Source organism: Lacticaseibacillus sp. YLM2-1 (assembly GCF_056583465.1).
Map to the genome: position 1 here is coordinate 1,498,812 of NZ_CM152617.1, position 115,343 is coordinate 1,614,154.

The window sequence follows — 115,343 nt, forward strand, 5'->3', positions numbered from 1 at the left end:
CTCATGGCGACAACAGTTGTGAAACCGCCGTGAGCAGCCGCCGCAGCGCCAGTTTTGATCGTCTCTTTAGCAGTAAAGCCGGGTTCGCGAAAATGCACATGGACATCAATTAATCCCGGCATGACGATGGCACCAGTCGCATCAATCACCTGTTCGTGATCGCGCGGCGCCAGCGATTGACCAATCGCCGAGATGATGTGATCGGTAATTTGGATGTCAGCCGTGTATTCAGTATCGCTGACAATATGGGCGTGTTTGATGAGCATGGGTTACTCCTCTCCAAAATGACGGGCATTAATGACGGCCTCAAGCATGGCCATCCGCATGAAGACGCCGTTTTGCATCTGAGTGAAAATGCGTGACTGCGGGCCATCAACCAGATCACTGGCTAACTCAACATCGCGATTGACTGGCGCCGGATGCATGAAAATCGCGCCAGGTTTCATTGTCTTAGCAAGATCATCGGTGATGCCGTACTTTGCATGGTACGTTTCTTTTGAGAAAGCCTGACGGTGGTCGGCGTTGAAGCGTTCCAACTGAACGCGCAGCAGCATCAAGACATCCACCTGCTTGACCAATTCAGGCACGGTGATGAAATCACCATATTGATCGAAACTGGAATCGTACCATTGCTCTGGACCGGCAAAGTGCAACGTGGCTCCGAGTTTATGCAGCATCTGCATATCACTGCGCGCAACTCGGCTGTGACTCAAATCGCCAACAATTCCGATACTCAAGCCGTCAAAATGACCGAATTCTTCGTGAATCGTCATCAGATCCAGCATCATCTGGGAAGGATGCTGGCCGGCACCGTCACCAGCATTGACAATCGCTGTCGTTGGCCATGCACCTAAAAGATCGTTATAGTAGCCATCTTGTGCATGTCGCATCACCGCAATGTTGACTCCGATCGCCCCAATCGTTTTAATGGTGTCTTCAAGGGTTTCGCCTTTTGAAACCGAACTATGTGCCGGATCAAATGGGATGACAGTCAGACCTAATTTGCGTTCAGCCATCTCGAAACTAGTGTGGGTGCGCGTGCTATTTTCAAAAAATAAGTTAGCTGCGTATATCGGCTCTGGAAAATGGACGGTTTGACCAGCTTTAAAATCTTCGGCGCGATTGATCAAAGCCATGGCGCTTTTGTCATCAACTTGTTCAGCGGAAACAAAATCTTGAAAGGATGTATCTGTGAAATTAGATAAGGTCATTTTTTTCTGCCTCTTCTTCATTAGCGGCGTGTTCAGGTAAGACAAAGTTCAGGAAGATCCCGATCACAGTTGCCAGGGCGAGTCCTGAGAATTGATACCCGGAGAACTGTAGGCTGGCATTGCCGATGCCGATCACGAGAATGGTTGAAGCAATCATCAAGTTGCGCTTCTGATCAAAGTTGACTTTGTTGTCAATTAAGACGCGCAGGCCGTTGGAAGCGATCACCCCAAACAACAGAAAGCTGATCCCGCCAATAACTGGACTAGGAATGCTACGGATTAAGGCGCTAAGCTTACCGATGAAGGCAAACAAGATGGCGAAGAACCCGGCACCGCCTAGCACATAGATACTATGGACCTTGGTCATCGCCAAAACTCCGATGTTTTCACCATAACTGGTGACAGGTGGGCCGCCAACCAGACCGGCGATAATGGATGCGGTACCGTCACCGGCTAGGGTGTGGTTTAAACCAGGATCTTTGAAGAAGTCACGTTTAGTCAGCTTGTTGAGCACCATGATGTGCCCCATATGCTCGGTCATAGTGACAAAAGCAATTGGTGCCATGGAGAGAATCGCGCCCCAATAAACTTGCGGCTGATAACTGATAAAAGGAATTTCAAACTTAGGCAGGTCGAACCAAGCAGCCTGCTGAACTGGTGTCAAATCAACAATGCCAAAGAGCAAGGCAACAAGATAGCCAGTGATAATGCCTAGTAGAATTGGCAACAGACTAATGAATTTTTTGAGGTACATATTATAAATAATGACAGAGGCTAAAGTGATCATTGCGACTGCGAAGTAACGCAAGTCATAAACGCTTTTGGTGGCGCTGATGGTCCGCATCGTTGCATCAGTGGCAGCAGTGCCAGCAAGAGATAGGCCGATAACCATCACAATCGGGCCAACCACAACTGGCGGCAAAGCCCGGTCAATCCATGCTGACCCGCTGCGCGCTACGATCAAGGCCACAATGAGATACACAACCCCAACCGCGATGGTGCCTTGAGCGATGGCCGGATAGCCAGCACCTTTCATCAAGGCCTGCATGATCGTGATAAAAGAAAAGCTTGATCCCATATAAGCCGGTATTTTGCCGCGCGTGATCAGGATATACATTAACGTCCCAACCCCACTTGAAAAAAGGGCAATGCTAGGATCGAGTCCAACTAAGATCGGCACAAGAACTGTCGAGCCGAACATCGCAAACAGATGTTGAATAGAAAGGCCAACCCATTGACCGAATTTTGGCTTGTCGCCGATATCTAAAACGGCTTCGTCGTTGTGAAATGCCATCTTAGCCCTCCATCCTTTCGATGCTGATCCCGTCTTTACCGTCAAGCTCAGAAACTTGAACCTGAATTTGTTCGTCCAATGAGGTCGGAATGTTTTTACCGACAAAATCTGGACGAATTGGTAATTCGCGATGTCCGCGATCAACCAAGACAGCCAAGCTGATCTTGCGAGGCCGGCCTTCGTCCATCAAGGCATCTAAAGCAGCGCGAATGGTGCGGCCGGTGAAGATGACGTCATCGACCAGAATGACATGTTTGCCGGTGATATTAACCGGTAACTGTGCACCTTCAACATCTGGCTGATGATCATGATCAATCTTATGGACGTCATCGCGGTAAAACTGAATGTCCAATTCGCCAACCGGAACCTGTAACCCTTCAAGTTGTTCGAGACGCTTGGCGATCCGATGGGCTAAATAAATCCCGCGGGTTTTGATGCCGACTAAAACGAGATCGTTGAGTCCCTTGTTTTGCTCGATGATCTCGTAGCTAATGCGTGTTAATGCACGTTTCATGGTTACCTCGTCTACAACTTGTTTTGACTGTGCCATTGATGTGCCACCCTTTCTTATATGTATTGCGGTTTTGATGCTTTGGAAGTGAACAGTGATGCGGGTGTTACGCTCCGATGCTGGCATTTCCTAAACGCGCTCGCAGTCGCAGAAACCTGCTCGCGCTCTACAAAAAAAGTCGCCTTCAATCCAATTTGGGATAGAAGGCGACCGTAGCCTGAATAATCCGCCGCAGCGGAATGGACCTTCTAAGCCTCACTGGACTTAGTTAAAGGTGCTTGTTTGATTGCATTAAGATTACCGAACGTTGCGGGTCTTGTCAATGCCTGCACGTAGATCGGCTAAGGTTTTTTCAAAAATTGGCGGTACTGGTGCTTCGAAGACGAGCAATTGACCGGTTGTCGGATGAACGAATCCCAGTTTAGCCGCGTGCAAAAATTGGCCTTTGCCGGGCAGGGTGCGTTTTGGCCCGTAAAGTGGATCCCCGGCCACAGGGTGATGAATGTATGCCATGTGCACGCGAATTTGATGCGTGCGGCCGGTCTCTAAAATGCATTTAATGAACGTGTAATGTTCAAAACGCTCTAATACTTGAAAATGGGTAACAGCATGGCGACCGTCTGCCACGACAGCTTGACGTTTACGATCGCGGGGATCACGACCCAATGGTGCATCAATTGTGCCTTCATCTTCTTTGAACGTGCCATGGACAAGTGCTAAATACTCACGAATCGATGTTTTGGCTTTTAATTGTGCGGAAAGACTTAGTTGCGCTTTTTCGGTTTTAGCAACCATCAGTAGTCCGCTGGTGTCCTTGTCGATGCGATGCACGATGCCGGGACGAATGACACCGTTGATGCCCGGCAAATCAGTATGATATAACAAACCGTTGACCAGTGTGCCATCTGGATGACCAGGTGCAGGATGTACCACCATGCCCTGCGGTTTGTCGACGACAATGACTTGGTCGTCTTCATACACAATATCGAGCGGGATCGGCTCCGGAATAGCTTCCAGCGGCTTGGCTTCAGGAATTGAGATAGCAATCACATCGCCGCTAGCAACTTTGTAATTGGCCTTGGTTGGCTGCCCATTGACCGTCACCAAGCCATCTTGCAACCATTTTTGCACCTGACTGCGCGTGTGAGTGGTTTCATGCGCCGTGATAACCTTATCGATGCGCCCCTGCTCGGTCGTGATCGTAAAGGTGCTAGTCATCACGCCACCGCCTTATCATGATCGAACAGGATAAAAATTAGCACTAAAATAACCCCAAATGTGATGCACATGTCTGCAAAGTTGAAAATGGCATTAAAGCGCCACTGATCCAAAAACTCAAGGTGAAACATGTCCGTCACATATTGAAACCGCAATCGGTCAATGAAATTACCGATGGCCCCGGCAGTAATCAAGGTTAGTCCTAGGCGATAGATCGGTTTGTGCAAACTGTCGCGCCACAGCATGGCAACAACCCCGAATGCGAGTAAGGTTGTGATATAGAAAAACCATTGTTTGCCTTCAAACATGGAGAAAGCTGCGCCAGTGTTGCGAATATGCGTGAGATCAATCACACCTGGAATCAGTTGTTGGCTTTCGCCTAATGGAATGTGGGCAGTGACCCATGCCTTAATCAGAAAATCAATTAACACGAGCGCAGCGGCGATGATGAGATAAATAAGCACAGAAGTTCCCCCTGAGTAAAAGCGTTTGTTTTCTAGTGTACCGCGGTCAAAGAAAAACCGCCATCTTAAAAATGGCGGTTACGCATGAGCTGATTAAAAACCACACAAAATTAGAACAGGCCGGAAATCTTGCCATCGTCGGTAACATCCATGTTCAAGGCTGCGGGCACTTTTGGCAAGCCGGGCATGGTAAGCACCGAGCCAGTCATGACGACAAGGAAGCCGGCGCCTAACTTGGGGATGATGTCGCGAACGTGAATCGTGAACCCTTCCGGTGCACCCAACGTTTTGGCGTTATCCGTTAACGAATATTGCGTTTTAGCCATGCAGACTGGCAAATCCTGCCAGCCGTTTTTAACGATCGTGCGCAAGGCACTGTTTGCTTTGCCTTCATAATCGACATCAGCTCCGCCATAAATCTTTTGCACAATCGTCTTGATTTTGGTTTTGACATCGCTTTGCGGATCATATAAGCGAGTAAAATGCGCCGGTTGATCAAGTGTCGCCAAAACAGCATCCGCAACCGCCAATCCGCCGCGTCCGCCGTCAGCCCAAACGGTGGCGGTGACGGCTTTAACGTTTAGTTTCGCACAAGCATCAATTAAAAACTGAATTTCGGCATCGGTATCACTAGTGAATCGGTTAATCGCAACTACAACTGGCACACCGTAACTTTGCATACTGTGGATGTGGCGTTTGAGATTGCCGAAGCCTTGGGCCAAGGCTTCGATATTTTCCGTTTGCAGGTCCTTTAACGCGACCCCGCCGTTATACTTCAAGGCACGCACGGTTGCGACAATGACGACTGCGTCAGGCGTCTTGCCGAGCACAGGTGTTTTGATGTCCATAAACTTTTCACCGCCGAGATCCGCACCGAAGCCGGCTTCGGTGATCGCGATGTCCCCGAGCTGCAAAGCCGTACGCGTGGCCAAAACCGAGTTGCAGCCGTGCGCAATGTTGGCAAATGGACCACCGTGGATGAATGCCGGGGTATGTTCTAATGTCTGAACCAAGTTAGGTTTCAAGGCATCTCGCAATAGCATCGCAATCGCACCGGTGACTTTCAAATCGGCCACGGTCACCGGCTGCCGGTCATAAGTGTATCCAATGACAATTCGGCCGATACGCGCCTTTAGATCGGCAATGTTTTCCGCCAGACACAACACTGCCATTAATTCGCTAGCAACTGTAATATCAAAGCCATCTTCGCGCGGCACACCGCTTGTGGGACCGCCCAAACCGATCGTAACATGACGCAAAGCGCGATCGTTGATATCTAAAGCACGCTTCCATAAAATCCGCCGTGGATCAATATTGAGCGTATTGCCTTGTTGCAAATGATTGTCAATCAAGGCGGCTAGGGTATCCACCGCCGTGGTAAGTGCATGCATATCTCCTGTAAAATGCAGGTTAATGTCTTCCATTGGAACTACTTGCGCATAACCGCCACCTGTCGCACCGCCTTTCATGCCCATTACCGGGCCTAAAGACGGTTCGCGTAAAGCAATCACAGGATGCTTACCACGTTGTTGCAGCGCATCCCCTAAGCCAACGGTGATGGTCGACTTACCTTCGCCAGCTGGTGTTGGGTTGATGGACGTTACCAGCACAAGTTTGCCAAAAGGTTTATCCTTTAAGGCGTTAAGTGCACTAAAACTAAGCTTGGCTTTGGCTTTGCCATAAAGTTCAAGATCATCTTCTGATAAACCTAAACCAGCCGCAACTTTCGTAATCGGCCACATTGCCGTCGCTTCATTGGCTTGTGCAATTTCAATATCAGACATACAACACACTCCTTATTTGGCGGACTCTTTCAGCCCTTTTTGGATCAACGACACTACTTTTTGTTTTCTTTTTTTACCGAACAAAACAAAAGTCACTTGACCATATCGTTTGGTTTTAAGAATAACTGTCAAATGGCCAAACGTAAACCCCTCAATTTCCGGCCAAGTCATTTCCAAGGTGTTACTCTTAAAAAGACTAACCAGTTTTAGGCCTTGTTCATGGACAACAAGACGATGAAGCAGCACTTGAATGATCGCAACAAGCACTGTCACTATGGCAATGCCAATGGCTAGCAGCGATGGCTTGGTACTTTCTAACTGAACAATCGTGGCAAGGCTGATCCCGATCACGATCATACTCCAAAACATGCTAAAATCGATCCAGGCAGGTTGATAATGAGTTCGGTATTCTGGCACTTTGACACTTCCTTAGGAGAAATTATGCTTAAACTATACACAGATGGCGCGACAAAAGGCAACCCAGGACCCGCTGGGATCGGCATCTTGGTCAGTGGCTTGCCCCATCAAATTCAAAAACATGCTGCACTGCCAGCAATGAGTAATCATGAAGCCGAGTTTGCAGCCGCAATCGCTGGTTTTGAACTGCTGATCCAAGCCGGCTTAAATACAACACCGGTCGCCTTCTACAGTGATTCCAAGCTTGTGATTCAGGCGATTGAAAAGCAATACGCTAAGCACTATCCCGACCTAGCAGGCCGTTTGCTGACCTTAATCGGTCAATTTCCTTTAGTATTGCCAAACTGGCTGCCTGACCGGGCCAATCGCGGCGCCCATATGTTAGCTCAGCAAGGGTTGCGCCAATCTGAAACTAAAATATAAATTTTCGGCAAAATTGCGTCATGACTAGAACAATCGAGGCAAAAAGCAATTTTCCTTGCCAGACGCCACTCTCGTCGGTACTGGCGCCGTGATCATTAAGTTCAAAAAAAGCTTGTTTCTGAGAAAAGAAAAGGCAACCATTTCCTTGTAGACGGAAACGGTTGCCTTTATTAATGGTTGTGAATAATATCCCAACCTTGTCGTCTCATCACGACAATTTTAAATTAAGCTGATGGGTGCTTATTTCAAAACTTTAAACTGATCTTTTCGATCCATGTAATCTTTATCTTTTGCTGAACCTTCAATGGAACCAAATGGCATTTGTGCCCGTAAGTTCCAGTTGGTCGGGATATCAAAGGCTTCACGCACTAAATCGTCAATGATTGGATTATAGTGCTGCAGATTCGCGCCGATGCCATTGTTCGCCAAGGTGACCCATGTGTTGAGTTGTGCGGAACCTTGCGCCTGTTCTGCCCAAGTCGCAAAGTTTGCCGCATATAATGGGAAATTATTCTCCAATTGCTTTACAACGTCAGTATCGGTGAAATACATAATGGTACCGTAAGCTGCTTTAAAGCTGGCAATTTTCTGCTTGGTTGCTTCGTAAGCCTGCTCAGTCGGCACTTCACTCTCCAGCCGCTTGACGACAATATCCCACAGCTTGTCATGCTGCTCGCCAAACAGAAAAACAGCGCGCGTCGTTTGTGAATTAAACGCAGTCGGCGTCTCCTGAATGACGGTTTCAATCAAATCCACTAAGTCATCCGGATTCTGTTTAACATCTTTGCCAAGTGCATAAATTGAGCGGCGTTGCTTTAAAAGATTCAGTAAGTCTTGATTCACGAGAAAACCACCTTTTTATAAATTAAAGCGTGCGCTGGCGCAGTTAGAAACCGGCGTGTAAGCAGTCTTGGCGGTGATGGCCAGGTTTTGGTCATTGCCGCCAAGATCCTTACACGCAGGTTTCTGCGCCTGCAGACGCATTTCAGAACAAGTATCATTCTACCAACTGACTAAAAGTAAGTAAACCCCAAATATCAACATTTTCTTTCCTCCTACCCAAATATTTCGCAAATCCTCCTATTTGCCCCTCCAACGTGACAGCCTCGCTTCGCTTGAGTACAATGAACTTATTCTTCTTGGAGGTGCGGTATGTCGCTGATTACCTGGCTTATTCTTATTATTTTGGTTTTAAACACCTTCGGGGCAATCTTCACGGTTCTACGCGAGGTCCGAGATATCTCAACGACTTGGGCGTGGTTGCTAGTGCTTATTTTTTTACCGATCGTCGGGTTTGGTTTTTATTTATTTGCTGGCCGCGGCTTATCAACGAAAAAATTGCAACGGATTCAACACGAATATGAGTCTGGCGTAAAAGCATTTGTCTCACTACAAAAGCACGAAAACGCCCGGAATAAGTTATTGCCACCGACTGATTACACGCCAGCGGCCAAGGCTTTAACCGCCTTTTTTCTGAATACCGCGCAAGCACCGGTCCTTGCCCATAACCAAGTGCAACTTTACACGGATGGCGAGAAAAAGTTTGCGGCGTTATTCCGCGATATTGAGGCCGCTAAAGATTATATCTATGTTGAGTACTACACCATTTACAATGATGAATTAGGCAATCAATTCCAGCAACTGCTGATCAAGAAAGCTAAGGAAGGCGTTGTTGTAAAGGTCCTATATGACGCTTGGGGTTCCATGGGCGCTACAGCAAAGTGGTGGCGCCGGCTGACCGACGTTGGCGGGCAAGCCGAAAGTTACTTTAGTTCCAAGCATCCCATCACTGACTTTCGTTTGAACTATCGTGATCATCGCAAGATCGTTGTCATTGACGACCACGTCGGGTATATCGGCGGGTTTAATGTTGGTGACCAATACGTCTCCCGCAAACCTAAGTTCGGTTATTGGCGCGACACACATTTGCGCATTATCGGCAATACGATTTACGCTTTAAAAATTCGCTTCACCATGGATTGGAATGCAACAGTCAGCAAAAAAGACGAAATTGCTTATAGTGTTGAACAAGATAGTGCCGATAGTGTCACTGCCGACAGTTTGACAGCCGGTGCAACGCCTATCCAGATCGTTGCTTCCGGACCTGACCGCCCAACGCAACAAATTAAGTTGGGATACACCAAGTTAATCACCAGTGCCACCAAATCTGTTTGGATTCAAAGTCCTTATTTGGTGCCAGATGATACTGTGATCGACGCTTTAGTATCCGCTGCCATGTCAGGGATTGATGTTCGCATCATGATTCCTGACATGCCTGATCACCCGTTCATTTTCCGCGCGACACAATACTATGCGAATTATTTGACTCGCGCTGGCGTGAAAATCTACCATTACGAACACGGCTTTATGCATGCGAAAACGGTGGTTGTCGATAATGCCATCGCCAGCGTTGGCTCGGCAAATTTCGATATTCGTAGTTTTAAGCTGAATTTTGAAATTAATGCGTTTATTTATGATCGTAAAGTGGCCAGTAGCTTAGGCCAGATTTTCGAGGCTGATATGGCGCGCAGTTACTTACTGACGCCTGAGCTAATCGCCAAACAAAGCAGTTGGCTTCGGTTTAAACAAGACTTCTCACGGTTATTATCACCTATTCTTTAAGTAAAAACTGGCGCTTTATTCTGAATGATGTCAGAATAAAGCGCCAGTTTTTACTATATAAAGCTTCATTAACGTTGCCAGTCGTCCAAGACTTTGGTGTGGCCGACTAAGTAATGAATCGCGGCATGAACAAGTTCGTCACGGGCAGCGGTGAGATCGTCACCTTCAAGATCATATTTATCACGCAAATAGCCGGTGGCAATCGCCTGATACTCTTTACGCGCCTCACCATCATCTTTTAAATAATCGTCAATCGCGTTGATATTATCTTTCGCCCGTTTAGCCAATTCTTCGGCCAAATCGTCGACATGCGGCTGACGTTTATGCGCATAGTCCATGAGCGTGTCATTCATATCCACAACGGCGGCTTCATCGGCTTGCTTGTCTCGTTTCATTTTGTCATCTCCCAATAAAACAAGTATGCGCCTGCTAATCCATTTTTTAAAGCTGATCGTGATGCCTTTGCTATGTGCTACTAGCTATCAAAAGTAGTCAGGCTGGTGCTAGGCATCAAAGCAAACCTGAACATTTCAAAAATTAATTATTTCAGTGGGCTATTAATTTACGAGAACGCGCGAATAATTCCTGATAAAGTTGTGACCAGCTTTCAAACCGATCACTAGCAAGATAAAAGACTGGTGTATCTGGTACAATAGGTTCTTCTCCAGGCGCAAGATTTTGCGCCGAGATAACAAGATCAGGCTGTTGCTCAGTCGTCACTAGCCGAATATACGCAGGCTGAGTCAAGTTGAGACGAACGGTTTCATATAACGGCTGCGGCATTAAAGGATCAAGTGCTACCTTGAGCTTATCAGCAATCGCACTGTCCGTCATAAATGGCCACAGCAGTTGATAGAACCCGTCAATGATCTCTTTTGATGCATTTTCCAATGGCGCTTCGCGAGCGAAAAAAGCCTCCAAGGCAGCTTCTAATCGCGGATAAAAAGCACGCATTGGACTCGCTGTTCGCGTGAGATCAATATAGGCGCCACCGGGGAAAATGCGCTCGCTGATTAAAATCTTCAAGAGATTCCCTGCCAACGCTAGATCTGTTGTTACTGTCGGGGCAATCCCGACAACTGTTCGACTGAACTCGTTGCGGATTTTCTCGACTAACTGCCATGCAGGTGTATTACGCGCTGCGTGATAGCCAACTAGAGTAGCGGCATCAAATTGTTGTTCCGAGTGAAACCGAGGTACGCGCCACTGAGTTAAAAAAAGATGCCATGTTTCATCCTCAGCAGCCTTTCTCGGCAGATTATCAAACGCACTCGGTAGTGCTGCAGTTAGTGTTGGCCGAGGTGCCAATTCGTCAAAATCAAGGGTACCAACGATGGAGTGATTCGCTAACAATCGGTGTAGATGAACATTAGCTGCGAATAGAAGCTGCGCCCGCGAAAAATCTGATTGGATCAGACCAGCTTTGTCGAGTTCGCGCATTAATTGACGCGACTGCGGCAAAATTTCCGAAAACAAGGGATGGGCAAAGTCGACAAACTGCCACAATAATTGCCGGTAAACTTGTCTAACGCGGGCTTCCGGTCCAATAAGCGCTAAAGGATTTAGGCTGATGGTAACGCCGGCTTTCCGCAAATAAAGGCGCAAAGCCGAGATTCGGCGGAAAAAGGCGGCTCGTGAAAACCCGGTTTCATCCAAAAGCATCTGCAGTGTCAATTGAGGCCGCTTCAGCGTCTGAATCAATAGTTGTCCCGGCAAGGACCGCCTATATAGAAAGATACGATAACGATCTAGACTGATTGATGGTGGTGCAATCATATTACCATCGCCGCGTCGCAGTAATGGTGCAGCGTCTGACTGCATCGTGACCAAGTCTGCGGCAATTTTTTCCATCCGGCGTCGGAGTTGGCGGTAACTCTCACCACGGGTTATGGCGGTGGCAGCAATATCCAGCCGGTGCCCCGGGGCCTCCCACAACGTGCTGTAGATATTGATGCGATCTCGCTCTTCCCGATCGAGAAATAATTCATCAAAGACCATAAAGAAGGCCTCCTCGAAAGCGTTTGCTACAGTATAGCAAAGGTAGCAAAAAACCCGATAAGATATGCTCATGGTTTTTTAAGCTTTTTTTCACGGTCTCAACTGATTTTTATCGTAAATATTTTTGGTCGGGTTTTTTCGTCAATACCGTGACGTTGATACAAAGTTGCTCTTCAGCTTCAACAAATAGTTGACGGTTGCGACTGGTTTTCGCCATACGAACTTGGTATACTAAAAGTAAGCAAAAGTGTCAGCCAATACCATACACTTGGGGTATTCAAAAAAATAGCCCCAAGATATGGTATTTTTAATTGACAGGCACCCCAATATTGAGTATCCTAAGCTACATAAGATAACGAGAAAGGATGATACCTATGCGTAACATCACCTTATTCACACGCAATGGCTGCCCGCAATGCCGGATGACCAAGCGCTACCTTAACACCCATAAAATTCCATTCACGGAGCACAACATCAACGAAGAGCCGCAATACATTGATTACTTAAAACAAAAGGGGTTCCAGCAGGTTCCTGTTCTCGAAGCGGATGGGCTCGATTCATTCTCCGGGTTCCGACCGGACGCCTTGAAGCAACTGGCTGTTTGATCAGCCAGTTTTTTTATCGCATCACAACGCAACCAGCTATTATAAAACGCAGCGAAAGCAGGGTTTAGCATGTCATTAAAAACAATTAGTCCGGATCAAGTCACCTATTACGCGCTCAACAACGAGATCAACATTCCTGTGAATGACCAGATTCCGTTGAACAAAGACAAGGAAGCGTTGCAGGCATTTTTGACCGAAAATGTTGCGCCAAATACGATGCAATTTGATTCGCTGGCTGATCGACTGAAGTATTTAGTCGATAACCACTATTATGAAGCCGACTTTTTGAACAAGTATCAGCCAGCTTTTTTGGAAAAACTGGATCAATTTCTTTCAGCGCAGCATTTTCAGTTCAAATCCTTCATGGCCGCCTACAAATACTATGCGCAGTATGCCTTGAAAACCGATGACGGTACCCAGTATTTAGAAGATTTTAAAGATCGGGTTTTTGCCAACGCACTTTTCTTTGCAGACGGTAACGAGGACTTGGCAGTTGACCTTGCTGATGAAATGATTCATCAACGTTATCAACCAGCCACCCCTTCCTTCTTGAATGCTGGCCGGGCCCGCCGTGGCGAACTGGTTTCATGTTTTTTGTTGCAAATCACTGATGACATGAATTCAATTGGCCGGGCGATCAATTCGGCCTTGGAATTGTCCCGAATTGGTGGCGGCGTTGGCCTCACCTTGTCCAACCTACGTGAAGCCGGTGCCCCGATTAAGGGCATTGAAGGTGCCGCTAGCGGCGTCTTGCCAGTCATGAAGCTGTTGGAAGACTCTTTTTCCTATAGCAACCAATTGGGCCAGCGACAAGGTGCCGGTGTTGTGTATCTGAACGTTTTCCATCCTGACATCATCAGTTTCTTAGGTGCCAAGAAGGAAAACGCGGACGAAAAGTACCGGGTCAAAACACTCAGTCTTGGCGTTGTCGTACCAGATAAGTATTACGACCTCATTAAGGCTAATGCCGATATGTACCTCTTTTCCCCTTACTCGGTTGAACGGGTTTACGGGAAGCCGTTCTCTTATGTTGATATCACCAAGGAATATGACAACATGGTTGCCAATCCGGCCATTAAGAAGTACAAGATTAAGGCCCGTGATCTAGAAAACGAAATCTCCAAACTTCAGCAGGAATCTGGTTATCCTTATATTATCAACATTGATACGGCAAATCGCGCCAACCCAATCGAAGGCAAAATCATCATGAGTAATCTGTGCTCGGAAATCATGCAGGTTCAGGTGCCTTCCAAGTTGAACAATAAACAGGAATATGAAGTGCTGGGTACTGATGTATCTTGCAACTTAGGTAGCACGAATATTCCCAACCTGATGCATAGCCGCGACTTTGGCCGCAGTGTCGAAGCAATGGTTCGTGCTTTGACTTATGTCACGGACCACAGCAACATCGATGTTGTACCTTCCGTCCAGCACGGTAATCACCAGGCTCACAGCATTGGCCTTGGTGCGATGGGCTTGCACACTTATTTTGCGAAGAATCATATGTTCTACGGTTCGCCTGAAAGCTTGGACTTCACCAATATTTACTTCCTTTTGCTGAATTACTACACCCTGAAGGCATCCAATAAAATTGCCCAAGAACGCGGCGAAAGCTTCCACAACTTCGAAAACAGCAAGTATGCGGACGGTAGCTACTTCGATAAGTACACCGAGCAAGTATGGGCACCGAAGTATGACAAGGTTCGCGCGCTGTTTGATGGTATTCACATTCCGACGCAGGCTGATTGGGAAGCGCTGAAGACCAGTGTCATGAAAGATGGTCTCTACCATCAGAACCGCATGGCTGTTGCGCCAAATGGGTCGATCAGTTACATCAACGACACCAGTGCATCATTACAGCCGATCGTTAACCGCATTGAAGATCGGCAAGAAAAGAAGATCGGCACGATTTACTACCCTGCTCCAGACCTTTCTAATGACACGATGCCTTACTATCAAAGTGCCTATGATATTGATATGCGTAAAGTGATTGACGTTTACGCTGCCGCCCAGCAGCATGTCGATCAAGGAATGGCCATGACGTTGTTCATGCGCAGTACCATTCCGGCTGGCCTTTATCCTTGGAAAGATGGCCGAACCGATAAAATGACCACCCGTGATTTAAATATTTTGCGTAATTACGCACATCATAAGGGCATCAAGTCGATTTACTACATCCGGACTTACACGGATGATCAAGAAGAAATTGGCAGCAACGCTTGTGAAAGCTGCTCAATCTGATAATCTTTTAACAGGGGGAGTTTCCCCTGTTTTTACATAAGGGAGCGTAAACATGGCAAAACAGTACATTGCGATCAATTGGAACGCGATCGAAGACGAAGTTGATAAAGCAACTTGGGAAAAATTGACGGAACAATTTTGGTTAGACACCCGGATTCCGCTGTCCAACGACTTGGACGACTGGCGATCTCTCAATCATGACGAGCAATGGGTTGTCGGCCACGTATTCGGTGGCTTGACCTTGCTGGATACCCTGCAGAGTCAGGACGGCATGGCAAGTTTGCGGCAAAATATTCGCACCCAGCAAGAAACGGCTGTGTTGAACAACATTCAGTTTATGGAAAGTGTGCATGCAAAGAGTTACTCTTCGATTTTTTCAACGCTAAACACACCAGCAGAAATCGATGAGATCTTCGATTGGACCAACCATAATGAACATCTGCAATATAAAGCCAACAAAATTAATGATATTTATCATAACGGTTCAGCGTTGCAGAAAAAGATTGCCAGTGTTTTCTTGGAAACCTTCTTGTTTTATTCAGGCTTCTTTACCCCGTTGTATTACTTGGGCAACAATAAGCTAACTAACGTGGCAGAAATCATTAAGCTGATTATTCGTGATGAAAGTGTTCATGGCACTTATATCGGCTATAAATTCCAGCTCGGATTCAACGAGTTACCGGAAGCTGAACAACAAACATTGAAGGATTGGATGTACGACTTGTTGTTCGATTTGTATGAAAACGAGGAAAAGTACACTAACGATCTTTACGCGAAAACTAACTGGACGGATGAAGTTTTGACTTTCTTGCGTTATAACGCCAACAAAGCCTTGATGAATTTAGGCCAGGAAACTGCTTTTCCTGACACGGCTGATGACGTCAACCCAATCGTAATGAATGGGATTTCAACGTCTACCGCCAACCATGACTTCTTCTCACAAGTTGGTAATGGTTACCGGCTGGGTCAAGTTGAAGCGATGCAAGATGATGATTATCAGTTCTCAACTGAAGATGAAGACCACGACAAATAAAGCCGTCGCGGCAACAAAAAAAGCCACTGCAATGTTTTGCGGTGGCTTTTTTGTTTTGGTCTGATTAGGACGATGATCATTCACTGTCTTTAATGGTTTGCTTCATCATACTAAGAAAACGTTGCGCGATTCTGGACAACTCGCGATCACGTTTCCAGACAAGCGCTACTGGGTCCGCTAATGCTGGTGCTAATGGTCGGAAGGTCAATGATGTGTTAGGACTTTGGGTGGCCAAATATTCAAGACACAAGGCTCGTCCTAAGCCGACAGCAGTCATCCCAAGCGCATCAACGGTCAGGTCATAAGTCCCAACAATGTAAGCCGGATCCATGCCTTGGCCTAACCAGTGTTCAAATGTGTTGCGTGCGTGCGTGGCCCGCGGCAGGATTAATTCACTGTCGCCAATGTCCGTTGGTGTCATCAATAAATTATCAGTTAACGGATCATCACTGGTCATCAAAATACCCCAAGCATCACGAACTGGCAGTAGCAAACTTTCATACTGCGTCTGCTGCTTGCCAGGCCGCAGTATGAAATCATACATGCCGGCCTCAAGATTGGCCACCAGCCCTTCATCCGAGCCATAGGTAACATGAACATGCAAACCGGGGTATTGATGGCGCAATTCTTGGGCAACATGAAGAACCAACCGTTTGCCGCTGGTTTCGCTTGCACCAATGTAAAGGTCACCACCAAGGGCATGTTTACTTTGCAAATTATTCTTTGTGCGCTCGGCAATTGCGGTGAGTTCACGTGCCCGGTTTAACAAATAGGTACCATCTTCAGTTAGCGTCACACGTCGATTACCACGAACTAGTAATTTAACGCCGAGCTCTTTTTCCAAGTCTTTTAATTGGCGCGATAGTCCGGGTTGTGAAATGCCCAGCGTTCGTGCCGCCGCGGTAATACTGCCGTGGTCAGCAATCTCAATGAAGTTGCGCAACGTCTGCAGTTCCATAAACTCCCCTACTTCCTATCAGCCTTGTTTATCGCAAACGGCTTCCTATAACAATTATACCCTATCCGACAACGATTGTATTCCCTTTCACACAGCAGGACGCAACTATTTTGTAAGTCACGCTCGCCACGGGTAATTTATTTAAATCTAGTCACTCGCATCTCTTGCAAAAGATCCCAGCCTGATTCAAAAAAAGCACCGGCTGCAAATGAGCCGATGCTAAAGGATTACCAAATTTGAACACGTTTTTCGGGTGGCAAATACATCCCATCACCTGGTTGGACATCAAAAGTTGTGTACCAATCATCAAGATTGCGTGGCTGAATGTTCGCCCGCAATTCGTGTGGTGCATGCACATCAACCGCTAGTAGCATTTTTTGCCGTTCGAGGCGAGACTTTGAACGCCAAATTCTTGCCCAGTTGATGAAGAAGGCATGCAGATCAACGTCCGGTTCTCTCTTGGCTGTATCTAAAGCCGCAGCCAAGCCGCCAGCATCAGCGATGTTCTCAGAAACAACGAGTTTGCCATTAACTTTACCGGCTTCAGTTTCAAGACCGTCAAATTCTTGGATCATGGCTTCGGTGAGCTTGTTAAAGTGAGCATAATCAGCTTTTTGCCACCAGTTCACCATATTGCCAAGTTCGTCAAATTGAGCACCGTTATTGTCAAAACCATGGGAAATTTCATGGGCAATGACCGCGCCGATACCGCCCAGATTTTCGGAAGCACTTTGTTTCAGGGAATAGAACGGCGCCTGCAAAATGGCGGCTGGGAAAGTGATGTCGTTCTTGGAAGGATCATAACTGGCATTGACCAAGTGACCTGGCATATTCCAGACGGTGCGATCAACAGGCTTGGTGAGTTTGTCGAAGTTGTACTGAAGCTCAACAAGTTGCATCGCGTTGATATTATCGATCAGTGACTTATCCGGATTAACGTGCAGCAAATCGTAGACGTTCTCAGGTTTATCGGGATAACCCATTTTGAGCACCATCTTGTCGAGCTTAAGAATCGCCTTGTCCTTGGTCGGTTGTGATAGCCAATCAGAGTTGCTGAGTCGCCGTTTGTAAGTGGCAATCATTTTTTGGACAAGTTGTGTTACATCAGCCTTCGCCTTTTCGCCAAAATAAGTGCGGCCGTAGTAAATGCCAATTGGTTCGCTAAAGAAAGCGTTGGCTAATCGGTAGGCGTGTTTGGTTTGATCCGGTGCTTTGGGCGCACCGGATAGCGCACGGCTAAAAGTACCGCCTAATTGGCGCAATGGTTCGCTTAAAAGACTAACAAGACTGTTTAGCCGGGTGACATACAACCAGTCGCGATAATTGCTGAAGTTAGCTTCGTTGAACAACTGCGTAAACTCATCCAAGAACCGCGGATCATTCACAACGACCGTTTCTGGCACCTGTTTAAAGATCTTTTGCAAGAAGTCAGCAAACTTGAATGGCTTGAGTTTTTCAACGACCTCCGCTGTCGGCATCGGGTTGTAGGCCTTAGGGTAATCTGCCCACTCTTCAGAACTCTTAACATGTTTCGCAATTTCTGCATCAAAGGCCAAGGCGCCAGCTAAAGTTGCCTTTTGCGCAGCAGCGTCAAGATCTGTGTAAGCTAAAAGCTTAGCCATCATATCTTTGAAAATGGTCATCAATTGTTCGCCGTTTTGATTGCCCTTGGCGTAGTATGTGGTATCCGGCAAAATGGTTCGTGGACCCATCAAATTAATCACATTTTTGCTGGTGTCTTTCATGTCAGCATCTACGTAGAAATTAAATGGCGGGTCAATCAGATGGTCCTGAAGCAGTTCGGCTGCCTGTTGATTGTAATCCGCAAGGTCTTTAATGCCGGCAACCAAATGTAGTTGCGGCAAGGCTGGTGCAAAGCCCGCTGCGTCTCGGGTCTTGAAATCCTTGGCTTGTTTGTACAGCGTCACCGCAGATGCAAAATACTTGTCTGGCGCCGTTTTTTTGCCGTCAGCAATCGCTGAAAAATCAGCCATCATTTTTTCTTCGACTTCATCGGCAAGGTCCTGAAAACCGCCAGTACTGCTTTTGTCATCAGGAATGACTGCCTGATCCGTCCAAGCCCCGTTAACTGCCCGGTACAGATCATCTTGGTAGCGCACTTCACTAGTCATTAAAAAGCCCCTTTCAATATGAACAGATATGTCATAATCTTAACGCACTTCTCATTTGCGTGCACGGTTGAATCGCTTTTCAGCCATATTCCTTTTAGTTGAGAACAATGAAGAACTGATTAAGTCAATTGTTCACAATCGAAATCGTTTTCTTTTTAATGATTAACCCGCTAAAATGGAGCATGAAGTCAAATCGATGGCTAGTCGTCAATGGCAGTCATCATTCAGGAGGATTGAAAATGTATTATGTCATTATGAAGTCTCATGATATTCGTGAGAATCTGGCAACAGAACAATATCTCATGAACTCGAAACAATTTGATGAACCGTTACTGCTGTTCTACTATGAAAAGCCGAGTGTGATTGTAGGCCGAAACCAGAATACGCTTGAAGAGTTGAATCAAAAATACGTGGAGGATCATAACATTGTTGTGACGCGCAGGTTGTCCGGTGGCGGCGCAGTTTATCATGATCTCAATAACTTGTGCTTCTCGTTTGTGGTTGACAGTGACTCTGAAGAATTTGGTGACTTCAAATCCTTCACACAGCCGATTGTTGATGCAATTCATACTTTAGGGGCGACTAGCGCTGAAGTTTCTGGCCGTAATGACATGCTGGTCGACGGTAAAAAGTTCTCTGGCAGTGCTATGTATACACGTAACGGCAAGACGTTCTCCCATGGTACTTTGATGCTGGATGTTGACATGAGTGTGATTCCTAACGTCTTGAACGTCCCAGAAGACAAGATCAAGAGTAAGGGCATTAAATCTGTTAAGAGCCGTGTGACGAACTTGCGGCCTTATCTAGATAAAAAGTATCAAAACCTCACTGTTCCTGAATTCCGCGATATTCTTTTGACTCGGTTGTTCGGCGTTGATGACGTCGCTGAAATCAAAGACAAAGAGTATCACGTCACCCCAGAAGACGAAGTCGAAATTAAAAAGATTTACGATGATGTTTACAACAACTGGGATTGGGTATATGGCCATAGCCCGGAATTCACCACCAAGAAGCGGAAGCATTTTGACTATGGGACGATTGATGCTCGTTTCGATGTCAAGGAAGGCAAAATTGCTAACGTCAAATTCTATGGTGATTTCTTTGGTCCTAAGGATGTTGCGGATGTTGCCGGTGCGTTAAAAGGCAAGCCTTACACGTCAGCAGCCATTAAAGACACTTTAGATGCCATCAACACGAATGAGTACTTCACCAATATTCCTAAGGACGATGTGGTTAACCTGCTCGTACCATAATCGCATCAGTTTTTAGAACTTAAGGCAGCACGGCCAAATGCTGTGCCGCCTTTTTTCATGCAAAAAGGACAACCTTTAACAGGCTGTCCTTCGATCGATCAGCGATTGATCGCTCAATTATATTTAATTTGACTAATGGCGTACGCCTGAATCCTTTTCGCTCCCCGACCTGTTGCCACGGTGATCACGCCGCGTTCATTATAAGGTTTGACAGTCGCGGCCTCAATATCGACCACGCGTCCCTTGAACCGATGGCGATCAATCGTATTGATCGCGACCTCATGCTGCGTGTGCAATGCATCTTGAAGCAAGTTGGTAATTTCTTCCGGGCGTTGTGCCATAAGCAATTCCTCCTTCATCTAAGAGCAGACGAGCGAAAAACCTGTCCGCAGATGTCTCAATGCGCATCGCTGCTAGCCGCGGTGAACATCAGTCAGCGACGATGCAGTGACTGAAATCGGTTACAGCTTCAGTATAACGGTTGTGTCGAAAAATTTCAGTATCCGCGCGTGAGATCAACTTGATGGCTTGCCAATTGGCCGCTTGATATCAAGGTTTTGAGGTTATCATTAAATATTTTAAAAACTTTGTCGCGTAATTGCGGCACCGTGCCCGAAATATGCGGCGTGAGCAAAACGTTCGTCATGCCCCATAATGGTGAGTCTTGCGGCAGTGGTTCCGGATCCACCACATCCAAGGCAGCAGCACTGATTTGCTTGTTTTTCAATGCCTGCGTCAAAGCAGCCATATCAACTGACGGCCCACGGCCAATGTTAATGAAAAGCGGTTGTTTGCTAGCGGCTGCAAAGAATGCTTCATCATAAAAGTGTTTTGTATCTGGCGTTAATGGTAACGCGTTGATGACGACATCTGCTCGCCCTGCTGCCTCATGGGTCGCCGCATCCGTCATCACTTGGTCAAATCCTGCAGCCGGACGGCCATGTGCACTCACGCCAATCGTGTGCAAGCCCAATGCCTGAAGTTTGGTCGCAATCGTTGATCCAATATGACCGGTGCCAAAAATGACTGCTGTTTTGCCCTTAAGCAATGTCATTGGCGGTCGCTCTTGACGTAATGTCCACATGTCGCGATCTGCTCGAATGGCTGGCAAAATACCGCGACTGATCGTAAACAAGACGCCAAGCACATACTCCGCAATGGGTTCGGCGTGAATGCCGCTTGTATTAGCCAGCAAGACATGGTGTTTAGCCAACTCAGCCAATGGTAAATAATCAACGCCAGCGGACATCGCCTGCACAAACTGAAGTCGGTCAAAGTTCACGCGGGTAACCGCAGCATTCCAACCATAAACCACGTCAATTTGTTGAGCCGTGGCATCATCAAGCTTGTCAGCATCGATGACGGTGTGTCCCGCTGCTTCAAGTGTTTGGCGCTGCTCCGGCTTCAGACTAAAGCTGTTTAGAATCTTCATCATGTCGCACTCCTTTTCAAAAAACGCGTTCGTAGGCGCAGAAACCTGCGTGTAAGGACCTTGGCTCCATTGGCCAAAGTTCGACCATCACAGCCAAGGTCGCTCACTTACACTCCGATTTCTAACCGCCCTTGGTCACGCTCTATCATGGTGCCAGTTAGGTTTGCCCCAATATTGGAAAAGATCGGTTCGGATAGTCCCATTATACAGCTTGCGGCGCTTGGTTGCCTTGCTGCCATAAGCCTTTTCAAAGCCCATGTCACTTGTCAAAATGTACTTGCTCCAAGTGGTTAAAGGCGCAAATGCTTGGCCCATTTCTGCGTATAATTGTCGAACCATGGCCTGATCGTTGAGCCGTTTCCCATAAGGTGGATTGGCAACAATGACCCCGTTTTCTTTGCTCGTCGAAAAATCTTTAACCGCCAATTGTTTAAACTGAATGCTATGCAGCAAGCCTGCTTGTTGCGCATTCAACTTGGCTATATCAATCATGTCACCGTTAATATCGCTTGCCTGAATATCTAATTCACGATCAAAGTCAGCTTGATCCATCGCTTCATCTTTGACGGTTTGTAAGACTGGCTGGTCAAAAAAGCCAAAGTTCTCAAAAGTAAATTGGCGTTGCAGACCCGGTGCAATGTTATGGCCAATCAAAGCGGCTTCAATCGCAATTGTGCCGGAACCAGTGGTTGGATCGACAAACGGCATATCCGGATGCCAGTTTGTCAACATGATCAACGCGGCCGCAAAGTTTTCCTTCAACGGCGCCTCACCTTTGGCAATTCGATACCCGCGTTTAAACAGACTTGATCCAGTCGTATCAAGCGTCAATGTTGCAATATCTTTTAAAATCGAAACTTCCAGCGGGTAAGTCGCGCCAGTTTCCGGTAACCGCGTCGTGCGATGATAAACCGCAGACATTTTTTCAACAATTGCTTTTTTGGTGATGGCTTGAACGTCCGGTTCTGAATGTAATTGCGAACGAACCGCTCGGCCCTCAACCGGGAACGCTGCGTCAAGCGGTAGGTAGTGATCCCAAGGTAACGCCTTAACGCCTTCAAAAAGCGCATCAAAAGTCAGCGCCTTGAATTGACCAACAACGATTTTAATTCGATCGGCACTACGCAACCAAACATTGGTTAGCGCGATTGTCTTATCATCGCCTTCAAAATAAACCTTACCATTTTCTGTTCGGGTTTGAATGCCAAGGGCTTTCAATTCTTTAGTTGTCACAGATTCAAGTCCGGCAGCCATCGTGGCAACAAGTTGATATCTCATATCGGTTTTCCTTTCATTCATGCAGCGTTTTTAGTGGTTAGTTTTAGTTTACAAGTTTTTGAGATGGTTTGGGGGAAAATGGTACTTGAGTTGGTGATTAGAAAGTGGTCGTGATGATCACAGGAATTTTTGTGTAAGGAATTTGAAGGTAAAAAATTCGTGGTTCTTTTAAACGCGCAAAAAGGCGCAGAAACTGACGTGTAAGGCCCCTTGAAGCAAGACAATGCCCGCGTGTGGAAAACCTCTGTTGGCTCTCCGAAACGCGCAAACAAAAGCAGAAACCTGCACGTAAGGACCTTGACCCTAATGATCAACGTACGGTCATTAGGGTCAAGGCCACTTACATTCCGGTTTCTAAACGCTTTTGTTTCCGCTCTTAAAAAAACAGCCCGGGTTTCCCCGGGCTGTGCCTGCATGTAGATCCCTATAAGCCATGTTTTGTTCCAGAACTTGTTCAGGCACAAGCTCCTTCAGTCATCATCTATCTCAGCGTTACCGCTGTATTGCCGTCGCTTCAATTTGCTTGGCAAAACGCCCCTACCAAAAGTTTGGGTTACTCGCTCGCGGGGTTTACCCGTTCCACCGCTCAGGTTTCCCTGATCGTTTCGTCACTGTGGCACTTTTCAGACCTACTAGCGCATAGCTGACGCCTTAGCGCGTTTGGCCGCCGTAGCCGTTTACACGGCCCCTAAGCTTATTGGGCTTAGCACGAACACTACAAGCATCTCAGCTTGTGCGGGCATGGACTTTCCTCAGCCTGCAAAAGCAGACCGCGATCACTCAGGACCTACATGTGATCATTAGTATTGGTCAACGTCGGAATGGTTGCCGTCATCATGATTGTCAACACTGCTATCAGATAGCTTTGAGCCGAACACATGACGTTCCAGATTACTCAGACGTTTAAGAATATCATAATTTGTCGCAGCCGCATTGGTTTGCGGCGTCTGCGCACTGACATTCTTGGAAACACTCAGCTGTTTGGTCAGCTCGTCGACCCGGCTAAACAGCTTGGTATTTTCTTCCTTCAGTCGATCAATCTCATTGGTGAAAGCTTCGTAATCGCGGATGATACCATCCAAGAATTCGTCAACTTCATCAGGATCATAACCGCGGACCTTGTTTTTGAACTTTTTGTCCAAAATATCCTTAGGCCCGTACTGGATGCTAAACTTTGTCTCTTTGTTACTATCCATTCCGACACACCTCATTGTTTTCATGGAACCAAACTATTAATTAGCTTACCATATCTCAATCATTTTGAAAATGCTCATTTTCAGCTTCTGCCATTGCTTGCGCTGTTTCTTCTAAATCATCCATGGTAATGAGTTGAACTGGATAATCACGACGGTCAGCCATCGCCTCTGCTGCTTGGTAATCCCATTTAGCTTTGCCTGGAAATTCTGGATCATAAACCAGCAGCGCTGCATCTGTATGGATGGTCATGAACCGGGTATAGCCCTGCAACTGCGCTGGTTGTTGATACGGTGCTTGCGAAACCGCATCAGAAAAGTCCACTTGTCCACGTAGGGCCGCCAGTTGACCTTGGTTATCTTCATTCCACTGCTTGCCAAAATCTGTGAATGGAACCATCATCGCAATTTTAAAATCTGGATACAATGGTTTGAGTCCTAAAGCAACCTCGACTGCCCACTGCTCCACGCCTAATTGCCCGCCAGTAATTAACCATTCCAAGCCTTCATCAAGAAACTGCATGAGCGTATTTTTTAATGAAGTTTTAAGTACCTTAAGTTTTGGGTCATTACTGCCAAAAACGTTGAGCTCATAGGCACGGTACCCCGTGACCCATAATCGTTTTCCAACCATGACTTACCTCCGATTATTAGGCCAAAGCGGCTGATATTGGTATAATAGCGCAAGGAGTGTGATCGCATGACCATTCATTACCCTAATGGTAATCCATACAAAGACGGGACGCAATTTTCATCACAAGCTATTTCGCGTCCAACTATCTATGGTGGACGCGGTATGACATTGGAAGAAGAATTGAACATCAGTAATCAATATTACCGCAGTATTGATAAAGCGGTCGTCTACAAGAAACCGACCCCAGTTCAGATTGTGAAAGTTGACTACCCTAAGCGAAGTCAGGCTGTGATTCGCGAGGCCTATTTTAAAACGCCGTCAACAACAGATTATAATGGTGTTTATCGTGGATTTTACCTTGACTTTGAAGCCAAGGAAACTAAAAATAAAGCGAGCTTCCCGCTAAAAAACTTTCATCAGCATCAGATTGATCATTTTCGGCGCTGTTTGAAACAAAGCGGGATCTGTTTTGTGGTCATTCGGTTTGCAACCCTGAAACGTCTCTTTGTTTTCCCTGCTGGTCGACTGATTGACTGTTGGGACCGACAACCAGACGGCGGTCGCAAATCGATTCCATTGAAGGATATTGTCACAAACGGATTCGAGCTTCATCCACAACTACAGCCGGTCATCCCCTTTCTTGATGGGGTTGACTGGTTGATTGAAACGAAAGTAGGTAATGTGCGTGGCTGATAATCAAAATATGTCGCGAATGGCCCGACGCCGCGAAGATAAGTTCACGAAAGGATCTGCCCCTAAACCGCCAAAACGATTATGGCGGCGAATTCTTAAGTGGACGTTGCTCGCGATCCTGGCATTTTTCATTCTCGGCGTTGGCCTGTTTTCTTGGTACGCTAAAGACGCGCCAGAAGTGACTCAGGCAAAATTAGAGTCAGGCGGTTCCAGTACCATTTATGATCGATCTGGCAATGAAATTACGACACTTGGTTTGGAAAGTCGGGATTATGTGAAGGCCTCGGAAATCCCGCAACAATTAAAAGATGCCGTCGTCTCCATTGAGGACCGGCGCTTTTATGATGAGAAATTAGGGGTTGATCCTGTCCGAATCATCGGGGCAGCGTTTAATAATCTAACAGGCACTAGCGATGGTTTACAGGGCGGCTCGACTTTAACGCAACAACTGATCAAATTGTCGGTTTTCAGTACCAAGTCCTCCGACCAAACCCTTCGGCGTAAAGCACAAGAAGCTTGGTTGGCCATGCAGGTCCAACAAAAATATAGCAAGGATCAGATTTTAGAGTATTACATTAACAAAGTTTTCATGAACTATGGTCAATATGGCATGAGCACGGGTGCTAAGTTTTACTTTAACAAGTCACTGAAGGATTTAACGCTTGCGCAGACTGCGTTTATTGCAGGCCTGCCGCAAAGCCCAGCCGGTTATGATCCCTATGAATATCCGCAAAAAGCAACTCAACGGCGCAATGCCGTCATTGATGCCATGTTGCGTGATAAAAAGATCACCGCGACGGCGGCTAAACAAGCCAAAGCAACACCAATCACTGATGGCTTAAAGCCAAAACAGCAGCAAACCAATACCGCAACCAATGACAAGGTGATTGATTCTTACCTCACTCAAGTGATTGCCGAAGTTAAGAAAAAGACCGGCCTCAATCCATATACCGACAACTTGGATATTTATACTAATATCGATATGGGCGCTCAGCGTCGGCTTTATGACATTGTTAACACTGACGAATACGTTAACTTCCCTGATGATGCCTTCCAGACCGGTGTCACGATGACCGATCCAAACAATGGTCAGGTTCTCGCACAAATCGGCGGTCGAAAAACTGGCGACGTCCGCTTGGCCTATAATCGTGCTGCACAAAATACACGTAGCAATGGGTCTACCATGAAACCGTTGATGGATTATGGACCAGCAATCGAATATCTGAATTACTCCACTTACGAGCAGATGACCGATGAACCGTATACGTATCCGGGCACGAGCATTTCACTTTATGATTGGGACAAGAAGTACCAAGGACGCATCTCTATGCGGACAGCACTTGAACAGTCACGAAATATTCCGGCGGTCAAGACCCTTAGTACTGTTGGCATGGCGAATGCGGTTAAATTCCTCAGTGGTTTAGGGATCAATTTGCCAAGTTCGGAACAATATCTCTCAAGTGCGATCGGTGCTTCTGTCAATACCGTTCAAGAAGCTGGTGCTTATGGCGCCTTTGCCAACGGCGGCACGTACTATAAACCGTACTATGTTAGCAAAGTTGTCACCGCTGATGGCAATACCCAAACCTTCAATAGTCAAGGCAGCCGGGCTATGAAGTCCAGTACCGCCTATATGATTACTGACATGTTAAAAGGCGTTCTGACCAAGGGAACCGGGACCTCGGCGGCTATTTCTGGACTGTATCAAGCTGGTAAAACTGGGACGACTGACTATAGTGATGCCGAACTCCAACAAAACCCCGCATTGAACGCAACTGGCATTGCCAAAGATGCCTGGTTCACAGGTTATACACGTAGCCGAGTCATTTCGGTTTGGACCGGTTATGATAAACCGACTTCACACGGGATTAGCTATGCTGAACAGACCATTTCACAAGAAATATACAAAGCACTAATGACTTATACGTCACAGAGTCTGACCAATCGTGATTGGACCAAGCCTGATACAGTTGAGTCTTATAATATTCTCAAGGGAAGTAATCCAGGAACGGCCATTACCGGCGGATCTGGTGATACGACTAAAGAACTCTACGTCCGCGGACACGGCCCAAGCAGCCGCAAAGCGGCAGTCGAGTCCTCTTCCTCGAGCTCAAGCAGTTCTGTTAGTTCCTCTTCACGAGAAAGTATTGAAAGCTCAAGTTCAGTTTCCAGCTCTGAGCCGGTGGTATCAGCCTCTGCCTCCTCTCAACCTTCAAATCAAGAACCAAGTGCTAGTTCAAGCGAACCAAGCACGCCTTCGGGTTCTGGCAGCGGCAGCGGTGGTAGTAACAATCCCTGATAACGACTAAGCTGCTTCAGTAAACCCTAAAAATAGCCTCATCCGCTTCTTGCAGCTGTCTAACGACGGCAATGCAAGAATCGGATGAGGCTTATTTTTGTATGGAAATTATTGTTGGCTGAGTCGCACAACATCCAAATGATGCTGCTTTAGCAAGGCTTCGCCGTATGGATCGTTACGATAATCTTGCGCATAAACCACGCGCTTGATACCGGCCTGAATCAAGGCTTTGGTGCAATTAAGACAGGGAAAAAAGTTTACGTAAACAGTTGCACCATGGGTACTGACACCGTTAGCCGCACACTGGATAATCGCGTTCATTTCGGCATGAATTGTGCGAATGCAATGGCCGTCTCGCATCAAATGGCCAGCCTCGTCACAGTGCGGATCGCCACTAATGGCACCATTATAGCCAGTCGCAATGATCCGATGTTCTTGCACCAGAACAGCCCCAACTGTGGCTCGCTCACAGGTTGATCGTTCCGAGACCTTCTCCGCTAACTCCAAAAAATACTGATCCCAACTTTCCCGATGAACGGTTCGTTTGGATGGCACAATGCTATCTGTCATGATTTGCCCCCTAAAGGTAAATAATGTGTTTCTAAAAACGCCCATTGCGTCCCTGCTGGCACTTGCGGATCACGGGCGCGCAGATACTCCCGACCAAAACGAATTAGGCTGCGATGAAGTTTAATCCATTCTGACGGGGGCATCAAGGCTTCCAGTCGCGCCTGAATCTGAACCGGTGTCGCATTTTGCGGGACGAGTCCCAACCCCTTTACAATTCGACTAACATGCGTATCCACAGCCACACCTGGAATGTTGAATGCATCACTTAAAACAACGGTGGCTGTTTTCTTGCCAACGCCTGGCAAACGGACCAAGTCAGCCGCTTTGTTGGGAACCTTACCTGCATATTCCTTAACCAAAATATCACTCAAAGCTTTCAAATGCGCAGCTTTAGTACGATAAAGGCCTAGCCGGCTAATGATCGCAGCGATCGCCTCAACCGGCGCTGCAGCCATGTCAGCAGGCGTCGGATAAGCCGCAAAAAGCTTTGGCGTGACCGCATTGACGGCCACATCGGTCGTTTGCGCCGATAACATGACGGCTACAAGAATCTGAAATGGATCCTCGGCGTGCAAGGTTGGTTGCGGATCAGGATAAAGTGCCATGATCTGATCAAATAGTTGTTTGGCTTCAGCATCGGTCACAAATGGTGCCTCCTCTTGGGCTAATGATGGGTGAATTTTCATATAAGATTTTCCTGGCGCTTGTCATTGCGGCTTTGTCACAGCTCCTGATGACGTCTAATATCTGCCTGAACCTGCTGTGGCGTTTTAAGATTGCGGCGTTCCCAGTTCAACAAAATGCGATCCATATATTTTAGCGAATAAGCCGAGTTCAATACAGCCTCTCGTAAAGCTAGTAAAATGACTTCCGGTAGATAATGATCAGTTGTAAGCCAATCACGAATCGTCTCTTGCTCAATTGGCGATAGTGGTCGTCCGAATTCAATCTCAATTTGGTTGAATACATTGGTTTGCGCATCAACATTTGCTTGCGAAGTTGCCGGGGTTGGTGTGCCACCAGCTGAGGTTGGCAGTTTAGCCAATATTGGACTGAGATCATAATGATCACGCATCCGACCATGACCATCCGGGACACTTTCCAAAGCAATGGCTTGTTTTTGAATAAGCGTCTCAATGGCACTATAAATCGCATTTGGAGCAACGTTCATTCGGGCAGCTAACACTTTCAAATCCGGTGCCTGATGATGGCTTGCCTGCCACTGATCAATGAACAAATAAGTCATGAACTCGGTTTGGGTTAACCCCAAGGTGGCGTAGTGATCAAACAGTAGGTTCGACAGACTGAACTGCCCTGCCTCAAGATAAGTTTTGAAATCCGTCATGGTGCTTGCCCTCCAAAAAAAGCCGGCGCACAGGCGTCCGACTTTTGATTGTCATCATGGTTTCAAACGGTTGATCATCCGTGGGAATGGAATCGCCTCACGTAAATGATCCAGCTTGCAGACCCACGTAATTGCCCGTTCAAGTCCAAGACCGAAGCCTGAATGCGGCACGCTCCCATACTTGCGCAGATCGAGATACCATTCGTATTCGTCTAAATCAAGTCCAGCATGTTCGATAGCATTCTTCAGTGTGTCATAGTCGGTTTCACGTTCAGACCCACCGATAATTTCCCCATAGCCTTCGGGTGCCAGCATGTCGGCACAAACATATTGCTGATCATCTTCCGGATCTGTCAGCATATAAAACGGTTTGATCGTCTTCGGATAGTTCAAAACAAACACCGGTTGATCAAATTGATCAGACAGGTAGGTTTCTTCCGGTGAACCAAAATCGTCACCATACTTGACGTCCATACCGGCATCTTGCAACATTTTAATGGCCTGCTTATATGTGATCCGCGGATATGGCAATTTGGTATATTGCTTGAGTACTTCTGGGTCGCGATCAAGCAAGTGCAGCGGATAGGCGCAATTATCCAAAACGGACTGCACGAGATAGGCAACGTAGCGTTCTTGGACCTTCAAACTCTCTTCTTGGTGACAGAATGCCATTTCCGGTTCAATCATCCAAAATTCGGTTAAATGGCGCCGAGTCTTACTTTTTTCAGCTCGGAAAACTGGGCCACAGGTGAAGACTTTGCCATAAGCCATTGCCCCTGCTTCAGCATAAAGCTGACCTGATTGACTCAAGTAAGCTTTTTTGTCAAAATAATCGGTTTCGAAAAGTTCGGTCGTACCTTCTGGTGCGGAATCGGTCAAAATCGGCGGATCCATTTTGATAAACCCTTCGTTATTGAAGAACTCGAACGTTGCTCGGATCATTTCATTGCGAATTTGTTGAATCGCAAATTGGCGCTTAGAACGCAACCATAGATGGCGATGATCAAGCAGAAATTCGATGCCGTGCTCCTTCGGGGAGATTGGATAGTCGTGCGAGTCACCAACCAGTTCAATGTTACGAACCTCGATTTCATAGCCAAAGTGGCTGCGGCTGTCTTGATGAATCACACCCGTAATCCACATACTGGACTCTTGGCGCAGTTCTTTAGCTAAGCTGAAAACTTCTTCTGGGACATCAGCTTTTGAAACAACTCCTTGAAAATAAGCTGAACCGTCGCGCAACTGTAAAAAGGCAATTTTCCCTGAGCTGCGTTTGTCGGTCAACCAAGCCCCAATTTTAACTTCTTCGTTCACATGTTCTTTGGCATCAATGATGCGAATCTGTTCCGTCATGCGTTAACTCCCTATTTCTAATTTAAATAATTACTTGCCCACAAATTCTCGAATACGTCGTGCCGCCTCGCGTAAGCTGTCTAGATCCTTGCAATAACTGATACGCGCATGGTCGGGCATACCAAATGCGCGGCCTGGCACGATTGCAACGCCGGTTTCCGCAAGCAACGCACTGATAAAGTCATCGACGGTACCATAATGACTCAACTGTGCCGCTCGCTTGATGTTCGGGAATAAATAGAAGGCGCCTTGTGGTTTATCTCCCATGTCAAACCCCGGAATTTCGGCTAATAAATCATAAAAAAGGTTGAGCCGTTCCTCAAATGCTTGCCGCATGGTTTCGACAATCTGCTGATCACCCGTCAATGCGGCCACTGCAGCATATTCAGACACAGCTGCTGGATTTGAGGTGGTGTGGCTGATAAAGGTCGCCATCGCCTGCATGAGTTTTTCTGGTCCGGCAGCATAACCAATCCGCCACCCAGTCATTGCATACGATTTGGAAACACCAGAGATCAAAACGGTGTTGGCCACAATGTCAGGGTTGATGCTGATCATTGCCGTGAAGGTTGTGCCGTTGTAAATTAAATCGCGGTAAATATCGTCGGTGATGACCAAGATATGATGTTGCAGTGCCCAGTTACCAATCAATGTCAGTTCTGTTCGCGTGTAGACAACCCCGCTTGGATTTTGCGGTGAGTTGATAATTAAAGCACGCGTTTTGTCCGTCCGCGCCGCCTCAAGATCATCAACACTGACTTTGTGGCCTTCCGATGGCATGACCAAATGCGGCGTCCCACTAGCAAGTTTGATTTGTTCCTCGTAAGAAACCCAGTATGGTACTGGAATCAAAACTTCATCGCCTGGGTTTAAGTAAACTTGGAACAAAGCATATAACGCAAACTTTGCCCCAGTCGTCGCCACAATCTGGCTAGCTGGATAACGCACACCGTCTTGCGCGAAAATGCGGTCGCTAATGGCCTGCTTCAATTCTGGGATCCCAGTCGCGGCAGTATAGAAACTAGCATTACCGGCTTGGATGGCAGCAATGGCCGCTTCATCAATCGTTTTCGGCGTCTGAAAATCAGGTTGACCAATGGACAGATCAATGACATCGGCTCCTTTTGCCTTCAAAGCCTTGGTTTGATTGCTCAATGCAAGCGTCGCTGATGGTGCGACGTTGAGGATTCTTTTTGCTAAATGCACGACTGCGCCTCCTACAGTTCCGGCAGTCGTTTGCGCTGCCGAATCATACTTTATTTATAAGTTTTTGATCGCGTTCAGCTGTTCGCCACTGCGAAAACTGTACGTCACGTAGTTTAGTTTACCAGACTTTGACAGATAGCCAATATCCCAAACGAATTCTGACCCACGTTTTCCTAATGAAGCATTCAAGATTTTCTTTGGCGAAGCACTTTGATTAATTTGCTGCAACGCTTGCTGCCGAGTGATGCCAGATTTCTGGTTTAAAATATTGACTTTGCCCGTTTTTTCTTGAATCACAACGTACACAGCTTGATTTTTCTTGGTATTACCCGCAACAGTCAGATAACTTTTGTCGCGGTTATACCACCAAAAACCGTTAATCGTTTTCAGATTTGCGCGGTTTGTCGCGATTTTCTCAGCTTGCCCACGTAGTTGTTGATAAGGTGAGAGGCTTTTCGCGTAGACGCCAATGGCACCAATAATTAAAACAATCAATCCAGTAATCACAAAGAACTTAACCCAGTCAAATCGACGATGACGCATGGGGTGCCTCCTTTCGAAGTATGGTCAGATGATTTTTGATAGCTGACGAGATACGTGTGGTAATTAAAATTTCTAAAAAAGCACTTGCTGGCACAAAAGCCTGCATATCAGGCTTTGGAAGTAATGGTCAAAGTTTTCTCGGCCATCGAGCTCTGGCGCTTACGGATGGCCTGCTCGCAACTTTTGGCTAAAACGCGTTCGCCAGTCCAGAAACCTGCACGTAAGGACCTCAAGCCTAAATGGCCGGGTTTTGGCCATTTAAGTTCAAGGCCGCTTATGCTCCGGTTTCTAAACGCGCCTGCTCACGCTCTGTCTAGCCACATCTTAATGTACCCCGGCATGTCAGTTAGTGGCAACGTCATTGGCTTAATATTTGGTAAGGATTTCTGCATTTTTCGACCGTAGCGTGTGGTGATGAATCGGGGGTCGAGGACAACGAAGATACCGCGATCGGTTTCGGTTCGGATCAAGCGCCCAAAACTCTGGCGTAATCGCAAGGTTGCGCGTGGCAAAGCATCCTCAGTAAATGGATCGCGGCCTGCTGCCTGAAGTCGTTCGTATCGAGCTTTGGTGATGGCGGCTTCGGGCGCATCGAACGGCAACCGGGTCAAGATCACCATTTCGAGCAACCGATCCGGATAATCAATCCCCTCAAAGAAGCTTGCGGCACCGAGCAATAAACTTTGATCACCGACCGCAAAACGCTTGGCGATCTTTTCCGCCGAACCAGTCACCCCCTGAGCCAATAACTCTTTATGATCGGCAATCGGTCGATGAGCAAGGCGTTGGTAAACCGCGGCAATGGTCGCCAGTGAATTGAACAATACAATCGTTTGGTGTCGGTTATCAGCCAACAACTCAATCGCCGCGGCAAGATAATCGGCATAGGCTTCTGCACTCACCGCACCAGCCGCAGGAGCGTCCGTGGCGACTAGTACTTTGGCCTGATCACGATAATGAAAAGGACTGCGTAACTTTAGAAAAGCTGTCTCTGGTAAATCATGGTAACCAAGCTGAGCGGTTAAAAAGTCAAACGAACGGTCAGTGGTTAAAGTCGCCCCGACAAACACCGGTGCCGTAAACCGCTGTAGCAACTGCTGAATGGCTGATCCAACCTGAAAAATGTCCCAACTTAGGCCAAGACTGCTAACATCATGCATTTGCCGCAACGTCAAAGAAGCTACGGCAGTTTGGCCGGCAACCAGTTCTGGCAAGCGCGCTAACAGTAATTTCAAGCGGTCACGTTGATCGATCAGGGTGACTGTCAACGCGGCTAAGGCTTGAAATCGTTGACCGTCACTTTTCAAAAAGAAATGTTGCCGGCCATTGAAATCTGCATCTAGTTTAGTCGCAATGACCTGAATGCGACCAATGACTTTGATCAATGTCTTAATATTGTCTGTTTGGGACGTGACTAACCAATTAATAGCAGCTTGATCCAAGCTCAGACTCACAAACCCTTGATCAGCCGTTGTCTTGCCGTTAAAGAAATGCCGATATATTTGGTGCTGCAGGATTTCAATCGTTTCTTGGGCCGTTGTTGTTAGAGCGTTAAGTTGCGCCAACACAGGCAGCATCTGCCGATCATTTTGATAGACGTTAACCAATGAGCGATCTTCATCGGGATCACTCAATCGCCACAAATGTCGCAACTGCCGCCGAATCTGCGCTAAGTCGATCCGTTGCGCAAAGGCAGCGGCGGTATTATCAGCAAAATGTTGCGCTTCGTCAACGACCAGAAATGGCGCCTCAAGGTCCAACAAATCAGCGTGGCGTGACAGAAAAGCGTGATTCGTAACCACGATAGCCGCCCGATCAATGGAAGCACGCAGCCGCCGATAAAAATCAAGTGTGTAATACGGGTTGATAAATGGTGTGCCTGAATCACCAGTATGCCGAATTTGCATGAACAATGGTGCCCGATAAGTTGTTAAGTGCAACTCATCGAGGTCGCCTGTGGTTGTTTGTGTCAACCAAACCAGCAATTTCATTTGCAATAACTGCGTTTGCCGACTTGGTGATTCTTGATGCAAACTAGCCGCGAACTTGTTGAGATCAATATAATGTTGCGGACTTTTAACCTCAACTGCTGGCAAGTCTCTGCCTAAAACAGCGGCTAAAGTCGGAATGGCCGTCTGAATTAGTTGGCTTTGCAAAACAAGCGTTGATGTCGCAACCACTAACTTATGTTCGGCGGTTGCGACATAAGCATAAGGCAGCAAATATCCAAGCGTTTTGCCAAGACCGGTTCCTGCCTCAATGAAAAGTGGCTGGGGACCACCCTCTTGTGCATGTGCAAAAACCGCATCCATCATCCGCGCCTGGGCCTTGCGGAAGCGATAGCGCGGTTGGAGCAAGTGCCGTTTTTCAAGATCCGTTGCCGGATAAGCTGCTGACGCAAACGTCTCCTGGGTTGCTGTCGGCACTCGGCGCAAGACCAACGGGCCAACTTGAACAAACCCGCGTTTTAACGGTTTCAACGGTTTAGCGATTGCCTTCAAATAATCACCGGTTTCCCGCAACAAGCCACTGCCGCGCGCAACCAACGCCTGTTGCGTCGGACTGGGCAAGGCCTGAAAGCGAGCCGCCAGCTGGCGCAACAATTTAGCCGTGCTAATCGCGTCACTATCGGCTTGATGCGGGTTATCGTGCTCAATTTGTAAGTAACTCGTTAAATCAGGCAAGCGAAAACTGCTAATCTCAGGCAATAAAATTTGCGCCAATTCAACCGTGTCGATCGCAGCTAATTGCAGCTTTGGCAGCCCCACTCGCTCAAATTCCGCATTTAAAAAAGGATAATCGAAATTAACGTTGTGCGCTACAAAAACCGTATCAGTCAACAGCTGATGCAACGTTTTGGCGATTTCTTCAAAATAAGGGGCCGCGACTAATCGATTGGGATCCAAGCCGGTTAGTCGCTGAATTGCCACTGGTACCGACCGATCCGGATTCACCAACTGAGAAATTGTCTGGATAATTTTGCCGTGCTGCATTAAGGCACATCCAAACTGGATCATCCGGTCGCCGTCTTTGACGCTGGTCCCAGTTGTTTCTAAATCGACCACAGCAAAAATGGTCTCAGCATTCATTTTAAACATTCCCGTCTAAACATACTGTTCATATCATACTATTTACCAGCACCTGATGCTACCAGATCGACAACGGTTCCGGTGCGCAAAAAGACCAGATAGCGATGCAGCACCGGTTTGGGTTGTAAATCCTGCAAAGCTTGTGCATATAAGTTTAACTGTCCACGATAACGATCCACTAAAACGGCCGTGTTCGGGTTATGATCAGTTTTGTAGTCAAACAGCGTGACGCCTTGTTCATCACTCACGTATCCATCAATAATCCCGTGAATCAAGACGTCCTCGCCTGGGTCATCGGCCAATGCTTCAAAAACCTGGTCAGCAGGCAGCAGCATGGAAAACGGAACTTCACGATGAACCTGCTGCGGCTTAGCCAATAACAACCGACCTAAATCAGTTTCAAAGAAGCGAATAAGTGCCGTCAAATCAATGTGCTTTGCCACATCGACCGCAATGACCTGCGTGGTGGTCAATTGATCGCGCAAAGCCCTCAAGCTGGCCATGGTGATCGGCTTGGCGAGATCCACTAGCTGCAGCAATAGATGCGTTGCCGTCCCAATAGCTGCTGGGCTGATGCCACTAGGGGTTTCGGTCAGAAACGCTGGCGCCGTTAAATCGCGCATCGGTGGCTTGGGACCGAGAAAACGATCTGCATTGACCAGATCAATGGTATCTGGATCATCAAATGCGCGTTTAATTTCTGAAACACTTTGAAAACCTGTCGTAGTTGTTGCTGCTTGGAAAGGATAGGCCTTTTTAAACCACGCAGATAAGTCGACCATTGTTCCTGAATCGTCAGAAACTTTTTCCGGAGTTGCAGTCGGTGTGACTTGCGGATTCACGTCAATTTCAATTGTAAACTCCGTTTCATCACCGACGAGCGCAGGTTTGATAGTTGTTTCGGCTAACCCACGGGCCTGTGGATGTCTGATCAAGGCCGGTCCGATCCAGTCGAGATAGCTCGTTGCCCCACTGCGGACTTGCGGCGCCAAAACACGCGCTTTACCTTCCGCCGCCGCAGCCCATTTTTCGACCGTTTTATCAGCAGACGTCAGCTGATTGCCACTCATCGTTGCGCCAACCACGTAAAGTCGCTGTTGCGCACGCGTCAGAGCAACATACAACAACCGCATCTCTTCAGCCAAGGTCTGATTTTGCCGTGCAGCTTTGGCAGCTTGATACTGGGGTAATTCATATTCAACGCGAGTTTCAGGATCTAGCCATTTAATACCGATACCTTGTTTTGTCAAAATGGCAGTGCCGGTTTGATCGCGCATATTAAAATGTTTGTTTGCCTGCATCAAAAAGACAACCGGGAATTCCAAACCCTTGCTTTTGTGAATGGTCATCAACTTCACCGCATCATTATCTGGATCGACTTGGGCAGGCATTGCCAAATCTTGATCCTGCTTCTGCATCAAAGTAATAAAGTGAATAAAGGCAAATAACCCTTTGAAGCCACCCGCTTCATAAGTGCGGGCTCGATCAATCAAGGCTTGGAGATTTGCCTGTCGCTGACTGCCCCCTGGGGTGCCGCCAACATAGTCAAGAAATCCGGTATCCTGATAGATAGCCCACAACAAAGTGACCAAGTCATTTTCTCGGGCCAAGTCGCGAAAATGGCTGAGCTGGTTGAAGAAGTGCGTCAGCATGTCATGCGTCCGCTGAGCAAGTGGCGTTTTTGGTTCGGCTTGTAGAAATGCTGTCACGGCATCATAATATGGCACCTGTTTTGCCGCTAAACGAATCAGTGCCAACTGATCAGCTGACAAACCAACAATCGGCGAACGCAACACAGCCACTAACGGAATATCTTGTTTTTGGTTATCAATCACTTTTAAAAGCGCCAGCATAACCATCAATTCAGTCGTTTTGAAAAAATTCTTGGTATCGGCCACAAACAATGGGACGCCTGCTGCAGCAAACTGTGTTTGAATCAGACTGTTTTGACTGGTTTGACGCGTCAGTAATGTGATATCGCGATAGTGGATGCGCCGATACTCCTGCGCCTGACGATCCCATAGTTGCGCATCGGGATCGTTGATTAATCGCTGAATTTCGGCCAAGACTAGCTGCGTTTGGCCAGTCGCAATGTCCACTGGCTCGTTATCATCAGCATCTCCCGGTAACTCACTTGCATCAGAAGAATCTTCATCAGATGTTGCTTTGCTATACAACAACACTTTCACTGCCGGATGCGCATCACCGTAATCAAGCGCACCATACTTTAAAGCCGCTGCGTTGTCATAGCTCAAATCGCCAACTTCCGGATCCATGATTTGACTGAAAATCAGATTGGTAAACGCCAACACATTTTTTGTCGAACGAAAATTCTCAGCTAAAATAATCCGTTCTGGCTCGGCGGGATCGGTCGGTGCATCTTGAAATGTTTGGTATTTATGAATAAATAGTTGCGGATCGGCCAGTCGGAAGCCGTAAATACTCTGTTTGACATCCCCGACCATGAACCGATCACCTGGCGTAGTGGTGCTGACAGCGGCAAGTAAAGCCTCCTGCAACGGACTAATGTCCTGATACTCATCCACCATCACTTCATCGAAACTCGCGCGATAGTTATCGGCAATTGGTGCACCGGTTTGTGGATCTTTTTGTTGCAAAATGCGTAAAGCATTATGCGCAATATCACTATAGTCTTGAACATGCCGAGCGGCCTTTTCAGCGATCAACGCGTCTTCAAACTTTAAGGCCACATTAGCTAATGTGGCTACTAAAGGTTGAGCTTCCCGCAACAAATCGCCAATTTGCTCAGCAGCTAAGGCAAAAGTTGGTGCCAGTTTGTTCTGCCAAGTTTTCTTTGCAGCATCACGTAGATCTTTTGCCGCGTTTTTAGTGTCCTTATCTGCGTCATCCAGTCCTTTACTGATGCGCGACCAAGCAGCAAATTCATGGGAAATCAAGACACTGCGGACTGTATCGTATGTGGGTGCATTTGTTTCTAATAGTGTTTGCAATGGGGCAAGATCAGCCTGAATTTGCTGATACCAAATTGGGTTTGGCAGTTGATTGGCTAACGCTGACGCCTGAGTCAAACTGGTGGCTATTTGCAGCAATTGGCCTTTAACTCGCGGCCAGATTTGTTGGCTAAAGGTCGCTTCCCATTTTTCCGGTGCATACGGCGTTGCCAATCCTTCCAAATAGGCCTTGGGATCAGTTGTCGCACCGGCTTGGCGGATCAACTCAAACATCAAGTCTTGCAAACCGCTATCATCTCGATCCCCGCTAAAATTAGCAGTGAGTTGTTCAAACGCAGGTGCTTCGTCACTGGCATATAATTGTTCACGCAAATCGTCCCAAACGCGCTCTTGCAGCATGTAGCGTTCAGTTTCATCCGTAAGCAACCGAAAACCGGGATCAAGATCAATGACATAGTAGTAAGTTTGGACAATTTGCAAACTAAAGGCATCCAGCGTACTGATTTTAGCCGCATTAACCATGGCAATTTGATTGGCAAGATGACGCCGATCCTCACCACTAAGCTCATGTCGTCGCTCGGTGAGTGCCTTCTTCAAAGCCGTCTGAATCTTGGTTCGCATTTCGGCTGTTGCCGCACGAGTAAATGTCACGATCAACATCCGGGTAATGTCGGCATGCTGTTTGAGAATCTTTTGAATAATTCGCTCAACCAACACGGTGGTTTTCCCGCTACCAGCAGAGGCGGAAACCAGCACGTCATGCCCGTCGTGGGTAATCGCTGCTTGTTGAGAGGTTGTAAATTGGGTCATGCTTGCGAATCCTCCTGACGATGATGCGGAATTTGTGTGGGATCAGTTGTGACACGGCCAAGCACCTCTTTGCGTTTCAACTTTGGCACATGATTGTAATGATCAAACCCGGTTGCCGGATCGAACAGCATAATACTTTGATAGTCGCTGTTGCTGATAACGGTGGATTCCTGTCCATATTGAAACGGCGCCAAAGCGATATCCCCGGCTAAAATCCGACTGGCAGCATCAATAATCAATGCCTGATTGTGCAAAAGATAGGCACTTAGATCTTCTGGTGTCAGAATGTTTGACTGATTATAATTGAAGGCACCGTCTTTTTTAAAACCAAGTGGCACCATCATACTGCGTCCACCGGTTTCTGCTGAAATGGTTTTGTCTACCGCCGCCAAGTCTGCCCCATCTTTAGCTACCAAGAAACCTAGATATTTAAAAGCTTTTAGTCGATCAATATCGAGGTCAAGATCGGTACTGAATTTGAACTTAGGATCTTGTAAGTGAAAATACAGTGCTCCGGCTGGCACAAATGGCGGATCAGCTGGGACATTTGCCATTGCTTCAACATACGTCAACATCTGTAAGGCAATGCCATAGTACGCGTCACTGTCATCGAACCGATGTTGCGTGCTCTTGTAATCAACAACCATAAATCGCTGCGCATCTGATTCTCGATAGACATCTAGTCGGTCAATTTTGCCGCGTACATTAACGCGACCACCATGCGGCAGCGGCCAAGACAAGCCAGGTAAGCCCCTGGTATCCCCAATTCGGCCAAACTGCAACTCAGTGCGCATCGGACGGAACCCGGTCCGGCGTTGCTGCTGGCGCATGTTCGTCAGCACTTGGATCAATAACCGACTTAAGCGACTTGTCAAATAAGCCATCCGATGGGTACTGCCAAGAATTTCATAACCCGGGCGCTTCGTGATAGCCGCGACTAATGGCGGGACCGCCGCCGCGACATCCGCCGCGGTGACATCGGCCAATGTCTGGCCGGCGTCGCGCAACTGAGTCAGATATTGATCCAGCACCGCATGGAAAAGACTACCAGTATCGGCTGGCGATAACTCAAATTCAGGTCGCGGCTGTAAAAGCAAACCATACTTCAAAAAGTATTCAAACTGATTACGATAATACGTCTCTAATCGCGATACCGAGACATTCATGTCCCGACCGTACAATTGGACTGCTAATGTCGGATCAAGACGTCCAGGGTTATTTTGATAGGTCAAACTGCCTGCTAGCTTCTGAGCTAACGGTGCCAGCTTGGTTTGTTTGAGACTGGCCAAAACGCCTTGCCAACTTCGACTCAAAGACAATTTCTGATGCTGAGCTTCACCAGCCGCGCGAACAAAATCACTGAGCATGGCCCGCGGACTACCCAGAACTGCTTTTAGAGATGTCCCCAACCCAGCCGGTGCCCATGTAGCAGGCGTTAATTGCAGTGCTTGGGCTAATTGTCTAAAGTACGGCGAGGCTTGATTTTCACTGTTTTCCTGCGTATTTTGCATGGGGTAACTAAGTGTCAGTTTTTCAGAAGCTGCCATAAATCCAAGATAATTGATGAAAGGATCGCCTAAGGTTGTGGTCGGACCTTGTTCAGGTAAAAAACGGTCATCTGGAAGCTGAGCCGCCAACAGTTGCCGCTCTTCGCTATTTAAGACACCACTATCGTTAGGCACATCAGGCATCGCGGTGTTTGTTGCGCCAATCACATAAACGTGTTTTGCCTTGGCCAAACGAACCAAACCCGTTTCGGAAATAACCACCGAGTCCAGCGTCGACGGAATCTGCGTGTAGGTGGCACTAGCAAAGCCGGCCGCCAACAGTTCTCGAAACTGATCACGATTGAAGTCAGCTTCTCCCAAAATGGTCGCATAGTCATTTAACAATTGGGTGAAGGTATCCCAAGCCTGTTCGTTGGCTTGACTGCGACTTAAATCACCGTCAGCGTTAGCGGTTTGTCGCCATACATTCAGCTGATCAATCACACCAGTCGTTTGCAGCCATTGATATAAGCTGGCCGCGGCTTCGCGACCAGTTTTGGCAGTCTGCCATTGACGCAGCAATTGCGGAACGGTGTCCGCAACCAAAGTCTTGATTGCATTAATTTGGGCAGTTTTATCTGCCTCGGGATCAAGTTGCGAATCGTCAGCGTTAGGATTGCGCTGAAAATAGCGCCATGGGTCGGTCTGTGTCCACCGTTTTTTGCCGGTAATGCCAGTGCGAACAAGATGGTTATCTGTTGTGTCTAAAGCATCACGAAAAGCCGCGATATCCATATTCTCAGGTAGTAACAACTCGGTATGCAAAAGGCGCATGACATCCTGATATTGATAATCGTGGTCTTGTATGGCAAAAAGACTTTCAATGAGTACGACTAGCGGATGATCCTTCATTGGCCGTTCGAGATCAGTAAATTGAGGGATGTTGAATTCTTCAAAGATGGCCGGAATCACCGCTGCGTATGGATCCAAGCGACGGGCTAAAATCAAAAAATCGCGGTAACGTGCACCTTGCCGGACGGCTTGATAGATTTGGCGGGCAACCGTCCGTAATTCATGATATGGATCAGTCGCCACTGCCAACTCAACTTCTTTGTTCTGTGCTGTCTGTGCAGGCGCCTGTGGTTGTAAATTGGTACTCGTTTGCCACCAATCAGCAAGGTGCTTCATGCCTTCGCTTAGCGGACGCGGTTTAGCAAAACGATCTAGCCGGATCGGTACTTTCATCGTTTTGGCTTTTTGATAAAGGCGGTGATACAACCGGCCTGCAGGTAAGAATAAATTAGGTGCCACTGGCGGCGCAGCCGGATATGGCTTGTCCAGCACTAAACTAACGGTCACCTCAGCAGCCGTTTCAATCATTGTTTCGACCAATCCAGTCTCTGAAGCTGAAAAGACGTTGAAGTCATTGAGATAAATGAATGTGTGGCTCAGGTCCTGATTGCGCATCACCTGTTGCAACCCACTTAGTAGGCTGGCATTAGTGGCATAAGGGCCGATTTCCGCTTCATAGTGATCCAGAATGATCCCCAGATCTCGCAATTTAGCACGGTGCCGATCGCCTGGTGTTAAAGCGGCTACTGTCGTATTCAGATCTTCTGCTGTGATACGACCGGTCACTAATTCGCTTAATTGATCCGCCAGTTGTGTCACAAACCCAGTGTTATGCGCTTCGCCAGCATAAATCGTTAGTTCTTCCTTGCTTTCACCTAGTATCTTTGCGACCAACATCGTGTTACTGGCCCGATCAAGTCGTGGCTGTTGATAAAGCGCGGTGTTTTTCAGGAAATACCAGGCAAGTCGTGAGAAAGACAGCACCTGCACTCGATTTTGCGCATATACACCATTGACGGATGCTGCTTGCGCCCGCAACCGTTTCAACAAGTCGACTTCGGCTTCAAATTTGATATGATTAGGGACTAAATAAAAAATTTGGTTTTGTGAATCGGCTTGCAGATTAGCTTGAACCATTGTCGCCATCGTGCCAGCATGATCCGTCGTTGCGTCTCCTAAAATGAATTGCAGCCCCATGCGCTACCTACCTCCTTAAACGCGCTCCCCAGCGCAGCAACCTGCATGTAAGCACCTTGGCTGCAATGGCCAAGGTCACTTACACTCGGGTTTCTCACCGGGCCAGCTCACGCTCTGTCTAAACGCGTTGGCTGCCGCAGAAACCTGCACATAAGGACCTCAAGCCTAAATGGCCAAAACCCAGCCATTTAGGCTTGAGGCCGCTTATGCTCCGGTTTCTAAGCGCGGCTGCTCACGCTCTGTTACATTATGCTTTAGTCTAGCATATCTAAGTAGTGTCTGACGGGCGTTTGCGCTATCATTAATAAAGAATATTGACGAGGTGTTTATATGGAAATCGGGACGGGAAAAAGTTATGCAAAAATTATTCTGCTTGGCGAACACGCGGTCGTGTATGGGGAACCGGCCATTGCACTGCCAGTGAAGAGTGTCGGCTTGTCAGCTCGCGTCACGCCTCAGCCGGATGGCAGACAAACTGTGACGTCTTCTTTTTTCACAGGAAATTTAAATGCTGGTCAATTGACCAATTTTGCCGGTATTGCCATGCTTATTCGACGTTTATTGATCTTCTTTAACGCCAAGAATCAAGGATTTCATTTAACCATCACGAGTGCTTTGCCTTCCGAGCGCGGTATGGGCTCATCTGCCGCAACCGCTGTGGCAGTTGTTCGCGCTTTTTACGATGCATTTCAAACATCGCTATCACACGACACATTACTGAACTGGGCCGCTGTCTCTGAAAAAGCTTTGCATGGCAATCCAAGCGGTCTTGATGCTGCCACGGCTAGCGCTGAGCGGCCGCAATGGTTCGTCCGTGGTAAGGCGCCGCGCTCGATCATGATGCCACGAAACGGTGTGTTGCTAATTGCCGATACTGGCGTTGCCGGACAAACTAAAATTGCAGTTGGAGCAGTGGCAGATCGTTTAAAGCAGGATCCCAAAATGTACCGGCCGCTCATCAAGGATATCGGTGACACCGTTCGCCAGGCAGCATTGGCGTTGGCGCAAGATGATATTATTACCTTAGGCCAACTGTTCAATCGCGATCAGGCCGATCTGTCTGCACTTGGCGTTAGCAGTCCTGACCTTGACCGTCTCATTAACGTGGCGATTGATAACGGTGCTTATGGCGCTAAATTAACAGGCTCAGGGATGGGTGGTTGCATGATTGCTTTAGCAGCCAGTGATCAAGCGGTAGCGATTACCACGGCGCTTAAAGCTGCTAATGCGGCTAAAGTGTGGGAATACCATTTTGAATCGAAATGAGGCTATTATGACGACTTATGCACGCGCGCACACAAACATTGCGCTGATTAAATATTGGGGAAAAGCCAATCGCAAGTTGATGCTGCCAGCCACAAGCAGCATTTCTTTAACTTTAAATGACTTTTATACTGACACAGCAGTTACATTTGATCCTAGTCTAAATGATGATCGCTTCATGCTTAACGGTGAAGAACAAAACCCGGTTGCGGTCAGCCGCTTTTTGGATCGGGTTCGGCACTTAGGAAAAATTAGCACGTACGCTCAAGTCACTTCCTTGAATCACGTGCCGACTGCTGCCGGGCTGGCAAGTTCAGCCTCTGCTTTTGCTGCTTTGGCCACTGCTGCCAGCCGCGCGGCAGGTCTAAACCTTTCTCCGACTGAACTATCAAGATTAGCGCGCCGCGGATCAGGTTCGGCAACGCGCTCTATCTTTGGTGGTGCCGTTATCTGGCATCGCGGCCATGACGACGCCTCTTCATTCGCTGAACCACTCGCGATTCAACCTAGTTTGCCATTACGAATGCTTGTGGTCACGGTATCTGCTGAAAAAAAGGCGGTCAGTTCACGAAAAGGCATGGCCAACACAGTGGCCACAAGTCCCTACTATGATGCCTGGGTGGCCTCAAATGAAAGTTTAATTGAACCAATGATTACCGCGTTGGCTGAAGACGACTTAGCGCTGATCGGCAAATTGACAGAATTGTCCAGTATGCGCATGCATGCGGCGATTATGGCCGAGGAACCGCCATTCACCTACTTTCTGCCGGAAACATTACGGGCGTGGCAATTAGTGCAAGAACAACGGGCTTTGGGTATTCCCGCGTTTGCCACGATGGATGCAGGACCAAATGTCAAAATTCTGACTACTGAACCTTACGTGGACATTTTATTAACCGCCTTGCGCCCTGTGTTCGGTGATCGGATTTTGAGCACACGCCTTGGTCCGGATGCCAGCATCATCACAAAGGAGCAATTTGATGACACAAAGTCAGCAATCGCATCGCAAGGATGAACATGTTTTTCTAGCTGAAAAATACTTTCAATCTGTTGCTCATGCGGGTTTCGATCAGGTTCGTCTTTTGCATCGAGCTTTGCCGGAAACAACCATGGCTGCGGTGGATCTAAAACCTGATCTCCCGTTTAATTGGCAATGGCCGATTTATATCAATGCCATGACCGGCGGCTCGCCACAAACCGGCAAGTTAAACGCGCAGCTAGGCCAGCTCGCCCAAGCTTTGGGGGTGGCGATTGCCAGCGGATCGCAATCGGTGGCGTTGCGTGATCCGCAACTAGTCCCGACTTTTGCAACGCTGCGTGATCATGATCCAAACGGGTTTATTTTAGCTAATGTTGGTGCCGGTCATCATGCGACTGCTGCTGAGGCGGCGGTGGCAATGTTAAAAGCGAATGCACTGGAAATTCATCTCAATGCTGCTCAGGAAGTGGTCATGCCTGAGGGCGATCGCGACTTTATGTGGCAGGCTAACATTAAGAGCATCATTGCGACTAGCCAAGTCCCTATCGTCGTAAAAGAGGTCGGTAATGGCTTTATTCGCGAAGATCTTCAGTCCTTACAACAGCTGGGGGTTCAATTTGTTGACGTTGGCGGTCGCGGCGGAACAAACTTTGCCACGATCGAAAATGCTCGTCGTTCGGGCCACGATTTTGCTTATTTACAAGACTGGGGACAGACAACGGTTGAATCATTGCTTGAAGCGCGCGGACTCGGTCTAACCATGCTTGCAACTGGCGGCGTTCGTTCACCATTAGATGTTGTGAAGGCATTGCGGCTGGGCGCTCATGCAGTCGGCATGAGTGGCCTGGTGCTTCATCACTTGATTCAGACTGGCTATGAAGCGACGCTGGCCTATTTTCAGAACTTTCTGCACCAATTGCGCCAACTTTACGCGTTATTGGGCGTCACCAATTGGCAGGAGCTGCAAGAAGCCCCAATCGTGCTAAGTACTGATTTGGAACATTATCGTCAGGCTCGTGGCTTACCGGGAATTTGACCCTAAAACAATCCAAGTCATGATTGACTTCTGGAACTTTTATTCGAAGAGAATAATGTTGCAACACAATTCTCAGCCGGCAAGTAAAAACGAACGATTTTCCTAATATCGGAAAATCGTTCGTTTTTACCTATCCATAGATTAATTGCTGAGATTTTAAAGACCGTAGTGCCAAGGCGGAGCAATCGTAGGCCAGATGAGGCTCAGCCGTGCAAACAACACAGCGACCGATTTTCGGAGCTGATGTTGTTAGGCGACTTCGAGACCGCGGGCTTTGCGGGCTCGAAGCGCCGTCTCCGCTCTAGCTACGCGTCGCCACCCCATCTGGCCGGAGATTGCGAAGTTTGGCACGGCAAGGGACTATTAGCCTAGCACCTTCCTACGACTATTCGGAATTTAATGATTCACAAGTCCGATGAGCAAATAATGGCTCAGCCTCGTTCACCGGATGTGAGTTATGCCCCAAACCGAGTCTTCTTTACTAAATATCAAACACGCAACCCTTTTGGATAATAATTTTTGATGGTACCATTCACCAATTTACCAATTGCAAACGGCTTATGCTCGAATGTCAGCAGGACAAAACGTTTGCCACTTACCTTGCTTGGCAACGTTTCACCGTGCCGATAACGTGCATAACCGTCCGCATCAACCTCAATCATAGTTTGAAAATCATCCGGATTAAGAGCAGTTGCTAAACTATGACTTGGTTCAAATCGTTTCTTCCGGAAACTTCCGAGTTCCAGACCGGCACGCACCACTTTCACGTGCTCAAACGGGATCATCGTTGTTGGTAAAATTGAAAGAAAATCGCCATGCCGATAAAATAGGCCGCTGGGCTGCTTGGTTAGGCTTGTCGCTACAAACGCATCAACTTCATCCTTCGCCGGCTTGGCTAGCGGTTTAAGCGGCAAGCGGGCTGGTTGATGTGATGCTGGTGCCCCTGCTAACTTCAGCTTAGCAACAAAATGCCCTTCGCCACGCAATCGGTGAGGAAACAGTCGGACTGTTTTGGCCAGTTCTGGATTGCCATCGGCCCACGCTGGCCGCCCAGCTTCCATCCCCGGATATTGCTTAATCGGCGTAAGCGTGAACGCGTTATTGGCCAATAGCCAGGCAATGATTTGCTCATCTTCTTCAGGACTAAAGGTGCAAGTCGAGTAAATCAACGTGCCGCCTGGTGCTAGCATCTTCACAGCCGCTTTGAGAATCTGCTTTTGCCGCTCAGCACATTGCGCAGGATAGTCCGCATGCCAATACTGGATTGCATCCGGATCTTTACGAAACATGCCTTCTCCTGAACAAGGTGCATCAACCAAAATTCGATCAAACATTTGTGGCCACGCTTTTGCCAACGTGTCAGGATCATTATTCGTTACTAAAATCTGCCGAGTACCCCACCGTTCCAGATTGCCTGACAAAACTTTTGACCGCGGACCATTGATCTCATTGCTGACCAAAAGCCCAGTGTCGCCTAAATAACAAGCAAGTTGGGTCGATTTACCGCCTGGCGCTGCACACAAATCTAATACCCGTTCACCCGGCTTTGGGGCTGCAACAGTACCGACAAACTGCGCACTTGGCTCCTGACTATAAACAAGTCCGGCAACGTGATCAATGTCGTTGCCGGCGACCTTGCCATAATAACCCCACGGACTCCAAGGAATTGGTTCAGTTAATGACTCGTCCAATGGCCACGGCTTGGCTGGATCACGCCGAAAGCCACTTTCCGCAGGTGCTTCAAATGTCGCTAAAAAAGCAGCTGCTTCATCGCCCAGCAAACGAGTATATTTTTCCTTAAATGCTTCAGGTAGTTGCACTAGCTTTATCCTTTCTGTGAATCAAGTAACGGAGGAAGAAAATGGCAGTGATGGTCAAAACGACAAGAAAGACCCAAATATTAGTTCGCGTGGTGAAGTAGAACCACCAGTTTGCAAAAAGGCCACCAAGAAAAAGACTGACGCCAATATGACCACCACAGCTAGATAAAACGCCGCGCAAGTAACGCGCCCGCATATTCAAATCCAAACCAGCTGTTTGCAACGGCCCCATTAAGACCACCATGAGCATCGTCAGCAATCCTGCACCCAGCAATAAGAATAAGCTGAACAATGCCGTTTGACCATAAGCATGCCACCAAGTCGAAGCATTACTATCGCTAAAGTGGACCCGATGAATATTTTTTGCTTTGAAAGCGGCTTTTAAGGCCTTGCTATGCTGACTGGCGCCGTCAACATAGATTTTGACCTGCTTTAGTTTCAGCTTACTATTGGTAGTTTGTGCAGAGGCGTTGAGAAAGATAACTTTATTTAGCGGGCTGCCTTTGCGTGTGCCCACCGTTCCCAATACCGGGACATATTGACCATTCACTTGCAAATAACGCTGATTATTACTGCCAGTATACAGTTTATCGGCAAGATCGCGGCCAACCACCGTCACCGGCAGACTGGAGGCAAAATCGCCAGCCGAGAACCACTGACCACTATCGAGTGGCAGGCTCGCAACTGTGCCACGCTGATAAACGTACACGACTTGTTTAGCAACAAACTGGACCTGATAACCTTTGAAATCAGTTTTATCGAGCTCGCTTATCGCGGTGGTGATGCTGCGCGAACTTGTCGTGACATATTCCTGAGCCGTTTCCGACATGCCGAGGTGATCAAGCTGACTGGCATATTCATTTTGATCATGCTGTGACCATACTAAACCGGCTAATATCGCTAAACCGATCCATAAAAGATCAATCAAGAATAATTTTTTCACGTCATCCTCCTCAAGTCCTGCACAAATAAGCCATTTGCCAACAGTACAGAGACTATTGTAATCGGTAAACTCGTTCGTGAATCGCATCAAAATGACCAAACGCACGATTAAGCGCGAATAATCGCCGATCCGGAACGGTTCGGGCTTCTTGCCAAAATAACCGGCTATTGGTTGCACCGTTGCGTTCGCCGATCACGAATAATTGTTTAGTGGGAAAATAGTGTTGCATAATATGCAGGAACCGGACATCATTAGGATCCTTATCTGGGCTCCAAGCCATCACAACAGCATCGACTTGTTGGGCGTAGAGGAACAACGCCGCGTTGGCTGTGGCGGTTTTAACTGGAACAAGCGGCTGACGGCCAGTGACATTTTCTTTCGTCCAAGTGTGCGCATCGGTTGTGATCGTTTTGTCGCCTTGTGCGCGCAAACCAGCACTCACGTAACCATTACCAGCTGCCACTTCCAAGTACCGCTGAGGACCATAAAGTCGATGCCAGGTCGCAAACAGATCTTCATGAACAAATGACCACATGCCATCATGAAAGGCAATGTAGCGGCGGAAATTATGCAATAGATGATCTAGTTGAAGCAGTTCTTGCAGCTGCGCCTGTGGCTGGGTTAAAGCGGCATCAATTTGCGGCGTGCTAAGTCCCAACCAAGGTAACGCATGTGCTGGCAAGACACCAGCCGCAATAGATGCTTGCCAATTCTTCATGGCAGTTAGTTGTGATTTAAGCGGTCCAATGCGCGCATATTGTTTGGCCAGCCGATTTAATGTGCTCCAATAGTCCATGTTCACCCTCGTGATCCATCGCTTTGACTGCCTGAAAGACAGTCAAAAGCCGCCTTAAACGGCGGCTTTTGCATTCCGTGTCTAAACGCCGGTTAATGAATGCCCAGCGCCATTTTGGCATACCGACTGAGGCGTTCTGGCCCCCATGCTGGATACCAAACTAAATGAATTTCAACGCTGGTAATCCCGTCAATCGTTGTCAGTGCCCGTTTAATATCAGCATCCAACATGTCTGTCAAAGGACAGCCCATCGTTGTCAATGTCATTTCAACGGTACATTTGCCGCTTTCATCTAAATCAACCCCATAAATCAAGCCGAGGTTAATTAAGTCGACACCGAGCTCTGGGTCAATGACGGTTTCCAAAGCGTCAAGAATTTGCTGTTTCATTTTATCAAAATAAGCCTGATCTTGTGAGGCTGCCTGATCGCTGGTGTCTGCCATCGTTGAACCCTTCCCTTCTGTGACCCGGTACTGATTGCTCAAAGCCAGCCGTTAAGCCTTATCTGATGCAAGTACACCGGCAACTGAATAATGTTCCTTAGCCATTTCGTTAAGAACAATGTGAATATGCTCAGCGGGTGCGCCAGTATCTTTGACAATGGCATCTGTCACGTCCTTCACAAGGGCTTTCAGTTGCTCCGGTGAACGGCCTTCAATCAAATCAATGTGTACTAATGGCATGGTATTCGCTCCTTTGGCGGCAAAAGCCGACAGTTAATTTGCTTTATTTTAGCATGAGTGTAAGATTTTCGCACCTATGCTATGTGTTTTGCTCTTTGTCAATTCTATTTAAAAATCGCATTTACTGGAAAATTTTTCCCAATCACATGAAAGTAAACGGATCAGTCGATAGTTTAGATGGTATGGCTTTGACATCCCATCCTTCTGCATCGGCCCATTCGTTGATCAAAGTCGCAACTTTGCCTTTCATAATCGACTCGATATGGTGGCCGGGATCGATCACGGGCAGGTCGGCGGCTAGCATATCGTGACCGGTATGGTAATACACATCGCCAGTGATAAAGACATCGGCGCCAGCTTGCTTGGCATCGTTGAAGGCATCACCGCCATCACCGCCGAGAATAGCCACTTTTTGAACTAGCCGGTCTAGATCGCGGGCAACCACGCGCAACCCTTTAACGTTATAGGCTGCTTTGACTTGTTCAACAAAAGCCTCAAGGCGAATTTTGTCTGGTAACAAGCCAATTCGGCCCATGTTGGCGCCTTCACCTTCATTGATAAAAGGCACAACTTGACTTAATCCCAACGCTTCTGCCAGCCAGTCATTCATCCCGTCTTGGACGCGATCAAGGTTGGTATGCGCTGCATAGACCAGCAAGTCATCCTTTAGAATTTGGGCGTACATGGCATTCTGCGGAACCCGCAAATCCAAGTTATGCACTGGTCGAAACATCGCTGGATGATGAGAAAAGATCATATCAGCATGAATCGCTTCGGCTTCAGTGACCACTTCCGGCCGGACATCTAATGTTACGAGGACGGTTTTAACTGGTTTATCTGGGTTACCTAATTGCAGCCCGCTTGGATCGCGTTCCCATGCCAAACTCAGGGGGGCAAAGTCTTCAAATCGATTAATAATCTGTTTACCGCTCGTCATGTGCGTCTAATTCCTCCTTGATTAATGATAAAATTTTTTCTTGTTCGCGAATCTTTTCTAGCGGCACCATCTGTGCATCAGCCAAACCTTCAAGCACAGCCTCGGTTTTCTCAGCTTCGCGGTGCATTTTTTTCATAAAAGTTGGACTCTTTTGCCGCCGTAAAATCGGCCCGAAGCGTAAATCAGCTTCCGAATAAGGCACATCCGGGCGCGTTCGACCAGCTGCCATCAGTTCGTAAATATGGCCTTCATCTTCAACGATGTCCTCGCCGATAATGCCATAACCATGCTGATCAAGCCATAAACGGACATCGTATTGGTGTCGATTGGGAGCCAGTACCAAGGTTTCGGTACCGTCTAGTTGTGGCTGGCCAGCCTCAAGAATATCCGTCATCAGCTGACCGCCCATTCCAGCAATGACAACCGTTGAAATGGCATCGTCAGGCATGATACTTGCCAAACCGTCAGCTTGACGGACGCTGATCTGCGCAGTTAACCCAGCATCCGCAACGTTTTGCTTGGCAATTGCGACCGGTCCGGCACCAATATCACTGGCAATCGCAAAATTGATGCGTTGCTGCTGCACCAAGTAAATCGGCAAAAAAGCGTGATCTGTGCCGATATCCGCTACCCGTTCGCCTGCCTCAATAAAACTGCTAATGGCCTGAAGCCGTTTTGATAAATGAATATGATCCATGACTATACTTTCTCCTCATCTCGTTAACAGTTTTCATTATAACAAACTACGCCGAACAGTTAGTTAACTTTTCTGAAAAGCGGCTTACGTCCTCAGAAACATCAAAGATTTCCGGTATTCGAATCTGAATGAGGGGCTTCGCCACATGATGACGTACGAAAAAGCCGCCTACCTCACTAATGAGGCAGACGGCTTTATCAGCTAACAAACGTTCATTACTCAAGAAAATCCTTAAGTTGCTTGGAACGGCTTGGGTGGCGGAGCTTCCGCAATGCCTTAGCTTCGATTTGACGAATTCGCTCGCGGGTCACGCCAAAGACCTTGCCGACCTCTTCCAAGGTACGGGTCCGGCCATCATCGAGTCCAAAACGCAACCGCAAAACATTTTCTTCACGATCCGTTAAGGTATCCAGCACACTTTCCAACTGTTCTTTAAGCAGTTCATAGGAAGCATGGTCTTCAGGACTGGTGGCGTCTTGGTCTTCAATGAAGTCGCCAAGATGTGAATCATCCTCTTCACCAATTGGCGTTTCCAAGGAAACAGGTTCTTGCGCAATCTTCAGGATTTCGCGAACCTTTTCAGTTGGCATGTCCATTTCCGCGCCGATTTCTTCAGGCGTTGGTTCACGACCAAGGTCTTGAAGCAGTTGCCGTTGAATCCGAATCAATTTGTTAATGGTTTCAACCATATGCACTGGAATCCGAATTGTCCGGGCTTGGTCAGCGATGGCACGGGTAATAGCCTGCCGAATCCACCAGGTGGCATACGTTGAGAACTTAAAGCCTTTCCGGTAATCGAATTTCTCGACCGCCTTCATCAGCCCCATGTTCCCTTCCTGAATCAGATCCAGGAATTGCATGCCGCGACCAACATAACGCTTAGCGATGGAAACAACCAATCGCAAGTTAGCTTCAGCCAAACGTTGCTTAGCTTCTTGATCACCTTGTTCAATCTTCAAGGCAAGGGCAACTTCTTCATCAGCTGTCAGCAGGGAAACTCGGCCGATTTCCTTCAGGTACATCCGCACAGGGTCATTGATTTTGACCCCTGAAGGTGCGGACATGTCACTCATTTCCTTCTTGGAAACCTTCTTTTGCTTCTTCAAGCTAATCGCTGCTGGCTCGCCATTTTCATCAACAATAGCAATCCCATTATCCTCGATCTTTTGCATCAGATCGTCAATGGCACCACTCTTGAGCTCAAACGGCTTAACCAACTTGTCGGTCAGGTCATCTTCAGTAATTTGTTTCTTCTTCTTGTAATCTTTAATCACGGCCTTGACAGCATCGTCGAATGCTTTCGTTGTCGTTTTGGTCGTGCGTTTGCTGCTAGCGGTAGTCTTCTTGACCGTAGTTTTCTTCGCGGTGGTCTTTTTTGCCGCCGCCTTGACAGCGGTTGTCTTAGCCGCAGTTTTTGCTGCTGGCTTAGCCGTTGTCTTCTTTGTGGTCTTGTCTACTTCAGTTGCTGTTTTTTTATCAGCCATTAAAGTTCCTCCCCTAGCCTTGTTGTTGTTTCAAAAGTTTCATGAGATTCACATACTGCACCGTTAGCTCGCCTAGTTTCTGCTTATCGCCAAGTCGCTGTGCCTCTGTGATGGCCTGCTTGATGGCCTGCAGCCGTTCGACAGTTGAAGCGGACGTAATCGTCTGAATCAACTCGTCAATCGTTGCCTCAGTCGCCTCAGGCAAAACCTGCATCGCCACCGAAGCCGCCACCCCGCTCAGATCCGGATCGACTCGATCCAGGAATCCAGCTAACTCGCCATCAGGCTGCTCATGGAGAAAACCTAGCCATCCGGTAAAGAGCGTCTGAAAATGTGGCGCTGGAAATGTGAAAGCAGTATTTTTTAAACGCTGCATCACTAAATCATCGTGCCAAACATAATACAGTAATTGTCGTTGGGCTGCAGTGTAACGATCAATTGGCCGAACTGGTTGATTAACCGGCGCGGTTTGATAGCTCACAGGAGCCGACGACTGTTGTTGCACGGCTTGCTGCGGCGCTGGCAGGCTTTGATTCAGAGCGCTCTCAGGTACGCCAGTCGTGTCAGCTAACTGCTTCACATAAACTGCCCGCGCTACCGGATTCGAAATCTTACCGATGGTTTTTAAAGCCGCGTTCAGATACGTCAGTTTAGCCTGATCATTGTTCATGTCAACCCCGCGCGCTAAGAATTGCAGGATAAACGCGGTCGGCGTCAATACGGATTTGACTTGCGCTTGGAAGGCTTCGGCACCACGGGCACGAATGAACTCATCAGGATCCATCCCGTCCGGCAAAACGACCACATCCGTTTGTAATCGCGGATGATCAGCCAACATGGCAACCGCACGTTCAATCGCCTTTTGCCCTGGTTCATCACCATCGTAACACACGGTTAATCGCTTGCTTAAGTGGCTAATGATGTCAACCTGCTCAGTAGTTAAGCTTGTTCCCATGGAAGCAATCCCGGTTTTTACACCGGCTTGGTACGCAGCGATCACATCCATATAGCCTTCAAAAAGAATCGGGCCGCCATCACGGCCAAAATCGGCTTTGGCACGATGAAGATTAAATAGGACATCACGCTTGTTGAAAAGCTTGGTTTCGGGACTGTTCAAGTATTTAGCTTGGGTCTTGTCCTTGCTTAGAATTCGCCCGGAAAAACCAATCACTTGACCATGACTGTCCGTTAGCGGAAACATGACGCGATCGTTAAACCGATCGAACAATTTTCCTTCTTGATCCTCTACGAACAAACCGCTGGCACGCTGATCTTGATAGTCGACTTTGCGATTATTAAGAAACGCTACTAACAGATTACGTTCTTCAGGCGCATACCCCAGTTGAAAAGCTTCAATTGTGTCATCAGTTAAGCCACGTTTGTGCAAATAATCAAGTGCAGTCTGACCTTTCTCCGTATTCATCAAAATATGATGAAAGAGATCAGCCGTGTCTTGCAAAATATGCTGTTGCTTGCTGATCTCTGGATCAACCGGTGCTGCATGACCCACCTGAACATCCAGTGGCATGCCAGCAAAATCCGCCACTTTTTTAACTGCCTCCGGGAAGGTGGCGTTATCATAGTCCATCACGAATTTAAAAACATTGCCGCCGCGGCCGCACGAAAAACAGTGAAAAATCTGCTTAGGTTCATTCACAGAAAATGATGGGGTGTGTTCTTCGTGAAAAGGACACAAGCCAAACAGATTCTGCCCTGTCTTGCGTAATTGCACATATTGGCCAATATAATCAGCAATATTGACAGCTTTAAGGACTTTGTCGACAGTAGCCTCAGGAATCATTCCGGCGATGTCAGCTCACTCCCTTTCATGACATGTGCCGCAGAGCTGTTTGCCAGCCTGCAGACGCCCAACACACGTTACCCGAAATAGCGGTAAAAAGTCGCACTTCTGAGTTGAAATGCGACTTTTTGATAGTCTATCGGCATAATAATACAAAATACAGTATAGCCTGTTTAGGCTTGGAATGCAAGGCTACTTAACAATGACTTGACTCACATCGCCAAATTGCTTGATCAATGCGGCAAGTTGAAGCAAAGCTGCCAAGCGATTTTGGCGAATGGCTTGATCGTCGGCCATGACCATTGTGGCATCAAAGTACGCATTAATTGGATCTGCGAGTGCCTTAAGCGACTGATAATCGGCTTCCGTCGGTTCATCATCAAACTTCTTGGCAGTCGCCACCGTTGCATCATACAACTGACCTTCGCTCGGATTCTCAAACTTCGCTGTATCCACATCGACTTTTACCTGCTGCTTCTTGGTAATCCGCAACACACGTCCAAGTGCTTCCATGACAGGTTTGAAATCAGTATCGTCCGCGTGCGCAGAAAGGATCTTGGCAGCATCCAAGATACCGGCAAGATCGGCATCAGCGCGAACTGTCACTGCGTCCACAATGTCATGGCGGATCTTCTGACCTTGCAAGACTTGTTTGGCACGGTCAATCATGAATGCATTCAAATCCTGTTGATGCGCAGTAAAATCAAGACTATTGGTTTTTCCTGCTGCCTTCAAGGCATCAGCAATCGTCGTCTGCAGTTCAGCAACGGCAAATGGCCAATCATGTTTGGCGATCATTCGAACAATCCCGTAAGCTTGACGGCGCAGCGCATAAGGATCGTTTGAGCCACTTGGAATCAGATCAACTGCAAAAAAACTCATTAACGAATCGAATTTGTCCGCAATCGCAAGTACGGTGCCAACTAAGCTTTCTGGCAACGCCCCATCCGCAGAAATCGGCTCGTAATGCTCAGCGATAGCATGGGCAACAGCTGGTTTCTCACCTGCCAATTGCGCATAATGTTCGCCCATAATACCTTGCAATTCTGGAAACTCACCAACCATTGAAGTGACAAGGTCGAATTTGTAAATCGAAGCTGCTCGGTCCAGATCAGCCTTATCAATCGCAGATAAGCCAAAACGATCCGCCAACAAATCGGCGATAACCCTTGTTCGGGCCATTTTGTCGTACATGGAACTGATTTTATCGTGGAAACTAACAGCTTTCAAACGATCAACATCGTCAGCAATGCTGCGCTTTTGATCTTCCGCATAGAAGAAAGCTGCATCTTCCAATCGCGCGGTCAATACCTTTTCATTGCCCGCAATCACATTGGCCAAATGATCAGCATTACCGTTACGAACACCAATAAACGCATTGACCATCTTTCCTGACGCATCCCGCGCATAGAAGTAACGTTGATTATCTTTCATTGAGGTGATCAGCACAGCTTCAGGAATTTTGAGATACTTTTCATCAAAATTACCAGCAAATGCAGTTGGCCATTCAACAAGATTATTGACCTCTTCCAGCAAGTCTGCATCCAGATCAATCTGCCATTGATGATCAGCGGCAATTTGGTGAATCTGATCGCTAATCAATTGCTTGCGCGCTGCCGGTTCAACAATCACAAATTGTGCTTTTAACGCCGCAACATAGTCGGCCGCATTGCCGAGAGTCACTGGTCTGCCAAGGAAGCGATGCCCTTGAGTGGTTCTGCCAGCGTCAACATCCAGCAACTTCATCGGGACAATCGCATCATCCAGTAAGCTGACCAGCCAATGAATCGGCCGAATGTACTCGAAGTCATAAGCACCCCACTTCATTCGGGTTGGGAAGGTCAGGCTTTTAATGACATCCAGCATACCTGGTAAAATAGCTGCTGCTGTTTTGCCCTTGATTGCCTTATGCAGATAAACGTAATCCACACCTTTGATCGTTTTAAAGACAATGTCATCAGGGGTCATGCCTTGGCCGCGAGAAAAGCCGATCGCCGCCTTGGTCCAATTACCAGCTGCATCTTGCGCAATTTTCTTAGCTGGGCCTTTGACATCTTCTTCGATGTCCGCCTGCTTGTCGGCGAGGTCGTGAATCAGCAACGCTAGCCGCCGCGGTGTCGCGTACTGGTCAATCGCACCGTGATCGAGATGATTCTCTTTCAAAAAGGCGACAGTTTTATCGTGAAACTGTTGCAAACTCGGCGTCACCACATGCGCTGGCATGTCCTCAAGGCCAATTTCAATCAGATATTGATGCGTCATGTTATTCCACCTCCGTTTGATGTTGCAGTAGTGGGAAGCCAAGCTTCTTGCGTTCAGCCACGAATGCCCGGGCAACCTTGTGAGCCATCTTGCGAATACGGCTCATGTAACCGGCCCGCTCAGTAACCGATACCGCCCCGCGTGCATCCAAAAGATTAAAGGTATGGCTACATTTAAGAATGTAATCATAAGCTGGATGAACCAGACCGAGATCCATTAAGCGCCAAGCTTCTTTTTCATAGGCATCGAAGAACTTTAGCAGCATCTCCTGATCGCTGACTTCGAAGGCATACTTGCTGTGCTCATATTCAGGTTCCTTGAAAATGTCACCATACAAAACACCGTCGCCCCATTCAAGATCAAAGACACTGTTCACATCTTGAATATAGGAGGCAAGTCGTTCGACCCCATAAGTGATTTCGCTGGTAACTGGCGATACTTCAAGTCCACCGACCACTTGGAAGTAGGTAAACTGACTGACTTCCATGCCGTCTAGCCAAACTTCCCAACCAACACCGGCACAGCCCATGGATGGATTTTCCCAGTTGTCTTCAACAAACCGAATATCATGTTCCAATGGATTAATGCCGAGTGCGGCAAGCGAATCCAAGTAATATTCTTGAATATTTTCAGGAGATGGTTTCATAACGACTTGGAATTGATGATGCTGAAACAACCGGTTGGGGTTTTCGCCATATCGGCCGTCAGCTGGACGTCGAGACGGTTCAACATACGCAGCATTCCATGGTTCTGGTCCAATGGCGCGTAAGAAAGTGTACGGACTCATTGTCCCCGCCCCTTTTTCCACGTCATAAGCTTGCATGAGCATACAGCCCTTGTCACCCCAAAATTTTTGGAGGGTTAGGATCATCGTTTGGATGTCCATTTTTTTTGTCATCATTGCCTCTTTCCCGGTGAATTGAAGTGGGATTGGCTTCGGGACACGAAAAAGTCCCTACGCCAATTAATGGCGTAGGGACGCTTATGCGCGGTTCCACCCTACTTCAGATAGAAAAAAACTACCTGCGGCTTCATCATTTGGTTCGAAAACGCCAATCACAACAACCGTTATCAGGCTTACACTTTCCCCGACTCGCTTTAATAGGTTTCGTTGCGACCCTTTTTCTCATCACCGATTCAATTTCCTTATTAGTATAGCATCGCGGAAAAACGTGTCAAGCAGAGAAGAGCGTGAGCCACCCCGGGTAGAAACCGGAGTGCAAGTGGCCTCAGGTGTGATGACCGGGCTTTGGTCATTGCACCTGAGGTCCTTACACGCAGGTTTCTGGGGTGGCGATCGCGTTTTGGAGCAATTGCAGGCAGCACTATTTTTCTATTCTCGGTCGATAGTTTCTTATACTCCGAGTTGGCTCCGCGGCGATTCGGGGTGGCGACCGCGCAGCTAGAGTGGTGGGCACGACTGAGCCCATCGCCGCTCCGCCAACTCTCTGCTTTCTATTTTCAGATTGAAATACTGATAATCGTGGGCTATTGGTTAAACCAACAAACAATCATTTACAAAAGTTCCTTAAGTGCCAGAAACTTCATCGATCCGCTCCTTGCTATTCTTCCACAATTCTTCAGGTGTATAGGTGTCTTTGTCGAAGAGTGTCAAGGTGCCGTCTTCGGCAATTTGCGGATTTGCCCCAAACCATTCCCATGTTGGGGCAATTATCAAATTGACGCGCTTGCCTTTGCCTCGCGTCGGGGACCAAGCATCCAGGTAGTCTTTGATGAAATGTGAACGCATATAACGAGTCTGGCCGTTATCAAACTCAATGGCCAATATATTGGCGGCCAGCCAGACTTTGACGGCTTTTGGTGTTATTTCTGACATAACGCACCCTTCTTTACGTAATGCAAAACCCAACGACCATTTATTGCATTAAAAAAACGCTTACTACATGATAGTATACCACCGTAGACCAACAAGTGATCGTGCATTTGTCTTTGTCCAAAAAAGGAAGCCAATTCCCGTTGGCTTCCTTTATCAGAAGATTGCTAATTAATGCACCCCAGAAACTTCATAAATCTGCGACTTGCTATTACCCCAAAGTTCTTCTGGCGTGTACCGATCGGTTTCAAAGATTGTCAAGCTACCATCAGCGGCAATGACTGGATTGGCACCAAACCAAGCCCATGTTGGGTCAACTATCAATAGTCTACGTCTTTTCTTGCCTTTTGGTAATGACCAAGCAGAGATATATTGATCAATAAAATGTGATCGCATATACCGTGTTTGCCCATTATCAAATTCAATTGCCAATAAATTCGCTGCTACCCATACTTTCACAGCTTTCGGTAAGGTTCTTGCCATGACGCCCGCTCCTCTCAACAAACCAAAAAATGCTATGATCTAGTCAACTGTTTACGAGTTGAATATACCATAGCCGGCGAAGATGGTTAATAGTTTCTATAAGAAATTAAGAAATATGGAATAAATAAGTATCGTTATTCCATCTAAAAGCGACATATTACAATAATTAAATTAATTCAGTGTTTGTTTCGGAGAGTTATCCAGTCAAAAATATGTTGATAGTAAATAATTATGCCACTGATATCAGCCATCATTCCGAGTCATCAGGCAGGCGATCCTGCCATTGATGCATCTGATCCAAAAAACGTTTGGCTTTCGGGGTCACACCGACCATATCAGTGTAGATAACATCCAAAATTCGTCGTAATTCTGCTTTGGTATCAGGTTTGACGTTGATGCGCTCCACTTTGTTGAGATCAAGCGTGCTAAAACGTCGCAGGTAAAAAATCGCCCGCGGACTGGCATGAAGCCGGTGCGGATCTTTATCCCAGTGATTTTGGCACAGCAAACCGCCATAACTTTCGGAAAAATCAAGCGGCAAATCGGCGCGACCGTCAATCACACAACCGCGCCAGTTAGGCTCAACGCCATATTCTTTAAGCAGCTGGACTTCAATCACGTTGGCGATAATCTGTGGATCGAGGCCAGAATCAATGAGATACAAGGCTTGTTTGATTTGGTTAAACCAGAATCCGACTGGCCGCCCATCTGGAAAAGCAAGATCGATTAATCCAAAAATATAGGCTGCATAAGCATTTAAGGTGATGTCATCAGAAATTTGCCGATATTGAGTCGCATTTTTGATGGCAGACAAATAAGATAGACCGGATTCACGAACTTCACCAATATAATCAGCGTGAGTAAACGGTAAAATACCAGCACCTAAAGTAAAACCGGGCTTACGGGCCCGGTTCAAAAGAAACATTTTTTTGCCGAATCGATCGGTCAAAATTTTGACAAGCATATCAGATTCGCGATAGTTCTGGCGGGACATAACCAGTCCCTCAAATGTTTCAGTCTGCCTAACCATTATCGAAGATCCTTCGTGTTGTACCCTAACGACTTCAGATAAGCATTATTATCACGCCAATTTTTCTGGACGCGAACCCATAACTTCAGGTTCACCTTGTCGCCCAACAGGTTTTCGATGTCACGTCGGGCGCGAATGCCGATCTGCTTAAGCATCTGCCCACCGCGGCCAATAATGATGCCTTTTTGACTATCGCGTTCAACGATAATATACGCCTCGATCTGCAATTTACCGCCTTCCCGATCTTTCATGCGCTCAACTTGAACGGCAACAGCGTGCGGCACTTCATCGCGAGTTAATTCGAGAATTTTTTCGCGGATAAGTTCACCGACAACAAAATACTCAGGATGATCGGTGAGCTGATCTTCGGGGTAGTATTGCGGACCGACTGGCAATGCATCGGTCAATGCCGTCAATAGCTCATCGACATTGTTTCCCATCGTTGCACTAATCGGAAAAACTTGGGCAAACGCATAGTCATGCTGGTAGCTTTCAATCAACGGCAACAAATCGTCAGGTTTTACTAGATCAATTTTATTAATGATCAAATAAACCGGCTTTTTCACTTCCGCCAGTTGGCGCATGATATAGCCATCACCAGGGCCTTTTTCCTCGTCCGCTTCGACCATGAACAAGATGGCATCAACTTGATTCAAAGTTGACAATGCCGCTTTATCCATATAGGTATCCAGCTCATTTTTCGGCTTATGAATACCTGGTGTGTCGACAAATACGATCTGCGCGTCAGGAGTCGTGTAGATACCGTTTATTTTGTTACGGGTCGTCTGAGCCTTTGGCGACATAATGGCGATTTTTTCACCTAAAATACGGTTCATAAACGTTGACTTGCCGACGTTGGGCCGACCGATAATCGCAACAAAACCAGAATGATGTTCACTCAAGCGTTAAGATCTCCTTTCGAAAACGCACCTGGCAGTAAAGCCTGTGGCGTCGTTTGAACTGACTGTCCGGCAACGTTGGCAAGCGTGATGACAGCATTAGGGCCAAAGAATTCGCTAATGACTTGGCGGCAAGCGCCACAAGGGGCCACTGGTCCCTTGGTATCTGCAATCACCAGCAATTCATCCAGCTTCGAATAGCCCGCGCTGACTGCCGCAAAAATAGCACTGCGTTCAGCACAGTTACTAAGACCGTAACTAGCATTTTCGACATTTGCCCCTGAAAAAATGCGATCACCGACACGGACAGCCGCGCCGACAGCAAAATGAGAATACGGAACATAGGCATTTTCTCGAGCCGCTAAAGCAGCTGTACGCAAAACTGACAACTTACCAACTCCTAAAAAGGGCCAAAAGTGGTGGCCCAAAGACATAAATACCGGCGACGACGGCAATCAACGACACGATGAGCACCGCGCCGGCACTCATGTCCTTAATCTTCTTCGCGCGCGCGTCATATTGATCGCCAACAATAAAATCAACAACATTTTCAACGATCGTGTTCAACAACTCGCCAAGAAATACCAACAAGATTGCCAGAACTAACACGAACCATGAAAAAGCGGAAACTTGTAAGACAACGCCGGCAACAATGACCAGAGTTGCACTCAGAAATTCGCGCTTAAAATTATTTTCGTCGACAAAAAACACCTTCAGCCCATCGAGCGCGTGACGGGCACTTTGGATGAAATGTTTATTCTTGCCAACTTGCTTATCTGGTAAGGCCATAAGCTGCGAGGATTTTCTTTTGAAGCGGGATCATGACAGCTTCATCTTCTGGCTTAATGTGGTCGTAGCCGTTAAGATGCAAGAAGCCATGGACGACGGTGTAACCCAGCTCGCGCTCAAAGCTGTGCCCATAATCCTCGGCATGGCGGCGAACGGTCAGTGGATCAATGAAAAGATCACCGATGTTCTTTGCCATGCCAGGTAGCAGCGGCAAATCGTCTTCGCCCTCTTCAATCGCAAAACTGATAACATCCGTGACCCGGTCGGTTTCACGATACTCGCGATTGATGCGCTCAATCTCATCATCCCCAACCAAGGTGATCGACATTTCTGTGTTTTCAGGCAACTTAAGCTGTTTGCCGCAAAAAGCGACTAGTTTTTTGATGAGATCATGGTGCTTGTCATCCAGCAGTTGATCGTCATCGAATAATTCTAAGTCCATCCCTTACTCCTTCGTCTTCTTCTGCAACTGCAGGTCGTGTCGACCATAAGCCTCAATAATCTTTGCAACAACCGGATGCCGCACAACGTCCTGTGCCGAAAATTGGGTAAAGGCAATGTGACTAATACCTTTGAGTAATTGCTCGGCCTGAAGCAGTCCGCTTTTGGCGTTGTTCGGCAAATCAATTTGAGTGATGTCCCCATTGACGATCATCTTTGAGCCAAACCCTAAGCGGGTCAGGAACATTTTCATTTGTGCTTGGGTGGTATTTTGTGCCTCATCAAGGATGGCAAACGCATTATCCAACGTTCGCCCACGCATATAAGCTAACGGGGCGATTTCAATCACACCGCGATCCATCAGCCGATCCGTGTGTTCTTTCCCCAAAACAGCGTAAAGGGCGTCATATACCGGACGCAAATAGGGATCAACTTTTTCCTTGAGGTCGCCTGGCAAGAAACCCAGACTCTCACCGGCTTCAACTGCCGGTCTAGTCAAAATGATCCGCTCAACTTGGCCTGCCTTCATCGCGGCGACAGCCATGACAACGGCCAAGAATGTCTTCCCAGTGCCTGCTGGCCCAATGCCAAACGTGATATCGTTATGCTTAATGGCATCAACGTACTGGCGCTGCCCAAAGTTTTTGACCCGAATTGGCTGACCTTTGGCATCGCGCAACAAGGTTTCACTGTACATATCAGCAAAATACTCAAGCGTCCCACGCTTGGCCATCGCAACGGCGCTAGCGATGTCCTGCGGCGACAATTTAATGCCTTGAGCTAATAACTTACTAGCCGCCTCAAGTAACTGTAATGTCAAGCTGACCGCTTCAGTATCACCATGAATCCGCAACTCATCCCCAAAAGGCGAGATCTGCACATTCAATCCTTCTTCAATCAATGTCAAATTAGCGTCATTGATCCCGACAAGGTTAATCGCCATGTCAGGATTACTAAGACGGAAAATTTTCTCCGAGGTTTCTTGTGCCAAATATTGGCCCCCTAACAAATTTATTAAGCAATGATGCTCTCAGTTTAGCATATTTTAAGAGCGCGAGCAGGCGCGGTTAGAAACCGGAGCATAAGTGGGCTTGAGACTAAATGACCGGTCTTTGGTCATTTAGTCTCAAGGTCCTTATGTGCAGGTTTCTGCGCCTGCTCGCGCGTTTCCAAGCAAAGCGTGAAGCAATCGCCTGACCAAACTTAGACGATATTCAGCGCAAACCCATTCGTCAGCAAAATCAGCACCCTTATCTGATCACCACGCACGCCATTCACCCACAAAACCCATATAAAAAAGCCGGCTATTGCACCGGCTTTGTCGTTAACTAAGTTTTTCTTTGACCACGCTGCTGACAAGACTGCCATCTGCTTGGCCTTTGACTTTTGGCATCAACGTTTTCATCACCTTGCCGAAGTCTTGCTTACCCTTGGCGCCAACTTCCTTGATAGTTGCATCAACGATGTCACCGACTTGGGCTTTGTTTAACTGGGCTGGTAAAAAACGTTCGACGACCTTGATTTCAGCTTCGGTTTGTTGAACGAGATCATCACGACCGCCTTTTGTAAATTCAGAAACGCTTTCCTTGCGCTGTTTAAGTTCAGTCGCAAGAACGCTCTTTTCTTCCTCTTCAGAAAGGTCGTGGCCGAGTTTAATCTTCTCATTGACCAAAGCCGTCTTCAACATCCGGACGACGCTCAACGTCACTTTGTCCTTGGCTAACATGCTTTGTTTCATCTGAGCGTTAAGCTCATCCATTAAAGCCACTATTCACCAAGTCCTTTAATTAAAACTTCTTACGCTTACGTGCAGCTTCTGACTTCAGCTTGCGGCGTACGCTAGGCTTCTCGTAGAACTCACGCTTGCGGTATTCAGCGAGTGTACCCGACTTGGATACAGTACGCTTGAAGCGCCGAAGAGCGTCATCGAGAGATTCGTTTTTCTTAACAACTGTCTTAGCCATGTGATATCCCTCCCTCCGACACTTGTGTAACCACTGACGGATATCATAGCCAATAGTTCGTTTATTAGTATACAAAACTAGCAACCACGCGTCAATAAGCGATTTCACATTTTTGAATAAACTTGCCCTGTTCTGTTAAGCTTTTTAGTTGTTTTTGGCGTAAAATCCCTAACATCAGCAAATGGTCGACCTTAAATAGCTGACTGGTCTAGACACGCTTGTCACCATTGGTCGTCGGCTAACCGCTCCTGTTTAGTTGGTAAATATGCTATGATAGCGTTATCTAAGTAATGAGGTGGCAGTATGACGCAAGAATTAAATTTATATATTATGTCGGACTCGGTTGGCGAAACTGGCTTGCGGTTGGCGCAAGCTGTCGCGGCACAGTTTCCCAACTTTGAGGCACATTATGTGCGGTTCCCATTTATTCATACGGAAGAAAAGATTTACAGCGCGCTTGATGAGGCCAAGAAGGAAAATGCCTTGGCAATCATGACCTTCGTGACATCAGGCTTTGCTCAACTTGCAACGCATTATGCCAAAGATCAAGGCGTGATTGCCATTGATGTGATGTCGCCAATTTTAAGCGGGATTAAGTCAATTACGCATGAGGAACCAAATCACGTTCCCGGCGCTGTTCATGATCTTAATGAACGCTATTTTGACCGCATCTCAGCTATGGAATTCGCGGTGCTGTATGATGACGGCAAAGACCCGAAAGGCTTTCTCGAGGCAGATATCGTTTTGCTTGGCGTTTCGCGAACGAGTAAAACACCATTGTCGTTGTTTCTCGCTAATCGCAACCTTAAAGTGGCCAACTTGCCGCTGGTACCTAACGCCCATATTCCTGAAGAGATCTGGTCAGTTGACCCGAAGAAGATTGTTGGTTTAACCACAGACGCCTCTGTTTTGATGGAATTCCGGCGCCAGCGAATGATTGCCTATGGCTTGAATCCCGACACCGCTTATTCAGCACGCGATCAAGTCAATCAAGAACTCAAGTTTGCGGAAGATCTGTACAAAAAAATCGGCTGCATGGTGATCAACACCGCCCACCGATCGATTGAAGAAACAGCAACGCTTATTTTGGAACACATGGGTCTTGATGAATTTGATAATACTGAAACCCATTAAACCATCAAGTGGCGTAACTCATCGGGCTGAAAGTCCCCTGTTTTTAGCCATTTGATCTCTGCCCCGTATGGCGGTACCTGATGTTTTTTGTCAGGACCAACATACGGGGTTTCGAGTATCTTGGGTGATTCGGCCAAGGCAGGGTGATGAGCGATCTTGTTTAAGGCGTCAAACCCGATCGTGCCAAAGCCAATGTTGGCATGCCGATCTTTATGACTGCCTTGGGGATTTTTCGAGTCATTCACATGAATCACACTGAGTCGATCAAGGCCAATGATGTGATCAAACTCGTTGAGAACACCGTCAAAGTCGTTTTTGATATCATAGCCAGCATCATTGGTATGACAGGTATCAAAGGTTACCCGAAGCTTTTCGTTATGTGTCACACCATCAATAATGGCAGCTAATTCATCAAAAGAGCGCCCGATCTCCGTGCCTTTGCCAGCCATTGTTTCCAAAGCAATGGTCACTTTTTGATTAGGATCAATGATCTCATTGAGTCCTTTAATAATTTGTTTAATCGCTGCTTCCGGACCAGCACCGACATGCGCACCGGGATGAAAAGGCATGGTATAGGCATGAAGAGCATCTGCTCGAGCGACTTCTTCTCGCATGAACTGCACCGCAAATGTAAAGTTTTCCGGTTTCTTGGTATTGCCGAGATTGACGATATACGGGGCATGAATCACGGTATGACTAATGCCGTCTTTCGTCATCGCTGCTAGCCCTTCAGGAATCATCATTTCGCTAGTTGGTTTACGCCGCGTGTTTTGCGGTGCCCCCGTATAGAATTGAAGCGTGTTAGCCGTATAACTGGCGGCTTCTTCAACGGCACCAAGCAACATTTCTGACCCTTTCATACTGACGTTAGCTCCTATTAACATGTTTCCCTCCTAATTAATTGATCGTTTTTGATTTTGACAAGGTGACCTGCCGATGTCGGATACGTTGAACGATTCCGACAGGCACGGCTTGCCAATGAAAAAGCCCGGAATCGCTCCGGGCTAAATCTGATGGTCTTAATCCGTTTTCGGCTCATAAAAATGACCCAGAATCTTGACCGAATCCGTGATCGAGACGAATGCATAAGGATCACTGTGGCGCATGGCTTGTTCTAAATCATACATTTCTGCCCGCGAAATGATGGTGAACAGAATCGTCTTTTCCTCGTGATGAAAGGCACCTTCTGCATCGTGAACAATTGTGATGCCACGCCGCATTGAATTCTGAATCTCATTCACGACCTGTCGCGGCCGGGCCGTGACAATCATAACTTGAAGTCGTTGCTGCCGCGTATAAAGCGAATCCATGACCCGGCCATTGATAAAGATCGCCAAAGCAGAATACAGCGCATGCGGCCAGTCATTGACAAATCCGGCGAAGAAGATAATCAAAATATTGAACATAATATTGATTGTCCCAACCGTTCGGCCTGTGCGTTTTCGCAAAACAATGCCGAGGATATCAATCCCACCGGTTGAAATATTATTCCGCAAGGCGAACCCCGTTCCGAGACCGTTAACGACCGCTCCGAAGATCCCGCAGACAATCGGGTCTTTAGTAAGTGGTGTAAGCACGCCGAGCACCCGAATCATAATGGTCGAAAAAATGACCGCCAAGAACGTGAAAAAAGTGAACCGATGGCCAATGGCTTTCCATGCTAACACAAACAACGGTACGTTCAGGAAGAAAAGCAGCGTCCCGGTTGAAAAAAGATCTGTTGTTGATAACGATACGAAAGGCAATGCAATCGAGAAATTAAACCACTTTCGCACGATCGTTGCCAATAACTGCGCTAGTCCAGTGACCCCGCTGGCAAAAACCCCACCTGGTTCCCAGAACATATTCAGCGCCACTGCCACACAAATACTATAGAAAAAAGCCGCTGATAGCCGTGACCAATTTTGGTGTCGTCTAATCAGCTTATCAATCTCTTCCATACAAAAACCGCTCCCTGTCACCCGTAATAAGTCGCGCATCAAGTATAACAAGGGCGGTCCTGTATTGCTACCATGGTCTTTTTAAAACATTTTAATGAACAGACTTAAAGAGATGTCGATAATCCCCGTAACCTTCTTTTTCTAAGTCGGCCACCGGAATAAACCGCAACGCAGCTGAGTTGATGCAATAGCGCAACCCGCCTTTAGCAGCTGGACCGTCTGTGAAGACGTGGCCTAAATGCGACTCGGCAGATGGGCTGCGCACTTCAACACGTTCCATGCCAAAACTTTGGTCGCGGTGCTCAGCCAGTTTGCTGATTGGCTTGGTGAATGACGGCCAGCCGCAGCCGGCATCGTACTTGTCCTGCGATGAGAATAACGGTTCACCACTAACAATGTCGACATAGATGCCATCTTGATAAAAGTCGTCGTACTCGCCAGTAAACGGCCGCTCTGTCGCTGCTTCCTGTGTCACCGCATAAGCCTCTGGTGACAAGCGCTTTTTCAAGTCCTTTTTGCTTCCCTTTTCAAATTGATCTGACAATTAAAACACCTCCCGCTGTCTTCATTATAGCGGGAGGTGTTTTAATTGTCAGCAACTTAATTGTGGCTGGCATTTTTAAAGTAACGTTTACTCAGTTAGGTTTTCGTCGCCTTCATGTTCCTTTTCAGGATCAACATCGGCCCGAACTTCGATACCGAGATCTTTTAATTGTGCATCAGCAACGGGATATGGCGCACTGGTCATCGGTTCACTAGCCTTGCTGTTCTTCGGGAAAGCAATCACATCGCGAATGTTATCGCGGCCTGTTAGCAGCATGACAAACCGATCGAGTCCAATAGCTAGACCACCATGCGGCGGGAACCCGTAGTCTAAGGCATTTAGCAGGAAGCCAAAACTCTTTTGGGCTCGTTCTGGGGTGAACCCGAGCGCCTTGAGCATTTTTTCCTGAATCTCGCGGTTATGAATACGAATGGAACCGCCACCTAATTCGTAACCGTTGAGCACGATGTCGTAACTTTGAGCATGTGCGGCATGCGGATCAGTGTCAAGCAAATGAACGTCTTCTTCATTTGGCATTGTGAACGGATGGTGCGCTGGTACCCAACGCTGGATGCCTTCATCGTATTCAAACAGCGGCCAATCAACGACCCAGCAAAAGCGAAATGCTTGTTCATCAATCAAACCGAGATCGTGGCCAAAATGGGTCCGTAAATAGCCTAATGCATCTGCGACCACTTTGGCCTTGTCAGCAACAAACAACACCAGATCACCGGCGTTAGCGCCAACAGCTTTCACGAGGTCAGCACCATCGCCAAAGAATTTGGCAATCGGGCCGCTGATACCGTCTGACGTGACTTTGAGCCAAGCCAAACCTTTGGCACCAAAACGCTTGATGTAGTCTTGCTGGGCATCGATCATTTTCCGAGAATACTTGTCAGCGCCGCCTGGTAAAACAATAGCCCGCACTTGGCCGCCATTTTGAACAGCGCCGGCAAAGACTTTGAAATCAGAATCTTTGACGAGTTCAGACACATCCTGAATCTGCATGTCAAAGCGCAGATCCGGCTTATCAGAACCGTATTTATCCATCGCATCCTGCCAAGTAATTCGGTCAAATGGCAACTTGACATCAATGCCTTTCACATCATGCATCACTTTGGCAATCAAGCCTTCTGTGATGTCCTGAATCTCTTCAGCAGTTAGAAAACTGGTCTCAAGGTCAATCTGGGTAAATTCTGGTTGACGATCACCACGCAAGTCTTCATCGCGGAAGCAACGCGCAATTTGATAATACCGATCGAACCCAGCACCCATCAGCAGCTGTTTGAACAATTGCGGTGACTGGGGTAGTGCGTAGAAGCTGCCAGGATAAACACGTGACGGCACCAAATAGTCCCGGGCACCTTCTGGCGTGCTGGCGGTCAATGTCGGTGTTTCAACGTCAATGAACCCGTTGTCGTCCAAAAAATGATGCACGCTGCGCATGATATGTGCGCGCGTAAAAATATTCTTCTGCATTTCCGGCCGGCGCAAATCCAGGTATCGGTATTTTAACTTGGTTTCCTCAGTGACGGCCACCCCGTCCTCAATATAAAATGGTGGCGTTTTAGCTTTGTTCAAAATTGTGATGGTATGAACTTCAACTTCTACGTCCCCGGTTTTCATATCTTTATTGACAGCTTGCGGCTTACGCTTTTTTACCACGCCTTGCACTTCGATGACGTACTCAGAGCGTACCGAATTCGCCACAGCTAAAGCATCCTTGTCAAATTCTTCAGAGAAGACTAATTGCACAATGCCTTCACGGTCACGCAAGTCAATGAAAATCAAACTACCCAGACTGCGACGTTTTTGTACCCAGCCTTTTAGTGTCACTTCTTGATCAACATACTCGGCGGTCACATCACCGGCATAACAGGTTCGTTTACTCATTTTATTTTGCCTCCATTACTTGCGTATAGATTTTGCCAAAGTCGGCCAGCACATTAGCTTGGGGGAATGCTTGCTGATCGCCTGTGGCCATATTTTTGATTTGAACAGTGCCTGCAGCGCGTTCGCTTTCACCAATCGTCAAAACAAGCTTGGCATTTGCTTTGTTGGCAGCCTTAAATTGTCCTTTAGGTTTGCGTCCCATATAATCCATCTCGCCGGTGAAGCCTTGTTGACGAATGGCGGTCAGCATTTGCAGGGCCTCTTGATCGGCACCTTGGTCAATGGTCACAATGTACGCATCTGGCTGCGCCGTTGGCAATTCGCCTTGCATTAGCAACATCAGGCGCTCAACACCCATGGCAAATCCGATCCCAGGTGTCTCCGGACCGCCCAGTTCTTCGACTAAGCCATTGTATCGACCACCAGCTAAAATCGTTGTATAGCCGCCGCCAAACACCTTATCATCGGACATGACTTCAAAAATGGTGTGATTATAATAGTCCAAGCCGCGCACCATCGTGGCATCCACTTCAAACGGAATCCCCAATCCCTGCAATAAGGTTTTCACCCGATCAAAATGTTGCTGTGCCTCCGGTGTCAAATAATCCAAAATAGATGGGGCATTGGCCACAATTTCCTGATCATGCTTGTCTTTGCTATCAAGGATCCGCAACGGGTTTTTAACCAAACGAACCTTGGAGTCTTCAGAAAGCTGATCTTTGAAAGGCGTTAAATAGTCAACCAGCGCTGCGTGGAAGGCTTGGCGGGTTGCTGGATCTCCCAACGAGTTGATCACAAATTTAAGATGCTTGGCGCCTAGGGCCTCCAGCAACTGTTTTGCCAAAGCCAACGTCTCGGCATCCAACACCGGTGAATCACTGCCAAATGCCTCAACCCCGATTTGATGAAATTGGCGTTGCCGACCACTCTGAGGCCGTTCATATCGAAACATCGGACCCAAATAGTAAACCTTATAAGGCTTAGCATGTTCAGGACCATACAGTTTATTTTCTACATAGGCACGAACGACGCCAGCAGTCCCTTCAGGGCGTAAAGCCATCATCCGGTCACCTTTGTCTTTAAAGGTATACATTTCCTTAGTAACAATATCACTAGTGTCCCCCGCGCTACGCGAGAATACATCCACATTTTCAAAAATGGGTGTGCGGATTTCATGATACTGGTATTGGGCAAAAATTTTGCGAGCTACGGCTTCAACTTGCTGCCAGCGTTCGCTTTGGCCTGGTAATATGTCGGCTGTGCCTTTTGGGCGTTGATAATTCATGGATTGCCTCCTGTGGTTTAAGCACTGTGATTTAGTTGGTGAAGTGTGCTGGTTCCGAAACGCGCAAAAGGACGCAGAAACCTGCGTGTAAGGACCTTGAGCAGTAGTGACCAAAGTGCAGGTCACTACTACTCAAGGCCACTTACACTCCGGTTTCTAAGCGCGTCCTTTTGCGCTCTAAAAAAATACACCCCTCGATTGCTCGAAGGGTGCGGACACGGTACCACCTTGTTTTTTTCTTTGCCATAACGGTGGCGTTCCGGAACTTGTTCACCTCAGAAGTGTCTTTTCGATCGTTCCCGGCTTCCACCATCTCCGGGTCGCTTAAAGTGATCTATCCTACTTCTTCACAGGTCTTAGTTATTGCTTAAAGCATACGGTTTGTTGAAAGTTTTGTCAACGCGTTTGGCAAGATTTTCACGGTTCATTTTCAACAAATCTGTTGCTTGTGGATATTGTATAATACTGAGTAAAAAAGATGTTAGTCATGTTCAAGCATAGGCAAGGAGCGTTATAGCAATGGCAAGTAAATCAGTTTTTGTTAAAGTTGATCGCCCGATCGGTTTTTCAGACAAGTCGCATGCGCCTTATCCGATTAATTACGGCTATGTGCCCACGGTTACCGGTGGCGACGGCGAAAAGCAAGATGTCTACATTGTCTCCGATCTGATTAATGAACCCTTGCAATCATTTGAAGGCAAGTTGATTGCTGTTGTTCACCGAGCGGATGATAACGAAGAAAAGTGGGTCGCCACCACTGAAAACGAAACTTTCTCGGCAGCTGAAATTGCCGCGCGCATTCATTTTATGGAGCAATATTTTGACTCGACGGTGGCGTTAGTTTAACTTGACAATATTTTTTGAATTTTCAATAAAGTAAACGCTGTTCGTGTGAGAAACCCCTCCGTTTCATTGTTCAATATACGAATTAAGGATCAAATTTTCTCTAAAGCCTTTCTGCAATGTTGATGCCGTTACCTTGCGCGTACTTCTATCACAATCCAACAGCCCACAGCAATCAAACTATAAACGGCACCTGTCACCATACCAACAATGCTTGTCGCCAGCGGTAGTGGTCCAGTCAGGCCGCAAACGACTAGGAACAAAATGACAGTCCCCAGCAGTTGGCTCCACTGGCCGGATTTGGTCAACTGACCCAACATGAGACTCCCCACCGGTAACATGATGGCCCAGCCAAGTAACGGCCACGCAACGATTCCCTGCCGCAGCAAGGTTGGCAGCAAAAGTAGTAACGAAAAGGTAACACTTAACCATAAAGTGCTGTTGATGGCGCGGCGAGTCGCATGGTTCACGGTACCTTCCCATGCCGATAAACCATTCAAATCATCAGGCCAACCAATTTGACTGAAGAAACTCATGGCCCACAAATACTGAATCGGCAAAATCATCCCGCGCAAGCTGCCAACTGGCACAACCCAAGCAAGAAGCCATAAACCGATCGCCACTAGCCACCACCACTTGTTCTGAGAATGGAAAAGTCGATGTGCCTGTTGGCCAAGCAATTGTTGCCAGCGAAAGTTGTTCGTCCTTGCCGAATGAAACCGATCATCTTTTGGCCTTGGCAAATCAACCGTTAATTTTGATTTGCCTGAGTTCGTTTTTTGGTGTAGTGGCCGGTGCTCCAGACAAAAGGCAGCCAGTAACACCAACACGATGCTCATCAACACCGTCCCGCCGATTGCCAACCATTCTGTTTGTGTTAACGCCAGCGGCTGAAAAATTAGCTGATGTGTGCCCATCCGACTCAAATGATCATTGCCGCCCAGCATCAGCACCGTGTTAAGCGGATGTCCGGCAGAAATGGCGGACTGGCGGATCATGGCCATCAAGAACGCAATACCCGAAAAGTTAAAAAGTTGGCTGTACCAAGTCATGGTAGTCATCATGGCATATAACGTCAGAAGTGCTATCACTAACACGGTGGTGCCGAGTTGTCCTCGCAGTCCCGGCAATGTCTCACTCAAAACCCCTAAGCCGCTAATCAAGAAAATCCCAGGCACCAGACTGAAAAAAGGTGACAAAAATTGACTCAAGCTCAACCCCTGACCAGGATATTGGATCAAAAGCATTAGCCCGCTGCCAAGCATCACCAAGACTAAAATGGTGAACAATAGGCAGCAGCTAACCAGAAATTGACTCGCCAAATAACGGAAACGTCGTAATTTTGTCGTCAACAAATATGTAAGGACACCATTTTCCCGATCAGCATGAATACCTTGGCGCGCGATCACAAGGCTCACAAGTGGAAAGAACAATGACAACACGCAAGCAACACCGATTGGTAACCAAGTGGGATTATTGGCTTGCGCAAAATACTGTGGATCCAATACTAATACCCGAAAATTGCCCTTTGGCCGCGGTGCAAGAATGACAGCAGCCAAAAGTGCTATCACCGCCAAAATGCGAAATGAGAATTGTTGGGTGCGTTCCCGATAATCAACCGCAATGAGTCGCATCATCCTTTCCTCACCGCCTGACTTTTAAAGAAATCGAGAGTCGCATCTTCTAAGTTAGGCGCTACCATGACCGCATTTGCCACTGGCGCCTCGTCTGCAATCATGCGAATATGAATACCATCGCTTCTTTCTTGCATGCCACTAATTCGCTCACTTGTCGGCAAAGACGCATTGCGCGGCAGTGTGTATTCCCAAACGTGCCCCGAAGCTTTGTCGAGAAATTGTGCTGGTGTGCCTTGAAAATGCAATTGACCATCGGTAAGCAATAATAACTGACTGGCAATGGCCTCAACATCTTCAATAATATGGGTCGAAATGATGACAATTCGGGTTTGCGCGAGACTGCTCAATAAATTGCGGACAGCAATTCGTTCAACTGGGTCTAGGCCAACAGTAGGTTCATCAACAATCACCACTTGCGGATCACCTAAAAGACTAGCAGTCAGCCCAACACGCTGGCGCATCCCACCTGAGTAATCGCCGAGCAAGGTTGAATTGCTGGGATTCAAATGCAGCAGTCCTAACGTTTGGACAATTTGCCGGTCCGCCTCGCGCGGAGCAATGCCCTTAAGCGCCGCAATATAGCGTAAATAGGCCAATGCGGTCACATGTGCATCATAAGGCACCTGCTGTGGCAGATAGCCTAAAACTTGACGCATTTTTTGCGGTTGCCTGACAATGTCAACATCATCCAATAAAATCGTGCCACTGGATGGTTTTGCCAAGGTTGCTAAGAGTTTCAGTAAAGTCGACTTGCCAGCACCATTTGATCCAATCAAACCAATGACCCCATTGGCTTCAAGTGTCGCGGTTATCCCAGTCAACGCTTGTTTATCCCCAAAGCGTTGACCAACGTTTTTCAAAAATAATGACATGAGACATGCACCTCCTGAAACTAGTTAAAAATTAATAACTTATGGCAACATCAATCATAAGTTGCACTTGGCGTCAGTCTTTAGACCGAAAAAGAATAAGACATAATTCCTTATTGGACTTGTGATTCATTAGATTCTGAATAATCTGGGAAACGTATAGATTAGAATTCTTTGCCAGTTCGGCTCCGCAGCGGTACGCTATCACTAATTTCGCGCCCACTCTACTAAAACAAGGAAGTGTCTTTATGTGGCAAGATAATCGTATCCAAGCAGCCATTGATGGTACCAATCCAATGGTCATGGCTGAGCTACCCGGCGGATTTGCGGTATTTGGTGATGTTCAATTTTTACCCGGTTACTGTGTGCTCCTTCCAAAACAGAATATTACCGATCTCAATCATCTCGAAGAGCCAGCAAGAACTTTATTCTTACAAAGCATGGCTCAGTTAGGCGATGCGGTTTTGGCCGCTTGTCACCCGGTCCGAGTGAACTATGATATTTTAGGTAATACAGATAATTTTTTACATGCCCATGTGTTTCCACGATACAAAACGGAATCCGCGGAACGACTTGCTAAACCCGTTTGGTTATACACCCCGGATCATTGGTACGATCCACAATATCAATACAACCCGGCCAAGCATGATGCGATTCGGCAAAAAATCACTCAGTTTCTTTTGGCATAAGCGCTCGGTCCGACTGGTAAGGGTTATTCCGAATTGTCTTGTTGTCTAGTCCTTAACGCAACTTAAACGTGATTACGCCACTTTTTCTAATGCGATTTGCTATAATAGGATTAACTATCTTCAGAAAATGGTGGGCTCATGAAGAAAATTGGACAATTAAAAAAATGGCCGCTGGTCGTTCTGGTGGCGCTACTTTTCGGCGTTGGTGTTGCCACAACCAGTGTAATGGCCAACACACAATACATGACTGTCAAGGCAGATACCGTCAACGTGCGGTTAGGTCCTGGTTTGGCATATTCAATTATGGGACAAGTGAAATCCGGTAATGAACTGTCGATTATTGGTGCGAAAAACTCCTGGTATCAAGTCCGACTAGCTGGTAATAAAATCGGCTGGGTTGCCTCTTGGTTGGTGGATCAAAGTGAAGCAGCAACTTCACAGGCCAAAGTGGCAACGGTTAATCAACCGGTTAACGTCCGTGAATATGCCAGTCAAAATGCAAAACAACTAGGTTCGCTAAATGCCGGCGACAGCGTCAAGGTCGTCTATCAAGAAGGCGCTTGGACTCAGATTGCGTACAACACCACGGCTGCATGGATCACCAGCAGCAGCGTTCAGTTAACCGGCCAAACCACCAATTTAGCCCAGCCTGCGCAAACGGCGTTGGCAACCGAGAAAAGTGCGCCGGCGCTGAAGGTAACAACCAATACGATGACCAACCTTCGCAATGCCGCCGGTATCAATGCGCCTTCGGTTGAAAAGCTAGACAAAGGCACCGAACTGACGGTCTCTAAGCAGCAAGATGATTGGTATGCGGTCACGGCACCAGATGGCAAAACTGGCTACGTTGCGAGCTGGACCGTCAGCGCACCAAATGACGGGCAAACGCAAAAAGCCGCTACAAAACTGTCAGAGGCTACGATTGTCCTTGATCCAGGTCACGGCGGCTCCGACACTGGTGCGATTGCCAATGATGGCACCGACTATGAAAAAACATACACGCTTAAGACGGCCAATTTAGTTGCTAACGCTTTACGCGCGGCTGGTGCCAATGTCATTATGACCCGTACAACGGATACTTTCGTTGATTTAGCACCTCGACCAAATACTGCCAACAATGCTCACGCGGATGCTTTCATCTCTTTCCATTTTGACTCCAGTCCATCCAAGAATTCAGCATCTGGGATCACCACCTATTACTACGACAGCAAAAAAGACCTTGCCTTGGCCAAGTCCGTCAACAGTGCTTTCAGCGGCCTTCCGCTGGAAAACCGCGGTGTCGCCTTTGGCAATTTCGAAGTCCTGCGTGATAATAAACAACCTGCTATTCTGAACGAGATGGGTTACATCAACAACGATAAAGATTTCCGTCAAATCAAAGATCCGAGCTATCAGTCCAAGATTGCTACCGATATTGTAAATGGCCTAAACGCCTACTTTAAGGCAGGCAATCATCAGTGATGAACTAAAAAAGGTCCTGACATTGAGTTTACAACTTCAATGCAGGACCTTTTTTAGAGTCGATAATAACTTTTAAACGCGGAATAATGGCGGGATCTCTTCCAGATGATCCACCTGAAAATCAGCTTGCGGTGCGGCGTTCAAGCCGTCAACGTTAAAGTAGATCGTTTTGACGCCAGCGTTAATACCAGCGTCAACATCCAATGAGCGATCACCAATCATCGCTGTGACAGCCGGATTTAGCTGAAATCGTTTGAGCAGATACTGAATTGAATCTGGTGCCGGCTTGCGTGGCAAATCTAAATCGGCATCCACCCCACCCAAAAACAAATCAGCAGCATGATCCTTGGCCAATATTTTCCAAGCACTGTGATCGCGGTGCGTCAGCAATAGATTATTCCCGCCTTGCGACTTGATCGCTCGCAAAACAGCTAAGGCAGTCGGGTAAGGTTTGATATCCTGCAAATAAGCCGCAGCCCGATGGTGGTAATCAGCCTCCAAATCGGTCACACTGCGGCCGATCTGTGCCCCAAATGTCGTCAAAAATTGTTTGATTGAAGTCTCTTTGGTTGTTCGATACAAAGCGGCCAAATCAAAGTGACCACCGTTGTCTGTCACCAAAGCACCTAACGCTTTCATCATCCCCGGGTAGGAATCATACAAGGTCCCGTCAAAATCCCAGATGGCATTGACTAGCATTATTTCGCCTCCGTATCAAATAAAATCGTAACCGGCCCGTCATTTGTCAGGCTCACCTGCATATCGCCACCGAACTCACCAGTTGCAACAGGCACACCTAAAGCTTTGAGTTTGGCATTGAAGGCTTGATACAAACGATCACCTAATGCCGGATCAGCAGCTCCAGTAAAACTCGGCCGATTGCCGCGGTGAGTGTCAGCATACAACGTGAACTGCGAAATCGATAGCACTTGGCCACCTACATCAGCTAAAGCCAAGTTCATTTTGCCGACTGGATCACTGAACACCCGTAGCTTGCTAATTTTTTCCGCCAAATAATCACTGTCGGCTTCCGTATCAGTTGGTCCGACACCGAGTAAAACCACAAACCCGTGGTCAATTGTACCGACTGTATTGCCTTCAATTGTCACTTTTGCTTCAAGACTTCGTTGTACCACTGCGCGCATGAATTCAATCCCCTTTATTTGCTTAACATGATCAAAAAAAGCTGCTTACTCAATACGGTAGCAGATTTCTGACCACCTGTCTTGAGCAAACAGCATTTTTATCGTCAACCAGCCCTAAAATCAGCCATTGGCGCGCTTTACTTCATAAATATCCGGCACATTTTTGACTGCATCCATCAATTTATCCAAATGAGCAAGATTGCGTACCCCCACTGTCACGTGAATGTCAGCCATTTTGTCATGGTCAACCCGGCCGTTAATGTTGTTTAACGCCTTGGTCTGGGCATTTAGAACCTGCAACACATCACTCAGTAAACCGCTGCGATTATAACCGTAGATTTCCAAGTCAGTATCAAAAAGCTGCTTTTGGGCTTCTTCATTCTCCCAGCGGACATCAATCAACCGGCCGGCCATTTCACCGGAACTTTGCACACTCGGGCAATCGGCGCGATGCACGGTGACCCCGCGACCCTTTGTGACATAGCCAACGATCGCGTCACCAGGGACAGGCATGCAACACTTCGCAAGATGCACCAGCAGGTTATCCACGCCTTCGATGACAACGCCATCTTCAGAATGGGTTTGTGGCTGCTGATGTTTGTCGCTTGAAACCGTCGTAACCTTTTGATTTTTGGACAGAATTTCGGCTTCTTTAGCCTTCCGGTCTTTTTCAGCCTTGTCATGCCGGAATTTCTCCGTCAAACGATTGGCAATGACTTTCGGGGTATATTCGCCGTAACCAATCGAACTCATCAATTCATCAACCGTTTGAAAATTGAGGCGCTGCATCAAGCCTGTCATATTTTCCTTGGTCAAGAAATCTTTTGGCACGTAACCTTCGTCCAAAAGTTCACGTTCCAGCATATCACGGCCTTTTTCAGCATTCTCGCTTTTATCAGCCTGTTTAAAATAGCGCTTGATTTTATTGCGAGCCCGTGAAGTGAAGACCAGCTTGATCCAGTCGCGGCTTGGCGCACTGCCGCTAGCCGTTAACATCTCGACAATATCACCGTTTTTCAAAACATAATTCAGCGGTACGATTTTGCCATTGACCTTAGCACCGACCGTGTGATTACCAACCTCGGTGTGCACAAGGTAGCCAAAATCTAACGGATTACTCCCCTTAGGCAGCTCATAGACGTCACCTTTAGGCGTGAAAACGTAAACCCGATCCGTGAAGATATCGCCTTTGACACTTTCCATAAAATCGGCAGCATCGCTGGTTTCATCTTGAAGCTCCAGAATTTCACGGAAAATGTCGAGTTTCTTACCGGTCTTATCGTACTCAACCTTGCTGGTCTGGCCTTCTTTATAAGCCCAATGTGCCGCAACACCATATTCAGCCACATGGTGCATTTCTTCGGTGCGAATCTGAACTTCAAGCGGCTTACCCATCGGTCCAATCACCGTGGTATGAATACTTTGATACAAGTTTGCCTTGGGCATTGCAATATAATCCTTGAATCGCCCAGGCATCGGCTTCCACTTAGTATGAATGGCGCCAAGAACCGCATAACAGTCTTTGATCGTCTCGGTAATTACCCGAATGGCCAACAAGTCATAGAGTTCATCGAACTGCTTATGCTTGTCGCGCATTTTTTTGTAAATTGAATAGATGTGCTTTGGCCGACCGTAAATCTCATATTTGATGTGTAAATCAGCCAAGGCCTTTTCGATTTCGTCGATGGCTTCCTGAATATAAGCTTCACGTTCAGTCCGCTTACTATTCATCAAGTGGGCAATGCGATAGTACTGTTGCGGATTGAGATATCGCAACGATAGATCTTCGAGTTCCCATTTGATGGTACTGATCCCTAAACGATCAGCCAAGGGTGCGTAAATCTCCAATGTTTCGTTGGCAATTCGTCGTTGCTTATCAGGCCGCAAATGTTGCAGCGTCCGCATATTGTGCAGCCGATCAGCAAGCTTCACCATAATGACCCGTAGATCCTTGGCCATTGCCAGCAACATTTTTCGATGGTTTTCTGCCAGCTCATCTTTATGGGCAACATAGGTCACTTTGCTTAACTTGGTGACGCCATCCACAATGACGGCAACATCATGACCAAACACTTCTTCAATATCGCCCAAAGTAATATTGGTATCTTCGACGACATCATGCAAATAGCCAGATGCGACTGTTGCTGGATCCATTTTTAATTCAGCGAGAATCCCTGCCACCTGAATGGGATGGATAATGTACGGCTCGCCAGATTTGCGAACCTGATCCTTATGAACATATGCGGCAAACTTGTAGGCCTTTTCGACGAATGCCAAGTGTTCAGGGTTCATGTAAGCTTTACACAACTTCATGACATCCGGTTGGGTGAGTTCAACTTCTTCGGCCATTCTATTCCCTCCTGAATTCCACGCCTTCACAGGCACGCGCACGCTGATATTATGAGAAGGGCGATAAGCACCTGCCAAAAGAATCTTAGGCAACACGCTTATCGCCGCTTCGCTACGCTTGCTGTTTCGCGTCAGTGCGCGCTTTTATCTCAACACACCGTTTTCAAAAAGCAGTGTGCGTGACGGTTCACTTTTCTTAGATTACCCTTAAATTATAACGATTCTATGTAAAAATGCTAGTCCTTTGCCATTGCGAGCAGACTGAGCAAAATATAGACCGGCACAAAGAAATAGCCATACCATTGATAACGCAAAAAAACCATGGCGGCAAATAAAACTGGCAAAACGAATAACCACCACCAAGCCAAATGATGCCGATGAATCATCTTACCAATCCACCAAGCACTGAACATATCGATGAGAATAAACAAAACACCGACACGAATCGCTGTGCTGATATGAAATAACGGAAATAGCCACGGTAAAATCAAGGTGATCAGAATGCTCCAACTAATAACACTGTTGCGGGGCACTTTGACCCAATTGAGAATACGACTCATATGAAAATGTTCTCCTTTGATGACGCTTATATAGATGTTGCTTGTAATTCTGTTAAAACCGACACGGCACTAAGCAAGTAAAGCGGTGCAGTTTCTGCACGTAAAATGCGTGGCCCTAATCCTGCAGCAATAAACCCCTGCCCCGTTAAAACTGATAACTCCTCTGGTGCAAGGCCGCCTTCTGGACCAAAGACTACACACAACGAAGCAGGACGAGGCGATAGCGCCGAGATTAAGGCACCATGCTCACCTTGTTTGGCACTTTCCTCATAAGCGACCAATTTCGCCTCGGCAGTCTGCCCTACCTGATTTAGCTTAGCATACATCGTCACATCTGGAACCTGGTTTCGATGACTTTGTTCGGCAGCATTTTTAGCAATTTCCTGTAAACGGGCGATTTTTTTAACCACCCGTTCCGCCGGCCACCGTGCCGTTCCCCACTGGGCATTGAAAAAACCGATTTTGTCGGCACCCAACTCAGTAGCTTTTTGAACGATCCATTCTGATTTGTCCCCTTTGCTGACACCACAGACAACTTCCACAGCCAGTGGCAGTTCAACTTTTTTAGTTATGTCTTCATCAATCGCGACCTGTAGCGGCGACGACTGCTGAATGATTGCCAAATATGCGTGGTGCATGGGGTCAACGAGTTCGAACCGATCACCAATATCCTGACGCAGCACTTTGATCGCATGTTTGGCAATGGTCGCATCTAACTGAACAACGTCACCGGTTTTAAGTTTTTGATCGGTAAAATACCGCTGCATCTGATGTCCTCCTCATAAACGAATCGCAAGCACTAGCGCAAAAAGCTGCACATTAGAACCTTGGTCAGAATCGTCAAAGCACGGCCATTCCGGCCAAGAACGCTCATTGCTTTGATTGCTAACCGTGCCACCTCACGCTGTTTCTTTAATCACTGCGTCTAATGCGACCCAACCGCCGGCTTCGCGCCGCTGAGCAATTGAAAAGCCATTATCTTCTAAAGTCCGAATAATTAACGTCGCCTTGTCGGCAATAATGCCAGCAAGCAAGAAGTGCCCATGAGCTTCTAATCGTGGTCGCACTTGCGGAATCAGCGGCACCAGCACTTCGGCCAAAATGTTGGCAACAATCAAATCGGCTGACAAGGTAATGCCCTTCAACAAGTCATTCGCGGTGACAGTAATGTGGCTAACCGGATTTAGCTTGATATTAGCCTCAGCATTTCTAACGGCAATTTCGTCCACATCGGTCGCCAAAATGTCACCGACACCAAGCCGTTCAGCCGCAATCGCTAAAATACCTGAGCCAGTGCCGACATCAATCATGGTTTCACCACCGCGGATCACAGACTCCAATAACGAAAGCATCAGCTGGGTCGTCGGGTGTGTGCCGGTGCCAAAGGCCATACCGGGATCAAGTGTCAACTGCAATTCGCCTGCTTGTTGCGGCGTATAATGCTCCCACTTGGGTACGATGGTCAAAAATCGCGAAACGCGTAAGGGATGGTAATACTGTTTCCAGACATTTGCCCAATCCGCCTGCCTGACATCTGCCAAGGTGACGGTTGCAGCACCGGGATCCAGGCCGAATTGAGCAAGCCCGCGGACCCGCGTTGCAATATGATCGCGTTGTTCAACAAGTGATGTTGCTGGATCAAAATACCCAATCACTTGTGCTCCGGAGGCCAAATGCGGCACCGTTTTCGGGTCAAACCAGGTACCGTGAGCATCCACGGTTTCTTTTTTGAAATCAGCGGCGTCTTTGATTTGAATCCCAACCGCCCCTGCCTCCATTAAAATATTGCTGACCGCCTCAATGGCTTCAGTGGTGGTTGTGACCGTTAACGCTGTCCAATCATTCATGGTTGCCTCCTTTAAACGTGTTCTTTGATGCAAAAACTGCTACTGTCCAGATACCGGCTTGAAAAGTCAGCCGACCGGTCTTTGCGGCCAATATTCTTTCTTCTTTGGCAGGCTGACTAGTACTTGGGATAGGGTAAAAAGATGCGGTTATCCTCCTCCGGCTGTTCCGTCAGAATCCGTTCAAATGCCGCATCGTCAAAATTCAAGACGAAAGTATCATCGTCAGACGTGCCATCGACAAAATCCATGAGGTCACTTTCGCTATCGTCTAAGAAATCCTGCAAATAGATAAACAAGGCATCCACTGTGGCTTTATCAATGCCCTTCTTACCATTAAACCCGAAAACAGCTAAATAATCATCTGCATAGTCTTCACCGTGCAGCCGAGTTTCATCATAAAACAAAATGGCATCTTGATATTCAACTGGCCCATTGTCAACGGTCTCACCAGATTGATCTTCAACCTCGATACCAGACTCGCTTTGTACTGTCATCGTGATTTCAAGTTCAATCACATGGGCATCTTTATCCCAGTTTAGACTTAAATCACCATCGAAATCCAGCGCATCCATTTTGTCACCAATTGCATCTAACATATTGATTTGGCTCATGATTGCCATCCTCTCGTTTTTAAATCCTGATCTCGTCGAGCTGTACCTGATACAAACGGATTCCCCTGCACGGAAAAACGCAAGGGCGCGCTTGTCCAAGGTTCTTTGTTTGGAATGCCAATGCGCGGTCCTATCGTGATGTGACGCGGCTGAAATAATGTCGCCGTCAGCTGCAAGCCGCCAGCGTTTAATCGGCTGCCGTCAAGCGCACGGTCAATTGCCAATGCCTGACAAAGCTTGCCCGGGCCATTGGTCAACCCAACGCCTTCTTGGTGCCGACGTTGCTGCATTTTCGCCATACCAGCTTGCGGCTCCAGCGCGCGAATCAAGATACACTCTGGCACCTCCGCAGTTCGCGTCACAATATTCAATAAGCAGTACTGGCGCATTTGATAAACATAAACGTTGCCCGCCGGTAAATACAGACTGTGATTACGCGGTGTTTTTCGACCGCCAAACGCATGCGCGGCTTTATCCTCTACACCTAAATACGCCTCAGTCTCAACAATCAAACCACTGCAGCCAGCCAGACTCAGTTGCATCCCTAGCAATTGCTGCGCAGATTGAATTGTTGGCTGGGTTACTAACCATGGTATCATCATGCTTAACATCTTAGCCTAGCTGCGCGCGAAATCAAAGAGGCAGCACAGCTTTGCCTAAAAATCTTTGCCGGGTATAATGGTATCAAGTTAGAAAGGAAGCTGAACATGGCAGAAAACTTGGCATTGCGCGCATTAATCAGCCAACAGACAGATGCACTCGTCTCTGAACTCTATACCGACGACAAGGTCAATGCACGACTGCAGACGTGGTTAGCAAAAGTACCTGATCCTGGTGTAGCCGATACCTACAGTTACCTACTGTCGGAATCTCGCGATTTCTCTGAGGAACTTCTCTATCGCATTCTGACAAAGCTTGTCGAGGATGGTTCGCTCAAACTCAAGGAGCAAGCTTAGTAAAAAATAAAAAGAACGAAGCAGTCAGCTCATAATGAGCCTGCTTCGTTCTTTTTTGCCAGTTCCTGTTTACTCAAGCTTAGAAAGCACTGAGGCAGGGATCGCATTTTTATTCACGACTTCTGGGCCTTTGATAACCCGTTTCTCGGAAACAGTTGCTTTCACATAAGAGCCAGGCTGTAGTTCAGTTGGATTTGCAGATTCGCCAGACTCATATCCAACTTCGCGTTTTTGACCATCCTTTGTCACCCAAGTGAACTCATAATCATAATAGTAATACTGTTTACCATTAACTTTATAAGGGGAGCCATCATTATTTTTGGACGCATGCTTGGTTCCTTGTGTCACCTTTGCATAGGATTCAACGCCATTATAGGTGCTGTTCCAATACTGATAGCCGAAAAATCCCAAGACAATGACGACCAATAAGAACACAACGCCGAATGCTTTTTTCATATTTGTTTCACTCCTTCTCGATAAAAATAGTATGCCAAAATCGTGACCTGGATTCAACACTTTCAACGGCTTTTACGGCTTTCTTAAAGCGTGACAAAAGTGTAAGAAATGTAAGCTTGATGCGGGTTAAAGCCATTCTGTAATGCTAATACTTTATCCATCAGCATTGCATATCATGAGATTTTTAAAAACAAAATGGAACTAACTGAATAATTAATTTTATTACTAATATTATTTAATGCGTATGTCACTGGTATGTAAGAAGACAACTTATCCACGAGGGACATCGTTCACTTCTCTTATTGATACCTTGCGAAAATGTGATGGTTGCTTAAATACAATTTCTATATCATCTCATCGAATCCCTTGACGGCTTATTGACCAAAAAAGTGTTGGCAGTCTTTAACAAATCAAGGCTGAACCAACACTTTTGTAATAGGTATTACCACCCCAAACCAGATTTAATGTCGCTTAGGTCGCCGCGAATCATCTTTTCGCGGCTTGCGCTTCAGGCGGCTGAAAACTGACTGTACGGCCTTAAACCGTTGCGGATCACGGCGAGCATCCTGCACGAATTGACTAAAATCATGATCGCCGATGCCAATCTCAGGCGGTTCTTCTTTTTTATGCTTTAACCAGGCCATCACGACACCTCCGAATTATTATGGACACGACGAGATCGTTTGGCGCCTGACAAAATTAAGAACATGGCAACAGCCAAACCAATGACTGCAAAGACACTGTAGTTCGGAATCAGAATGAAGGCAATAAAGGCACACAAGCCTATCAGATTGCCTATTAAAAGCAGCCGTTGATTCTGACTCGCAAAATACGACAGCAAATGTAAGACGATCCCAGGCAACGTCAGCCACCACAAATGATTGGCCCACTGCATCAGTGTTGATCCAACACCCGTCAATGAGAAGCCGTTTGGCAATGTCGCCATGATGGCAGCAACTAGCATTACCAAGGCAAAGGCACCATATAAGAGGTCATACAGTGCCGGTACTTTCTTAATGGAAATTTTCAAGTGTCGACCTTCCCTTGTTTAGCGATAATCGTATTATACAAGGTTAAACGTGGCAATGCACGGAAGATGAAAACGACTTAATTAAAATAATAGTGTTTCGCGAACGGTTGGCTATTAAAAATATTTCTTTTAGCGGGGGTTGAAATTTTTTTCCAAACACTTCAAATCCAGAAAAATATTCACTTACTAATGATTTTAGAGAAATAAATGATGGTCATCCCGGGTTTTATGGCCGTTATCTTGGTGATGTCCTGAATATAACCCATTTTTTTGTATAGATGAACCAGCTTTTTCTCTTCGGCAATTGTATCCAGATGCCATGTCGTGACACTCGGATAAAAGATTTCAATGTCACGTAGCATTTGCTGCGCGTATCCTCGACCCTGAAATTGCAGTAAAATTAACAAAGGAGATAAACGTGCGATCTGCCTGTTCTGACTGACAATGATTCGAAGCATACCCACACGAGCACTTCCGTGGCTAAAAAATAAAAGTGATTGGTAGGACGAGACCACTTTTCTTCTAGGAAAACTAATGATTCAAAAAAGGGTCAGTTTGGTCATCCTGGTACTTCAGAGAGATGGGTTTGAAAGCGGCCTGATACATCTGCCGAATAAGCGGTAAATCCGCTTGGGTGACGGTAGCAAAACTAAAGGATTCATTCATAGAGATCTCTCCCTAATTGATAAAATCACCACGGCTTATTCATAGCTCACAGCTTAACTGGCAACTGAACAACGATTAACCGTCTGATTCAACCGTAATTATCACACATTTTAAGACAATAGCTTCCCAAAGGTGGTCTGTTTTGTTATACTAGTTCTTGTGTTTTGGAGAGTTGGCAGAGTGGTAATGCAACGGACTCGAAATCCGTCGAACCGGCTAATACCGGCGCGCAGGTTCAAATCCTGTACTCTCCTTATTATTTCAATAAGAGCCGTCTGATGCTTTGCTGGAAAACGGCATAGTGAAAGACGGCTCTTTTTTTCTGAAATTATGTCGCTATTACTCCTTGCCAATGCAAAATTGAAGGCACGTCTGCTTTGGGCTTTGAGCATGACGTACCTAGCTTGTCTTGTGCAAAGTATCGGTTCCGTGCAATCGCGCTCATTCGTTGACTTTTTTCGTCTTCATATTGAAGCCTGTTCGCGCCTCTCCTTGAGTAAGGTCTTTGTTGTGGTGATGATTCGGCATCATTGATCGTGTCAGCAATCATGTCGATACCATTGAACTAATCGACTGTTGAACTGTTCTCATGATCAACTTAACTTACTGTTTAAGCCAGTTCAGAACGCTATCCATTAAAACTGAAATAAGCCATTTCTATGGTGTTGAATTCAAGCATACACCATTTCCATCGTACGAGTATTGTGGCCAGTGATCATCTCATAAATGTAGAAGCTAGTGAACTTTTTGAAGAACTTGTCGGCTGTTTACCACTCCATGCTGGCGCAAACATCATTCAGGCTGATTCGTTAACAACAGATTGGTTTGAACCCTTCTCGAAAAAGATAATGAGCAGCATATGAAGCCGCTGTGCCCCAATGAATTAATTTTTATTTTCGGTAATCCTCCGTTTCTGGGATATATCCTTGAGTCACTATCGCAGAAAGCATCACGTGAATTTGCGATGAAATCCATTGACGAAATCCATTAAGGAATATAAAAAATTGATTTTGCCAGTGGATGGCTTATTAAGTCTGCATCAACACCGCAAACAAAGCCAAATATTCACGCGACATTAGTTGAGACAAATTCAATCCATCAAGGTGAACAAACCATCAATCTTGTGGAGACCATTATTTGTACAAGAGAATTAACATCAGTTTTGCCGAGCAATCTTTCATATGGGATAATAGTGTTGCAGCCGTATACGTTGTCATTATTGGATTTAGGCAGCTAACAGAGGAAGGCTCAAATCTGTTGGCGTCTGGGGATATCAATTCAGATTCTGTTGAGAAAATAGTGTCACATATCAATCAATATCTGCTCAATCTTCGCCCTCCGTTATCCTTGAGGCTAGTATAGTTCAGCTATCCAGTCTCCCAGAGATGACGAAAGGTAGCTCACCCTCAGAAGACGGGAACTTTATTTTGACGCAGGAAGAAGAACAGAACTTAGCAAAATGAGCGTTGATACTTCTCGCCATATTTTTGATTATTCTGGGGCAAAAGGGTTCTTACACAATACCCCGCGTCGAATTCTGTACCTCACAGATGCGCATCTGTCGGTACTTTCAATTCTGCTGATTAAATCTAAACTCGAATGAATTAGAGAGCTCAGAAAGAAAAGTTCAAAAAAGAGCACAGTGCCCTTTCTGAATACCCACTGCAATTCGACGAAGATAGCGTTGACTTGGGCCTCTGATGGCTATTTCCCGTGTTTCTTCGATTCAGAAAGAGTATGTTTCGATGGAGTATTTTTTGCAGGCAATGTCATAATGGCGAATGCGATTTTTCAATTACCCAATGCTAGTTTAACGATATTTGTCTTGCTGGAGTCCAAGATGCACACAACGTGGCTCTGGACGGTCGGTGGAAAATTAAAAAGTGGTTCCCAATACTCAAACACTCTAGTCTATAATACTTTCCCGATACCCCCTCTTGATAATCTTCAACAGGGATATTTAGACAGATACGCCAAATTGATTCTGTCTGCTCGCAAGGAGAACAATTCAAGTGAGACAAGTTTGGCTTCCCTTTATGATCCAGTCATCATGCCAGCAATTTCAAGAATAGTTCATGTGAGAAATGATAAATTTGTTGATTTCCCCATGGTTTATCCGCCCCTCAAAAGAACGCCGAAAAGACAAGCTGGATGAACTGTATCGCACCACCCTTAAGTAACAAAACAAGCTGAACTTTCGAAACACCAATTTGTACAGGGAGTGAGTAAATGACCAAAAACAGCCAAAGCAATTTAGTGAAAATTGCATACTTCGATGAACAAGCAGCAATAGATGCCCTTCAAGTTATCGATGGGGGATCTGCACTTGAGACGTTGAGCAAAACCTTAGAAAAAGAAAATGCGTTCGATGCAAATGGAAATGTCGGAAAATCTTTTTTGGGTCTAATTGGTTTTGGGCTAAAAGGCAATGCTAGGCGTGAAAAGAACACTATTATTCAAAGCCAAGTGACTAGCACACTAATCAGTCAGTTCCTAGAAAAGGTTTCGGAAAATGAAATTTCGCTTTTAACAGTCGACGATCCTAATTTACGAATTCAGAAGGAGTCAATCGCGTACTTCAGGAATTTGTTGCCAATGACGCATATGGTTAAGGATTTTTCGGCTTTAGAAAATGTCGATGAAGACTCTCAACGTGTGTTAGCGGCACTCAACTTCGACCAGCTAGGAGACTCTCTTGATACCTTCTCTGCCTACTATGAACTCGAAGGAACATTTGAGGCGCGACCCGCAATTTTCCGCTTCAATATCGATGGATTGCGAAATAACTACTCATTGTTAGACCTAGCAAAAATTGATCGGTTGAAAGTTTACGGATTGACGGTTGGATATCGAGACTCAATGAACCTTGCTTTTGACAAGCAGGTTGATGACCTCATTGCAGAAGTGAATGATGAAGATGTTGATTATGATGACCTCAAGAATACAGAGGATGAAAACAAAAAGGGCAAAAAAATGTATCCTATGATTGACGTGATTTTAGCTGGTATTGAATCATGAAAATAGAAGTCTTCTTTGAGCCTGAATCTGTCTTCGCTCGACGAGTAGCTCGTCTTGACGGGACGTTTCGCTTTGCTAAGTTTTTGCAGTATTTGGATGAAGCTACTACCACCACAAATAAAGACGATTTCGGCCAGACTAAAGTCAAAATAGCATTTTCGAATGATATTTCCACATTCCAGAATAATCACATCTGTGTGATTAGGCCTTCAGACCTTGTAGGCTACAAATCATTTGTGTTCGAGAAAATCGATACACACCTAGAAATTCTTAAGCAACTTGGCGTCCAACAAGTGCTAATTAGCAATCCAACTCGAATATTGATGTCTAATTTGGAACAATATCCAAATCTGATTGAGCATACTAATTTTCCATTTCAAAAAATTAGTATTAAGAAAATCAATTCTTTAGTGCAGAAACTAGATAAACAGATTATCGGTCAAACAAGGGCAAAAACAGCTATTTATCGAAAGTTGGTTGTTCAACATGTGCGAACTGGAGACAAACCACTGGTTCTTATGTTTTATGGTAATCCTGGGATTGGAAAAACAGAAGTCGCTAAGGTAATGGCAAAGTCACTCTTCGGAACAAACAAAGTTATTCGCGAGCAGATGTCAATGACAGCTGGAAACGCAAGTCTCGAATATTTTAAGGCAACCGCCCACAGCGAAAATTCTTTTTCAAAGGAGTTGTTAAATCGAAAATCAAACATTCTACTCTTGGATGAGTTCGCTCTGGCGCCGACATATATACAAACTGCATTTTTTCAACTTTTCGATGAGGGAAAGTATGTCGATCAAAACTTTTCCGTTGATATGCGTAACTCAATTATTATTTGTACATCAAATTTTACCTCAAAAAATCAGATGAAAGCCGCGATAAGCCCTGCACTATTTTCTCGTTTCGATGCAGTAATTCCATTTATTGATTTCACTCCAGAGGAAAAAATAAAAGTGGCCGACAAAATAGTTGAAAGTTATGTCAAATCCGGGAAAATAAAGTCCCAATACATCAAACTTATAGACATTGATAAAGTTAAAGATCACGTTCATCGAATGGTTTTGCATTTTTCAAATTTCCGTGCTATTCGTAATCTGGTGGAGGACGTAATTGCCGATGAGTTGATTGAGAGCAGCGGCTGGAAAAAATGATCTGGACATACTTTGCTGGACTATGGTCTAAAAATCGCTTGATCCTCATCTGTCTGATTGAATTAAAAAAGCCGTCACCCAGTGACGACCAACCAAGTATATTTGCATGCCAATTCAGTACCACTTCATTCAAATTCAGCCGATTTCAACAGTTCTAATCCCACCAAGAATACCGTTAGATCAATAATTCAACATCAATCAAACCGTCAGAATTGCTGGAACATCATTCCACCAAACTGGCGAAATGATGACTAAACCATCTGCCTTTTGTAAGAGTCGCAAATATTTCTGGACGAGCGGATCATGGGTTTTACCAGCATGAAACAAGCGAAGTTCTGCCACATCATAACTAGGAACAAATTGGTCTTGATAAAGATCAATAACCGTATAGGACACTTGATGGTGATCAAAATTATGTTTGACTGCTTCCAAAATTGCATGATTAAAGCTTTTTGCATATGGATGACAATAAACAATCAGAATTTTAGTCATTTGAACCCTTCAATAGATCCTTTAATGTCTTACGCACCAGATTAGGATCATAATTCGTAATGCCACTATCAATTAACAAACCGTATCCTTGAATAAATGACCACAACTGGATAAAAAGAATCTGGGGGTCAATAGTGATCCCGCGTTTGCGGAGTACGTCTTTTATTAGTTGGATCACTTGATCGTAAAATCCGAATTGCCCAGGTTCGACTTTCAACACATCGCGAGCTGCTGGATTGAAAAACAAAAAGTGCATCAAATGCGGATCTGCTTCAAACCGCTCTAAAATTTCGGCAGCCATCACCAAAAGTTTTTCTTCTGGATCGGTGATTTGCCCCAGCACTTGCGCCATCTCTGCCTCCTCTCGCTGTGACAGAAGCTGGGTAACAGCGCGCAATAGAGCGTCCTTGGTTGCAAAATGCTTGTAGAAAGCGCCAGTTGTCAATCCGATGGCCCGTGCCAATTTTCGTAAAGATAGCTGATCTTCACCATTTTCACGAATCATATTCATCGCTTGTTCTAAAATACGTTGGTCCGTATCATGACTGATTCCTACCAAATACTCACCCCCCAAAAAAAGAGATAACACCGTTACCCCATTAACTAATTATAGGGTAACAGCGTTATCTCTCTTTTTCAATCCTTAATTTTAGTGTTCCAGCAATCTTTATCGTAACTGTTTCAGAAAATCCCGCAAAAATCGCAATCTATCTTGCGCTTTGCGAAATAAATCAGTCTGATACTGAGTCAACACTTCTTCTCCAAATGGGCGCTGATCAATGTATTGATTGTATCGTAGCTCAATTTGAATGGCGGTGATATTAGGTTGATGACCGTAATAGCGCGTAATGTCACCGCCACGAAATGGAAAGTTATTTTCAACTGTGAAATCATGTGCGGCAAACGCTGCGGATAGCTTTTGTCGAAAAATTTTACTAGTTGTTCGGTCATGGTCATTGCCTAACACGATTGTTTTTGGCTTGACTCCCGGGTAATGAGGATATTGGGCAAAACTATGCAAGTCAATTAAGTAAGCATGGCCAAATTTTGCCTGTTTTTGCTTTAAAATCGTTGTTAAGGCGTGACGATACGGCCAATAATAGGTTCTCAACCGTGATTGCAATGTTTCTGGCGGTATCGGCTGCGGGTATAGAGGATGATTGAACGTATTTCGCTGATAAATTGTGGCATAGCGATAATCGTGATCTGAATCTAAGGTAACAGCACGATTGGGATCGGCGACATAGCGATTAACACGATTGATCAGCGTCGTGAAGCCGGTTTGCGGCAGGAAGTCATAAAGCGCAGGCAAGAACCAGTCGCTATTGGCCAACACGGCCGTTGGCAATAAATGCTTACGCATGTCAGCAGGGATCCAAGTACCACTGTGCGGCAAACTAATCACAACAGGAGATGCTGCGTCTGCATTCAGCAACTCAAAGGTAGCTGATAGTTGTTCGTTTTCACCCATTTTCTTTCCTCCTCGGTGACTGTTATCGGATCTAGAACAGGTAAAGGTTGAGACATACTTCTAAGTCGACAAAGCAAAAGCGAACAATTTTCCATTTGGAAATTTGTTCGCTTTTGCCTGCTCATAGATAATTTATTATGATTTTAAGGACCGTAGTGCCAAGGCGGAGCAATCGTAGGCCAGTTGGGGCTCAGCCGTGCAAACAACACAGCGACGGTTTCTGGAGCTGATGTTGTTAGGCGACTTCGAGACCGGTCTTTGGGCTCAAAGCGCCGTCACAGCGTTCCAGCCCCAGCTGGCCGGAGATTGCGGAGTTTGGCACGGCAAGGAAATTTTGGCCTAGCATCTTCCTACGATTATTCGGAATTTAATGAATCACAAGTTCTATGAGGGTAAGATGGCTCACCCTCTTCCGCATACAGGTGATTTTTAATTACTTCTGGTGTCCTTCTTCAGGCAGCAAGATAGTTTGACTCTCGCCGTCGTCGTAAGCCATGACTGTGTCGGGAAAACTGGGATCATACGGGAATGGCAGATCAACTGACATCTCCGTTGCCGCGCCACTTTCACTAAAATGAACGGTCAGCTTCCCCTGATTATTCTGCAGATCGAAACGTAACAAGTTATTTAGCGGAACAACCCCTTGCAGATTTCGATCGATGATCATCCAAATGCTATCAATGATTTCACCTGGCAGATTCGAGATGACGCCAAAAGTCGCGAACCGACTGTGATTTGTCTCAAACATACACGCGATCTCCTTCCTTCAGTCTTGCGTGGCAATATCCGCAAATTGTGCATCAACAAATTGCGCCAAAATTTTAGGATCAATGCCAACTGAGCGACCCACTTTACCGGCGGAAACAATGATCGTTGCCTGGTCCTCAGCCTCTTGACTGATAAAAATAGGATACTTATGCCGTTCGTGAATGCCAATAGGTGTGTTAGCACCATGCTCGTAACCTGTGGTTTTCATGAGATCCTTCAGCGGCACCATGCCCACTTTGCGGTTACCAGAGACCTTGCTTAGTTTTTTATAATCAACATGCCGATCGAGCGGCACGACGCCGACCACCGGACCAGTTTTGTTGCCGGTCAAGACCAGCGTTTTATAAATCTGATGTTCTGGTACATCCAAATGGTCAACTGTTAGCTGAGCAACATCGCCCACCTCTTCAGTCGGAAATTCGTAAGGCACATAAGCGATCCCCGCTTTGTCCAACATTTTTTCGACCAAGGTCTTTTCAACCTTATTGTGATGTTTAGCCATCGCGATCCCCCCTAAACGCGATCACAGTCGCAGCAATCTGCGTGTAAGAACCTCGAGTGCGATGGGCCCAAACCCGGTCATCACGCCTGAGGCCACTTACACGCCGGTTTCTAAGCGCGACTGCTCACGCTCTTGCTTAAATGCGCCACCTTGCGTAGCCAACCTACATGCATGTAAGGACCTTGGTCGCAATGGTCAAAAGACGGCCATCACGCCCAAGGCCGCTTACACGCCAGCTGCTAACCGCACTGGCTCACGCTCTGTCTTACGTTAATCCCGATACCACTTAAAATACTAGGGCATTTTGACTGAAAATACCACTATCATGCGCCAGTGTATGACATCAGCGTGAACATGTCATAGTCTTTGATCTTGTCGCGGCCGTGCAAGTCGCTTAGCTCAATCAAAAAGGCGGTGCCAACAACGATGCCGCCCAGCTGTTCGACCAAGCGAATCGTAGCAGCAATTGTGCCGCCAGTGGCCAACAGATCGTCGCAAACTAGGACACGTTGGCCAGGTTTAATCGCATCTTTATGCAAGTATAAGGTGGCTTCGCCATATTCAAGATCGTAGCTGGCTTTAACGGTTGGCCGTGGCAGCTTCCCCTTTTTCCGCGCCGGAGCAAAGCCAATACCCAGCTTGTACGCCACTGGACAGCCAACAATGAATCCGCGTGCTTCTGGGCCGACGATCATTTCAACGCCTTTGTCCTGTGCGTAAGCAGCAATTTCATCTGTCGCTGCAGCATAGGCTTTGCCATCTGCCATCAAAGGTGAAATATCACGAAAAATAATCCCTGGTTCAGGGTAATCCTGCACACTGGCAATGTAATCTTTAAAGTTGATGGTCATGATTCTACCTCACTGTCTGAATGCTCCGTCAGCAACATGGTTTCAAGCTGAGCGCGCGGCATGGTCTGTAACTGTTGCGCCAGATCTAGAAAGGCTGCACGCGCTGCATAAGCCTTCGCCGTTTGCAGCGGCTTTTTCGCCGGGGCTGTGACTGGAGAAATAAAAGCACCCTCTATTGTAACAAAATCGAGTTCAAAAAACACCTGAACCGCTAAGATCACTTGATGGACGGTTAAATGGACCGCCTTAGCAATCGCTGGAATGTGATGCTTGTCGAACCCAGGATGGGCCTTCAGAAAACGCAACACGGCCCCAAATTCTGCCCGCGTCGGTATAGCAACCAAGCGGCTTGGTGCGCCGTAAAACATGACGGCAACAGGTGGCTGCACATACTGCATCACCTGATGCAACGCGGCAGCATCTTTTGGCAAGTCGACTAAAACTGCATTCGCTAAAGGCGCTTGAACCTGAGCAGCGATGGTCGTTGGCCCACCAAAGGAAAATTGCCGCTCAAACTGTTGCTTTACTTTCGCATCAAAAAACACATACGTGCGGCTGGCTTTGAACTGGCCGCCGTCAATCGTTGGCATTCGCCAGTCAATGACTTGCGGCTGTTTGACTTCATAGTCTTTCAACATGAGTTGTAGACTGGTATGACCTTGCCAAGTGTTTTGATCCAGCTGAACTGCCAATTTAACGGCCTGTGCCGTTGCCAGTGTTTCCGCAGCATCACCATAGCCAAAACCAATCACATTGATGCCTTGGTCAATTTGAAAACGCAGGTGATTGTTTTCTTTACCAATCTGTTTCACATTTTGGATAACTTGCGGGCGTACTGAGAAAACCGGTTCGGGATTGCCTTGACCAAACGGTGCTAACTGACGGATCAATTGATAGTGATCCAATGTCAAATCAGCATCTTCCAGCCTCGTTGAGATAGGCAGCGTTGGTTTCGGAACAGTTTCCAGCATTGTTGCCGCAGCCACCTCCATCTGCGCATGAATCGCTGGTAAATCCGTTGTTTTAGCTGTGAGCCCGACTGCCATATGATGGCCGCCAAAATGGACCATGTGTTCCTTTGCTGGCTCTAAAGCTTTGAAAAGATGATAAGCCTCGATCGAGCGACCTGAGCCTTTGGCAGTTTCGCCATCATCTGCAATGTTCATAATTAACGTTGGCTTGCCTGTTGCTTCGACAACCTTGCTGGCCACAATCCCGACAACCCCTTCATGCCAACCTTTACTGGCCAGCAATAATGTTTTGGCCGCTTGGTTTTCCGGCGCCTGTGCCATCGTCAAAGCTTCCTGAGCGATCTTTGCAACTAATCCTTGTCGTTCCTGATTTAGCTTGCCGACTTGTTCGGCCAACTCAGCAGCAACGTCATCCTCAAATGTCGTCAGCAACGTTACGCCAGGATTCGCGTCGCCCATCCGCCCAAGTGCATTCAACCGCGGTCCGATGACAAAACCGACCGTTGTTTCATTCACGGTTTCCGGAGCAACACCGGCTTCCTTTAAAATAGCCGCAAGCCCAACCCGCGGCTGAGTCTGGATCATTTTTAAGCCTAATTGCGCAATCACCCGATTTTCATCGGTTAAGCTGACCAGATCAGCAATGGTACCCAAAGCTGCCAAGTCAACGCTTTCTAACGGTGGTTCGCCTAATAAGGCCGTTGCAACCTTAAAGGCAACGCCAGCCCCAGAAAGATCACCGAACGGATAATCGCCATCTGGATGCCGTGGATGAACAACGGCCACCGCATGCGGCAAATTTGCTGGCAACTCGTGATGATCGATCACCACCACATCCATGCCTGCAGCCTGTGCCGGATCGATGACTGCGGCACCAGCAACACCGTTATCAACGGTGATTACCAACTGTGTGCCAGTTTTTTGCAAATAAGCATAAACTTCGGCATTCGGCCCATAACCATCGGTGAAGCGATCAGGAATAAACACATCCGGATCGGCGCCCAGACTTTGCAAGGTCTCAAGCATGATGGCACTGCTGGTCAACCCATCAACATCGTAATCGCCATAAATCGTGATTTTTTCATTTTGCTCAATTGCCTTCAAAATCCGGGCAACGGCTTTATCCATGTCATGCAAGGCGAATGGATCATGCAATCGACTAGTGTCTGGGTGCACGAACGCATCATAATCTGCCTGATCATTAATCCCGCGTTGCAGCAACAGGGTCGCTAAAAATGGTGGGACACCCAATGTCTCGCTAAGCGCATGCTCATCAGCTGCTGCAGGTTGTGGGGCGAGTTGCCATTGATACTGCGTCATATCGTCTCGTTCCTTTCTAACCGATCCAGTATACCAGAGAAAGCTTAGCGAATTAACCGGTAAGCCTAAGTTATCTTTGGCAGATGCTGACTGACAGTAACACAAACAGAATGCGTATCGGCATGACATGTTATTGTGTCGGACATTCAATTCAAGCCATCCGTGCGACTCATTGAAAACGTGATATAATTAAATTGTGAATAAGCCCAACTCCAGTCAGCGACTTAAGATGTGTGATCAGCTTAAGTTGGTCATGCGATAAGGAGGAAGCACCATGGCAAAATCTCAAGACCAATTCAATGAAAAGGTCGGTAAAGAAATTAACGTTTCTGACGAGGCCGTCGATAAAGCAGCTGCCCAAATCGAGAAAGTCGGTTACGTCACTGAAAAGGACGTTCCGGAAATGATCGATCGCGATTACACTCGGGCATTGTCCAAGAAGGTTTCGGCAAAACTTCACAAAGACAATGACGATGATTACTTCTACGAAGAGCCTTTTGACTATGAAAATGGCCGCATTGCAAATATCATGTGGGACATGGATAAAATTAAGACCCGCGAAGAAGCCATGAAAATTTTGGCTGATGAGCTTGGCCTTACCGTTCCTAAGATTGTAATGCGTAAAATCGACGAACAGGTCTTCTAGTCTGGAGGACCTTCACAGCTTCAGTTTCTGCGGTTGTGGACGCGGTTCAACTTTAATAAAACAACCGGTATCCTTTGCGGAGCCGGTTTTTTTGTGAGCGCGAACAAACCACACTTAAAAAACGGCGCGTAAGTGGTCTTAAGGCAAACGGTCAAAACCGTGGCCTTATTTTTCACATGTAAGCCTTTTGCAATTGCGAGCACGTTATGGCGATAATCGGCAACATCAGGATAGCAGCTAGTGACAAGGATTTTTCAAACACATCATCATGCAACGGCCAGCTTATTGTGTGATAATGATGATAAAGAAAGGATGTGAATGCCATGGCTGACCAACAGGAATTAGATGATTTTTTTGCCCACGCCAAGGCTGCTCTAGATTTGCCCGCTGACACCTATGAAGATGCTTACCAACTCGGCGGTGCCAAATTTGCTGATAAACTCGCTGCATTGGTTAAAACCGGCAAGAAAACCGCAACTTCAAGCGGCTTTGAGCTGTATACTATTGAACAGGATCCGCTACCCAACGCCGGCGTCTATAATATTATCTTGAATCGGGCGGATAAGCCTGTTGCCTTGACTTTCACGGACAATGTTTTTGTGACGCCATTTATGAAAGTGACTGCCGATATTGCTAAACGCGAAGGAGAAGACGATCAATCCTTAGCTAGTTGGCGTGAAGTCCATCAAGCCTTTTTCAGTCAGGAATATCAAGCGAATGGCATTCAATTTGATCCAGAATCATCCATGGTCGTGGTCGAGGAATTTCATACTGTGTACCCAGTCGTTCAAACGAGGTGAAAGCAATGAATCTCAAGCATCGTACAGCGATCACAGAAAAGAAAGTCACGCAAAAGCTCGATGACATCCCCCATCCCACACTTGATGCCACACTCTACTTACTCGTTTTCAGCATCACTGCCATCGGCGGCCTAGTTTCCTATGGCGCCTATCAGCTCTTTAAACCGGAGCGAAAGTTAGCCCACAAAGCAAAAACACTCGTTGATGAACATGAAGATGACCACCAACACGAGGCATAAAAAAAGCAGGTCACAACGGCCTGCTTTTTGCTTGTTTTGAAGAAGAGGTGGGCAAATCACCAAGGTCTTTGTTTCTATGAAAACAGAACTGCCTATTTACCTTGGCTTTCCTCATCATTCATCTTCAGAATACTCATAAACGCTTCTTGTGGAACTTCCACAGACCCCACTGATTTCATCCGCTTCTTACCAGCCTTTTGCTTCTCTAAAAGCTTCCGTTTCCGCGTGATGTCGCCGCCATAACATTTTGCAAGAACGTTTTTACGGTAAGCCTTCACGGTGCTTCTGGCAATGACTTTATTGCCAATCGCGGCCTGAATCGGAATTTCAAACTGTTGACGCGGTATCGTGGTTTTCAGACGCGCAACAATGGCCTTGCCGCGTTCGTAAGCAAAGTCCTTGTGCACGATGGTACTGAGCGCATCGACAGGATCGCCATTGAGCAAGATGTCCATCTTAACCAGATCACTTTGGCGATAGCCGGTGATTTCATAGTCCAGACTGGCGTATCCCTTCGTGCTGCTCTTGAGATCATCGAAGAAGTCGTAAATGATTTCTGAAAGCGGCAAGTTGTAAATCACATTCACCCGATACTTGTCTAAATAATCCATCGTCACAAACTCGCCGCGCTTACGTTGCGATAACTCCATGACTGGCCCGACATAATCATTAGGCACCATGATTGAGGCTTTGACATACGGTTCGCGAATTTCTTTGATTTCGCTAACTTCTGGCATGTCAGCTGGATTGTCGATCGTTTTTTCAGTGCCATCGGTCATGATGATTTCATAATCCACACTTGGCGCGGTCATGATCAAGTCAAGGTCGTAATCGCGTTCTAGTCGCTCTTGGACGACATCCATATGCAGCAAACCTAAGAACCCGCATCGGAAGCCAAAACCAAGCGCCTGCGAAGTTTCTGGTTCAAATTCCAAAGCCGCATCGTTCAACTGCAGCTTTTCGAGCGCCTCGCGCAAATCGTTAAACTTGGCATTATCAACTGGGAAAAGGCCTGAATACACCATTGGCGTGATTTTGCGATAGCCTTTCAGCGGCTTTTCTGCTGGCCGATCCGCTAAGGTCACCGTATCACCCACACGAGTATCCTGAATGGTTTTGATCGCGGCTGTGATATAGCCAACATCTCCGACCATTAGAAAATCACGTTTGACCGCTTTAGGCGACATCACGCCGACTTCGGTCACTTGAAATTGCTTGCCATTGCTCATCAGCTGAATGGTGTCGCCGACTTTAACTTGGCCTTCCTTGACGCGCACATCAAGCACAACGCCACGGTAATCGTCATAAACCGAGTCAAAAATCAGTGCTTGTAATGGCGCATTCAAATCGCCAGATGGTGCTGGCACATCGGTCACAATCCGCTCAAGAATTTCAGGCACGCCTAGGCCGGTTTTACCACTGGCCAAAATAGCATCGGAGGCATCCAGCCCGATCATCTCTTCAATTTCCTCTTTAACGACATCTGGCTGGGCACTCGGTAAATCAACCTTGTTAATGACCGGGATGATTTCAAGGTCATCATCGATCGCTAAATAGACGTTGGCTAACGTCTGGGCTTCGACGCCTTGGGTAGCATCCACGACCAGCAAGGCCCCTTCACAGGCCGCCAGACTGCGGCTGACTTCATAGCTGAAGTCAACATGTCCCGGTGTGTCAATTAGATGAAAAATATAAGTTTCGCCATTTTTAGCTTTGTAATGCAGTTCAACCGCATTTAGTTTAATGGTAATGCCACGTTCACGTTCAAGTGCCATATCGTCTAGCACCTGCGCCTGCATATCACGTTTGGCAATGGTATCGGTCAACTCCAAAATACGATCAGCAAGGGTCGACTTCCCGTGATCAATGTGGGCGATGATCGAAAAATTGCGGATATGCTTTTGGCGGTCCAGCATTTCTTCTTGATTCATGTTTAGTAGTGCCTACTTTCTAAGCGAATGTGATATGAGTTCTATTATAGCAGAGCTTGGCGCAGCTCGGTAGAAACGGACAACTAAAGGTAGTGTCAGTTTGATCTTGATTCCATTCTGTAACGATTCAAACATGTCCCCATCAAAAAAGCGATCCATATAGGATCGCTTTTTGCTTACTTACCGCCTTTAAAAGCTTCCTTAACCCGATCGAACAGCGTGCCATTGTGCGGGGTGACATCCTCGCCACTAGCGGCTGCGAACTGCATTAAGGCTGACTTTTGCTTCTCATTCAAATGCTTTGGCGTCTGCACTTCAACGGTGACAATCTGATCACCAGTGCCGTTGCCTCGTAGGCGTGGTGCCCCTTTGCCGCGAAGTCTGAACTTCGTCTGGCTTTGGGTGCCAGCAGGAATTTTCAATTCAACTGCACCATGAACGGTGTCGACTTTGATCTCGTCACCTAAGGCTGCCTGAGCAAAGCTCAACGGAATGGTCAGATAGATTTCTGAACCGTCACGTTGATACTTTTTGCTTGGTGCGACTCGGAAAACAATATAGAGATCACCATAAGGGCCACCGTTGGTTCCAGCTTCACCAGCCTGCTGTAGTCGCATTTGCTGGCCATCTTCAACACCAGCCGGTACTTTCACATCGATGGTGTGACGTTCCTGTTCGTGGCCAGTGCCATGACAAGTCGGGCACTTTTCCTTGATTTCCTTACCTGTGCCGCCGCAAACATCGCAAACCTGCCGCGTCATCATCGCGCCAAATGCGGTATTGCGCTGAACCTGAATATACCCACTACCGTGACACTTATGACAGGTCACTGGGCTGGTACCAGGTTTAGCGCCGCTGCCATTGCAGGTGTGACAAACGGCTTCACGATCATAGGAAATTTTGGTGTCTTTACCAAAAATAGCTTCCTCAAACGTTAGGTCCATGCGGTATTGCAAATCGGCTCCTTGGCGCGGAGCGGATGGATTAGCCTGCGCACCACCGCCGGCACCGCCAAAGAATTGACTGAAGATATCGTCAAATCCGCCAAAACCGCCTTGTCCGCCGCCAAAGTCACTAAATCCGCCTTGACCAGCACCAGCGCCGCCAAACCCTTGCGGACCGTCAGCAGAACCATACTGGTCATAGGCCGCCCGTTTTTGGGGATCAGACAAAACCTGATAGGCTTCATTAATGTCTTTGAACTTCTGCTCAGCCCCTGGTGCATGGTTGAGATCCGGATGGTATTTCTTCGAAAGCTTGCGGAACGCTTTACGAATGGTGTCATCATCGGCATCTCGGCTTACACCGAGTGTCTCATAATAATCTTTCTGATCCGCCATAGTTCCTCCTCGATTCAGATCATGACTGAAAATGCCTGTTCAGCATAGCATAATTCAAACAAAAAGCCAAAACCGCGCCGCGGCTTCGGCTTCTTGCTCATGATACAACATGTTACTTCTTATCGTCGTCGGAAACATCCTTGTAGTCACCATTAATGGTGTCATCGTCAGACTTTTTATCATCGCTGCCTTGAGCTGCGCCTGCATCAGTTGCTGCACCGCTGGCTGGGCCGCCTTGCGCCTGCTGATTCTTCTGGGCATTTTCGTACAACTTCACGGTCATATCCTGAACCAGTTTGTTCAAGTCATCCCGTTTTTGCTTCATGTCGTCCAAGTTGTTTTCTTGTTGAGCCTTCTTCAAGGCTTCCTGAGCATCCTTGACCTTCTTGATGTCTTCTTCAGGCACCTTACCGTCAACATCTTTCAATGTCTTATCGGTTTGGAAGAGCAGCTGATCGACGTCATTCTTTAAGTCGACTTCTTCTTTACGCTTTTCGTCGGCATCGGCGTTTTCTTCGGCTTCCTTCTTCATCCGTTCAATTTCTTCATCGGACAAACCGCTAGAACTCTTGATGGTGATGTTTTGCGACTTGCCGGTGCCAAGATCCTTCGCAGAAACCTGAACAATGCCGTTCTTATCAATATCGAATTTAACTTCGATCTGAGGAACGCCACGTGGTGCTGGCGGAATATCCGTCAACTCGAAGCGCCCGAGTGTCTTATCGTCAGCTGCCATTGGCCGTTCCCCTTGAAGTACGTGGATATCAACGGCTGGTTGACTATCTGCTGCAGTAGAGAAGACTTGACTCTTTGAGGTTGGGATTGTGGTATTACGATCAATCAGTTTGGTGAAGACACCGCCCATGGTTTCAATCCCAAGAGACAACGGCGTTACATCCAACAGCACAACATCCTTGACATCACCAGAGATGACCCCGCCTTGAATGGCAGCACCAAGCGCAACCGCTTCGTCTGGGTTAATGCTGTGGTCTGGGTCCTTGCCAGTCCACTGTTTAACTGCTTCCTGAACTGCTGGTGTCCGAGTTGAACCACCATTTAAAATAACCTTGTCGATGTCAGCGTTGGTCAACTTGGCATCCTTCAAAGCATTTTCGACTGGGATCTTGGTCTTGGCAACCAGGTCAGCGGTCATTTCGTCAAACTGTGCCCGCGTCAAGGTACGTTCCAAATGCAACGGGCCATTAGGGCCAGCAGAGATAAATGGCAAGCTGATCTGTGTCTGGGTAACCCCGGACAGATCCTTCTTAGCCTTTTCAGCGGCATCCTTCAGCCGTTGCATCGCCATTTTATCCTTGGACAAATCAATGTTGTTGTCTTTCTTAAATTCAGCAACTAGCCAGTCGATGATCTTGTTATCAAAATCATCACCGCCCAAATGGGTATCACCATTGGTCGACAGCACTTCAAAGACCCCGTCGCCTAATTGCAGAATGGAAACATCAAAGGTCCCACCGCCAAGGTCGTAAACCAAAATCTTTTCGTCCTTGTCGCCTTTGTCCAAGCCATAAGCCAAGGCAGAAGCGGTTGGTTCATTGATAATCCGCTGAACATTCAAACCAGCAATCTTGCCGGCATCCTTGGTGGCCTGCCGTTGGCTATCATTAAAGTAAGCCGGTACGGTAATAACGGCGTCCTTAACTGGTTCACCAAGATAATCTTCAGAGAACTTCTTGATGTATTGCAAAATCATCGCAGAAATTTCCTGAGGGGTGTATTCCTTATCGCCAACCTTGACTTTGTAGTTAGCTTCACCCATATGGCGCTTAATGGAAACAATCGTGTCTGGGTTAGTGATCGCTTGGCGCTTGGCCACTTCACCGACTTGGATTTCACCATCTTTAAATGCAACAACAGATGGCGTGGTCCGATTGCCTTCAGGGTTGGTGATAATTTTTGGCTGATTGCCTTCCAGAACCGCAACAGCTGAGTTGGTAGTCCCTAAATCAATACCAATAACTTTACTCATAGTTTATACCTTCTTTATTTTCAGATTAATTATTTTGCAACGACAACCATAGCAGGACGCAACACACGATCCTTGAGGTAATACCCCTTTTGCAATACCTGCGCGACTGTGTCAGCTGGATGTTGATCATCCGCTGCGACCGTTTGAACGGCTTGCTGGGTATTGGGATCGAACTTGTCCCCGGCACCATCAATGGCAGTGATGCCGTTTTCCTTCAAAGCGCGTTCCAGATGGTCGTAAACCATTTGAACACCCTTCTTCAGGGAAACTGCACTGTCATCTTTGGCCTCGGTTGCAAGCGCCCGCTCGAGATTATCAACAACTGGCAAAATGGCTTTAGCCAACTTTTGCCCATCATATTTCAACAGCTTTTGCTGCTCTTTCTCGAAGCGAGCATTCATATTTTGAATTTCTGCAGCGGCACGCAGGTATTTATCTTCAAAGTCGTCGCGTTCTTGCTTCAACTGCTCGCCGTCATGTTTACTGTTCGAAAGTTGTTCGTTAAGATCCGCGATACTTTCTTGTAAAATATCTTCTTTTAACGAAGTCTCTTTCGTATCAGCAGACTTTTCAGCTTTCTTTGCGGCGTTTGCTGCATGCTTTGCTTTTTGTTCTGCCATGGTATCCTCCTTTAACGCGTTTCCTGACGTAAAAGCCTATCCATAAGGAACACATGCACAATGCCCAAAAAAGACCATTGCATTTGTGCGCCGATTTCTGAACGTGTCAGTTCACGCTATTCTTTAAACGCATCAGTTGGCTTAAAAACACCAACTGATGCTATTTGCTAACATGATTATTGATCAAAGTTGGCATAGTAGTCTGTCAACCGTTTAGCTAGCTCTTCGCGAAAAACGTCGAGCAAGCCGATCATCTTGGAGTACGGCATTTGCGTCGGTCCCAAGAGGGCGATCATACCGGTACCGTGACCACCAACATCATAACTAGCAGTGATCAAGCTGAGGTTCGCTAGATCAATAGGTTTTAACTCCGGACCCAGTCGCACTTGAACCGGTGTTTGGCGGATCGGGCCGCCCAGCAACTCAGTCAGATCGCCGTGATCCGCATCGATCAACGACATGATCTTTTTCAGCTCGTGAATATCCGAATCGCCAAGGTAATCCATCAAGTTCAACCGCCCACCAACATAAAAACGTTCAGAGGCAGCTGACTTTAAGACATTGCCAAAAATATCAAGGAAGCCGTCTGGGCTGGTCAAATACTGCATTAGCATGGACGGGACATCCGTCCTCAGCCGCTGTGCTACCTGAACCAATGGCAACCCGACCAGCTGATCATTCACAATTCTGATGGCTTTTTCAAGTTCATCGGAAGAAATGGACGGCGGGACGGTGAACACCTGATTTTCGACATTACCATTATTCGTGACCAAAATGGCCATGACTTGATGGTTACCTAGTGGTACGAGTCGGAACCCAGTGAGCTTAATATTGTTGACTTCCGGACCGAGACTAATGGCAGTGTAGCTCGTCAGATTTGATAGAATCTGCGCGCTTTGTGCCACAATTTCGTCCATTTTGCTGTAACGCTGGCCAAGCTCCTGCTTGATCGTTGCCAAATCATGGCGAGAGACGCGCACGGGTTCAACAAGATGATCAAGATAGTAGCGATAGCCTTGTGTCGAAGGAACTCGACCTGAACTGCTATGGGTCTTGGTGATCAGACCGGCATCTTCCAGCGCTGCCATGTCGTTGCGGATCGTCGCAGAACTGACGTGAACCGGCAGCTCTTGCATTAACGTCTTTGAGCCCACCGGCTGGCCACTTTCAGTAAACAACCGGATGATCTCTTTTAAGACGAGCAATTGCCGTTTCGTCAACATTTTCTCACCTCACCTTTAGCACTCGTTTTATATGAGTGCTAATACAATGAATAATATACCAAGCGAGGTTAGCAAAGTCAAGGTACGATTGCTAGATTGTGAACGTTTCTAGTGAAAATTATGGCAAGTGCATTTTAACAACACAGTCGTTTCTTTTAGCACTTAAACAAGCGGCTCATCAATCAAGAAACGTTGAAAAACCTCGTTGCCGAGGAACTTGCCTTTGTTGGTCAGGCGAATGTAGCCATCTTGGCGCACAACCAAACCTTGACTGACCAGTTCCGGCACAGTTTCACCATAAATGGCGTCAACTGTCATGTGGTAGCGATCATAAAACCGCGCTTCACTGACCCCCTGCATCGTCCGCAAGCCTAAAAACATTTCTTCTTCGATCTGTTCTGACTGTGGCACCAAATGATGTTCAAGGACCGGCAAGTGGTCAGCATGTAATGGTGTTAAATACTGCTTAATAGGACCATAGTTGTGGTAGCGATCACGACCAAGATACCCAAACGCGCCAGCACCGAAGCCAAAGTACTTGTCATTGCGCCAATAAAGCAAGTTATGCTCACACTGGTACCCGTCTTTTGCAAAATTACTAATTTCATATTGATGTCGGCCATGTGCTTCCATGAGATCGATCGCATCTTGATACATATCGGCCTCGACGTCTTGGGTCGGCAAGCGCAACTTGCCCTGTCGCATCAGATTATAGAAGATCGTTTTACGTTCCAAAATTAGGGAATACGTTGAGTAATGCGGCAGATCCAGTGCCAACGCCTTTTGCAAACTGGTCAGAAAGTCATCGCGGCTTTGATCAGGTAGTCGAAAAATCAAATCAATCGAAATATTATCAAACCCGACTTGACGGGCGTTAGCAATGGCAGTGTAAACATCTTTTGCTCGATGTATCCGGCCGATTCGGCGTAATACATCATCATTAAACGATTGCACGCCAATCGACAAACGGTTGACACCATAATCATGTAGCACTTGCAATTTTTCGGTCGTGAGCAAGTCATTGGGGTTAGCTTCAAAAGTAAACTCCCCTTGATCAAAATGTAGGATATCATGAATACCCTGACACAATGTAGCCAATTGTGTCGGTGTCAGCGTGCTGGGCGTGCCACCACCGACATAAACCGTCTGAATTTTTTCTTCAGGATGTTCGGCCATCACCATCCGCATTTCTTTTAGCAGCATGGCCACATAATCATCAACTGGCTGGCCTTCGATGAAAACTTTGTTGAAATCGCAGTAGTAACAAATATGTTCACAAAATGGTATGTGAAGATAAGCACCTGCCATATTAACCCTTCTTTGCGGCAAAATAGTCTCGGACGGCAGTTTCATCTTTTTTCAATTGATCAATCAAGGCATCAGCACCAGCAAATTTCACTTCACCGCGTAAATAGTGATACCAGCGAACTTGAACGGTTTCGCCATAAATCATTTGATTAAAATCAAGTAAATTAATCTCAAGTGTCACGTCTCGATCGGCGCCAAACGTGACATTACGGCCAATGGAGGCCATGCCTAAATACCAAGTGGTGCCAACTTTGACCTTCACTGCATAAATACCAATGCCTGGTAATCGCTGTTGGCCAAGTGTCTCCAAATTGATTGTTGGGAAGCCAAGCAAACGGCCACGCGCCTCACCATGAACCACCTTACCAGCAGTTGTATAGGTATAACCCAGAAAATCATTGGCCGTATCAATATCTCTGGAATCGAGTGCATGCCGGATTCGGGTTGAACTGACCTTTTGACCATCCTCAGCGAGTTCCGGCACGCTGATGACATCAAACCGGCCACGAGCATATTTTGGCAATAAAGCCATAGATGCAACATCCCGCTTGCCATAAGTATAGTCAAAACCTGCAACTACCGTATCCGCCTTCAGACCGACCAAATACTGATCGACAAATGCTTGCGGCGTCAGCGCAGCGAAATCTGGGGTAAAGTGAACCACATACAAATAGTCCACGCCCAGTGACTGCATAATTCTGATTTTCTCTTCACGAGTGGATAAATACCGAATATCGGTTTCGGAAACCCCACGATAAACGACGGCTGGATGAATATTGAACGTCATCACCGCCAACGGTATCTTTTTTGCTAAAGCGATCTTCTTGCCGGTTTTAATCACCGCTTGATGGCCGCGATGGACGCCGTCAAAGAAGCCCAAGGTCAAGACGATGGGCTGTGGCGGGGCCGCGGACACCTGCAATGGCGGCTGAATATCAATTGTTTTCATAAATTTTCACACATTCTTTTCATTAGCTAAAAACATTAAATCTGGCCGATACTGATCGTCTTCTCGGCGATAGATAGCCTTAAGAACGCCTGCAAAATGCAGACGAACGCGCGGAGTCTGCTGATCGAGCGATAAAAAGCGGCCATGACTGATTGCCTCAAATTGTTCTACGGTCAAATCAACTTGAGGCAGATCGGCAAAAGCAATATCAATCGGTTGAATCACATCGGCTAAAGTACCTGCCGCGGCATGCGCCTTCAATTGCTGAATGCTAACCGCCTGGTTCAACGTAAACCCGCCGCTTTTTACTCGCGTCAATTGACTCATCACCGCAGCAACTCCCAGCGTTTTGCCAACATCCACTGCTAGTGTTCTAATGTAGGTTCCCTTAGAAACATGGACCTCAAACCGAAAACGCTGGGTGCCATCAGTGGCTGAAAAAACCGGTTCATCGGTACGTGTAAACTGTGACACCGTAGCCTGTCGTTCTGGCCGCTTCACAGTTTCACCGGCGCGCGCATATTCGTAAAGCCGGCGACCATTGACCTTGACCGCCGAAAACATCGGCGGAATCTGTGTGATGTTTCCTGTCCACGCAGTCAATGCAGCATCCAACTGATCAGCTGTAAACGGCTGCGTTAAAGGCGTTTTATCAACAACTTCCCCATCCAAATCCTCGGTTGTCGTCGCAAAACCTAACGTGATTTCTCCGGTGTAGACTTTCCCACTGGCCATTAATTGCGGCACCGCTTTAGTGCCTGCACCAATCGCCAGCGGCAGCACGCCGTCCACATTAGGATCAAGGGTGCCGGAATGGCCAATTTTTTTGATACCAAGAATCTTGCGGGCATGATACACCGCATCAGCACTGGTCATGCCAGTGGGTTTATATAACGGCAAAATCCCGTTCATGGCAGTTCCTTTCATGGTTTTGATTTTTTATACATACTATGATGATGTTTTTCATGCTCGACATGTCGCCAGCCGGCCCAGATGAAAACAAGCACCACTAGGACCGAAAAAAGCCAGTCTGGCGTTTTCACATCAATCATTGGCAGACTGAGACCTAGCTTAATGGCAATGAGACCTACAAGAATATAAGCTGCGGTTTCAAGTTCCGGAACACGATCAATAAAGGTGGTGATGACCTGCGCCACCAGCCGCATAGCAAAGATACCGAGACAACCGCCAATCAAAACAATCACCGGATTGCTGGACACTGCCAAGGCCGCCAAAATTGAATCAACCGAAAATACGATATCGAGACTCTCAATTTGAATGACTGTCCCCCAAAGCCCGTGAGGTCGTTTTCCATGCGTCCCTCTCTGATTTTTTGGATGGCGCACTTCATAAAAATAACTCGCACTCATCCAGACAAGATACGCCGCACCAATCGCTTTGATCGGCCAGAATTGCAATAAGTAAGTACCTAGTCCGATAGCAATGAAGCGGAATATGTATGCACCACCCATACCGTACATCAGAGCTTTTTTTCGTTCTGATTCGACCTTGAGCTGCTCGGTTTGTGCAGCGAGCACGACAGCGTTGTCGACTGATAGCATGCATTCTAGCAAGATCAAGCTGAAAATGGTCACGAGGCCGCTAACAGAAAATGCCAGTTGCCAATTATGCGCTGAGAAGAATGGTCCGTATAAGGCACCTAGTAACTTGATCGTGATCCTTCCTTTCTCAATGATTATTATTATACCGTGCAAGCTTGAAAACCTAAAGCTGTTGGGCGGTAAAGTCTGAAGGTTTGAATTGATGGTTCTATTACGGTTTAGATTCAAAAGATTGTCTAGGGGATATGAGGTAAGAACCACAAATCTATTTTTGCACCGCGACTTTGGACTGTCTCTGTAAGGCTCCTTAAACACCGCAGCTACGAGTCGGCTCCGCATTCGATTTCAAAATTCAAACCAGATACACAATCCTCCTATTGCTGACACAGTATCAGTTATCGATTATAAAAAAAGACCTGACCACTAGCAGCAGTCAGATCCTTCTTTTAAGTGGCGCTTATTCAAGATTCTTCCGTCGTACTTCATTGATCAGTTGATCGATGCGTGCGCCGTATTGAACGGATTTGTCTTGGGCAAACTCGATTTCCGGAACTTTAAATAACCGGATACGCTGCCCGACTTCGCGGCGAATGAGTCCACTGGCCTTGTCCAGACCGGTTTGGGCTGCTTCGACTTTGTCAGGCGCATCATCGAGAATGCTGTAGAAAATGGTGGCATGTTGCAGATCACCGGTCAGTTTGACTCCGGTAATCGTCACGCCTTTAACCCGCGGATCGTTGACATCTTTCAACAAGATATCGTCAACTTCACGTTGGATCTGAGTCTCAACTCGACCGATACGATGTTTCATATCTGCCTACCTCCTTCAAAACAGTCGGTATCATTAAATCCTGAGATACGTTTGGGTTAGTTACTTCACTGGAACCTGTTCCATTGTGAAGGCTTCAATTTGATCATCGACTTTAATGTCGTTGTAGTTCTCAATGGTCAGGCCAAGTTCAAAGCCTTGACGGACTTCCTTGACATCGTCTTTAAAGCGACGCAAGGAGCCGAGTTTACCTTCGTACTTGACGATGCCATCGCGAACGAGACGGACACCAGCGTCGCGGGTAATATAGCCGGAATCGACATAACCACCGACAACGGTACCAACCTTAGAAACCGGAATTGTTTCGCGAACAGTCACTGTTCCGATCACCTTTTCTTCATAGGTTGGTTCCAGCATACCCTTCATCGCAGCTTCGACTTCTTCGATCGCCTTGTAAATGACACTATGCAACCGAATATCAACATCGTCTTGTTCTGCTTGGGCTTTTGCCAGCGCAGTTGGGCGAACGTTAAAGCCAATGATGATCGCGTTACTTGCAGCTGCAAGGGTAACGTCACTTTCGTTAATCGCGCCAACGGCCTGATGAATAATATTCACCCGAACACCCTTAACTTCGATTTTCTCAAGACTGCCAGCCAAGGCTTCAACTGAGCCTTGCACATCGGCCTTGATGATGACGTCAACTTCTTTCAGCTGACCTTCCTTCATTGTTTCAAAAAGATTATCCAACGTGACATGGTTGGTGTTCTTACGTTCTTCTTCCTGTGCCCGCTTGGCCCGTTCCTCACCAGCAGCACGCGCGGTGCGTTCATCGGCAAAGACAACAAACTTGTCAGCCGATTGTGGCACATCGTTGATACCAGTGATTTCAACAGGCATTGATGGCAAAGCATCTTTGACCCGCCGGCCATGATCATTAGTCATGGCACGGACGCGGCCGAAAGTATTCCCGACAACGATTGGATCACCTGTATGCAGCGTACCTTGTTGAACCAGTACGGTAGCAACAGGACCCTTACCCTTATCCAAACGTGCTTCGATCACAGTACCAACCGCTTTTTGATCAAGGTTAGCTTTGAGTTCGAGCACATCGGCTTCAAGTAAAATCATTTCCAACAATTCATCGATGTTCTTGCCAAATTTAGCTGAGATTTTGACGAAAATCGTGTCGCCGCCCCAGTCTTCAGGAATCAACCCATATTCCGTCAATTGTTCCATGACGTGGTCTGGGTTAGCGCCTGGCTTGTCGATCTTGTTAACCGCAACGATGATCGGTGCCTTGGCTGCCTGCGCATGATGAATCGCTTCAATCGTCTGCGGCATCACACCATCATCAGCGGCAACCACCAGCACAACAATGTCGGTGATGTCCGCACCACGCGCCCGCATGTTAGTGAAGGCCGCATGCCCAGGTGTATCCAAGAACGTAATTAACCGATCACGCAGTTTAACTTGATAAGCACCGATATGCTGGGTAATCCCGCCGGCTTCGCCTTCAGTCACATGTGTGTGACGCAGCTTATCAAGCAAGGTTGTCTTCCCATGATCAACGTGACCCATGATAGTAACAACTGGCGGCCGTGGCTGTAAGTTGTCTTGGTTCTTGTTTTCTTCTTCGAACACTTTGTCCAAGTCGGAAATATCTTCGTGAACCTTTTCTTGGGCGTCAATCCCGTAATCGGTAGCCAACAATTCGATGGTATCTTTGTCGAGGCTTTGGTTTTGGTTAACCATCACACCCAACATGAAGAGCTTCTTAATCAATTCAGCTGGTTCGCGATGCAAAATCTTACCAAGATCCTGCGCATTCATCCCAACTTCATAAATCAGTGTTTCTGGTAATGGCCGCTCTTTACGCTGCGGCATTTCCTTCTTCGGTGCGCTTTGTTGACGGCGCTTGTTCTTCTTGTTGCGCCGGTTGTTGCGGTTAAACCCGTTACGATTCCCATAACTGTTGCTGCGGCCAAAATTACTGTTCCCGCCGCCACGCCGACTATTGCGATTGTCTTGGCTGCCGGCACTTGCCGGTTTTGGTGCTGCCGCCGCTGGAACTGGAGCCGGTTTCGTAAAGCGTTGATTGGTTGTTGCAGCTGGCTGCTCAGTGCGCGGCCGTTCCGTCCGAGGTTGCTCAGAACGTTTACTCGCTGCATTTGCCGGTTTGACCGCTTCCTGACGTTTTGGTTGCTGACGTTCAGACGCTGGTTTAACAAACTTGCCACCGTTGCCTGCCACAGGACGGGGATTGCCATTAGCTGCCGTGGGACGGCCAGCACGCGGCATTGGCCCTGTGACGCGCTGGTTATCGAATCGACGATTGCGGTCATTACGGTTACGTTCGTTAGACCGATTATTGTTACCGGAACGATTAGCATTGTTCGCAGAACGGTTGTTATTATTATTGTTTGAGCGATTTGAATTCCGGCCATTAGCCGTATTGTTGGCGCTGGCTGTATTGCCGCCACGATTGTGATTCGTGTTGGTATGCGCCGTTTGTGTGCTGCGTGGTCGCAAAATTGTTGACTTGCTCAAGATGATTTTGCCGTCAGAGGTCTTATTTGACCGCGCCGGCTTATTTTCTTGCTTAGCAGCAGGTTTTGCGTTTTTCTGCGAATGCTCAGCAGCATCAGCATGATCGTTTGACTTGGCACTGGCAGCGACTGGCTTCTTAGCAGCCTCTTTGTGTGCCGCTGAACTCGTCTTGGTTGCTTTAGCAGATGTCTTTGCCGCCTGTGATGACGGTGCTTTGCCAGCTGACTGCTTGCTTAACATACCTTTGATCTTAGCTTCCTGATCTTGATCGATCGAGGACATGTGATTTTTTACTTCGATACCCAAGTTCTTCGCGATATCGATGACGTCTTTATTATCGACGTGCATTTCTTTGGCAAATTCATAAACGCGTTTTTTGCCCATTTCTTCACGCTCCCTGCAATTTAGGTGAGCAGCTGTTGCATCTTCTTGGCGAAGCCCGCATCCACAACGGCAATGATCGAGCGATCACTGCCGATGGCCTGCGATAGTTCCATTTTGGAAAACTCTGTAACCAAAGGAACTTCATAATAGCTGCTTTTATCCGAAAACTTCTTGCGGGTGTTGGCACTAGCATCATTGGCAACATAAACCAATTTAGCTTCACGCGAGCGAATCGCTCCTAAGACCAGATTATCTCCGGTGACTAAGCGACTGGCGCGGCGGGCCAAACCCAATAAATTCAATACGGCTTGTTTTTGCATCGTCACTTGCCGAATAGTTCTTGACGAGCCTTTTGATGATCGACATACGCGAATAGGTCATCATAAAAGGTTGGTTCAATCGTGATTCCAAATGCTGCGTCAATCAGCTTCTTACCCTTTGCTGCTTTCACAGCGGCTGGATCAAGTGCCACATAGGCACCGCGACCAGCAGCTTTGCCGGTAGGATCGATGGCGACAACATTTTCTTTGTTCTTCACGATGCGAACCAGTTCTTTTTTCGGCATCATCTGATTACTTAGCAAGTCCTTGCGCATTGGAATCTTACGCTTTTTCATGGCTCGCCTCCTTAAGCTTGCGCCGGATGATCGGTTGCACTCGGCGTTACAGGCGCTTGATCAGCTGAATCTGGTGCATCTGAGGCGGTTTTGGCGTCGTCGGCATCATCTGCTGCAGCGGCATCACTGTCAGGCGTTGTCTCAGCGTCAGTTGCTGCATCTGCGTTGTCGTTAGTTTCAGCAGCCGCTTCAGCCTCTGCTTCAGGCAATTCATCATCATCAACGAATTCAACTTCAGATTCAGGCTTGATGTCAATCTTATAGCCGGTCAGCTTGGCAGCAAGTCGCGCATTTTGCCCCTTTTTACCAATTGCCAAGGACAACTGGTAATCCGGCACAATCACAGTAGCGGAACGATCATTGGCCTCATCATTGAATTGAACCGCGATAACCTGAGCCGGATTCAAAGCGTTGGCAATGTAATCCGCTGGGTCTTCCTCCCATTGCACAACATCCATGTTCTCACCTGAAAGCTCGTTAACGACGGCTTGAACGCGCGCACCACGCGGACCAACAGTCGTGCCGACAGCATCAACAGCGTCATTGGTTGATCGCACAGCGATTTTAGTCCGATCGCCTGCTTCACGAGCAATGTTGACAATTTCTACCGTGCCGTCAAAAATTTCTGGCACCTCCTGTTCAAACAACCGCTTAACCAGACCCGGATGTGTTCGACTAACGAAAACTTGCGGACCCTTGCTCGTGTTTTCAACCTTGGTCACATAAACCTTGATGCGATCA

General features: G+C 47.0%; 110 protein-coding genes, 1 tRNA gene, 1 other RNA gene and 1 pseudogene (2 of these 113 cut by a window edge). 23 read left to right on the forward strand and 90 right to left on the reverse strand.

What is annotated here, in order from left to right; translation table 11 throughout:
* The 8 genes from AC07KQ_RS07265 to AC07KQ_RS07300 all read right to left on the reverse strand — a co-directional run.
* On the reverse strand, nucleotides 1–266 hold the start of the coding sequence (locus AC07KQ_RS07265; protein ID WP_003575120.1) for a dihydroorotase. 1,000 nt of this gene lie to the left of the window's left edge; 266 of the gene's 1,266 nt are visible here — the first part of the coding sequence; it begins with the start codon at nucleotides 264–266; its stop codon lies off the left edge, out of view.
* Between the two features lie 3 nt (nucleotides 267–269).
* Entirely contained in the window at nucleotides 270–1,211 is a 942-nt protein-coding gene (locus AC07KQ_RS07270) for an aspartate carbamoyltransferase catalytic subunit (protein WP_003575122.1), read from the reverse strand.
* Nucleotides 1,198–2,505, reverse strand: coding sequence for a uracil-xanthine permease family protein (locus tag AC07KQ_RS07275; protein WP_003565525.1), 1,308 nt, complete (start codon nucleotides 2,503–2,505; stop codon nucleotides 1,198–1,200). Before AC07KQ_RS07275 ends, AC07KQ_RS07270 begins: the two co-directional genes overlap by 14 nt.
* Before the next feature lies 1 nt (nucleotide 2,506).
* The gene (gene pyrR / locus AC07KQ_RS07280) at nucleotides 2,507–3,055 is read right to left on the reverse strand and encodes a bifunctional pyr operon transcriptional regulator/uracil phosphoribosyltransferase PyrR (RefSeq protein WP_003565527.1); all 549 of its coding nucleotides are present in this window, start codon (nucleotides 3,053–3,055) and stop codon (nucleotides 2,507–2,509) included.
* 258 nt (nucleotides 3,056–3,313) lie between these two features.
* Nucleotides 3,314–4,234, reverse strand: coding sequence for an RluA family pseudouridine synthase (locus AC07KQ_RS07285; protein WP_003575124.1), 921 nt, complete (start codon nucleotides 4,232–4,234; stop codon nucleotides 3,314–3,316).
* Entirely contained in the window at nucleotides 4,234–4,698 is a 465-nt protein-coding gene (gene lspA / locus AC07KQ_RS07290) for a signal peptidase II (RefSeq protein ID WP_003565533.1), read from the reverse strand. The genes AC07KQ_RS07285 and lspA overlap by 1 nt, the downstream gene beginning before the upstream one ends.
* Before the next feature lie 110 nt (nucleotides 4,699–4,808).
* On the reverse strand, nucleotides 4,809–6,482 hold the full coding sequence (locus AC07KQ_RS07295; RefSeq protein ID WP_480156530.1) for a formate--tetrahydrofolate ligase: 1,674 nt from the start codon (nucleotides 6,480–6,482) through the stop codon (nucleotides 4,809–4,811).
* Between the two features lie 12 nt (nucleotides 6,483–6,494).
* Entirely contained in the window at nucleotides 6,495–6,899 is a 405-nt protein-coding gene (locus tag AC07KQ_RS07300; protein ID WP_003575131.1) for an EbsA family protein, read from the reverse strand.
* A 24-nt stretch (nucleotides 6,900–6,923) separates the two neighbouring features.
* On the opposite strand from AC07KQ_RS07300, the gene AC07KQ_RS07305 reads away from it, so the two are divergent.
* Nucleotides 6,924–7,322 carry a ribonuclease HI family protein gene (locus AC07KQ_RS07305; protein WP_003575133.1) on the forward strand — a complete coding sequence of 133 codons (399 nt, stop codon included), beginning with the start codon at nucleotides 6,924–6,926 and terminating at the stop codon, nucleotides 7,320–7,322.
* 240 nt (nucleotides 7,323–7,562) lie between these two features.
* Here the strand turns inward: AC07KQ_RS07305 and AC07KQ_RS07310 are convergent, their stop codons facing one another.
* Nucleotides 7,563–8,165, reverse strand: a complete 603-nt coding sequence (locus tag AC07KQ_RS07310) for a nitroreductase family protein (protein ID WP_003575135.1) — start codon at nucleotides 8,163–8,165, stop codon at nucleotides 7,563–7,565.
* A gap of 309 nt (nucleotides 8,166–8,474) precedes the next feature.
* On the opposite strand from AC07KQ_RS07310, the gene cls reads away from it, so the two are divergent.
* Nucleotides 8,475–9,944, forward strand: coding sequence for a cardiolipin synthase (cls, locus tag AC07KQ_RS07315; RefSeq protein WP_003565543.1), 1,470 nt, complete (start codon nucleotides 8,475–8,477; stop codon nucleotides 9,942–9,944).
* Between the two features lie 68 nt (nucleotides 9,945–10,012).
* Here cls and AC07KQ_RS07320 read toward each other — a convergent pair whose 3' ends face one another.
* Both AC07KQ_RS07320 and AC07KQ_RS07325 read right to left on the reverse strand, forming a co-directional pair.
* On the reverse strand, nucleotides 10,013–10,339 hold the full coding sequence (locus tag AC07KQ_RS07320) for a hypothetical protein (RefSeq protein WP_003565545.1): 327 nt from the start codon (nucleotides 10,337–10,339) through the stop codon (nucleotides 10,013–10,015).
* 151 nt (nucleotides 10,340–10,490) lie between these two features.
* Nucleotides 10,491–11,942, reverse strand: coding sequence for a helix-turn-helix domain-containing protein (locus AC07KQ_RS07325; RefSeq protein ID WP_016387815.1), 1,452 nt, complete (start codon nucleotides 11,940–11,942; stop codon nucleotides 10,491–10,493).
* Nucleotides 11,943–12,316: 374 nt separating this feature from the next.
* Here AC07KQ_RS07325 and nrdH point away from each other — a divergent pair, with 374 nt between their 5' ends.
* From nrdH to nrdF, 3 genes are all read left to right on the forward strand, one after another.
* On the forward strand, nucleotides 12,317–12,547 hold the full coding sequence (gene nrdH / locus AC07KQ_RS07330; RefSeq protein WP_003575141.1) for a glutaredoxin-like protein NrdH: 231 nt from the start codon (nucleotides 12,317–12,319) through the stop codon (nucleotides 12,545–12,547).
* A 69-nt stretch (nucleotides 12,548–12,616) separates the two neighbouring features.
* Nucleotides 12,617–14,788: a class 1b ribonucleoside-diphosphate reductase subunit alpha gene (gene nrdE / locus AC07KQ_RS07335; RefSeq protein ID WP_003565551.1), complete on the forward strand. Its 2,172-nt coding sequence runs from the start codon at nucleotides 12,617–12,619 to the stop codon at nucleotides 14,786–14,788.
* A gap of 52 nt (nucleotides 14,789–14,840) precedes the next feature.
* Entirely contained in the window at nucleotides 14,841–15,821 is a 981-nt protein-coding gene (gene nrdF, locus AC07KQ_RS07340) for a class 1b ribonucleoside-diphosphate reductase subunit beta (protein WP_003565553.1), read from the forward strand.
* Nucleotides 15,822–15,897: 76 nt separating this feature from the next.
* Here the strand turns inward: nrdF and AC07KQ_RS07345 are convergent, their stop codons facing one another.
* A complete protein-coding gene (locus tag AC07KQ_RS07345; protein ID WP_003565555.1) occupies nucleotides 15,898–16,779 on the reverse strand; it encodes a LysR family transcriptional regulator in 882 nt (293 codons plus the stop codon).
* A gap of 227 nt (nucleotides 16,780–17,006) precedes the next feature.
* Nucleotides 17,007–18,911: a M13 family metallopeptidase gene (locus AC07KQ_RS07350; protein ID WP_016387814.1), complete on the reverse strand. Its 1,905-nt coding sequence runs from the start codon at nucleotides 18,909–18,911 to the stop codon at nucleotides 17,007–17,009.
* 239 nt (nucleotides 18,912–19,150) lie between these two features.
* Between AC07KQ_RS07350 and lplA the strand changes: the two genes are divergently transcribed.
* The gene (gene lplA / locus AC07KQ_RS07355; RefSeq protein WP_003565559.1) at nucleotides 19,151–20,164 is read left to right on the forward strand and encodes a lipoate--protein ligase; all 1,014 of its coding nucleotides are present in this window, start codon (nucleotides 19,151–19,153) and stop codon (nucleotides 20,162–20,164) included.
* 113 nt (nucleotides 20,165–20,277) lie between these two features.
* On the opposite strand, the gene AC07KQ_RS07360 is transcribed toward lplA, so the two are convergent.
* The 6 genes from AC07KQ_RS07360 to AC07KQ_RS07385 form a co-directional block, all read right to left on the reverse strand.
* Nucleotides 20,278–20,505, reverse strand: coding sequence for a hypothetical protein (locus AC07KQ_RS07360; RefSeq protein WP_003565593.1), 228 nt, complete (start codon nucleotides 20,503–20,505; stop codon nucleotides 20,278–20,280).
* A 155-nt stretch (nucleotides 20,506–20,660) separates the two neighbouring features.
* Nucleotides 20,661–21,599 (reverse strand): phosphoglycerate dehydrogenase, encoded by a 939-nt coding sequence (locus AC07KQ_RS07365; protein ID WP_016387813.1) that lies wholly within the window; start codon nucleotides 21,597–21,599, stop codon nucleotides 20,661–20,663.
* A 132-nt stretch (nucleotides 21,600–21,731) separates the two neighbouring features.
* Nucleotides 21,732–22,874, reverse strand: a complete 1,143-nt coding sequence (locus AC07KQ_RS07370) for a THUMP domain-containing class I SAM-dependent RNA methyltransferase (RefSeq protein WP_019893510.1) — start codon at nucleotides 22,872–22,874, stop codon at nucleotides 21,732–21,734.
* 422 nt (nucleotides 22,875–23,296) lie between these two features.
* An RNA gene (rnpB, locus tag AC07KQ_RS07375) (RNase P RNA component class B) lies at nucleotides 23,297–23,662 on the reverse strand.
* A 12-nt stretch (nucleotides 23,663–23,674) separates the two neighbouring features.
* The gene (gene gpsB / locus AC07KQ_RS07380) at nucleotides 23,675–24,070 is read right to left on the reverse strand and encodes a cell division regulator GpsB (RefSeq protein ID WP_003565600.1); all 396 of its coding nucleotides are present in this window, start codon (nucleotides 24,068–24,070) and stop codon (nucleotides 23,675–23,677) included.
* A gap of 55 nt (nucleotides 24,071–24,125) precedes the next feature.
* Complete coding sequence (locus AC07KQ_RS07385) at nucleotides 24,126–24,701, reverse strand: SLOG family protein (RefSeq protein WP_003565602.1); 576 nt, start codon at nucleotides 24,699–24,701, stop codon at nucleotides 24,126–24,128.
* Between the two features lie 66 nt (nucleotides 24,702–24,767).
* Here AC07KQ_RS07385 and recU point away from each other — a divergent pair, with 66 nt between their 5' ends.
* Both recU and AC07KQ_RS07395 read left to right on the forward strand, forming a co-directional pair.
* Nucleotides 24,768–25,394: a Holliday junction resolvase RecU gene (gene recU, locus AC07KQ_RS07390; protein ID WP_003575155.1), complete on the forward strand. Its 627-nt coding sequence runs from the start codon at nucleotides 24,768–24,770 to the stop codon at nucleotides 25,392–25,394.
* On the forward strand, nucleotides 25,387–27,693 hold the full coding sequence (locus AC07KQ_RS07395; RefSeq protein WP_003575157.1) for a PBP1A family penicillin-binding protein: 2,307 nt from the start codon (nucleotides 25,387–25,389) through the stop codon (nucleotides 27,691–27,693). Before recU ends, AC07KQ_RS07395 begins: the two co-directional genes overlap by 8 nt.
* A gap of 108 nt (nucleotides 27,694–27,801) precedes the next feature.
* Here the strand turns inward: AC07KQ_RS07395 and AC07KQ_RS07400 are convergent, their stop codons facing one another.
* The 9 genes from AC07KQ_RS07400 to AC07KQ_RS07440 all read right to left on the reverse strand — a co-directional run bounded on the left by AC07KQ_RS07400 (nucleotide 27,802) and on the right by AC07KQ_RS07440 (nucleotide 43,078).
* Nucleotides 27,802–28,263, reverse strand: a complete 462-nt coding sequence (locus AC07KQ_RS07400) for a deoxycytidylate deaminase (protein WP_003565609.1) — start codon at nucleotides 28,261–28,263, stop codon at nucleotides 27,802–27,804.
* Nucleotides 28,260–28,949 carry an endonuclease III domain-containing protein gene (locus AC07KQ_RS07405; protein ID WP_013245757.1) on the reverse strand — a complete coding sequence of 230 codons (690 nt, stop codon included), beginning with the start codon at nucleotides 28,947–28,949 and terminating at the stop codon, nucleotides 28,260–28,262. The genes AC07KQ_RS07400 and AC07KQ_RS07405 overlap by 4 nt, the downstream gene beginning before the upstream one ends.
* Before the next feature lie 35 nt (nucleotides 28,950–28,984).
* On the reverse strand, nucleotides 28,985–29,608 hold the full coding sequence (locus tag AC07KQ_RS07410) for a DnaD domain protein (protein WP_003565613.1): 624 nt from the start codon (nucleotides 29,606–29,608) through the stop codon (nucleotides 28,985–28,987).
* A 54-nt stretch (nucleotides 29,609–29,662) separates the two neighbouring features.
* The gene (gene asnS, locus AC07KQ_RS07415; RefSeq protein WP_003575160.1) at nucleotides 29,663–30,961 is read right to left on the reverse strand and encodes an asparagine--tRNA ligase; all 1,299 of its coding nucleotides are present in this window, start codon (nucleotides 30,959–30,961) and stop codon (nucleotides 29,663–29,665) included.
* Nucleotides 30,962–30,991: 30 nt separating this feature from the next.
* Nucleotides 30,992–32,167: a pyridoxal phosphate-dependent aminotransferase gene (locus tag AC07KQ_RS07420; RefSeq protein WP_003565617.1), complete on the reverse strand. Its 1,176-nt coding sequence runs from the start codon at nucleotides 32,165–32,167 to the stop codon at nucleotides 30,992–30,994.
* Nucleotides 32,168–32,221: 54 nt separating this feature from the next.
* Nucleotides 32,222–32,710 (reverse strand): cell wall elongation regulator TseB-like domain-containing protein, encoded by a 489-nt coding sequence (locus tag AC07KQ_RS07425; protein ID WP_003565619.1) that lies wholly within the window; start codon nucleotides 32,708–32,710, stop codon nucleotides 32,222–32,224.
* Nucleotides 32,711–33,012: 302 nt separating this feature from the next.
* The gene (locus tag AC07KQ_RS07430; RefSeq protein ID WP_016387810.1) at nucleotides 33,013–35,799 is read right to left on the reverse strand and encodes a helicase C-terminal domain-containing protein; all 2,787 of its coding nucleotides are present in this window, start codon (nucleotides 35,797–35,799) and stop codon (nucleotides 33,013–33,015) included.
* A gap of 38 nt (nucleotides 35,800–35,837) precedes the next feature.
* Entirely contained in the window at nucleotides 35,838–39,542 is a 3,705-nt protein-coding gene (addA, locus tag AC07KQ_RS07435) for a helicase-exonuclease AddAB subunit AddA (protein WP_003575167.1), read from the reverse strand.
* Nucleotides 39,539–43,078 (reverse strand): PD-(D/E)XK nuclease family protein, encoded by a 3,540-nt coding sequence (locus AC07KQ_RS07440; protein WP_016387809.1) that lies wholly within the window; start codon nucleotides 43,076–43,078, stop codon nucleotides 39,539–39,541. Before AC07KQ_RS07440 ends, addA begins: the two co-directional genes overlap by 4 nt.
* A 330-nt stretch (nucleotides 43,079–43,408) precedes the next feature.
* Here AC07KQ_RS07440 and mvk point away from each other — a divergent pair, with 330 nt between their 5' ends.
* From mvk to fni, 3 genes are read left to right on the forward strand one after another with little or no spacing between them, the layout of a single operon-like run.
* Nucleotides 43,409–44,344, forward strand: coding sequence for a mevalonate kinase (gene mvk, locus AC07KQ_RS07445; RefSeq protein ID WP_013245763.1), 936 nt, complete (start codon nucleotides 43,409–43,411; stop codon nucleotides 44,342–44,344).
* A 7-nt stretch (nucleotides 44,345–44,351) separates the two neighbouring features.
* Complete coding sequence (gene mvaD, locus AC07KQ_RS07450) at nucleotides 44,352–45,356, forward strand: diphosphomevalonate decarboxylase (RefSeq protein ID WP_003575170.1); 1,005 nt, start codon at nucleotides 44,352–44,354, stop codon at nucleotides 45,354–45,356.
* The gene (gene fni, locus AC07KQ_RS07455; protein ID WP_016387808.1) at nucleotides 45,322–46,356 is read left to right on the forward strand and encodes a type 2 isopentenyl-diphosphate Delta-isomerase; all 1,035 of its coding nucleotides are present in this window, start codon (nucleotides 45,322–45,324) and stop codon (nucleotides 46,354–46,356) included. The genes mvaD and fni overlap by 35 nt, the downstream gene beginning before the upstream one ends.
* Nucleotides 46,357–46,844: 488 nt before the next feature.
* Here the strand turns inward: fni and AC07KQ_RS07460 are convergent, their stop codons facing one another.
* From AC07KQ_RS07460 to rpsU, 21 genes are all read right to left on the reverse strand, one after another.
* The gene (locus tag AC07KQ_RS07460) at nucleotides 46,845–48,176 is read right to left on the reverse strand and encodes an RsmF rRNA methyltransferase first C-terminal domain-containing protein (RefSeq protein WP_016387807.1); all 1,332 of its coding nucleotides are present in this window, start codon (nucleotides 48,174–48,176) and stop codon (nucleotides 46,845–46,847) included.
* Entirely contained in the window at nucleotides 48,163–49,119 is a 957-nt protein-coding gene (locus tag AC07KQ_RS07465; protein ID WP_019891643.1) for an ABC transporter permease, read from the reverse strand. The genes AC07KQ_RS07460 and AC07KQ_RS07465 overlap by 14 nt, the downstream gene beginning before the upstream one ends.
* A gap of 52 nt (nucleotides 49,120–49,171) precedes the next feature.
* On the reverse strand, nucleotides 49,172–49,915 hold the full coding sequence (locus AC07KQ_RS07470) for a hypothetical protein (RefSeq protein ID WP_003565638.1): 744 nt from the start codon (nucleotides 49,913–49,915) through the stop codon (nucleotides 49,172–49,174).
* A 92-nt stretch (nucleotides 49,916–50,007) separates the two neighbouring features.
* A complete protein-coding gene (locus AC07KQ_RS07475; RefSeq protein ID WP_003565641.1) occupies nucleotides 50,008–50,358 on the reverse strand; it encodes a metal-sulfur cluster assembly factor in 351 nt (116 codons plus the stop codon).
* 51 nt (nucleotides 50,359–50,409) lie between these two features.
* Nucleotides 50,410–50,598 (reverse strand): 2-hydroxymuconate tautomerase, encoded by a 189-nt coding sequence (locus AC07KQ_RS07480; RefSeq protein WP_003565643.1) that lies wholly within the window; start codon nucleotides 50,596–50,598, stop codon nucleotides 50,410–50,412.
* A 142-nt stretch (nucleotides 50,599–50,740) separates the two neighbouring features.
* Nucleotides 50,741–51,535, reverse strand: coding sequence for a Nif3-like dinuclear metal center hexameric protein (locus tag AC07KQ_RS07485; RefSeq protein ID WP_003584479.1), 795 nt, complete (start codon nucleotides 51,533–51,535; stop codon nucleotides 50,741–50,743).
* Nucleotides 51,522–52,232 (reverse strand): tRNA (adenine(22)-N(1))-methyltransferase, encoded by a 711-nt coding sequence (locus AC07KQ_RS07490; RefSeq protein WP_003565647.1) that lies wholly within the window; start codon nucleotides 52,230–52,232, stop codon nucleotides 51,522–51,524. The genes AC07KQ_RS07485 and AC07KQ_RS07490 overlap by 14 nt, the downstream gene beginning before the upstream one ends.
* 215 nt (nucleotides 52,233–52,447) lie before the next feature.
* Nucleotides 52,448–53,716, reverse strand: a complete 1,269-nt coding sequence (gene rpoD / locus AC07KQ_RS07495) for an RNA polymerase sigma factor RpoD (protein WP_003565648.1) — start codon at nucleotides 53,714–53,716, stop codon at nucleotides 52,448–52,450.
* A gap of 13 nt (nucleotides 53,717–53,729) precedes the next feature.
* Entirely contained in the window at nucleotides 53,730–55,517 is a 1,788-nt protein-coding gene (dnaG, locus tag AC07KQ_RS07500) for a DNA primase (RefSeq protein WP_016387804.1), read from the reverse strand.
* A gap of 192 nt (nucleotides 55,518–55,709) precedes the next feature.
* Nucleotides 55,710–57,779 (reverse strand): glycine--tRNA ligase subunit beta, encoded by a 2,070-nt coding sequence (glyS, locus tag AC07KQ_RS07505; protein WP_194959199.1) that lies wholly within the window; start codon nucleotides 57,777–57,779, stop codon nucleotides 55,710–55,712.
* A 1-nt stretch (nucleotide 57,780) separates the two neighbouring features.
* The gene (gene glyQ, locus AC07KQ_RS07510) at nucleotides 57,781–58,677 is read right to left on the reverse strand and encodes a glycine--tRNA ligase subunit alpha (RefSeq protein WP_016384228.1); all 897 of its coding nucleotides are present in this window, start codon (nucleotides 58,675–58,677) and stop codon (nucleotides 57,781–57,783) included.
* Nucleotides 58,678–59,307: 630 nt separating this feature from the next.
* Nucleotides 59,308–59,616, reverse strand: a complete 309-nt coding sequence (locus AC07KQ_RS07515) for a hypothetical protein (RefSeq protein WP_003590883.1) — start codon at nucleotides 59,614–59,616, stop codon at nucleotides 59,308–59,310.
* Nucleotides 59,617–59,784: 168 nt separating this feature from the next.
* Nucleotides 59,785–60,096 (reverse strand): hypothetical protein, encoded by a 312-nt coding sequence (locus tag AC07KQ_RS07520; protein WP_003575189.1) that lies wholly within the window; start codon nucleotides 60,094–60,096, stop codon nucleotides 59,785–59,787.
* A gap of 250 nt (nucleotides 60,097–60,346) precedes the next feature.
* On the reverse strand, nucleotides 60,347–61,126 hold the full coding sequence (gene recO, locus AC07KQ_RS07525; protein ID WP_480156531.1) for a DNA repair protein RecO: 780 nt from the start codon (nucleotides 61,124–61,126) through the stop codon (nucleotides 60,347–60,349).
* The gene (gene era, locus AC07KQ_RS07530; RefSeq protein ID WP_003565663.1) at nucleotides 61,126–62,028 is read right to left on the reverse strand and encodes a GTPase Era; all 903 of its coding nucleotides are present in this window, start codon (nucleotides 62,026–62,028) and stop codon (nucleotides 61,126–61,128) included. Before era ends, recO begins: the two co-directional genes overlap by 1 nt.
* On the reverse strand, nucleotides 62,025–62,414 hold the full coding sequence (locus AC07KQ_RS07535; RefSeq protein ID WP_003570376.1) for a cytidine deaminase: 390 nt from the start codon (nucleotides 62,412–62,414) through the stop codon (nucleotides 62,025–62,027). The genes era and AC07KQ_RS07535 overlap by 4 nt, the downstream gene beginning before the upstream one ends.
* A gap of 1 nt (nucleotide 62,415) precedes the next feature.
* Nucleotides 62,416–62,814 (reverse strand): diacylglycerol kinase, encoded by a 399-nt coding sequence (locus tag AC07KQ_RS07540; protein ID WP_003565665.1) that lies wholly within the window; start codon nucleotides 62,812–62,814, stop codon nucleotides 62,416–62,418.
* Nucleotides 62,798–63,256 (reverse strand): rRNA maturation RNase YbeY, encoded by a 459-nt coding sequence (gene ybeY, locus AC07KQ_RS07545; protein ID WP_003565667.1) that lies wholly within the window; start codon nucleotides 63,254–63,256, stop codon nucleotides 62,798–62,800. The genes AC07KQ_RS07540 and ybeY overlap by 17 nt, the downstream gene beginning before the upstream one ends.
* A 3-nt stretch (nucleotides 63,257–63,259) precedes the next feature.
* Nucleotides 63,260–64,246, reverse strand: a complete 987-nt coding sequence (locus tag AC07KQ_RS07550) for a PhoH family protein (RefSeq protein WP_003565669.1) — start codon at nucleotides 64,244–64,246, stop codon at nucleotides 63,260–63,262.
* Between the two features lie 333 nt (nucleotides 64,247–64,579).
* Nucleotides 64,580–65,014 carry a GatB/YqeY domain-containing protein gene (locus tag AC07KQ_RS07555; RefSeq protein ID WP_003565671.1) on the reverse strand — a complete coding sequence of 145 codons (435 nt, stop codon included), beginning with the start codon at nucleotides 65,012–65,014 and terminating at the stop codon, nucleotides 64,580–64,582.
* 28 nt (nucleotides 65,015–65,042) lie between these two features.
* Entirely contained in the window at nucleotides 65,043–65,219 is a 177-nt protein-coding gene (gene rpsU / locus AC07KQ_RS07560; protein ID WP_003565673.1) for a 30S ribosomal protein S21, read from the reverse strand.
* A 303-nt stretch (nucleotides 65,220–65,522) separates the two neighbouring features.
* On the opposite strand from rpsU, the gene AC07KQ_RS07565 reads away from it, so the two are divergent.
* The gene (locus tag AC07KQ_RS07565; protein ID WP_003565675.1) at nucleotides 65,523–66,353 is read left to right on the forward strand and encodes a pyruvate, water dikinase regulatory protein; all 831 of its coding nucleotides are present in this window, start codon (nucleotides 65,523–65,525) and stop codon (nucleotides 66,351–66,353) included.
* Here the strand turns inward: AC07KQ_RS07565 and AC07KQ_RS07570 are convergent.
* The 5 genes from AC07KQ_RS07570 to hisS form a co-directional block, all read right to left on the reverse strand.
* Complete coding sequence (locus AC07KQ_RS07570; RefSeq protein WP_480156532.1) at nucleotides 66,350–67,237, reverse strand: deoxyribonuclease IV; 888 nt, start codon at nucleotides 67,235–67,237, stop codon at nucleotides 66,350–66,352. The genes AC07KQ_RS07565 and AC07KQ_RS07570 overlap by 4 nt on opposite strands.
* Before the next feature lie 135 nt (nucleotides 67,238–67,372).
* Nucleotides 67,373–68,293 carry a YitT family protein gene (locus AC07KQ_RS07575; RefSeq protein ID WP_003565679.1) on the reverse strand — a complete coding sequence of 307 codons (921 nt, stop codon included), beginning with the start codon at nucleotides 68,291–68,293 and terminating at the stop codon, nucleotides 67,373–67,375.
* Between the two features lie 91 nt (nucleotides 68,294–68,384).
* Nucleotides 68,385–68,837: a peptide-methionine (R)-S-oxide reductase MsrB gene (msrB, locus tag AC07KQ_RS07580; RefSeq protein WP_003565681.1), complete on the reverse strand. Its 453-nt coding sequence runs from the start codon at nucleotides 68,835–68,837 to the stop codon at nucleotides 68,385–68,387.
* Between the two features lie 87 nt (nucleotides 68,838–68,924).
* Nucleotides 68,925–70,730, reverse strand: a complete 1,806-nt coding sequence (gene aspS, locus AC07KQ_RS07585; protein ID WP_003565683.1) for an aspartate--tRNA ligase — start codon at nucleotides 70,728–70,730, stop codon at nucleotides 68,925–68,927.
* 1 nt (nucleotide 70,731) lies between these two features.
* A complete protein-coding gene (gene hisS, locus AC07KQ_RS07590; RefSeq protein ID WP_016387802.1) occupies nucleotides 70,732–72,015 on the reverse strand; it encodes a histidine--tRNA ligase in 1,284 nt (427 codons plus the stop codon).
* Between the two features lie 519 nt (nucleotides 72,016–72,534).
* On the opposite strand from hisS, the gene AC07KQ_RS07595 reads away from it, so the two are divergent.
* Nucleotides 72,535–72,861 carry an inorganic diphosphatase gene (locus tag AC07KQ_RS07595; RefSeq protein ID WP_003565687.1) on the forward strand — a complete coding sequence of 109 codons (327 nt, stop codon included), beginning with the start codon at nucleotides 72,535–72,537 and terminating at the stop codon, nucleotides 72,859–72,861.
* A 128-nt stretch (nucleotides 72,862–72,989) separates the two neighbouring features.
* Here AC07KQ_RS07595 and AC07KQ_RS07600 read toward each other — a convergent pair whose 3' ends face one another.
* Together AC07KQ_RS07600 and AC07KQ_RS07605 are read right to left on the reverse strand one after the other, a co-directional pair.
* Nucleotides 72,990–74,495: an ABC transporter permease gene (locus AC07KQ_RS07600; RefSeq protein WP_194959200.1), complete on the reverse strand. Its 1,506-nt coding sequence runs from the start codon at nucleotides 74,493–74,495 to the stop codon at nucleotides 72,990–72,992.
* Complete coding sequence (locus AC07KQ_RS07605; protein ID WP_019916119.1) at nucleotides 74,492–75,367, reverse strand: ATP-binding cassette domain-containing protein; 876 nt, start codon at nucleotides 75,365–75,367, stop codon at nucleotides 74,492–74,494. The genes AC07KQ_RS07600 and AC07KQ_RS07605 overlap by 4 nt, the downstream gene beginning before the upstream one ends.
* A 245-nt stretch (nucleotides 75,368–75,612) precedes the next feature.
* Here AC07KQ_RS07605 and AC07KQ_RS07610 point away from each other — a divergent pair, with 245 nt between their 5' ends.
* Nucleotides 75,613–76,053, forward strand: coding sequence for an HIT family protein (locus AC07KQ_RS07610; RefSeq protein ID WP_016388451.1), 441 nt, complete (start codon nucleotides 75,613–75,615; stop codon nucleotides 76,051–76,053).
* Between the two features lie 138 nt (nucleotides 76,054–76,191).
* A complete protein-coding gene (locus AC07KQ_RS07615) occupies nucleotides 76,192–77,514 on the forward strand; it encodes an N-acetylmuramoyl-L-alanine amidase family protein (RefSeq protein WP_003605206.1) in 1,323 nt (440 codons plus the stop codon).
* Nucleotides 77,515–77,586: 72 nt separating this feature from the next.
* Here AC07KQ_RS07615 and AC07KQ_RS07620 read toward each other — a convergent pair whose 3' ends face one another.
* The 8 genes from AC07KQ_RS07620 to AC07KQ_RS07655 form a co-directional block, all read right to left on the reverse strand.
* The gene (locus AC07KQ_RS07620; RefSeq protein WP_011674532.1) at nucleotides 77,587–78,213 is read right to left on the reverse strand and encodes an HAD family hydrolase; all 627 of its coding nucleotides are present in this window, start codon (nucleotides 78,211–78,213) and stop codon (nucleotides 77,587–77,589) included.
* A complete protein-coding gene (dtd, locus tag AC07KQ_RS07625; RefSeq protein ID WP_003565699.1) occupies nucleotides 78,213–78,659 on the reverse strand; it encodes a D-aminoacyl-tRNA deacylase in 447 nt (148 codons plus the stop codon). The genes AC07KQ_RS07620 and dtd overlap by 1 nt, the downstream gene beginning before the upstream one ends.
* A 120-nt stretch (nucleotides 78,660–78,779) precedes the next feature.
* Nucleotides 78,780–81,008: a RelA/SpoT family protein gene (locus AC07KQ_RS07630; RefSeq protein ID WP_480156533.1), complete on the reverse strand. Its 2,229-nt coding sequence runs from the start codon at nucleotides 81,006–81,008 to the stop codon at nucleotides 78,780–78,782.
* Between the two features lie 236 nt (nucleotides 81,009–81,244).
* Nucleotides 81,245–81,568: a hypothetical protein gene (locus AC07KQ_RS07635; RefSeq protein ID WP_003565703.1), complete on the reverse strand. Its 324-nt coding sequence runs from the start codon at nucleotides 81,566–81,568 to the stop codon at nucleotides 81,245–81,247.
* A 26-nt stretch (nucleotides 81,569–81,594) separates the two neighbouring features.
* Complete coding sequence (locus tag AC07KQ_RS07640; RefSeq protein ID WP_003598825.1) at nucleotides 81,595–82,335, reverse strand: RsmE family RNA methyltransferase; 741 nt, start codon at nucleotides 82,333–82,335, stop codon at nucleotides 81,595–81,597.
* Nucleotides 82,336–82,467: 132 nt separating this feature from the next.
* On the reverse strand, nucleotides 82,468–83,415 hold the full coding sequence (prmA, locus tag AC07KQ_RS07645) for a 50S ribosomal protein L11 methyltransferase (RefSeq protein ID WP_016388452.1): 948 nt from the start codon (nucleotides 83,413–83,415) through the stop codon (nucleotides 82,468–82,470).
* Between the two features lie 116 nt (nucleotides 83,416–83,531).
* Complete coding sequence (locus tag AC07KQ_RS07650) at nucleotides 83,532–84,026, reverse strand: DUF3013 family protein (RefSeq protein WP_003565709.1); 495 nt, start codon at nucleotides 84,024–84,026, stop codon at nucleotides 83,532–83,534.
* Nucleotides 84,023–84,628 carry a DNA-3-methyladenine glycosylase gene (locus tag AC07KQ_RS07655; protein WP_032764637.1) on the reverse strand — a complete coding sequence of 202 codons (606 nt, stop codon included), beginning with the start codon at nucleotides 84,626–84,628 and terminating at the stop codon, nucleotides 84,023–84,025. The genes AC07KQ_RS07650 and AC07KQ_RS07655 overlap by 4 nt, the downstream gene beginning before the upstream one ends.
* A gap of 105 nt (nucleotides 84,629–84,733) precedes the next feature.
* Between AC07KQ_RS07655 and AC07KQ_RS07660 the strand changes: the two genes are divergently transcribed.
* A complete protein-coding gene (locus AC07KQ_RS07660) occupies nucleotides 84,734–84,982 on the forward strand; it encodes a hypothetical protein (protein ID WP_003575242.1) in 249 nt (82 codons plus the stop codon).
* Between the two features lie 69 nt (nucleotides 84,983–85,051).
* On the opposite strand, the gene AC07KQ_RS07665 is transcribed toward AC07KQ_RS07660, so the two are convergent.
* The 5 genes from AC07KQ_RS07665 to AC07KQ_RS07685 form a co-directional block, all read right to left on the reverse strand.
* Nucleotides 85,052–85,438 (reverse strand): DUF1093 domain-containing protein, encoded by a 387-nt coding sequence (locus tag AC07KQ_RS07665; RefSeq protein WP_003565715.1) that lies wholly within the window; start codon nucleotides 85,436–85,438, stop codon nucleotides 85,052–85,054.
* A gap of 461 nt (nucleotides 85,439–85,899) precedes the next feature.
* Nucleotides 85,900–86,082 carry a hypothetical protein gene (locus tag AC07KQ_RS07670; RefSeq protein WP_003565717.1) on the reverse strand — a complete coding sequence of 61 codons (183 nt, stop codon included), beginning with the start codon at nucleotides 86,080–86,082 and terminating at the stop codon, nucleotides 85,900–85,902.
* Nucleotides 86,082–86,468: a hypothetical protein gene (locus tag AC07KQ_RS07675; protein WP_003565719.1), complete on the reverse strand. Its 387-nt coding sequence runs from the start codon at nucleotides 86,466–86,468 to the stop codon at nucleotides 86,082–86,084. Before AC07KQ_RS07675 ends, AC07KQ_RS07670 begins: the two co-directional genes overlap by 1 nt.
* Before the next feature lie 179 nt (nucleotides 86,469–86,647).
* Nucleotides 86,648–86,926: an N-acetyltransferase gene (locus AC07KQ_RS07680; protein WP_032764640.1), complete on the reverse strand. Its 279-nt coding sequence runs from the start codon at nucleotides 86,924–86,926 to the stop codon at nucleotides 86,648–86,650.
* Between the two features lie 73 nt (nucleotides 86,927–86,999).
* The gene (locus tag AC07KQ_RS07685) at nucleotides 87,000–87,134 is read right to left on the reverse strand and encodes a hypothetical protein (RefSeq protein ID WP_016388455.1); all 135 of its coding nucleotides are present in this window, start codon (nucleotides 87,132–87,134) and stop codon (nucleotides 87,000–87,002) included.
* Nucleotides 87,135–87,300: 166 nt separating this feature from the next.
* On the opposite strand from AC07KQ_RS07685, the gene AC07KQ_RS07690 reads away from it, so the two are divergent.
* The 4 genes from AC07KQ_RS07690 to AC07KQ_RS07705 all read left to right on the forward strand — a co-directional run bounded on the left by AC07KQ_RS07690 (nucleotide 87,301) and on the right by AC07KQ_RS07705 (nucleotide 91,303).
* A tRNA-Ser gene (locus AC07KQ_RS07690) sits at nucleotides 87,301–87,388 on the forward strand.
* A 1,349-nt stretch (nucleotides 87,389–88,737) separates the two neighbouring features.
* Nucleotides 88,738–89,289: a type IIL restriction-modification enzyme MmeI gene (locus AC07KQ_RS07695; protein ID WP_310581380.1), complete on the forward strand. Its 552-nt coding sequence runs from the start codon at nucleotides 88,738–88,740 to the stop codon at nucleotides 89,287–89,289.
* Between the two features lie 74 nt (nucleotides 89,290–89,363).
* A complete protein-coding gene (locus AC07KQ_RS07700; RefSeq protein WP_016388456.1) occupies nucleotides 89,364–90,152 on the forward strand; it encodes a DUF6414 family protein in 789 nt (262 codons plus the stop codon).
* The gene (locus tag AC07KQ_RS07705; protein ID WP_016388457.1) at nucleotides 90,149–91,303 is read left to right on the forward strand and encodes an AAA family ATPase; all 1,155 of its coding nucleotides are present in this window, start codon (nucleotides 90,149–90,151) and stop codon (nucleotides 91,301–91,303) included. Before AC07KQ_RS07700 ends, AC07KQ_RS07705 begins: the two co-directional genes overlap by 4 nt.
* 207 nt (nucleotides 91,304–91,510) lie before the next feature.
* Here the strand turns inward: AC07KQ_RS07705 and AC07KQ_RS07710 are convergent.
* From AC07KQ_RS07710 to recJ, 7 genes and pseudogenes are all read right to left on the reverse strand, one after another.
* Nucleotides 91,511–91,795, reverse strand: a pseudogene (locus AC07KQ_RS07710) (NAD(P)H-dependent oxidoreductase); the annotation flags it as partial.
* Nucleotides 91,788–92,354, reverse strand: a complete 567-nt coding sequence (locus AC07KQ_RS07715) for a TetR/AcrR family transcriptional regulator (RefSeq protein WP_016388459.1) — start codon at nucleotides 92,352–92,354, stop codon at nucleotides 91,788–91,790. The gene AC07KQ_RS07715 and the pseudogene AC07KQ_RS07710, both read right to left, overlap by 8 nt.
* A gap of 108 nt (nucleotides 92,355–92,462) precedes the next feature.
* A complete protein-coding gene (locus tag AC07KQ_RS07720) occupies nucleotides 92,463–93,266 on the reverse strand; it encodes an N-formylglutamate amidohydrolase (protein ID WP_019893292.1) in 804 nt (267 codons plus the stop codon).
* Nucleotides 93,267–93,699: 433 nt separating this feature from the next.
* On the reverse strand, nucleotides 93,700–94,014 hold the full coding sequence (locus AC07KQ_RS07725; RefSeq protein WP_003594619.1) for a DUF960 domain-containing protein: 315 nt from the start codon (nucleotides 94,012–94,014) through the stop codon (nucleotides 93,700–93,702).
* Nucleotides 94,015–94,032: 18 nt separating this feature from the next.
* Nucleotides 94,033–94,536: a Cys-tRNA(Pro) deacylase gene (gene ybaK, locus AC07KQ_RS07730; protein ID WP_003590954.1), complete on the reverse strand. Its 504-nt coding sequence runs from the start codon at nucleotides 94,534–94,536 to the stop codon at nucleotides 94,033–94,035.
* A 323-nt stretch (nucleotides 94,537–94,859) separates the two neighbouring features.
* Nucleotides 94,860–95,387, reverse strand: a complete 528-nt coding sequence (locus tag AC07KQ_RS07735) for an adenine phosphoribosyltransferase (RefSeq protein WP_003565731.1) — start codon at nucleotides 95,385–95,387, stop codon at nucleotides 94,860–94,862.
* Nucleotides 95,384–97,678: a single-stranded-DNA-specific exonuclease RecJ gene (recJ, locus tag AC07KQ_RS07740; RefSeq protein ID WP_480156534.1), complete on the reverse strand. Its 2,295-nt coding sequence runs from the start codon at nucleotides 97,676–97,678 to the stop codon at nucleotides 95,384–95,386. The genes AC07KQ_RS07735 and recJ overlap by 4 nt, the downstream gene beginning before the upstream one ends.
* Nucleotides 97,679–97,952: 274 nt before the next feature.
* Between recJ and AC07KQ_RS07745 the strand changes: the two genes are divergently transcribed.
* The 3 genes from AC07KQ_RS07745 (at nucleotide 97,953) to AC07KQ_RS07755 (ending at nucleotide 99,363) form a co-directional block, all read left to right on the forward strand.
* Nucleotides 97,953–98,324, forward strand: coding sequence for a hypothetical protein (locus AC07KQ_RS07745; RefSeq protein ID WP_003565736.1), 372 nt, complete (start codon nucleotides 97,953–97,955; stop codon nucleotides 98,322–98,324).
* Nucleotides 98,325–98,647: 323 nt separating this feature from the next.
* Nucleotides 98,648–99,124 (forward strand): ASCH domain-containing protein, encoded by a 477-nt coding sequence (locus tag AC07KQ_RS07750; RefSeq protein WP_003605231.1) that lies wholly within the window; start codon nucleotides 98,648–98,650, stop codon nucleotides 99,122–99,124.
* A gap of 5 nt (nucleotides 99,125–99,129) precedes the next feature.
* The gene (locus AC07KQ_RS07755) at nucleotides 99,130–99,363 is read left to right on the forward strand and encodes a hypothetical protein (RefSeq protein ID WP_003565739.1); all 234 of its coding nucleotides are present in this window, start codon (nucleotides 99,130–99,132) and stop codon (nucleotides 99,361–99,363) included.
* Between the two features lie 92 nt (nucleotides 99,364–99,455).
* Here the strand turns inward: AC07KQ_RS07755 and lepA are convergent, their stop codons facing one another.
* From lepA to nusA, 14 genes are all read right to left on the reverse strand, one after another.
* A complete protein-coding gene (gene lepA / locus AC07KQ_RS07760) occupies nucleotides 99,456–101,294 on the reverse strand; it encodes a translation elongation factor 4 (protein ID WP_003575274.1) in 1,839 nt (612 codons plus the stop codon).
* A gap of 176 nt (nucleotides 101,295–101,470) precedes the next feature.
* Complete coding sequence (dnaJ, locus tag AC07KQ_RS07765; protein WP_003565745.1) at nucleotides 101,471–102,634, reverse strand: molecular chaperone DnaJ; 1,164 nt, start codon at nucleotides 102,632–102,634, stop codon at nucleotides 101,471–101,473.
* Nucleotides 102,635–102,746: 112 nt separating this feature from the next.
* Nucleotides 102,747–104,621 (reverse strand): molecular chaperone DnaK, encoded by a 1,875-nt coding sequence (dnaK, locus tag AC07KQ_RS07770; RefSeq protein WP_003565747.1) that lies wholly within the window; start codon nucleotides 104,619–104,621, stop codon nucleotides 102,747–102,749.
* 29 nt (nucleotides 104,622–104,650) lie between these two features.
* Entirely contained in the window at nucleotides 104,651–105,241 is a 591-nt protein-coding gene (gene grpE, locus AC07KQ_RS07775) for a nucleotide exchange factor GrpE (RefSeq protein ID WP_003565749.1), read from the reverse strand.
* A 176-nt stretch (nucleotides 105,242–105,417) separates the two neighbouring features.
* On the reverse strand, nucleotides 105,418–106,464 hold the full coding sequence (gene hrcA, locus AC07KQ_RS07780) for a heat-inducible transcriptional repressor HrcA (protein WP_003565751.1): 1,047 nt from the start codon (nucleotides 106,462–106,464) through the stop codon (nucleotides 105,418–105,420).
* 162 nt (nucleotides 106,465–106,626) lie between these two features.
* Nucleotides 106,627–107,772, reverse strand: coding sequence for a radical SAM family heme chaperone HemW (gene hemW, locus AC07KQ_RS07785; protein ID WP_003565753.1), 1,146 nt, complete (start codon nucleotides 107,770–107,772; stop codon nucleotides 106,627–106,629).
* 1 nt (nucleotide 107,773) lies between these two features.
* Nucleotides 107,774–108,721 (reverse strand): riboflavin biosynthesis protein RibF, encoded by a 948-nt coding sequence (gene ribF, locus AC07KQ_RS07790; RefSeq protein ID WP_016388463.1) that lies wholly within the window; start codon nucleotides 108,719–108,721, stop codon nucleotides 107,774–107,776.
* A 6-nt stretch (nucleotides 108,722–108,727) separates the two neighbouring features.
* Nucleotides 108,728–109,633, reverse strand: coding sequence for a tRNA pseudouridine(55) synthase TruB (gene truB / locus AC07KQ_RS07795; RefSeq protein WP_016388464.1), 906 nt, complete (start codon nucleotides 109,631–109,633; stop codon nucleotides 108,728–108,730).
* Nucleotides 109,634–109,644: 11 nt separating this feature from the next.
* The gene (locus tag AC07KQ_RS07800; RefSeq protein WP_003579352.1) at nucleotides 109,645–110,436 is read right to left on the reverse strand and encodes a TerC family protein; all 792 of its coding nucleotides are present in this window, start codon (nucleotides 110,434–110,436) and stop codon (nucleotides 109,645–109,647) included.
* Between the two features lie 304 nt (nucleotides 110,437–110,740).
* Nucleotides 110,741–111,094 carry a 30S ribosome-binding factor RbfA gene (gene rbfA / locus AC07KQ_RS07805; protein WP_003565780.1) on the reverse strand — a complete coding sequence of 118 codons (354 nt, stop codon included), beginning with the start codon at nucleotides 111,092–111,094 and terminating at the stop codon, nucleotides 110,741–110,743.
* Nucleotides 111,095–111,154: 60 nt separating this feature from the next.
* Nucleotides 111,155–113,986 carry a translation initiation factor IF-2 gene (gene infB, locus AC07KQ_RS07810; protein WP_016388465.1) on the reverse strand — a complete coding sequence of 944 codons (2,832 nt, stop codon included), beginning with the start codon at nucleotides 113,984–113,986 and terminating at the stop codon, nucleotides 111,155–111,157.
* Nucleotides 113,987–114,006: 20 nt separating this feature from the next.
* On the reverse strand, nucleotides 114,007–114,306 hold the full coding sequence (locus AC07KQ_RS07815; RefSeq protein ID WP_003565784.1) for a YlxQ-related RNA-binding protein: 300 nt from the start codon (nucleotides 114,304–114,306) through the stop codon (nucleotides 114,007–114,009).
* Between the two features lie 2 nt (nucleotides 114,307–114,308).
* Nucleotides 114,309–114,602, reverse strand: coding sequence for an RNase P modulator RnpM (gene rnpM, locus AC07KQ_RS07820; protein ID WP_003565786.1), 294 nt, complete (start codon nucleotides 114,600–114,602; stop codon nucleotides 114,309–114,311).
* 11 nt (nucleotides 114,603–114,613) lie between these two features.
* A protein-coding gene (nusA, locus tag AC07KQ_RS07825) for a transcription termination factor NusA (RefSeq protein WP_003565788.1) crosses the window boundary here: on the reverse strand, nucleotides 114,614–115,343 show its 3' portion. 524 nt of this gene lie beyond the right edge of the window; the window shows 730 of its 1,254 coding nt (coding positions 525–1,254); the start codon falls outside the window, past its right edge; its stop codon occupies nucleotides 114,614–114,616.

Excerpts from the sequence above, each read along its gene's own strand:
- AC07KQ_RS07270 (WP_003575122.1), bottom strand. The coding sequence starts at position 1,211 with ATGACCTTATCTAATTTCACAGATACATCCTTTCAAGATTTTGTTTCC.
- AC07KQ_RS07275 (WP_003565525.1), bottom strand. The coding sequence starts at position 2,505 with ATGGCATTTCACAACGACGAAGCCGTTTTAGATATCGGCGACAAGCCA.
- pyrR (WP_003565527.1), bottom strand. The coding sequence starts at position 3,055 with ATGGCACAGTCAAAACAAGTTGTAGACGAGGTAACCATGAAACGTGCA.
- AC07KQ_RS07285 (WP_003575124.1), bottom strand. The coding sequence starts at position 4,234 with ATGACTAGCACCTTTACGATCACGACCGAGCAGGGGCGCATCGATAAG.
- AC07KQ_RS07295 (WP_480156530.1), bottom strand. The coding sequence starts at position 6,482 with ATGTCTGATATTGAAATTGCACAAGCCAATGAAGCGACGGCAATGTGG.
- AC07KQ_RS07305 (WP_003575133.1), top strand. The coding sequence starts at position 6,924 with ATGCTTAAACTATACACAGATGGCGCGACAAAAGGCAACCCAGGACCC.
- cls (WP_003565543.1), top strand. The coding sequence starts at position 8,475 with ATGTCGCTGATTACCTGGCTTATTCTTATTATTTTGGTTTTAAACACC.
- AC07KQ_RS07320 (WP_003565545.1), bottom strand. The coding sequence starts at position 10,339 with ATGAAACGAGACAAGCAAGCCGATGAAGCCGCCGTTGTGGATATGAAT.
- AC07KQ_RS07325 (WP_016387815.1), bottom strand. The coding sequence starts at position 11,942 with ATGGTCTTTGATGAATTATTTCTCGATCGGGAAGAGCGAGATCGCATC.
- nrdH (WP_003575141.1), top strand. The coding sequence starts at position 12,317 with ATGCGTAACATCACCTTATTCACACGCAATGGCTGCCCGCAATGCCGG.
- nrdE (WP_003565551.1), top strand. The coding sequence starts at position 12,617 with ATGTCATTAAAAACAATTAGTCCGGATCAAGTCACCTATTACGCGCTC.
- nrdF (WP_003565553.1), top strand. The coding sequence starts at position 14,841 with ATGGCAAAACAGTACATTGCGATCAATTGGAACGCGATCGAAGACGAA.
- AC07KQ_RS07345 (WP_003565555.1), bottom strand. The coding sequence starts at position 16,779 with ATGGAACTGCAGACGTTGCGCAACTTCATTGAGATTGCTGACCACGGC.
- AC07KQ_RS07350 (WP_016387814.1), bottom strand. The coding sequence starts at position 18,911 with ATGACTAGTGAAGTGCGCTACCAAGATGATCTGTACCGGGCAGTTAAC.
- lplA (WP_003565559.1), top strand. The coding sequence starts at position 19,151 with ATGTATTATGTCATTATGAAGTCTCATGATATTCGTGAGAATCTGGCA.
- AC07KQ_RS07360 (WP_003565593.1), bottom strand. The coding sequence starts at position 20,505 with ATGGCACAACGCCCGGAAGAAATTACCAACTTGCTTCAAGATGCATTG.
- AC07KQ_RS07365 (WP_016387813.1), bottom strand. The coding sequence starts at position 21,599 with ATGATGAAGATTCTAAACAGCTTTAGTCTGAAGCCGGAGCAGCGCCAA.
- AC07KQ_RS07370 (WP_019893510.1), bottom strand. The coding sequence starts at position 22,874 with ATGAGATATCAACTTGTTGCCACGATGGCTGCCGGACTTGAATCTGTG.
- gpsB (WP_003565600.1), bottom strand. The coding sequence starts at position 24,070 with ATGGATAGTAACAAAGAGACAAAGTTTAGCATCCAGTACGGGCCTAAG.
- AC07KQ_RS07385 (WP_003565602.1), bottom strand. The coding sequence starts at position 24,701 with ATGGTTGGAAAACGATTATGGGTCACGGGGTACCGTGCCTATGAGCTC.
- recU (WP_003575155.1), top strand. The coding sequence starts at position 24,768 with ATGACCATTCATTACCCTAATGGTAATCCATACAAAGACGGGACGCAA.
- AC07KQ_RS07400 (WP_003565609.1), bottom strand. The coding sequence starts at position 28,263 with ATGACAGATAGCATTGTGCCATCCAAACGAACCGTTCATCGGGAAAGT.
- AC07KQ_RS07405 (WP_013245757.1), bottom strand. The coding sequence starts at position 28,949 with ATGAAAATTCACCCATCATTAGCCCAAGAGGAGGCACCATTTGTGACC.
- AC07KQ_RS07410 (WP_003565613.1), bottom strand. The coding sequence starts at position 29,608 with ATGACGGATTTCAAAACTTATCTTGAGGCAGGGCAGTTCAGTCTGTCG.
- asnS (WP_003575160.1), bottom strand. The coding sequence starts at position 30,961 with ATGACGGAACAGATTCGCATCATTGATGCCAAAGAACATGTGAACGAA.
- AC07KQ_RS07425 (WP_003565619.1), bottom strand. The coding sequence starts at position 32,710 with ATGCGTCATCGTCGATTTGACTGGGTTAAGTTCTTTGTGATTACTGGA.
- AC07KQ_RS07430 (WP_016387810.1), bottom strand. The coding sequence starts at position 35,799 with ATGAATGCTGAGACCATTTTTGCTGTGGTCGATTTAGAAACAACTGGG.
- addA (WP_003575167.1), bottom strand. The coding sequence starts at position 39,542 with ATGACCCAATTTACAACCTCTCAACAAGCAGCGATTACCCACGACGGG.
- AC07KQ_RS07440 (WP_016387809.1), bottom strand. The coding sequence starts at position 43,078 with ATGGGGCTGCAATTCATTTTAGGAGACGCAACGACGGATCATGCTGGC.
- mvk (WP_013245763.1), top strand. The coding sequence starts at position 43,409 with ATGGAAATCGGGACGGGAAAAAGTTATGCAAAAATTATTCTGCTTGGC.
- mvaD (WP_003575170.1), top strand. The coding sequence starts at position 44,352 with ATGACGACTTATGCACGCGCGCACACAAACATTGCGCTGATTAAATAT.
- fni (WP_016387808.1), top strand. The coding sequence starts at position 45,322 with ATGACACAAAGTCAGCAATCGCATCGCAAGGATGAACATGTTTTTCTA.
- AC07KQ_RS07470 (WP_003565638.1), bottom strand. The coding sequence starts at position 49,915 with ATGGACTATTGGAGCACATTAAATCGGCTGGCCAAACAATATGCGCGC.
- AC07KQ_RS07475 (WP_003565641.1), bottom strand. The coding sequence starts at position 50,358 with ATGGCAGACACCAGCGATCAGGCAGCCTCACAAGATCAGGCTTATTTT.
- AC07KQ_RS07480 (WP_003565643.1), bottom strand. The coding sequence starts at position 50,598 with ATGCCATTAGTACACATTGATTTGATTGAAGGCCGTTCACCGGAGCAA.
- AC07KQ_RS07485 (WP_003584479.1), bottom strand. The coding sequence starts at position 51,535 with ATGACGAGCGGTAAACAGATTATTAATCGATTTGAAGACTTTGCCCCC.
- AC07KQ_RS07490 (WP_003565647.1), bottom strand. The coding sequence starts at position 52,232 with ATGGATCATATTCATTTATCAAAACGGCTTCAGGCCATTAGCAGTTTT.
- rpoD (WP_003565648.1), bottom strand. The coding sequence starts at position 53,716 with ATGGCTGATAAAAAAACAGCAACTGAAGTAGACAAGACCACAAAGAAG.
- dnaG (WP_016387804.1), bottom strand. The coding sequence starts at position 55,517 with ATGATTCCTGAGGCTACTGTCGACAAAGTCCTTAAAGCTGTCAATATT.
- glyS (WP_194959199.1), bottom strand. The coding sequence starts at position 57,779 with ATGACGCATCAATATCTGATTGAAATTGGCCTTGAGGACATGCCAGCG.
- glyQ (WP_016384228.1), bottom strand. The coding sequence starts at position 58,677 with ATGACAAAAAAAATGGACATCCAAACGATGATCCTAACCCTCCAAAAA.
- AC07KQ_RS07515 (WP_003590883.1), bottom strand. The coding sequence starts at position 59,616 with ATGTCAGAAATAACACCAAAAGCCGTCAAAGTCTGGCTGGCCGCCAAT.
- AC07KQ_RS07520 (WP_003575189.1), bottom strand. The coding sequence starts at position 60,096 with ATGGCAAGAACCTTACCGAAAGCTGTGAAAGTATGGGTAGCAGCGAAT.
- recO (WP_480156531.1), bottom strand. The coding sequence starts at position 61,126 with ATGGTTAGGCAGACTGAAACATTTGAGGGACTGGTTATGTCCCGCCAG.
- AC07KQ_RS07540 (WP_003565665.1), bottom strand. The coding sequence starts at position 62,814 with ATGGCCTTACCAGATAAGCAAGTTGGCAAGAATAAACATTTCATCCAA.
- ybeY (WP_003565667.1), bottom strand. The coding sequence starts at position 63,256 with ATGGACTTAGAATTATTCGATGACGATCAACTGCTGGATGACAAGCAC.
- AC07KQ_RS07555 (WP_003565671.1), bottom strand. The coding sequence starts at position 65,014 with ATGGATGAGCTTAACGCTCAGATGAAACAAAGCATGTTAGCCAAGGAC.
- rpsU (WP_003565673.1), bottom strand. The coding sequence starts at position 65,219 with ATGGCTAAGACAGTTGTTAAGAAAAACGAATCTCTCGATGACGCTCTT.
- AC07KQ_RS07565 (WP_003565675.1), top strand. The coding sequence starts at position 65,523 with ATGACGCAAGAATTAAATTTATATATTATGTCGGACTCGGTTGGCGAA.
- AC07KQ_RS07570 (WP_480156532.1), bottom strand. The coding sequence starts at position 67,237 with ATGTTAATAGGAGCTAACGTCAGTATGAAAGGGTCAGAAATGTTGCTT.
- AC07KQ_RS07575 (WP_003565679.1), bottom strand. The coding sequence starts at position 68,293 with ATGGAAGAGATTGATAAGCTGATTAGACGACACCAAAATTGGTCACGG.
- aspS (WP_003565683.1), bottom strand. The coding sequence starts at position 70,730 with ATGAGTAAACGAACCTGTTATGCCGGTGATGTGACCGCCGAGTATGTT.
- hisS (WP_016387802.1), bottom strand. The coding sequence starts at position 72,015 with ATGAATTATCAACGCCCAAAAGGCACAGCCGACATATTACCAGGCCAA.
- AC07KQ_RS07595 (WP_003565687.1), top strand. The coding sequence starts at position 72,535 with ATGGCAAGTAAATCAGTTTTTGTTAAAGTTGATCGCCCGATCGGTTTT.
- AC07KQ_RS07600 (WP_194959200.1), bottom strand. The coding sequence starts at position 74,495 with ATGATGCGACTCATTGCGGTTGATTATCGGGAACGCACCCAACAATTC.
- AC07KQ_RS07605 (WP_019916119.1), bottom strand. The coding sequence starts at position 75,367 with ATGTCATTATTTTTGAAAAACGTTGGTCAACGCTTTGGGGATAAACAA.
- AC07KQ_RS07610 (WP_016388451.1), top strand. The coding sequence starts at position 75,613 with ATGTGGCAAGATAATCGTATCCAAGCAGCCATTGATGGTACCAATCCA.
- AC07KQ_RS07615 (WP_003605206.1), top strand. The coding sequence starts at position 76,192 with ATGAAGAAAATTGGACAATTAAAAAAATGGCCGCTGGTCGTTCTGGTG.
- AC07KQ_RS07620 (WP_011674532.1), bottom strand. The coding sequence starts at position 78,213 with ATGCTAGTCAATGCCATCTGGGATTTTGACGGGACCTTGTATGATTCC.
- dtd (WP_003565699.1), bottom strand. The coding sequence starts at position 78,659 with ATGCGCGCAGTGGTACAACGAAGTCTTGAAGCAAAAGTGACAATTGAA.
- AC07KQ_RS07630 (WP_480156533.1), bottom strand. The coding sequence starts at position 81,008 with ATGGCCGAAGAAGTTGAACTCACCCAACCGGATGTCATGAAGTTGTGT.
- AC07KQ_RS07635 (WP_003565703.1), bottom strand. The coding sequence starts at position 81,568 with ATGAGTCGTATTCTCAATTGGGTCAAAGTGCCCCGCAACAGTGTTATT.
- AC07KQ_RS07640 (WP_003598825.1), bottom strand. The coding sequence starts at position 82,335 with ATGCAGCGGTATTTTACCGATCAAAAACTTAAAACCGGTGACGTTGTT.
- prmA (WP_016388452.1), bottom strand. The coding sequence starts at position 83,415 with ATGAATGATTGGACAGCGTTAACGGTCACAACCACCACTGAAGCCATT.
- AC07KQ_RS07650 (WP_003565709.1), bottom strand. The coding sequence starts at position 84,026 with ATGAGCCAAATCAATATGTTAGATGCAATTGGTGACAAAATGGATGCG.
- AC07KQ_RS07655 (WP_032764637.1), bottom strand. The coding sequence starts at position 84,628 with ATGATGATACCATGGTTAGTAACCCAGCCAACAATTCAATCTGCGCAG.
- AC07KQ_RS07660 (WP_003575242.1), top strand. The coding sequence starts at position 84,734 with ATGGCAGAAAACTTGGCATTGCGCGCATTAATCAGCCAACAGACAGAT.
- AC07KQ_RS07665 (WP_003565715.1), bottom strand. The coding sequence starts at position 85,438 with ATGAAAAAAGCATTCGGCGTTGTGTTCTTATTGGTCGTCATTGTCTTG.
- AC07KQ_RS07670 (WP_003565717.1), bottom strand. The coding sequence starts at position 86,082 with ATGGCCTGGTTAAAGCATAAAAAAGAAGAACCGCCTGAGATTGGCATC.
- AC07KQ_RS07680 (WP_032764640.1), bottom strand. The coding sequence starts at position 86,926 with ATGCTTCGAATCATTGTCAGTCAGAACAGGCAGATCGCACGTTTATCT.
- AC07KQ_RS07685 (WP_016388455.1), bottom strand. The coding sequence starts at position 87,134 with ATGAATGAATCCTTTAGTTTTGCTACCGTCACCCAAGCGGATTTACCG.
- AC07KQ_RS07700 (WP_016388456.1), top strand. The coding sequence starts at position 89,364 with ATGACCAAAAACAGCCAAAGCAATTTAGTGAAAATTGCATACTTCGAT.
- AC07KQ_RS07705 (WP_016388457.1), top strand. The coding sequence starts at position 90,149 with ATGAAAATAGAAGTCTTCTTTGAGCCTGAATCTGTCTTCGCTCGACGA.
- AC07KQ_RS07720 (WP_019893292.1), bottom strand. The coding sequence starts at position 93,266 with ATGGGTGAAAACGAACAACTATCAGCTACCTTTGAGTTGCTGAATGCA.
- AC07KQ_RS07725 (WP_003594619.1), bottom strand. The coding sequence starts at position 94,014 with ATGTTTGAGACAAATCACAGTCGGTTCGCGACTTTTGGCGTCATCTCG.
- ybaK (WP_003590954.1), bottom strand. The coding sequence starts at position 94,536 with ATGGCTAAACATCACAATAAGGTTGAAAAGACCTTGGTCGAAAAAATG.
- AC07KQ_RS07735 (WP_003565731.1), bottom strand. The coding sequence starts at position 95,387 with ATGACCATCAACTTTAAAGATTACATTGCCAGTGTGCAGGATTACCCT.
- recJ (WP_480156534.1), bottom strand. The coding sequence starts at position 97,678 with ATGACGCAGTATCAATGGCAACTCGCCCCACAACCTGCAGCAGCTGAT.
- AC07KQ_RS07745 (WP_003565736.1), top strand. The coding sequence starts at position 97,953 with ATGGCAAAATCTCAAGACCAATTCAATGAAAAGGTCGGTAAAGAAATT.
- AC07KQ_RS07750 (WP_003605231.1), top strand. The coding sequence starts at position 98,648 with ATGGCTGACCAACAGGAATTAGATGATTTTTTTGCCCACGCCAAGGCT.
- AC07KQ_RS07755 (WP_003565739.1), top strand. The coding sequence starts at position 99,130 with ATGAATCTCAAGCATCGTACAGCGATCACAGAAAAGAAAGTCACGCAA.
- lepA (WP_003575274.1), bottom strand. The coding sequence starts at position 101,294 with ATGAATCAAGAAGAAATGCTGGACCGCCAAAAGCATATCCGCAATTTT.
- dnaJ (WP_003565745.1), bottom strand. The coding sequence starts at position 102,634 with ATGGCGGATCAGAAAGATTATTATGAGACACTCGGTGTAAGCCGAGAT.
- dnaK (WP_003565747.1), bottom strand. The coding sequence starts at position 104,621 with ATGAGTAAAGTTATTGGTATTGATTTAGGGACTACCAACTCAGCTGTT.
- grpE (WP_003565749.1), bottom strand. The coding sequence starts at position 105,241 with ATGGCAGAACAAAAAGCAAAGCATGCAGCAAACGCCGCAAAGAAAGCT.
- hrcA (WP_003565751.1), bottom strand. The coding sequence starts at position 106,464 with ATGTTGACGAAACGGCAATTGCTCGTCTTAAAAGAGATCATCCGGTTG.
- hemW (WP_003565753.1), bottom strand. The coding sequence starts at position 107,772 with ATGGCAGGTGCTTATCTTCACATACCATTTTGTGAACATATTTGTTAC.
- ribF (WP_016388463.1), bottom strand. The coding sequence starts at position 108,721 with ATGAAAACAATTGATATTCAGCCGCCATTGCAGGTGTCCGCGGCCCCG.
- truB (WP_016388464.1), bottom strand. The coding sequence starts at position 109,633 with ATGAACGGGATTTTGCCGTTATATAAACCCACTGGCATGACCAGTGCT.
- rbfA (WP_003565780.1), bottom strand. The coding sequence starts at position 111,094 with ATGAAACATCGTATCGGTCGAGTTGAGACTCAGATCCAACGTGAAGTT.
- infB (WP_016388465.1), bottom strand. The coding sequence starts at position 113,986 with ATGGGCAAAAAACGCGTTTATGAATTTGCCAAAGAAATGCACGTCGAT.
- AC07KQ_RS07815 (WP_003565784.1), bottom strand. The coding sequence starts at position 114,306 with ATGCAAAAACAAGCCGTATTGAATTTATTGGGTTTGGCCCGCCGCGCC.
- rnpM (WP_003565786.1), bottom strand. The coding sequence starts at position 114,602 with ATGAAAAAGCGTAAGATTCCAATGCGCAAGGACTTGCTAAGTAATCAG.